Consider the following 115,343-nt stretch of genomic DNA (forward strand, 5'->3'; position numbering starts at 1 on the left):
GCTTTTCCAAGTGACCCGCCGTCAGGGCGGAACCGTTAGTGGCCGTTGCCGCAGGAATGGATATGTACGCGGTCAACAACATCAAGGTCGCCTGACACATAGCCTTCGCTGGCAAGCCAGCTCCTACAGGAAAATTACGCAAATACACAACGCGGGCCCATTTCCCACGATGAAACGAGCCTTCAACCCCTTGCCCCCCCGCCACAGCCGTCTAACATCAACCAGAAGGAAAATATCTCCACCTCCCCCCTCAAGTTGAAGGACTCGACAACCGACACAGTACTAATCGGACAATTACCCCAGTCAAGAGCATATCGGCCAAGCTGCAGGCAAAATCCCGCAAGGATGATTGTCCCTTTGACTGCCATCACGGGATTGCCAATACTCATGGCAACTTGATGCTACCCGCACGGAACAAGGAATAGCCTTTTGAAGCTGGAACTCAAGAACAGCTTGTCGGTGAAGTTGCTCCGGGTCGTGCTCCTGTCGGCATTGATCGTCGGCGTTGTCTTGAGCTGCGCCCAGATCGTTTTCGATGCCTATAAAACACGCCAGGCTGTCGCCGGCGATGCCGAACGCATCCTGGACATGTTTCGCGACCCCTCGACCCAGGCTGTCTACAGCCTGGACCGTGAAATGGGCATGCAGGTTATCGAAGGCTTGTTTCAGGACGACGCCGTACGCCAGGCTTCCATCGGCCATCCCAATGAAGCCATGCTCGCGCAAAAATCCCGCGAATTGCAGCAGTCCAACAGTCGCTGGCTGACCGACCTGATCCTGGGGCAGGAACGCACGTTCACCACCCAGTTGGTGGGGCGCGGCCCATACAGCGAGTATTACGGTGACTTGAGCATCACCCTCGACACGGCCACCTACGGACAAGGTTTTATCGTCAGTTCGGTGATCATCTTCATTTCCGGTGTGCTGCGCGCCCTGGCGATGGGGCTGGTGCTGTATCTGGTTTATCACTGGCTGTTGACCAAACCCCTGTCGCGGATCATCGAGCACCTGACTGAAATCAATCCGGATCGTCCCAGCGAACACAAGATTCCGCTGCTCAAGGGCCACGAGAAAAACGAACTGGGGATCTGGATCAACACCGCCAACCAGTTGCTGGAGTCCATCGAACGCAATACCCATCTGCGCCACGAAGCGGAAAACAGCCTGCTGCGCATGGCCCAGTACGATTTCCTCACTGGCCTGCCGAACCGCCAGCAATTGCAGACGCAACTGGACAAGATCCTGGTCGACGCCGGCAAGCTGCAACGCCGGGTTGCCGTGCTGTGTGTCGGCCTCGACGACTTCAAGGGCATCAACGAACAATTCAGCTACCAGACCGGCGACCAGTTGCTGCTGGCCCTGGCCGATCGCCTGCGGGCGCACAGCGGTCGCCTCGGCGCCCTCGCCCGCCTAGGCGGCGACCAGTTCGCGCTGGTCCAGGCCGATATCGAACAGCCCTACGAAGCCGCCGAACTGGCCCAAAGCATTCTCGATGACCTGGAAGCGGCGTTTGCCCTCGATCATCAGGAAATCCGCCTGCGCGCCACCATCGGCATCACCTTGTTCCCCGAAGACGGCGACAGCACCGAGAAGCTGCTGCAAAAAGCCGAGCAGACGATGACCCTGGCCAAGACCCGCTCGCGCAATCGCTACCAGTTCTATATCGCCAGCGTCGATACAGAAATGCGTCGCCGTCGCGAGCTGGAAAAAGACCTGCGCGACGCCTTGGCCCGCGAGCAGTTCTACCTCGTCTACCAACCGCAGATCAGCTACCGCGATCACCGGGTGGTCGGCGTCGAGGCGTTGATTCGCTGGCAGCACCCCGAACACGGGCTGGTTCCACCGGACCTGTTCATCCCGCTGGCCGAGCAGAACGGCACCATTATCGCCATTGGCGAGTGGGTACTGGATCAGGCCTGCAAGCAGTTGCGCGACTGGCACGACCAGGGTTTCAGCGACCTGCGCATGGCGGTGAACCTGTCTACCGTGCAACTGCACCACGCCGAGCTGCCAAGGGTGGTCAACAACCTGCTGCAAATGTATCGCCTGCCACCGCGCAGCCTGGAACTGGAGGTCACCGAAACCGGCCTGATGGAAGACATCAGCACCGCCGCCCAGCATTTGCTCAGTCTGCGTCGTTCCGGCGCGCTGATCGCGATCGACGACTTCGGTACGGGGTATTCCTCGCTGAGCTATCTGAAAAGCCTGCCGCTGGACAAGATCAAGATCGACAAGAGCTTCGTTCAGGACCTGCTCGATGACGACGACGATGCGACCATCGTTCGCGCCATCATTCAGCTGGGCAAGAGCCTGGGCATGCAGGTGATCGCCGAAGGCGTGGAAACCGCCGAACAGGAGGCTTACATCATCTCCGAAGGCTGCCATGAAGGTCAGGGCTATCACTACAGCAAACCACTGCCCGCAAGGGAGCTGGGCGCTTATCTGAAGCAGGCCCAGCGCAGCAACGCCGCGATTATGTAAAGACTGCCGCCGCCTTTGCCCCCTGTAGGAGCAAGCTCGCTCCTACAGGGGCAAAGGCGGCGGTGTTTTTTTTATCCGCGCTATCCGTCCCGCGAATAAGAAATATTTCCAAGAACAACTCTTTACACATAATGCGAAAGATTTGCATTATGTGGCACTTTGCGCGCCGGGCGCGCCATTCAACCCCTCTCGAAGCAGGATGTTCGCCATGATTCGTATGCCTCTGGCTACCGCCAGTCTGTTGGCCATCGCCATTTCTCTCGCCGGTTGCGGTGAAGGCAAAGACAAGGAAAAAGCTGCCGCACCTGCGCCGGCTGCCAGCACCGCTGCGGCCCCGGCTGCACCTGCCGCGGCTGGTAAAGTCGATGAAGCCGCTGCAAAAGCCGTTGTCGCCCACTATGCCGACATGGTTTTCGCGGTTTACAGCGACGCCGAATCCACCGCGAAAACCCTGCAAACCGCCGTCGACGCCTTCCTCGCCAAGCCGAATGCCGACACCCTGAAAGCCGCCAAGGCGGCCTGGATCGCGGCCCGCGTTCCTTACCTGCAAAGCGAAGCGTTCCGCTTCGGCAACACCATCATCGACGACTGGGAAGGACAGGTGAACTCCTGGCCACTGGACGAAGGCCTGATCGACTACGTCGACAAATCCTACGAGCACGCGCTGGGTAATCCGGGCGCCACGGCCAACATCATCGCCAATACCCAAATCCAGATCGGCGAAGACAAGGTCGACGTGAAGGACATCACCCCGGAAAAACTCGCTAGCCTGAACGAGTTGGGCGGTTCCGAGGCCAACGTCGCCACGGGCTACCACGCCATCGAATTCCTGCTCTGGGGCCAGGACCTGAACGGCACCGGCCCAGGCGCCGGCAACCGTCCAGCTTCGGACTACCTGGAAGGCAAAGGTGCCACCGGCGGCCACAACGATCGTCGCCGCGCTTATCTGAAAGCCGTGACCCAACTGCTGGTCAGCGACCTGGAAGAAATGGTCGGTAACTGGAAGCCGAACGTGGCCGACAACTACCGCGCCACCCTGGAAGCCGAACCGGCTGAAAGCGGCCTGCGCAAAATGCTGTTCGGCATGGGCAGCCTGTCCCTGGGCGAACTGGCGGGCGAGCGCATGAAGGTTTCCCTGGAAGCCAACTCCCCTGAAGACGAGCAGGATTGCTTCAGCGACAACACCCACAACTCGCACTTCTACGATGCCAAGGGCATTCGCAATGTGTACTTGGGCGAGTACACCCGCACCGACGGCAGCAAAATGACCGGCGCCAGCCTGTCGTCGCTGGTGGCCAAGGCCGACCCGGCGGCCGACGCCGCGCTGAAAGCCGACCTGGCCGCGACTGAAGCCAAGTTGCAGGTCATCGTCGATCATGCCAACAAGGGTGAGCACTACGACCAACTGATCGCCGCCGGTAACACCGCCGGCAACCAGATTGTCCGTGACGCCATCGCTTCGCTGGTCAAGCAGACCGGTTCGATCGAAGCCGCTGCTGGCAAACTGGGGATCGCCGACCTGAACCCGGACAACGCTGATCACGAGTTCTGATCAACGCGGGCTGAGTGAATAAAAAGGCGACCTTCGGGTCGCCTTTTTTTGCCTGCCTGAAAGCCGACCACTGTAGGAGCAAAGCTTGCTCGCGATGACGGCGTATCAGCCAACATAAATATCGGATGTCAGACCGCAATCGCGAGCAAGCTTTGCTCCTACAAGGGATCGCGGATTGCAGGTTAACCCTGCCCCACATCAAGCAAACGATAATTCCTCTTATTCAAATTCCCATCCCCTGTTAGACTTTGCGCCCTCGTTTTACTCGTCTTGCAGGATGTCTGATGCCCCCGCTGCTTCTTCGCTTGTCCGCACTGTTTCTGGCCCTGAGCCTGAGTGCCTGCGATGACGCCCCGCGTTTTACCAAGGCAGAACCCGGTGAAGCCCGCTCCGGGGGTGGTACGACCGTGCGCAAGACCGACCAGAACGCTTTCTCGCTACCATCAGCCAACCTGCCGCCCTCGCGACGCGTGGATTTCAGTGTCGGCAACAGCTTCTTTCGCAGCCCCTGGGTGATCGCCCCGTCGACCACCACCGCCCGTGACGGCCTCGGCCCGCTGTTCAACACCAATGCCTGCCAGGGTTGCCATATCAAGGACGGCCGCGGTCACCCGCCGGCGCCGGGTGCGCAAAATGCCGTGTCGATGCTGGTGCGCCTGTCGATCCCCGATACCCCGGCCTACGCCAGGATCATCGAGCAGCAGGGCGTGGTGCCCGAACCGGTCTACGGCGGGCAATTCCAGGACATGGCCGTGCCCGGTGTCACGCCGGAAGGCAAGGTGCGGGTCGATTACACACCGGTGCCGGTTCGCTTCAAGGACGGTACCGAAGTCGAGCTGCGCAAGCCGACCTTGAACATCACCCAGCTGGGCTACGGCCCAATGCACCCCGACACCCGTTTCTCGGCGCGGGTTGCACCGCCCATGATCGGCCTGGGCTTGCTGGAAGCCATCCCTGAAGAGGCCATTCTGGCGAACGCCCAAGCGCAGGCGAACGAGAAAAACGGCATCGCCGGACGCCCGAACCGGGTCTGGGATGACGCCCAACAGAAAACCGTCCTCGGGCGATTTGGCTGGAAAGCCGGGCAACCCAATCTCAATCAACAGAATGTTCACGCGTTTTCCGGGGATATGGGCCTCACGACCCGCCTCAGACCCTTTGATGACTGCACCGATGCGCAGACAGCCTGTAAACAGGCACCCAGCGGCGCCGGCCCCGATGGCGAGCCGGAAGTCAGCGACAACATCCTGCGTCTGGTGCTGTTCTACACCCGCAACCTTGCCGTACCGGCGCGCCGCGATGTCAACGCGCCTGAAGTGCTGGCCGGCAAGAACCTGTTTTACCAGGCCGGTTGCCAGTCCTGTCACACACCGAAATACACCACCGCCGCCAACGCCGCCGAACCTGAACTGGCCAATCAAGTGATTCGTCCGTACAGCGATCTGCTGCTGCACGACATGGGCGACGGTCTGGCCGACAACCGCAGCGAATTCCAGGCCGGTGGCCGCGACTGGCGCACCCCGCCGTTGTGGGGCATCGGGTTGACGCAAGCGGTCAGTGGTCACACCCAGTTTTTGCACGATGGCCGCGCCCGCAACCTGCTCGAGGCCGTGCTCTGGCATGGCGGCGAAGCTGCGGCTGCGCGTCAACAGGTTTTGTCTTTCGATGCCGGGCAGCGCGCTGCGTTGCTGGCGTTTTTGAATTCCCTTTAATTCGCACTCCAGCGGGAGCCCGACATGTTCCGTCCCAAATTATTGTTCACCAGCCTTGCCGCGCTCGCCCTGGGCGCCTGCTCGCCGCAAGATCCGCAGGCCGTCACTTCGGCGGCCATCGCCAAGTCGGTGATTCTGCCGACCTATACCCGCTGGGTTGAAGCCGATCGCCAACTGGCCGTCAGCGCCCTGGCCTATTGCGAAGGCAAGGAAACCCTCGATACCGCCCGCGCCGATTTCCTGCATGCGCAGAAAGCCTGGGCCGAGCTGCAACCGCTGCTGATCGGGCCACTGGCCGAGGGCAACCGTTCGTGGCAGGTGCAGTTCTGGCCGGACAAGAAAAACCTCGTCGGCCGTCAGGTCGAACAACTGGTTGCCGCGCAACCACAGATCGACGCCGCCGCGCTGGCCAAGTCCAGCGTTGTGGTTCAGGGCCTGTCGGCCTACGAATACATTCTGTTCGACAGCAAGCCTGATGTGGCCAACGCCGAGCAGAAGGCCAAGTACTGCCCGCTGCTGATCGCCATCGGCGAGCGTCAGAAACAACTGGCCGAAGAGATTCTGCAAACCTGGAACAACACCGACGGCATGCTCGCGCAGTTGAGCAAATTCCCGAACCAGCGCTATGCCGACTCCCACGAAGCGATCGCCGATCTGCTGCGCGTGCAGGTCACTGCCCTCGACAGCTTGAAGAAAAAACTCGGCACGCCGATGGGCCGTCAGACCAAGGGCGTGCCGCAACCGTTCCAGGCCGACGCGTGGCGCAGCCAGTCGTCCCTGACGGGCATGGAAGCCAGTCTCGCCGCCGCCAGAACAGTGTGGGAAGGCGTCGACAACAAAGGTCTGCGCGGTCTGTTGCCGAGCGACCAGAAACCATTGGCCGACAAGATCGACGCCGCTTATGCCGCATCGTTGAAACTGTTCGCCAGCAACCAGCGCTCGTTGACCGAAATGCTCAATGACGACGCCGGTCGCCAGCAACTCAACGATCTTTACGACAGCCTGAACGTCGTCCATCGCCTGCACGAAAGCGATCTGGCCAAGGCGCTGGGCATCCAACTGGGCTTCAACGCCAATGACGGTGACTGATGAGGGCGACTTCCATGCTGCGACGTCAGGCTCTGACTTTAGGTAGTTTGCTGCTGGGAGCAGTGACACTGGGCGGCTGGACGCTGTTCAAGCGCAAGGATCAAAGCCCGTTGCTGCTGTCGGCACGGGACGATACCGACGGCAAGCACTATGCCGTCGGTTATCGGCTGGATGGCACCCGGGTGTTTGCCACCCGGGTCGGCCAGCGCTGCCACGACATCATCAACCACCCGACGCTGCCGATCGCGCTGTTCGTCGCCCGGCGACCGGGCACCGAGAGCTACCTGATCGACCTGCGCGACGGCACGTTGCTGCAAACCGTGACGTCGCAGCCGAACCGGCACTTCTACGGTCACGCGGTGGTTCACCACAGCGGCGACTGGCTGTACGCCACCGAAAACGACACGACAGATCCGGGTCGCGGCCTGCTCGGCGTGTACAAATTCGAAGGCGAACGCCTGGTCCACAGTGGCGAGATTTCCACCCATGGCATCGGCCCGCATCAGGTGTCGTGGATGCCCGATGGCGAAACCCTGGTGGTGGCCAACGGCGGGATCCGTACCGAGGCTGAAAGCCGTGTCGAGATGAACCTCGACGCCATGGAGCCGAGCCTGGTCCTGATGCAACGTGACGGCACCCTGCTGAGCAAGGAAACCCTCGCCCAACAGATGAACAGCGTGCGTCACCTGGGCATTGCCAGCGACGGCACCATCGTCGCCGGCCAGCAATTCATGGGGGCATCGCACGAGCGATCGGAGCTACTGGCCATCAAGCGTCCCGGCCAACCCTTCGTGGCGTTCCCGGTGCCCGAGCATCAGTTGCAGGCCATGGGGCATTACACCGCAAGCGTCGCCGTGCACAGCGACCTGCGTCTGGTGGCGTTGACCGCGCCACGGGGCAACCGCTTTTTCATTTGGGATATGGACAGCGGTGAAGTGCGCCTGGACGCGCCGCTTCCCGATTGCGCCGGCGTGGGCGCAGTGGCCGATGGTTTTGTCGTGACCTCGGGACAAGGACGCTGCCGGTACTACGATTGCCGCCAGACAAATCTGGTTGCAAAGCCGTTGGAGCTGCCGGCGGGGCTCTGGGACAACCATTTGCACCTGATCTGAACGACTCGCTCTTTGTAGGAGCAAAGCTTGCTCGCGATGGCGGCCGCACATTCAACATCGTGTTGACTGACATACCGCTATCGCGAGCAATCGAGCGTCGACCGGCTGCTCCTACAGATTTGGCATCTGCCTGTAATAAGTGCCAGTTGGATTCCCCTTCCCAGTCGCGGTAATGTGCCCCTCTGTCTCACCTGATTTACTCCAAGGAACTGGAAATATGCTGCGTCGCCGCATGCTGATCATGTTGGGGGTTGTTCTGCTGATCGTGCTGGTGCTGGCCGGGTACAAAGCCTTCTCCATCTACACGATGATCCAAGGCTTCTCCAAGCCGAAACCGCCGATCAGTGTCGCCGTGGCCACGGCCACCGAACAGCCGTGGCAGGCGCGCCTGCCTACGGTTGGCACCCTCAAGGCACTGCAAGGCGTGGATCTGAGCCTGGAGACCGATGGCACCGTCGTCGATGTGCAGTTCGAGTCGGGACAGAAGGTCAAGGCCGGCCAACCCATCGTCCGGCTCGACAGCGCCGTGGAAAGTGCCCTGCTCGAAACCGCCCTCGCCGACCTCGGGCTGGCCCAGGTGGACTACACCCGCGGCAGTCAACTGGTGGGCAGCCAGGCCATTTCCAAAGGCGAGTTCGACCGACTTTCGGCGGTATTGAAAAAGAGCAAGGCCACCGTCAACCAGCTCAAGGCTGCACTCGGCAAAAAAAGCATCCTCGCGCCCTTCAGCGGGACCATCGGCATTCGCCAGGTCGATGTCGGCGACTACGTGGCCACCGGCACCATGATCGCTACCCTGCAAGACCTCAGCAGCCTCTACGTCGATTTTTTCGTGCCCGAGCAATCGGTGCCGAAGATCGCCGTTGGCCAGCCGGTGCAGATCATCGTCGCGGCGTTTCCGACGGAGGAGTTCCCCGGCACCATCAGTGCGATCAACCCGAAAGTCGAGAACAGCACGCGCAACGTGCAGGTCCGCGCAACCCTGGCCAACCCCGATGGCAAATTGCTCCCCGGGATGTTCGCCAGCCTGCAAGTGATTTTGCCCGACCCGCAGCGGCGCATCGTCGTGCCTGAAAGCGCGATCACCTACACGCTCTACGGCAACTCGGTCTATGTCGCCGTCCAAAAGAAAGCCGAAGACGGTAGCGTGGAAAAAGACGACAAGGGCCAACCTGTCCTGATCGCCGAGCGGCGTTTCGTCGAGACCGGCGAGCGCCGCACGGGCGTGGTGATGATCACCAAAGGCCTGCAGAACGGCGAAACGGTGGTGACTGCCGGCCAGATCAAACTGGACAACGGTGCGCACATCGCCATCAGCGACGACAAGACGCTGTCCGAGAAGAACAGCCGGCCACGCGCTGACTGATCAAGGGAAACCCCAATGGCTTTTACCGACCCGTTCATCCGTCGCCCGGTGCTCGCCACCGTGGTCAGCCTGCTGATCGTGCTACTGGGCTTCCAGGCCTGGAGCAAGTTGCCGCTGCGCCAATACCCGCAAATGGAAAACGCCCTGATCACGGTGACCACCGCCTACCCCGGGGCCAACGCCGAAACCATCCAGGGCTACATTACCCAGCCGATGCAACAGAGCCTGGCCAGCGCCGAGGGCATCGACTACATGACCTCGGTCAGCCGTCAGAATTTCTCGGTGATCTCGATCTACGCACGCATCGGCGCCAATAGCGACCGATTGTTTACCGAACTCCTGGCCAAGGCCAACGAGGTCAAAAACCAGTTGCCCCAGGACGCCGAAGACCCGGTCCTGAAAAAGGAAGCCGCCGACGCCTCGGCGCTGATGTACATCAGTTTTTTCAGTAAGGAATTGAGCAACCCGCAGATCACCGACTACCTGTCGCGGGTGATCCAGCCGAAACTGGCAACCCTGCCGGGCATGGCCGAAGCCGAAATTCTCGGCAACCAGGTATTTGCAATGCGCCTGTGGGTGGACCCGGTGAAGCTCGCCGGTTTCGGACTGAGTGCCAGCGACGTGACCAATGCAGTGCGCCAGTACAACTTTCTCTCCGCCGCCGGCGAAGTGAAGGGCGAGTACGTGGTCACCAGTATCAACGCCAGTACTGAACTCAAATCCGCCGAAGCTTTCGCGGCGATCCCGCTCAAGGTCGAGGGCGACAGTCGTGTGCTGTTGCGTGACGTCGCGCGGGTCGAGATGGGGGCGGAAAACTACGACACCATCAGCTCCTTCGGCGGTACGCCCTCGGTGTATATCGGCATCAAGGCTACGCCCGGTGCCAACCCGCTGGACGTGATCAGGGAAGTGCGCAAGATCATGCCCGATCTTGAGGCCCAGCTGCCGCCGAACCTCAAGGGTGAAATTGCCTATGACGCCACGTTGTTCATCCAGGCTTCGATCGACGAAGTGGTGAAAACCCTCTTCGAGGCCGTGCTGATCGTGATCGTGGTCGTGTTCCTGTTCCTCGGTGCGCTGCGCTCGGTGGTGATCCCGGTGGTCACCATCCCGCTGTCGATGATCGGCGTGATGTTCTTCATGCAGATGATGGGGTATTCGATCAACCTGCTGACCCTGCTGGCGATGGTGTTGGCCATCGGCCTGGTGGTGGACGACGCCATTGTGGTGGTGGAAAACATCCACCGTCATATCGAGGAAGGCAAGACACCGCTGGACGCGGCCATTGAAGGTGCCCGGGAAATCGCCATGCCGGTGGTATCGATGACCATCACCCTGGCGGCCGTGTATGCCCCGATAGGCTTCCTGACGGGGCTGACCGGGGCACTGTTCAAGGAGTTCGCCCTGACACTGGCCGGGGCCGTGGTGATTTCGGGTATCGTTGCCCTGACGCTGTCGCCGATGATGTGCGCCTTCCTGCTGCGTCACGATGAAAACCCGACCGGCCTGGCCCACCGCCTCGACCTGATTTTCGAAGGCCTCAAGCACCGTTACCAACAGCTGCTGCACGGCACCCTGAACACCCGGCCGGTGGTGTTGGTGTTTGCCGTCATCGTGCTGTGCCTGATTCCGGTACTGCTCAAGTTCACTAAATCGGAACTGGCGCCGGATGAGGACCAGGGCGTCATTTTCATGATGGCCAACGCCCCGCAACCGACCAACCTCGATTACCTGAACACCTACACCGACAAGTTCGTCTCGATCTTCAAGACGTTTCCCGAATACTACTCATCGTTCCAGATCAACGGTTTCAACGGTGTGCAATCGGGTATCGGCGGTTTCCTGCTCAAGCCCTGGAACGAACGCAGCCGGACCCAGATGCAGATCCTGCCCGACGTTCAAGCCAAGCTGGAAAGCATTGCGGGGTTGCAGATTTTCGGCTTCAACCTGCCTTCGCTGCCGGGTACCGGCGAGGGCCTGCCCTTTCAGTTCGTGGTCAATACCGCCAACGATTACGAGTTGCTGCTGCAAGTGGTGGACCGGGTGAAAAAACGCGCGCTGGAGTCCGGCAAATTCGCGTTCATCGATGTCGACCTGGCCTTCGACAAACCCGAAGTGGTGGTGGATATCGATCGAGCCAAGGCGGCACAGATGGGCGTATCGATGCAGGACCTGGGCGGAACGCTGGCAACCTTGCTGGGTGAGGCGGAGATCAACCGCTTCACCATCGAAGGCCGCAGTTACAAAGTCATTGCACAGGTTGAACGGCCCTACCGGGATAACCCTGACTGGCTGAACAATTACTATGTCAGGAACACCAAGGGTGAACTGCTGGCCCTGTCGACTCTGATTACAGTGTCCGACCGGGCCCGGCCGCGGCAATTGAACCAGTTCCAGCAACTCAACTCGGCCATTCTTTCCGGGGTGCCGCTGGTCAGCATGGGGGAAGCCATCGACGCCGTGCGCCAGATCGCCCGGGAAGAAGCGCCGGTGGGATTTGCCTTCGACTACGCCGGCGCGTCGCGCCAATACGTGCAGGAAGGCAGCGCGTTGTGGGTCACCTTTGCCCTGGCATTGGCAATCATTTTCCTGGTGCTGGCTGCCCAGTTCGAAAGCTTCCGCGACCCGCTGGTGATTCTGGTCACCGTACCGCTGTCGATCTGCGGCGCATTGCTTCCGCTGTTTCTCGGCTGGTCGAGCATGAACATCTACACCCAGGTCGGATTGGTGACACTCATCGGGCTGATCAGCAAGCACGGGATCCTGATCGTCCAGTTTGCCAACCAGTTGCGCAAAGACAAGGGCCTGTCACCGCGCGAGGCTGTGGAGGAAGCAGCGTCCATCCGTCTGCGTCCGGTGTTGATGACAACCGCCGCGATGGTGTTCGGCATGGTGCCATTGATCATCGCCACGGGCGCTGGTGCGGTCAGCCGGTTCGATATCGGCACGGTGATCGCGACGGGGATGTCGATTGGTACGCTGTTTACGTTGTTTGTGTTGCCGTGCGTGTACACCCTGCTGGCAAAACCCGATAAACCGAAACAACACTGATCAACCTTGTGGGGCTTTTGTGGCGAGGGGATTTATCCCCGTTGGGTCGCGAAGCGGCCCCAAATATTGTTCGTGGTGAGGCTGCTGGAGTCCGAGTGCAGGTTTTACGACTGCTTCGCAGCCGAACGGGGATAAATCCCCTCGCCACAAGGCTCGCTCCTACAGTGATTTGTGCAAGATTTCAGTTAGCGGCAACAAAAAAGGCCTCGCATCAGCGAGGCCTTTTATTTGGGCTTCAATCTTTTCAACTTTGCGGCCTCAATCCTTGCGACATTCCGAAAATGAACAGCAATAAATCATGATCGGGCTGAGTAGCCACGGAAGCCTTGGCAACCCGTGGTAATGGGCAATGATCGCCATGCTCTGAACTAAGAACTTGTGTACGGGGTTGCTCCCACGCAGCCACCGCCAGTGAAGCAACAGCCAAGGCTCCTACAAGAAACAAACCTCGCGCAACTTCGAGTTTCATTGCTTTAAACCTTTGATAGCGCTGCCAAACGCCGTCCTATAAAAGTAGTCGAGTTTTCCCCGGTTCGTCGGACGGAACGACGAGTGGCGGAACACTGGCTTCACGTCATGGACTGCCATTTTTCTGGCGCTCAAGCGCTGACGGTATGTCTCCAGATCGACCATCCTGTTACCTCTTGCGTAATACATAAACCCGCGACATGGCATAGAGCGGAAAAAAGTCCAAACGTTCCTGAATATGGAAACCCGCTTCCTCAAACTCTTGCTCTACCGTAGCAGCCGGTAACACAAATCGATTTTGGTAACCTTCCTGCTCACGGGCTTTCTCCAGGCGCTTGCGTTTCCAGGCCTTGAAATTGCCATCCACCCACAGTGAAAGGATCACGCTGTCACGGGTAACGCGCTCGAATTCGCGCAGAATGGTCATTCGATGCTCGGCTTCACCGATGTGCTGAAGCAAGCGCATGCAAAAAATGCTGTCGACCGCGTTATCAGGCAGGGCAATGTCGAATGCAGATGTCTGCAAGGGTTGTACCCGTTTTACCACGTCAGCGGGCTGCGCCTGCATGGCGATCTTCAACATCGACTCGCCGTTGTCGGCTCCGATAATCACCCGGTTGAGTTTTTCCGCCAGCAACGGCCAGAAGCGTCCTGCACCGCATGGCAGATCAAGCACCAGGCCTGGCTCGCCAGCCAGCGTCAGTGCTTTTCGCGCCAGTTGCTCGTAACGCCATTGGGATAGTTTTCGACTAACGCCATCCTGATGTTCAAGCAGGCATGGTTGCGTGTGCACATCGCCGTACTTTTCGGAAAAATCAAGCTTGATCGGGTCAGGCTTCATCGAGGCCTCCTGCACTTCTGATGACGACCACCTTAGGTAGCGCCATGTGAGTGTCAGGTTATGCCCTTGTGAAAAAAACGTGATGTAAAACCTCGGATAGTTTCGAGGAATAAAGGGTTGCAACAATCACCGAAATGCCCGATTTGAGGCTGCTCAGCGCCCCCTGGATGTCTGCAATTCCACCTCAAAACGACAGCCATTGGGTTCCATGTTGGTCAGGCTGACGCACCACCCCTGGTTCTCACAGATTCGTTGCACCAGCGACAATCCCAGGCCCAGGCCCTCTCCGCGTTTCTCGTTGCCGCGCACGAAAGGCTCGAACATCGCTTCGCGCTTATCCTCAGGTATGCCGACACCACTGTCCTCGACCACGAATCCGCTGGCTGACAAGGTCAGGCGGATAAAGCCTTGTTCGGTGTAATGCAGCGCGTTTCGCAGGAGATTACCCATGACCGCGTGCAGGAACGTTGCGTTGTACCGGGTACTTTCTGGTTTGCCTGGCTCAAAAATCAGCTTCAGACCCTTTTCCTCGATCGGTGTGCGCCACAGCCCGAGCAGCCCGCCGGCCGCTTCACTCAGCGTCTGTTGCGGCGACATGCTGGCGTCTTCGCGCTGAGCGCGGGCCAGCATCAGGAAGGTTTGCACCAGTTCGCGCATTTCTTCACTGGCGCGGGCGATTCGCTCTACCTGAGCACGGCCGCGCTGATCGATACCCGGGTTTTCCAACAGCAACTCGCAGGAACTGGCGAGCACCATCAAGGGTGTACGCAATTCGTGGCTGACGTCACTGGTGAACAAACGCTCCCGGGTCAATGCCTGACGCAGACGCCCCAGGGTCGCGTCGAAGGCCACCGCCAGTTCGCCCACTTCATCGGCAGCGTAATCCGGTGCCAGAGGCGGTGCCAGACCTAGCAATTGATCGCGATGACGCACTTGGCGGGCCAACCGTACAACCGGTGCCATCACCTTGCGCGCCAGGACCCAACCGAGGAAAACCGCCAACGCGAGGCTCAGTACGAAGCCTACCAGCACCACGGCGAACAGCACCCGTTCACGCTCTTCGAAATCGCTCTGATCCTGCAACAGCACATAGCGCCGCCCGTCGACGATTTCGACAATGGCGTGGTACGACAGATTGTCGCGAAATACCTCGTGAAAACCCGCATCAAGGTTCCGCAAATCCTTGGGCAGCTCAAAATCCCCCCGCCCGCCGCTGAAATAGAACAACTGGTCCGGTTCAGGGCGATGGCTCCAGTCCGAGACGTTATCCATCAGCAACAGTCGCTGCAAATCACCGCCCAGACCTGCGGAAATGAGCTTTTCTTCCACCAGGTGCACGGTCGCCACAATGCCCATGGCAAAGGCGCCCGCCACCAGTGCGCTCATCAGCGCAAAGGCAATGATGATCCGTTGAGCAAGGCTCTGTTTAAACTCCATTGCGCCCCTCGGCCAGGCGATAACCCACACCGTGGACGGTGTGCAGCAGCGGTTTGGCGAACGGTTTGTCGATCACCTGGCGCAACTGATGGACGTGGCTACGCAGGCTGTCACTGTCCGGGCAGTCATCACCCCACAGCGCCTCTTCGAGTATTTCGCGGCGCAATACATGGGGACTTTTCTGCATCAGTACCGCGAGCAACTTCAGGCCCACCGGGTTGAGCTTGAGCAATTTGCCTTCGCGGGTGACTTCCAGCGTGTCGAGGTCATAGTTCAGGTCGCCGACTTGCAAGGTGCGGCGTCCGCCACCCTGGGTCCGGCGCATGACGGCCTCGACCCGAGCCGCCAGTTCAGACAGGGCGAAGGGTTTGATCAGGTAATCGTCGGCACCGGACTTGAAACCCTGTAGCCTGTCATCCAGCTGATCGCGAGCGGTAAGCATGATCACCGGCGTGTCCCGCCGGGCATCTTCGCGCAGGCGCTTGCACAGGGTGTAACCGTCGATGCCGGGCAGCATGATGTCGAGCACGATCAAATCGTAATGCTCGGTGGCCGCCAGGTGCAGGCCCGACAAACCGTCCTGCGCACAATCCACGGTGTAACCTTTGAGCCCCAGGTAATCGGCCAGGTTGGCCAGGATATCGCGGTTGTCTTCAACCAATAAAATTCGCATGGGCATCTGCTCCGTATACAGTAACGGCCGTCATGGCCCGCGCAGCTTAAGGCCAAGTGTGGCTCACGGCTAGGGGAAGGGCACGCGGAGATCAATCCGCTCTACCAACGGCCCGGTTTTACAAGCTTTTCACTATCGAATCACACCCTGACTACAGCGGTCAGTCGAGACTGGCACGCGATTGCTATAAGGAATGTCGACAATGGACTATTTGAAGACGGCGCCAATGCGCTTTTTGCTATTGGTAACCGGCTCATGGCTGGTCATTTTTCTTCTCACCCGAACGGTTTTACTCCTGACTCATCTGGATGAGGCCGGCAGTGGTTTCCTCTCTGTCTTCGGCATTGGCTTGCTCTACGACCTGGGCTTCATTGCCTACGCGGCGCTCCCCATGGGGCTCTATCTGTTGCTGTGCCCACCGGCCCTATGGCGTCGTCGCGGGCATCGCTGGTTTCTTCAGGGACTGCTGACAGTCAGCCTGTTTGCAATGCTGTTCACCTCGGTGGCCGAATGGCTTTTCTGGGATGAGTTCGGCGTGCGCTTCAACTTTATCGCCGTCGATTACCTGGTGTATTCCGACGAAGTATTGAACAACCTGCTCGAGTCGTACCCGATCGGCACGCTGCTGACGATTCTCGCCGTGTTGGCCGTGGTGCTGAGTTTCGCGTTGCGCAAACCCTTCAATGCCGCGCTTGATGCACCGCTGCCACCCTTGCGCGGGCGTCTGTTGAATGCGCTGGTCCTGTTGATCGCCGCCGGCCTGAGCCTGCAATTGCTCAGCCAGGATGCGCCACGCAGCCAAGGCGGCAATGCTTACCAGAATGAATTGGCGAGCAATGGCCCGTATCAATTTTTCGCCGCCTTTCGTAACAATGAACTGGACTACCCGCAGTTCTACAGCACCCTGCCATCGGCCGTTGTCGCAAAACAGATTCGTGCCGAGCTGAACGAACCCAATGCCCGCTTTATCGGCGAAGACCCGCAAGACATCCGTCGGCAAATCGACAATCCGGGCCAGCCACGCAAGCCCAACATTGTTTTGGTCACCATTGAAAGCTTCAGCGCCAAGTACATGGGCAGCAACGGTGACGAGCGCAACCTGACACCGAATCTGGATGCCTTGCGCAAGCAGAGCCTGTACTTCAACAACTTCTACGCCACCGGTACCCGTACGGACCGGGGCCTGGAGGCCATCACCCTGGCCATACCGCCCACGCCGGGACGTTCGATTGTCAAGCGTGTGGGCCGCGAAAGTGGTTTTGCCAGCCTTGGCCAGCAACTCAACGCCGTGGGTTACGACAGCGTGTTTGTCTATGGCGGACGCGGTTACTTCGACAATATGAATGCCTTTTTCAGCGGCAATGGTTACCGCGTGGTAGACCAGAGCAGTGTCGATGAGTCAGAGATACATTTCAAAAATGCCTGGGGCATGGCTGATGAAGATCTCTACAACCAGACACTCAAGCTGGCCGACGCCGACCATGCAAAGCAACAACCCTTTTTGCTGCAATTGATGACCACGTCCAACCATCGTCCTTATACCTACCCGGACAATCGGATCGACATCAAGTCCGGTAACGGGCGTGACGGCGCGGTGAAATACACCGACTACGCCATTGGTCAGTTCCTCGCCCAGGCGCGTCAGAAACCGTGGTTCGACAATACTATTTTCATCTTTGTCGCTGACCACACCGCGGGCAGCGCCGGGAAGGAAGACCTGCCAATCAGCAACTACCAGATTCCACTGTTCATCTATGCACCGAAATTGATTGAAGCCCGCGAGACTGCACAACTGGCCAGCCAGATCGACCTCGCGCCAACCTTGTTGGGCCTGCTGAACCTGGATTACCAGTCGACGTTCTTTGGGCGTAACCTGTTGCAGGACAACCCGTTGCCTCCACGAGTGGTCGTTGGTAATTATCAGCACCTGGGGTTGTTCGATGGCAAAGACCTTGCGATCCTGAGCCCCCGCCAGGGCTTGCGTCGTCACGATGATGCCTTGACCGAAAGTCGCGAGTACCGCTCCGACACCAGTGACCCGTTGATCGCCCGCGCGATCACCTACTACCAAACAGCCAGTTATGGCTTCAAGCAACAGCTGCTTGGCTGGAAAGTGCCCATGGAGGGCACAGCCAAAGTCAGCGAATGAAAACCGAATCGCCCCGGGCTGATGCCCCGGGGCGTTTTCCTTTGTTCAGGATCCACCATGTCATCAACCGTTGTCCGCCCTGCCCCGCGCCCACTCAACTTCTGGGTGTTCCTGGGCGTACCCGCCGCTGTGGCGATTATTCTGGTACTGCTCGAACTGACCTCACTGGATATGGACCTGGCCAAACTGTTCTACGACCCGGCCGCGGGAGGCTTTATCGGGCGGCACAGTTACTTCCTCGAAACCGTCCTGCATACCCGCGCCAAGCAAGTGGTCATCGCCTTCTCGGTGTTTGCCATCCTCGGTTTTGTCAGCTCCTTCTTCATGGCCAGGCTCAAGCCATTCAAACGGGAACTGGGCTGCCTGGTGCTGTCCCTGGGCCTGGCGACGTCTTTTGTCACCCCCATGAAAGCGGTAACAGCGGTGCAGTGTCCGTGGAGCCTGGAGCAATTTGGCGGCCATGAGACCTACAGTGAATTGCTGAGCCATCGACCGCACTCTGACAAACCGGGCCGCTGCTGGCCAGGCGGCCATGCCGCGACCGGCTTCACCCTGTTTGCGCTGTTTTTCGTGCTGCGCGATCGTCGTCCACGACTGGCTCGCGCTGCGCTCGTCTTCGCCTTTACCCTGGGTTCGGTGTTCTCCATCGGCCGGATGATGCAAGGCGCGCACTTTTTCTCGCACAACGTGTGGACGGCGGTGTTTTGCTGGCTGATTTGCCTGGGGTCGTATTACTGGATTTTGTATCGACCCGCTTCCAAGGCTGAGCAAGCGGGCAAGCCCGACCCCGTCAGCGCCTGAAATTCGGAACAAAAGTGGGAGCCGGCTGGCTCCCACAATGGTCCGATGTAAACATCAGAAATACGGGCAATAAAAAACCCCGCCTGCTTTCGCAGGCGGGGTTTTTACGTACGGGGTAAGGCTGGCTTACATCATGCCGCCCATGCCGCCCATACCGCCCATGTCTGGCATGCCGCCGCCAGCAGGAGCGTCTTCCTTGATCTCGGCGATCATGGCTTCGGTGGTGATCATCAGGCTGGCAATCGACGAAGCCGCTTGCAGAGCCGAACGGGTCACTTTGGCCGGGTCCAGGATACCCATTTCGATCATGTCGCCGTATTCGCCAGTTGCAGCGTTGTAGCCGAAGTTACCCGCGCCTTGCTTGACCTTGTCGACAACAACGCTTGGCTCGTCGCCGGAGTTGGCAACGATCTGGCGCAGTGGAGCTTCAACAGCACGACGCAGCAACTGGATGCCCACGTTCTGGTCATCGTTGTCGCCTTTCAGCTCGCTGATCGCCTGCAGGGCACGAACCAGTGCCACGCCGCCGCCAGGTACCACGCCTTCTTCAACGGCTGCACGGGTAGCGTGCAGGGCGTCTTCAACGCGGGCTTTCTTCTCTTTCATTTCAACTTCGGAACCAGCGCCAACCTTGATCACTGCAACGCCGCCGGACAGCTTGGCCAGGCGCTCTTGCAGTTTTTCACGGTCGTAGTCCGAGGAAGTCTCGGCAACCTGGGCACGGATCTGACCGATGCGTGCTTCGATGTCGCCCTGTACGCCAGCACCGTCAACGATGATGGTGTTTTCCTTGGACAGAGTGACGCGCTTGGCGTTGCCCAGGTGCTCCAGGGTGGTGCTTTCCAGGCTCAGGCCGATCTCTTCGGAGATAACGGTACCGCCGGTCAGAACGGCGATGTCCTGCAGCATGGCCTTGCGACGATCGCCGAAGCCAGGAGCCTTGACGGCTGCGACTTTAACGATGCCACGCATGTTGTTCACAACCAGAGTCGCCAGGGCTTCGCCTTCAACGTCTTCGGCCACGATCAGCAGTGGACGGCCGGCTTTGGCAACGGCTTCCAGCACTGGCAGCATTTCGCGGATGTTCGAGATCTTCTTGTCGACCAGCAGGATCAGCGGACCATCCAGCTCGGCAGTCATGGTCTCTGGCTTGTTGACGAAGTAAGGGGACAGGTAGCCACGGTCGAACTGCATGCCTTCAACAACCGACAGTTCGTTTTCCAGGCCCGAGCCTTCTTCAACGGTGATCACGCCTTCTTTACCGACTTTGCCCATGGCTTCGGCAATGATGTCGCCGATGGAGTTGTCGGAGTTGGCGGAGATGGTGCCGACCTGAGCGATGGCCTTGGTGTCGGCGCATGGCTTGGACAGGGCTTTCAGCTCTTTGACGATGGCGATGGTCGCCTTGTCGATACCGCGTTTCAGGTCCATCGGGTTCATGCCGGCAGCGACGGCTTTCAGGCCTTCGTTGACGATCGACTGAGCCAGAACGGTAGCGGTGGTGGTACCGTCGCCTGCGTCATCGTTGGCACGGGAGGCAACGTCTTTGACCAGCTGCGCGCCCATGTTTTCGAAACGGTCTTTCAGCTCGATTTCCTTGGCTACGGAAACGCCGTCCTTGGTGATGGTCGGAGCGCCGAAGCTCTTCTCGATGATCACGTTACGGCCTTTCGGGCCCAGGGTCGCTTTTACCGCGTCAGCCAAGACGTTGACACCGGTGAGCATTTTCTTGCGGGCGGAATCGCCGAATTTAACTTCTTTAGCAGCCATGATCGATATTCCTTAAATACTTTGTAGTAACGGGAAAATGAGCGGGGAATCAGCCTTCGATAACAGCGAGGATTTCGTTCTCGCTCATTACCAGCAGGTCTTCGCCGTCGACTTTCACAGTGTTGCTGCCGGAGTAAGGACCGAACACAACCTTGTCGCCCACTTTGACGGACAGTGCACGCACTTCACCGTTTTCCAGTACGCGGCCGGTGCCTACAGCGAGGATTTCGCCGCTGTTGGCTTTTTCAGCAGCCGAACCTGGCAGGACGATACCGCCAGCGGTTTTCTTTTCTTCTTCGCTGCGACGGATGACGACGCGGTCATGCAGAGGACGAAGCTTCATTGTCGATCTCTCCTAATTGTGGTTTTCATCGGCCGGTGTAGTCCCGGCGGGTTTAACAAAGTCCGGCGGTGCCGGGTGCGGCTCGACAAGCGAGACGCGGAAGTCTGTCTGGCGTGATCGCCAGAAACCTTGCGGTGACCGTTACATAAGGGCGCATAAGCTTATTACAAGGGCGGGGATCGAAAATTTTTCATCCCGGTGACCCGCAAACGAACACGGCACCCGAAGGTGCCGTGTGGTCATGGTGTTACTTGGTATCGCGATGTTCGAACTCGCCTTCGATCACATTGGGCTCACGACCCAGGGGTTCACGCGGCGCGGGGCCGCCACGGGACTGAAGATCATCGGCGAACGCACGCTGGCGGATCGCTTGTTCCTCGGCGCGCTGGCGCATTTTATTGGCCAGCAGACGGCGGCTGATCGGCAGCAGCATGATCAGGCCGATCACGTCGCTGATGAAACCCGGAAGGATCAACAGGCCACCGGCCAATGCCAGCATCAGGCCTTCGAGCATGGTCTGGGCGGGCAACTCGCCGCGGTTCAGGCTTTCGCGGGCACGCAACGCGGTGGCCAGGCCGGCGATCCGCAGCACGAACACACCGAACATCGAGCCGAGAATGATCAGCAGCAGGGCCGGGAAAAACCCGATAGCCCCTGCCACCTTGACGAATACGAACAGCTCCAACACCGGAAACAGCAGAAAGAGCAACAAAAAAGGGCGCATCAAATGGTTCCTCAACGCAAGAAAGCCTTGCCAGTTCACCTTAGATGACGTCGCCGTTTCGTGAATTCAAGCGCCGGCCACTGCATTTTTCGGCCAATGTTCGGCGTGAGCCAGGAAAACCAAGGCCTCGCGAACTTGTGTCGGCGTATTACATGGGGCTTGGAAAGGTAGCCAGTAGATCCCCTGACCAATGCGCAAATGCATGCCTTCGGAGTCGATCCCGGCCATTTGCGCTGGTGTGGTGTTCGGCAGTCCCGCCAGGTCGACGTAGTGCGCAATGGCCTTGGCGTGATCGGCATTCATGTGTTCGACCATGCTCACTTCTGCCTTGCCGGCGAAGGGATTGGCCAGGGTCAGGTCGTTGACCCAATGAATCGCGCCAAAACCGCCGATGTAGCGGTGGCGTACAGGCTTGAGCACCCAGAAGTCGAAATCGTGGGCCTGGTGATAGCCCTGCGACTCCGGGAAGTAGCGGTAGTACCGTTCGCAAGCGCTTTCGATGGTGGCTTCGTCTTCAAGCTGCTGCGCTTCGGCCAGATAGGTCAGTCGACCAACGGCCTGGACATCTTCCGCCCCACGCTCGCCCACGAACAGCGAGCATTTCGGGTCTTTCTGCAAATTGTGGGTGTGCTGGGCGATGCGGCTGATCAGGATCAGCGGTCGGCCCAGCGCGTCCAGGCAGTACGGAACCACGGAGCCGAACGGGAAACCGGGCATCGATTTGGAGTGCGTCGAGAGCACTCCACGGTATTCCTTGAGAAGCAATTCTCGTGCATGCTTAGCCGCTTCAACGCTCAATTTATGACTCCTTAAATAGAATCCGTCAAAAAAACGGACGGGGGACTAGGAAAGTTCCAGTACGCCATCGGGGCAGTTCTCATGTGCAGCCAGGCCATGTCAGGTGCAGATCGAGAGGCTCTCTAAAAGGAAACCACTTAGACCTGCTACCGGGGGCATGCGAATGCAACTCACTGACAAAGTAATCATTATCACGGGCGGTTGCCAGGGTTTAGGCCGCTCCATGGCCGAGTATTTCGCCGCCAGGGGCGCGAAGCTGGCGCTGGTGGACCTCAATCAGGAAAAGCTCGATGACACCGTCGCAGCCTGCCAGGCCAAGGGTGCAGAAGCCCGCGCTTACCTGTGTAACGTAGCCAATGAAGAGCAAGTGACCCACATGGTCGCCCGGGTCGCTGAAGACTTCGGCGCGATCCATGGCCTGATCAACAACGCCGGCATCCTGCGTGACGGGCTGTTGCTCAAGGTCAAGGACGGCGAAATGACCAAAATGAGCCTGGCCCAGTGGCAGGCGGTCATCGACGTCAACCTGACCGGCGTGTTCCTGTGCACCCGTGAAGTCGCTGCGAAAATGGTCGAGCTGAAGAACAGCGGCGCGATCATCAATATCTCGTCGATTTCCCGCGCCGGCAACGTCGGCCAGACCAACTACTCCGCCGCGAAGGCCGGTGTCGCCGCCGCGACCGTGACCTGGGCCAAGGAACTGGCGCGCTATGGCATCCGCGTGGCGGGCATTGCACCGGGTTTCATCGAAACCGAGATGACGTTGGGCATGAAGCCTGAGGCGCTGGAGAAGATGACATCCGGGATTCCGCTCAAGCGCATGGGCAAGCCGGAAGAAATCGCCCATTCGGCGGCGTACATTTTCGAGAACGACTATTACACCGGCCGGATTCTGGAAATGGATGGCGGGTTGCGGATCTAAAACCACAAAGGCCCTGTAGGAGCGAGCTTGCTCGCGATGGTGGATCAGGCACATTGATGCCAACTGACACACCATCGCGAGCAGGCTCGCTCCTACAGGGGACTGCATTTCAAATCTTAATCGTCGCTGATGGTGATATTCGGCATCGCCGGCGTTGCCGCTTCCTGCAACACAATCCGCGCGCCGACATGACGGGCGAGCTCCTGGTAAACCATCGCAATCTGGCTGTCTGGCTCGGCGATCACCGTCGGCTTGCCGCCATCGGCCTGCTCGCGGATCACCATCGACAGCGGCAGCGAGGCCAGCAACTCGACGCCGTACTGGCTGGCCAGTTTCACCCCGCCGCCCTCACCGAACAGATGCTCGGCATGTCCGCAATTGGAGCAGATGTGCACGGCCATGTTTTCCACCACGCCCAGCACCGGGATGTTGACCTTGCGGAACATCTCCACGCCCTTGCGCGCGTCGAGCAAGGCCAGGTCCTGAGGCGTAGTGACGATGACCGCGCCGGCCACCGGGACTTTCTGCGCCAGGGTCAGCTGGATGTCACCGGTGCCTGGCGGCATGTCGATGACCAGGTAATCCAGGTCGCCCCAGGCCGTTTGGGTGACCAGTTGCAACAAGGCACCGGAAACCATCGGCCCGCGCCAGACCATCGGTGTGTTGTCGTCGGTCAGGAACGCCATCGACATCACTTCCACGCCATGGGACTTGAGCGGAACGAACCATTTCTGGTCCTTGACTTCTGGACGGGTGCGTTCGGGGATACCGAACATGATGCCTTGGCTCGGACCGTAGATATCGGCGTCGAGAATGCCGACCTTGGCGCCTTCGCGGGCCAGGGCCAACGCCAGGTTGGCGGCGGTGGTGGATTTGCCCACGCCGCCCTTGCCCGATGCCACGGCCACCACGTTCTTGACGTTGGCCAGGCCCGGAATCTGCGCCTGGGCCTTGTGCGCGGCAATCACGCTGGTGATGTCGACGCGGGCAGATGTCACGCCGTCCAGGCCTTCGATGGCCATTTGGAGCATTTGTGCCCAGCCACTCTTGAACAGACCGGCGGCATAACCCAGTTCGAGCTGAACGCTGACGCGCTCGCCCTGAATATCGATGTTGCGCACGCACCCGGCGCTGACCGGGTCCTGGTTCAGATAAGGGTCGGTGTATTGGCGAAGGACGGCTTCCACCGCTGCGCGATTGACGGCGCTCATGGGCAACTCCGAAAACAGGTCTTGGAAAGATGGCGGATATCGTACCTGTTATGAGCGTTCGGCGGGATGCTCAAAAAATGGCGATCAGCCGTTACTCATCCAATGAAACAGGCTCACAGGGTGAAAAATATGTGCCAGCGCTTTATAGTGGCCGACCTCCGTTTCATCAAGTAGCCGAGCCCCATGTCCGAGCCACGCAAGATCCTCGTCACCAGCGCCCTGCCCTATGCCAATGGTTCGATTCACCTCGGCCATATGCTGGAATACATCCAGACCGATATGTGGGTGCGCTTCCAGAAGCACCGCGGCAACCAATGCATTTATGTCTGCGCCGACGACGCCCACGGCTCGGCGATCATGCTGCGCGCGGAAAAGGAAGGCATCACCCCGGAACAACTGATCGCCAACGTCCAGGCTGAACACAGCGCCGACTTTGCCGAGTTCCTGGTGGACTTCGATAATTTCCACTCCACTCACGCCGAAGAAAACCGTGAGCTGTCGAGCCAGATCTACCTGAAGCTGCGCGACGCCGGGCACATCGCCACGCGCTCGATTACCCAGTATTTCGACCCGGAAAAGAAAATGTTCCTGGCCGACCGCTTCATCAAGGGCACTTGCCCGAAATGTGGCACTGAAGACCAGTACGGCGACAACTGCGAAAAATGCGGTGCGACCTACGCACCGACCGACCTGAAGGATCCGAAATCGGCGATCTCCGGCGCCACCCCGGTGCTCAAGGACTCCCAGCATTTCTTCTTCAAGTTGCCGGACTTCCAGGAAATGCTGCAAACCTGGACCCGCAGCGGCACCCTGCAGGACGCCGTCGCCAACAAGATCGCCGAATGGCTCGATGCCGGCCTGCAACAGTGGGACATCTCCCGCGATGCGCCGTATTTTGGCTTCGAAATTCCCGATGAGCCGGGCAAGTATTTCTACGTGTGGCTGGATGCGCCGATCGGCTACATGGCGAGCTTCAAGAACCTGTGCAATCGTACGCCGGAGCTGGACTTCGACGCGTTCTGGGGCAAGGACTCCACCGCCGAGCTGTACCACTTCATCGGCAAGGACATCGTCAACTTCCACGCCCTGTTCTGGCCAGCGATGCTCGAAGGCGCGGGTTACCGCAAGCCGACCGGCATCAACGTGCACGGCTACCTGACCGTCAACGGCCAGAAAATGTCCAAGTCCCGCGGCACCTTCATCAAGGCCCGGACCTACCTGGATCACCTGTCGCCGGAATACCTGCGCTACTACTACGCGGCCAAACTGAGCCGTGGCGTCGACGACCTCGACCTGAACCTCGAAGACTTCGTGCAGAAGGTCAATTCCGACCTGGTGGGCAAAGTCGTCAATATCGCCAGCCGTTGCGCCGGTTTCATCCATAAGGGCAATGCCGGTGTGATGGTCGACACCAACGCCGCGCCGGAGCTGACCGAAGCCTTCCTGGCCGCCGCGCCTGGCATCGCCGACGCCTATGAAGCCCGCGACTTCGCTCGCGCCATGCGCGAGATCATGGCCCTGGCCGACCGCGCCAACGCCTGGATCGCCGACAAGGCACCGTGGTCGTTGAACAAACAGGAAGGCAAGCAGGATGAAGTCCAGGCCATTTGCGCCACCGGCGTCAATCTGTTCCGCCAGTTGGTGATCTTCCTCAAGCCGGTGCTGCCGTTGCTGGCCGCCGATGCCGAGGCGTTCCTCAACGTCGCGCCATTGACCTGGAACGACAACACCCTCTGGCTCGCCAACCATCAGCTGAACGAGTTCAAGCCGCTGATGACCCGGATCGACCCGGTCAAGGTGCAGGCCATGACCGACGCTTCGAAAGAAGACCTGACCGCGAGCCAGACCGACACCGGCGAAGCTTCACCTGTCGGTAATGGCGAACTGGCCAAGGATCCGTTGTCCCCGGAAATCGAGTTCGACACCTTCGCAGCAGTCGATTTGCGCGTCGCACTGATCGTCAAGGCCGAACACGTGGAAGGCGCCGACAAGCTGCTGCGCCTGACCCTGGACATTGGTGACGAGCAACGCAACGTCTTCTCCGGGATCAAGAGCGCTTATCCGGACCCGTCCAAGCTCAATGGTCGGCTGACCATGATGATCGCCAACCTCAAGCCTCGCAAAATGAAATTCGGTATCTCCGAGGGCATGGTGATGGCGGCCGGTCCTGGCGGTGAAGAGATCTACCTGTTGAGCCCGGACAGCGGCGCCAAGCCTGGTCAGCGGATCAAGTAAGGCACGGCGGTAAACCGATCCCACAGTCGTGCCTGACGCGACTGTGGGATTTTCATGTCTGGCCCACCCTCCGCCCTTGCCGGATAATGCCTAAGCTTTTTTGAACGCAGCGCTCTTGGGTTCATCGCGAGCAAGCTCGCTCCTACAAAAGTCGGCTCGATCATGACCGAAACACTGCTTACGCTCATCAGCACCGCCCTGATCAACAACCTCGTGTTGCATTGGCCGCTGGGTGTCGATCCGCTGTTGGGCAGTGAACGCCGGCAAGTGCATGCCCTGGGCATTGCAACGACCTGCCTGATGCTGATCGTCGGCCTGCTTGGCTACACGCTCTATCATTGGCTGCTCATCCCGCTGGAATTGACGTCGCTGCGCCTGTTCGTGCTCCTTCCCCTGAGCGTGCTGCTGATCGCCCCGCTGCTGAACGGTTTGTCACGGGTGTTTTCGACGCTGTGCTTTGAAGGACTCTGGCCACTGTTGTTGGGCAACGCGGGCGTGCTCGGCGTGGCGCTTCTCAATATTGAGGATGACAACGGATTCTTTGCTGCCGCAGCCCTGAGCCTGGGGGCCGGGCTGGGTTTTTGGCTGGTGCTGAGTCTGTTCAATGACCTGCGCCAGCGCACACGTGATAACGATGTTCCCCTGCCCTTTCGCGGCTTGCCGATCGACCTGATCGGCGCCGGTCTGATTGCAGTGGCCTTTCTGGGATTCAGTGGACTGATCAAAACATGAGTCTGATTCAACGCATCGACGCCCTCTTGCCGCAGACCCAGTGCGGTAAGTGCGGTCATCCCGGATGCAAGCCCTACGCTGAAGGCATCGCCAACGGCGAGCCGATCAACAAGTGCCCGCCGGGCGGCAATGAAACCATTAACGCCCTGGCTGAGCTGCTCAAGGTGCCAGTGCTGGAACTGGATGTCAGCCGAGGCTCGGCTCCGGCGCAGATCGCCTACATCCGCGAAGCCGAGTGCATCGGTTGCACCAAATGCATCCAGGCCTGTCCGGTAGACGCCATCGTCGGCGCCGCCAAGCTGATGCACACGGTGATCATCGACGAATGCACCGGTTGTGACCTCTGCGTGGCGCCTTGCCCTGTGGACTGCATCGAAATGCATCCCTTGCCGATAGCCACGGTACTGCCAATTGTCGGCGGTATGGCGTTCAGCCTTGAAGAGCAACGGGCCCGTGCCGCCAAACGCAATCATGCACGGCGCCGTTTCGAGCAACGCAACGCCCGCTTGCAGCGTGAAGAACAACAAAAGACCGCCGAGCGCCAGGCCCGTGCGCAACGCGCTGCCAAGCCCAGTGAAGGGACGCTCGACCCGGTGCAGGCGGCCCTCGAACGCGTCCGCGCACAGAAAGCCGCCAACGCCGATGCCGCGTTGAAAAAAGCCAAAATCGATCTGGCGATGAGCCGGGCGCAACTGACCAAGTCACTCAAGGCGTTTGGCCATCCGCCAACCTTCGAACAGCAGTCGCAGCTGATTGTCCTGCAACAGCAGTTCGAAGCCGCCGAGCAAGCCTTGGCACAGCTGGAAAACTCGGCGCCGTCCGTCCCCGTGCCGGCGCCCGTTGCTGCGCCGGCGAAAAATGCCGACCTGAATCGGGCGAAAATCCAGTTGGCCATGCGCCGCGCCGAACTCAAAAAAGCCCAGGCCGCCGCAGCGCCCGCCGAGCAGATCGAAGCCCTGGAGCGCGCACTGAGCGAAGCCGAACGCCAGGTGAATGCCTATGCCACCCCTTGAATCGGTCGATGAACGCCTGCAGCAGGCCATGAAATGGGTCCTGTTGGCGACGTTGCCAGGAATGCTGGCGTTGTTCTGGTTCTACGGCTGGGGTGTCTTGATCAACCTGATGCTGGCAGGCGCCAGTGCGTTGGGCGTGGAAGCGGTGGTGCTGCAATTGCGCAAGCGCCCCCTCAAGCCAACCTTGAGCGACTGCAGCGCCCTGGTCAGTGCAACCCTGTTGGCCCTGGCCCTTCCGCCCTATTGCCCATGGTGGCTGACGGTCACTGCTGCTGCGTCCGCCATGTTGTTCGGCAAGCACCTATATGGCGGTGTCGGCAGCAATCCGTTCAACCCGGCGATGCTCGGTTTCGCCCTGGTGATGGTGACGTTTCCACAACAGATGACCCACTGGCCGGCATCCCACGGCATGGATCTGTCGGGTGGCGTGCAGCAAGTATTCGGTTTCGGTTCAAATCCGGATGCCTGGGTCCGCGCCACAGCACTGGACAGCCTGCGGATCAATAAAAGCCTGACCATGGACGAACTGTTCTCGGCCAATCCGGCGTTTGGCCATTTCGGCGGTCGCGGCGTGGAATGGGTGAACCTGGCCTTTCTCGCGGGCGGCGTGTTTCTGCTGCAACGACGAGTATTCAGCTGGCATGCACCGGTGGGCATGCTTGCCAGCCTGTTCGTCATCAGCCTGTTGTGCTGGAACGGTACGGGCTCCGACTCCCATGGCTCACCTTTGTTTCATCTGCTCACCGGTGCCAGCATGCTGGGAGCGTTCTTCATCGTGACGGAGCCGGTGTCCGGCGCCAAAAGCCCCGGCGCAAAGCTGCTGTTCGGCATGGGTGTCGGGCTGCTGACCTATCTGATTCGTACATGGGGCGGCTATCCGGACGGTCTGGCGTTTGCCGTGTTGTTGATGAACCTCTGTGTACCGGCGCTGGAGCGATTTGTCGCGGCCAGACAGAAGCGGACTGCATCATGAACCGCGCCTCCAGCGTCGCCATCCTGGTACTACTGGCTGGTCTCGGAATCGGCCTGACCTGGCTCGCACAGCACAGCAGCGCGCCACGGATCGCGGCTGAGCAGCGCCTGATCGACAGTCGCAAGCTACTGGACCTGCTACCGCCCGACAGCTACGACAATCAGCCGCTGGAACAACCGCTCACGCTTGAAAACACGGCACTGGGCAACAGCACACTGCTGGCAGGTTACCGGGCGACCAGGGCCGGCAATGCTTATGCCGTGCTACTGCGCAGCCAGACCCTGGGCTACGAGGGCGCCATCGACTTGATGATCGCCATCGACCTCAACGGCAGGCTGATTGGCGTCAAAACCCTCAAGCAGGCGGAAACCCCGGGGCTTGGCGGGCGAATTGCCGATTGGCCCAATGCCTGGCTTCAAATGTTTTCCGGCAAGTCCCGAACCGATCCGGACGACAAAGGCTGGGCCTTGAAAAAGGATCAGGGACAATTCGACCAGGTCGCCGGAGCGACCATCACCTCAAGAGCCGTGATAAACGCTACCCACGATGCCCTGCGTTACTTCGATGAACACCGGCAACAATTGCTCGGAAATCCTTCCCATGAGTAAACCAGCGCTGTTACAAAACTCATTGATGCTCGCGCCGCTCATCGGCGCCACCGGCTCACTGGTGACAGCCCTCGGCCTGTGGTTGATGTTCATCGCGGTGATCAGTGTATTTGGCCTGGGCATGAATGCATTGCGCTCACGCCTGTTCCCGGGGGCGCACTTACTAGCCAGCGTGCTGCTTGCCGCGACGCTGACCAGTTGCGCGGAACTCGGCCTGCAAGTCTGGTCACTGCAATGGCATCAACAGGCGGGAATCTATACAGCGTTGATCGCCTTGCAATGTGTCGTGCTTGAGCAGGTTGGATTTTTCCAAAGGCCTTGGCGAGATCGCCTGCGCCTGTGTGGGCTGTTCGGCGCATTGATGGTGGGCCTGGGCTTGCTGCGCGAGCTCATTGGTAACGGGACACTCGGTAGTCATCTACCGTGGCTGCTGGCTGCCACGCAAGCGGACTGGCAGGGCTGGGTGCTGACCACCGACGGAGGCTTGCGCCTGGCCACACTGGCCCCAGGTGGTTTCATTCTGCTGGGATTGCTGGTCGCCGCATGGCAGGCCCGACAGCGCGCCCCCTCTACACAATGACAGTTTTCGAGGAAATGCATCGCCCATGAATGCCGCAAAACGTCTGGAAATTTTCCGCAGGCTGCATGAAGACAATCCGGAGCCCAAGACCGAACTGGCCTATTCCTCACCGTTTGAATTACTGATTGCGGTGATTCTTTCGGCGCAATCGACCGATGTCGGCGTCAACAAGGCCACCGCAAAACTGTTCCCGGTAGCCAATACCCCCGCGGCGATCCATGCCCTGGGGGTGGAGGGATTGTCGGAATACATCAAGACCATCGGTCTATACAACAGCAAAGCGAAGAATGTGATTGAGACCTGTCGCTTGCTGGTGGAGCGCCATGCAGGCGAAGTACCGCAAACTCGAGAGGAACTGGAGGCACTGCCCGGCGTTGGGCGCAAAACTGCCAACGTGGTGCTCAATACCGCATTTCGTCAATTGACCATGGCCGTGGACACCCATATTTTCCGGGTCAGTAATCGCACCGGCATTGCGCCCGGCAAGAATGTGGTTGAGGTCGAGAAAAAGCTGATGAAGTTCGTGCCCAAGGAGTTCCTGCTCGACTCCCATCACTGGTTGATACTGCACGGGCGCTACGTTTGCCTGGCCCGCAAGCCTCGCTGCGGCAGTTGCCGGATTGAAGACTTGTGCGAATACAAGCACAAGACGTCGGACGATTGAGGCACTATAGGATTTATTGATTCATCGATTGAAAAAATCTTTTTTACCCATCGGGAGATTGTCGATATAAGGAGCCCCAAAGGCCTTCTTAGCCTGGAGTAACTAAATGAGCACTGGCAAAGAGCAATTGGACGTAGAAGACGACTTCACCCCCGTTGAAGCTGATGATGCCGAACCTGTGGTTGAGGTAGCAAAAACCAACCTGAGCAAACGCCGTACCATCGACAATCTTCTGGAGGAGCGCCGACTGCAAAAGCAATTGGCCGATTACGATTTTGATTTATGACACCTGAAAGCCTCCCGAAACGGAGGCTTTTTATTTTGTGCGAGCCGCGATGAATGCCCGTTCATCGCGCATCGTCACCCCGGATACAATCACACCAACCCATTGCGTTGAGCCAGCTCAATCAGATCGACCAGCGAGCGCGCATTGAGTTTCAGCAACAGGCGCGTCTTGTAAGTACTCACGGTTTTGTTGCTGAGAAACATCCCATCGGCAATCTCCTTGTTGGTCTTGCCTCTGGCCAGCTGTTGCAAGACCATCATTTCCCGTCCTGACAGTCGATCCACCATATCGGCTTCACTGGCGTTCCCCAGACTGGCACGCACGGTATGCAAGGCTTGATTGGGAAAGTAGCTGTAACCGGACAAAACTGCCTTTATTGCACTGAGTAATTCAGTGAGATCCTGTTGCTTGCAGACATACCCGGCGGCACCTGACTGCATGCAACGCATGGAAAAGTGCCCGGGAGCCTGAGAAGTCAATATCAGCACTTTCATGGGCAAGGCTGTCGAGGCAAGTCGAGCAATAACTTCCAGCCCATCAAGCTTCGGGATCCCGATATCCAGAATGACGATGTCCGGCATGTATTCGCGAGCAAGTTGCAATGCATCCACGCCATTATCTGTTTCAGCTACAACTTCGTAGCCATGACGTTCCATTAGCATACGTACCGCAAGACGAATGACGGGGTGATCATCCACGATCAGCACTTTATTCATGGGCAAGTCCAATTTTCGCTGTTCGAATTTTTAGAGCCCGCACAATAGCCTAGTCGTTTCACCCATGGCATGCCGCCCCCCCCAACGACCTGCACCGAGAGACATTCCCTACAAGAATCGCGGATTAGTCCTACAAAACATCCCCGAACACAGCCCATTAAAAACAGCACCCTTGTGAACACATTACGATGTGAAACATTTTTTTCGCCAACTTAAACTGCAAAATAAAATTTAATATTTATAAGAAACACCTCACCCCGGAGAATTCTCCGTTAAACGCAAGCGGCATCTTCCAATAAAAAATTCACACCAGAAATATCACACACCGAGTATCCACTTGCTCTTACAGCAAAAAATTGCACATGCACAATCATTAATAACACCAAACCAAAAAAACGGCTCCGCGAGCGCCGCAAACGAAAAAAAACAATAACCACAGCCTACATACAAACATCGAATTGCAGGCATGGCGTAACATAACTTTCAACAAACGACACCAGCATCTCAACCCCAACGAGCAAAGATAAAATACGATGAGTAATACACATGATCAAACTAAAGAAAAGAATCACCAATCCCATGACAATAATCGCGATATTCGCAACACTGTCTGAAACATCAGCCGCCATTTCTCTGCCATTCCTGGACAACGATGAAAGAGAAATCTATGTCTGGTTCCTGATCAGCTTCCCTTTTTATTTGCTATTCCTTTTCTTCGCCACACTCAACTTCAATTACCGATCGCTTTACTCGCCTTCGGATTTTGAAAAGGACGAGCACTTCCTGAAAGCCATGGACGATGATGATTCGCGCCCGCCCCCCTCTCCCTCCAGCGCTCAGGCTCCACCGGACGAGATCGGCTTACGACTGTCCCGTCCGGTAAAGCATCAGATTCGCTTACCCGAATTACTGAGGGATCTGTGCATCATCGATACACGCTGGATGAAAAACAAAATGGAACTCGGCACTTTGCTGGGGACGATACAAAAACCACAGGAAAAACGGGCACACGTCATTTTGTTTCTCACTGGGACGGAATCGGAAAAACTACTGAAAGACAGCGTGCTCAAATATTTCAAACAGGCAAAAAAACGCGGCAGCGCGCATTCCTGGGTGGCTTACAATTTGAGTTCACGAGGGGTGACGGTCATGGACCAGCGTTGCCAGCTGACACACGGCGATCAGCCGTGAGGATGGTTTTATCAGTGAGAAACAGAAGGAAGGAAACGAACAGCTCGAATGTAAATTGTTGTATCGCTATCTCGGACCTGAAATGCCCTTTTCAGATGTATGGCCCCGTCTATGACGAGGCCATACTTCCTTTACAGGTTCAAAGCGCTCAGAACAGCTTGCGCCCCTTGTTCGCGGCAATGCGCATGCGCAAGGCATTGAGCTTGATGAAGCCCGCCGCATCGGCCTGGTTATAGGCGCCGCCATCTTCCTCGAAGGTCGCGATGTTGGCGTCGAACAACGACTCGTCGGACTTGCGGCCCGTAACGATCACATTGCCCTTGTACAGCTTCAGACGCACGACACCGTTCACGTGAGCCTGCGACGCATCGATCATCTGTTGCAGCATCAGACGCTCAGGACTCCACCAGTAGCCGGTGTAGATCAGGCTGGCATACTTCGGCATCAGCTCGTCCTTGAGGTGAGCCACTTCGCGGTCCAGGGTGATCGATTCGATCGCACGGTGGGCGCGCAGCATGATGGTGCCGCCAGGTGTTTCGTAGCAGCCACGGGACTTCATGCCCACGTAACGGTTCTCGACGATGTCCAGACGACCGATACCATGTTCGCCACCGATACGGTTCAGGGTCGCCAGCACGGTGGCCGGGGTCATTTCGACGCCGTCCAGTGCCACGATGTCGCCGTTGCGGTAGGTCAGTTCCAGGTACTGCGGCTTGTCGGGAGCGTTCTCCGGGGAGACGGTCCAGCGCCACATGTCTTCTTCGTGCTCGGTCCAGGTGTCTTCCAGCACGCCGCCTTCATAGGAGATGTGCAGCAGGTTGGCATCCATCGAGTACGGGGATTTTTTCTTGCCGTGACGCTCGATCGGGATCGCGTGCTTTTCAGCGTAATCCATCAGCTTCTCACGGGACAGCAGGTCCCATTCACGCCACGGAGCGATCACCTTCACACCAGGTTTCAAGGCGTAGGCGCCCAATTCGAAACGAACCTGGTCGTTGCCCTTGCCGGTAGCGCCGTGGGAAATGGCGTCAGCGCCGGTTTCGTTGGCGATTTCGATCAGGCGTTTGGCGATCAACGGACGAGCGATGGAAGTACCCAGCAGGTACTCGCCTTCGTAAACGGTGTTGGCGCGGAACATCGGGAAAACGAAATCGCGCACGAATTCTTCGCGTAAGTCGTCGATGTAGATCTCTTTCACGCCCATGGCCTGAGCCTTGGCGCGTGCCGGTTCGACCTCTTCGCCCTGACCCAGGTCAGCGGTGAAGGTCACCACTTCACAGTTATAAGTATCCTGCAGCCACTTGAGGATCACCGAAGTGTCCAGGCCGCCGGAATACGCCAGAACAACCTTGTTTACGTCCGCCATGCCATCACTCCACGGGGTTCTACGGAAAGCCGTGAAGTCTACCGCTCATGCAGGACAATTTACAGTGGCGCGACAGCTTATGACGACGAAGCGACAGATTCTGTCGAGGGCGCGACGATGACCCACACGTCATGTCGTTGCCGAGGTACCCGGTTTCGTGGCCTGGGGGGCCACTTGCTCCGGTGGTGCCCCTCGCTCCAGACGCACCGCAACCCGGCGGTTCTTCGAACGGTTGGCGTTGTTGGTATTGGGTGCCAGCGGGTAACGCTCGCCATGGAAGCGCATCGTGATCTGCGACTCCTGGATGCCGTTGGCCTTGAAGAACTCCATGACCGCCAGGGCCCTGCGGCGTGACAGGTCGCGGTTGGTCAGGCGATTGCCGCTGTTGTCGGAATGTCCGTCGAGCTCGATGTGATTGACCGTCGGATCGGCCTTCATGTACTCAAGCATCACCTGCAGCCTGGCTTTCGCGGCAGCATCCAGTTCGATACCTCCGCCGGGAAAGCCGACTTCCGACTGCTTCACCTGATCGAAATTCTGCGGCAACAGTTTGGCTACGCATCCCTGATAGTCGGCAAACGCCTTGTTGAACCTGACCGGTAACAGGCGCACTTCCGATACCCGTCCATCGCCCGAGGAATGGCGGACCACCGGACTGCGCCCATCCATCAAGCCGCTGATCAAACGACCGGCCTGGGCCTGTGAGCTGTTGAACAACACGTTGCCGCTGCCGATTCTCACCGTGCCCAGATTGATATCGCCCCGTCCCGGCTGCCAGGGCGCGGCGGCGGCCAGCAAGGTGGCCGAACCTCCGCCCATCATGGCGTTGAAGGCATTCAGACGAAACGTCGCCTGTTCGCCTGCACGACGCACGAACTGCCCTGAGCCGAAGTCGGTGATCGGCTGGGTCAGGCGGCACTCGAACTTGTCGCCTTCGACCGTCCACTCAATGCTCTCCAGACGGGTCTGGAAAGTGAGCGCCATTGCAGGAAGGCTGGCAAACACACTGAGCAAGGCTAAATAACGCTGGCGCACGGGAGGCTCCACTGGCTTCTACAACAAAAAGACCGACACACAGATGTTTACGGCATACCTGTTGGATATCGGAAGCTTGCCGCAAAACTTGATAGCGAGTGCCTGCAAGAGTCTTTTCCGGTAGCATTCCCCTCAGTTTGACCCGCCTGGAATCCCCTCATGTCCGACCGCCTGACCCTGCTGCGTCCCGACGACTGGCATATACATCTTCGCGATGGTGCTGTGTTGACCAATACCGTCGCGGATGTTGCGCGCACCTTTGGTCGCGCCATCATCATGCCCAACCTGGTACCTCCGGTCCGCAATGCGGCTGAGGCCGACGGCTATCGCCAGCGGATCCTCGCTGCCCGCCCGGCCGGCAGCCAGTTCGAACCGCTGATGGTCCTGTACCTGACCGACCGCACCCAGCCTGAAGAAATTCGCGAGGCCAAGGCCAGCGGTTTCATTCACGCCGCCAAGCTGTACCCGGCCGGCGCGACCACCAACTCGGACTCTGGCGTCACCAGCATCGACAAGATCTTCCCTGCCCTGGAAGCCATGGCCGAAGTCGGAATGCCCTTGTTGATCCACGGTGAAGTCACCCGCGGCGATGTCGACGTGTTCGACCGCGAAAAAATCTTCATCGATGAGCACATGCGTCGCGTGGTCGAGCGCTTCCCGACCCTCAAAGTGGTGTTCGAACACATCACCACCGCTGACGCCGTGCAGTTCGTCAATTCGGCCTCGGCCAACGTTGGCGCAACCATCACCGCGCATCACCTGCTGTACAACCGCAACCACATGCTGGTGGGCGGGATTCGGCCGCACTTCTATTGCCTGCCGATTCTCAAGCGCAACACGCACCAGGAGGCCCTGCTCGATGCCGCTACAAGCGGCAGTGAAAAGTTCTTCCTCGGCACGGACTCGGCGCCCCACGCCCAGCACGCCAAGGAAGCCGCTTGCGGTTGCGCCGGCTGCTACACCGCTTTTGCTGCGATCGAGATGTATGCCGAAGCCTTTGAACAGCGCAATGCGCTGGACAAGCTCGAAGCCTTCGCCAGCCTTAACGGGCCTCGGTTCTATGGCCTGCCGGCCAACACCGATCGCATCACCCTGGTCCGCGAAGAGTGGACCGCCCCAAGCAGCCTGCCGTTTGGCGAGCTGACCGTTATCCCGCTGCGCGCCGGTGAAAAACTGCGCTGGCGCCTGCTGGAGGAACACGCGTGAGTGAAGACCATTTCGACGACGAACAGGAAGGTCAAGGCAGCGGAGGCGGTTCCCGTCATCCAATGGCCGCCCGATTCCGTGGTTACCTGCCCGTTGTTGTCGACGTAGAAACCGGTGGCTTCAACTCGGCCACCGATGCCCTGCTGGAAATCGCCGCGACCACTATCGCCATGGATGAAAAGGGATTTGTTTACCCTGATCACACCTACTTCTTCCGGGTCGAGCCTTTCGAAGGCGCCAACGTCGAAGCGGCAGCCCTGGAGTTCACCGGGATCAAGCTCGATCACCCGCTGCGCATGGCCGTGAGTGAAGAGTCGGCCCTGAACGATATCTTCCGTGGCGTACGCAAGGCGCTCAAGGCCAACGGTTGCAAACGGGCAATTCTGGTCGGTCACAACAGCAGTTTCGACCTGGGCTTCCTGAACGCCGCGGTTGCGCGCCTGGACATGAAGCGCAATCCGTTCCACCCGTTCTCCAGCTTCGACACGGCCACCCTCGCCGGCCTGGCCTATGGCCAAACGGTGCTGGCCAAGGCCTGTCAGGCCGCCGATATCGATTTCGATGGTCGCGAGGCCCACTCGGCTCGTTACGATACCGAGAAGACCGCCGAGCTGTTCTGCGGCATCGTCAATCGCTGGAAACAAATGGGCGGCTGGGAAGACTTCGACGACTAACTGCAATTGTAGGAGCTGGCTTGCCAGCGAAGGGTCCCTCCCATACACAGCAATTGCGGGGGTGTGGCGATAAACGCCTTCGCTGGCAAGCCAGCTCCTACAAGGGTCATATACCGCGCATAAAAAAACCGGCCTCGAGGGCCGGTTTTTTTGTACCTGGAGCGTGCCTTACAGCGCGGCAGCGTGCTCGGTCAGGTAAGCTGCAACGCCTTCTGGCGAAGCGTTCATGCCCTTGTCGCCTTTTTTCCAGTTGGCAGGGCAGACTTCGCCGTGCTCTTCGTGGAATTGCAGAGCATCGACCAGACGCAGCAGCTCTTCCATGTTACGACCCAGTGGCAGGTCGTTGATGATCTGCGAGCGAACAACGCCTTTGTCGTCGATCAGGAATGCGCCACGGAAAGCAACGCCGTCAGCGGACTGAACGTCGTAGGCCTTCATGATTTCCTGCTTGATGTCGGCAGCCATGGTGTAACGGACTTCGCCGATACCGCCATTGTTGACCGGGGTGTTACGCCAGGCGTTGTGGGTGAAGTGCGAGTCGATCGAAACAGCGACCACTTCAACGTTACGAGCCTTGAATTCCGACATGCGGTTGTCCAGAGCGATCAGCTCCGACGGGCAAACAAAGGTGAAGTCCAGTGGGTAGAAGAACACCAGGCCGTATTTGCCTTTGATAGCCGAGGACAGGGTGAAGCTGTCAACGATCTCGCCATTGCCGAGTACGGCCGGTACGGTGAAGTCAGGGGCTTGTTTGCCTACGAGTACGCTCATTGGATATCTCCTGGTGTAGAAACGTGAAAAACCGGGTTTGCGCCAGCCTGCCACCCTCAGGCGACAGCCCTGTGACACGAACCCGTTTCGCAAAGACCGGCCATCATACACTGCGTTTTTGGCCTGTCCTTAACGGTTTTTCCCGCAGAGGTAAAAATCCCGGAGCGGATTTCGTTTCTTGCCTTCATTGAAGAGCACCGTTCGTCAGCCTTCGGAAAAAGCCGCCTCAAAGCACTTTGACAATCATTCTCGTTAACATTAAGATCCATCGCATTCGAGACATAAACAAGCGACGGTCTTCACTTATGTATGTTTGCCTCTGCACTGGCGTCACCGACGGCCAAATCCGCGATGCGATCTATGAAGGATGCTGCAGCTACAAGGAAGTCCGCCAGGCCACCGGCGTTGCCAGTCAATGTGGTAAATGTGCCTGCCTCGCCAAGGAAGTGGTCCGCGAGACCCTGACCTCACTGCAGACAGCCCAGGCTGCGATTCCCTTTCCTGCAGAATTTACAGCGGCATAAAAAGCTACTTACTCAAAGAACCGGACTGATGTCCGGTTTTTTTATGCCTGAAAATCAACTGCTTAGACTCTAGACGCGGAACACAAACATTCTTATTCCGATTAATTTTCATATATTATTCAATAACTTAAGTTTGACACCCTTAGTTGCGCGGCTCAAACTCTGCCTTATAGACGGCTAACAAAGGGCAGGACCCCATCATGAAAGGCGACGTTAAAGTCATCCAGCATCTCAACAAGATTCTTGCCAATGAGCTGGTCGCAATCAATCAATACTTCCTGCATGCACGCATGTATGAAGATTGGGGCCTGAACAAGCTCGGCAAGCACGAATACCACGAATCCATCGACGAGATGAAGCACGCGGACAAGCTGATCAAGCGCATCCTGTTCCTGGAAGGCCTGCCCAACGTCCAGGACCTGGGCAAGCTGCACATCGGCGAGCACACCAAGGAAATGATTGAGTGCGACCTGCGTATCGAGAAAGCCGGCCACAAAGACCTTAAAGAGGCTATCGCCTTTTGCGAAACGGCTGGCGACTTCGGTAGCCGTGAACTGCTTGAAGATATCCTCGAGTCCGAAGAAGAACATATCGACTGGCTTGAAACCCAACTTGGCCTGATCGACAAGATCGGTATCGAGAACTACCTGCAATCGCAGATGGGCGAAGACGAATAACTTCTACGCCATTAATCTCGATGCAATAAAAAGCCCCGCTCTCTTTTGAAGAGGCGGGGCTTTTTAATGTGTTGGTTTCGGGATTCACCTGAAACCTTGTAGGAGCGAGCATGCTCGCGATGGTGGTCAACGATAACGCGGGACGTCTGGCTCCCCCGGTGTTCTTGAGTCCATCGCGAGCGGGCTCGCTCCTACAAAAAGCCGGATCAGGCTTCGGTTTTTGCAGCTGCGGCTTTTGCGGCAGCGTCTTTGATCAGCGCCTGCAACGAACCATCAGCCGACATCTCGGTCATGATGTCGCTACCGCCGACCAGCTCACCAGCGACCCACAGTTGCGGGAAGGTTGGCCAGTTGGCGTATTTTGGCAGGTTGGCGCGGATTTCCGGGTTCTGCAGGATATCCACGTACGCAAACTTTTCACCACAAGCCATCACAGCCTGCGCAGCTTTCGCGGAGAAGCCGCACTGCGGGGCATTCGGCGAGCCTTTCATGTAAAGCAGAATGGTGTTGTTGGCAATCTGCTCTTTAATCGTTTCGATGATATCCATGGAGCACCTCGGCTGAACTTTCCGACTCACGGGTCGGCACGGTGGCGCATTGTAACGGAAAGCCGAGGGCCATGCTCGGTCTCTCCGTCAGATACGATCAAGCCGCCGCCACGGTTACCGGAACGCCATTCAACGCCGCATTCCCCGACAGTTCATCGAGCTGACATTCGTCTGTCAGGTCATTGGCACTGGACCCCGGCTGACCACTGGCAATGGTCATTTGCACACCCGGTCTCGCATGCCCCCAACCGTGCGGAAGGCTGACCACGCCTTTCATCATATCCAGGCTGCCCAACACTTCAACTTCGATCACCCCGACCCGCGAGCTCACCCGCACTCGCTGCCCATCGCTCAGCCCGCGACTGGCCAGATCATCCGGGTGCATCAACAACTGATGACGCGGTTTACCTTTCACCAGACGGTGGTAGTTGTGCATCCACGAATTGTTGCTGCGCACATGCCGACGGCCGATCATCAACAACTCATCGGCAGCCGGAGCCTGCAATGCCGCGAACCGCGCCAGGTCGGCAAGGATGGCGGCGGGGGCAGCCTGGACATGCTGATTGGCGGTTTTCAGACGCAGCGCCAGGTTGGGCTTTAGCGGCCCGAGATCGACACCATGGGGATGGTCGAACAGCGTCGCCACCGACAGCTTGTGCTCCGAGGCATCGCCATACAGCCCCATGCGCAGGCCTCGGTCGATCATCTGTGCCGGGGCAATAGTCGGCTTCAGCTCCTTGCCGGTCTTCGCGGCAAATGCCTTGGCCAACCCGACGAAAATTTCCCAGTCGTGCAGTGCGCCTTGGGGCTTGGCCAGAATTGCCCGGTTGAAACGACTGACGTTGCGCACGGCGAACATATTGAACGTCGTGTCGTAATGATCGTTTTCCAGCGCCGAGGTGGACGGCAGGATCAGGTCGGCGTATCGCGTGGTTTCGTTGATGTACAAATCGACACTGACCATGAATTCCAACCCGTCCAGCGCCTGTTCCAGCTGACGGCCGTTCGGCGTGGACAGCACCGGGTTGCCCGCCACGGTAATCAGTGCGCGCACCTGCCCTTCCCCTTCGGTCAGCATCTCTTCGGCCAGCGCCGACACCGGCAGTTCGCCAGCGTATTCGGGGCGCCCGGACACCCGGCTCTGCCACAAATTGAAATGCCCACCCGACGTGGAGGCCACCAGATCCACCGCCGGCTGGGTGCACAACGCACCGCCCACGCGGTCAAGGTTACCGGTGACCAGGTTGATCAACTGCACCAGCCAATGGCACAGCGTACCGAATGCCTGGGTCGAGACGCCCATCCGGCCATAACACACCGCGCTCGGTGCAGCGGCGAAGTCCCGCGCCAATTGGCGGATCTGTTCGGCCGGCACCGCACACAACGGGCTCATGGCCTCGGCAGTGAAACCCGCAACCGCCTCGCGCACCAGGTCCAGCCCCTCTACCGACAAATGACCGTCGCGGGTCAATCCTTCAGCAAACAAGGTGTTGAGCAGGCCAAACAACAATGCCGCATCGCCACCCGGGCGAACGAACAAATGCTGGTCGGCGATGGCCGCCGTTTCGCTGCGACGCGGGTCGACCACCACGACCTTGCCACCCCGGCCCTGAATCGCTTTCAAGCGCTTTTCCACATCCGGCACGGTCATGATGCTGCCGTTGGACGCGAGCGGATTGCCACCCAGGATCAACATGAAGTCGGTGTGATCGATGTCCGGGATCGGCAGCAACAAACCATGGCCGTACATCAAATGACTGGTCAGGTGATGGGGCAATTGATCGACCGACGTCGCGGAGAAACGGTTACGGGTTTTCAACAGGCCGAGAAAATAATTGCTATGGGTCATCAGCCCATAGTTGTGCACGCTGGGATTACCTTGATAGACCGCCACCGCATTTTGCCCGTGACGCTGCTGAATCTCCGCCAGACGCTCCGCGACCAGATTGAAGGCGTCTTCCCATTCGATGGGCTGCCATTCGTTACCCACGCGTCGCATGGGTTGATGCAGGCGATCCGGATCATTCTGGATGTCTTGCAAGGCAACAGCCTTGGGGCAGATGTGCCCGCGACTGAAGGTATCCAGGGGATCACCCTTGATCGAAGTAATCTGCACATTGCCGGCTTCGACCTCGGTGGTTTCGATGGTCAGGCCGCAGATGGCTTCACACAGGTGGCAGGCACGGTGGTGGAGAGTCTTGGTCATGGCCAGTCTCTGTCTTGTTCTGGGCGGGCGATTTCGGCCGCGGGAACAAAACTATGGCGCCTGCCCCCATAGCGCGCCAGCGACGTTCGTCTTGTGAATTGGTGACCATCAGGCCAACCGATGGCTCCTCATGATCCGTTCGACGGCAGCCTGGGTTGCGCCTGCAGCTGGATCTCCTGGATGGTTTCGATCTGCTCGTGGGCAACATGGACCCCGGTCAGTTCGCCGATCAGCCGCCAGTGCTCGTCGAGCCCGGTGCTGATGGTGGCCATGCGGTCGATCATGCGGCGGCCGGCGTCCCGGGTCACCGGGTCGTTGCTGCGCAGCAGTTCAAACGACATCGACGTCATGGAGGCGGTCAGGTGTGTCAGGGAGCGAGCCGTGAGGCCGAGCAATTCCATTAGCTGCTGTTCTTTCGATTCCATTGTCGAAGCCTCCTGCGTCGCGGGTGATTTATTTATAACCCAGCACTTTGCATTAGCAAATGTTTCAGATGGAGCAGACCGCCTGCGAAGACCGCGAACGCCAGGTCAGGAACCGACCGTCAACGCGCCGCCACCGCCCCGCTCGATTGCCAAGCTGCGCGGGCACGGTGTACAAATGCCTGGCTGCCGTCAGGAAACAGGCTTCAAAAGCGCTACTGCGGATATCCCGTAGCTCCTCTGAACTCCCCTAAAAACCGTAGCCCTATTGGTAAGACGCGACATTTAATTATAAGATCGCGCCTTCCCCTATTTCGTCGCCCCGTGCGGCTTACGCCGCAGGTCTCGCCCGTTGTTCCGTTAGACAAGGCTTTGAGCATCTGCGGTTTGTAGCAAAAAGGTAGTCAATGATGAGCGCAAGGCACTTTCTCTCCCTGATGGATTGCACGCCCGAAGAGCTGGTCAGCGTGATCCGTCGAGGCGTTGAGCTCAAGGACCTGCGTAACCGCGGCGTACTGTTCGAGCCCCTGAAAAACCGCGTGTTGGGGATGATTTTCGAGAAATCCTCGACCCGCACCCGCATTTCGTTCGAAGCCGGCATGATCCAGCTCGGCGGCCAGGCGATCTTCCTGTCGCCGCGCGATACCCAGCTGGGCCGGGGCGAGCCGATCAGCGACGCCGCCGTCGTCATGTCGAGCATGCTCGATGTGGTGATGATCCGTACCTTTGCCCACAGCACATTGACCGAATTCGCCGCCAATTCGCGCGTCCCGCTGATCAACGGCCTGTCCGACGATCTGCACCCGTGCCAACTGCTGGCCGACATGCAGACCTACCTCGAACACCGCGGCTCCATCCAGGGCAAGACCGTGGCCTGGATCGGTGACGGCAACAACATGTGCAACAGCTATATAGAAGCGGCGATCCAGTTCGACTTCCAGTTGCGTATCGCTTGCCCTGAAGGCTACGAGCCGAACCCCAAGTTCCTGGCCCTGGCCGGTGATCGGGTGACCATCGTTCGCGACCCGAAAGATGCCGTTCGCGGCGCCCATCTGGTGAGTACCGACGTCTGGACCTCCATGGGCCAGGAAGAAGAAACCGCCAAGCGCCTGAAGCTGTTCGCCCCCTACCAGGTCAACCGCGCCCTGCTCGATCTGGGCGCCAGCGACGTGCTGTTCATGCATTGCCTGCCGGCTCACCGTGGCGAAGAGATCAGCGTCGACCTGCTCGACGACCCGCGCTCGGTCGCCTGGGATCAGGCCGAGAACCGCCTGCACGCGCAAAAAGCCCTGCTCGAGTTTCTCGTTCCGCCGGCGTATCACCACGCATGAGCCAGCCATTACTGCTTAACCTGCGCAACCTCGCCTGTGGCTATCAGGACCAGCGCGTAGTGCAGAACCTCAACCTGCATTTGAATGCCGGCGACATCGGTTGCCTGCTGGGTTCTTCCGGCTGCGGCAAGACCACCACCCTGCGCGCCATTGCCGGTTTCGAGCCGGTACACGAAGGGGACATCCAGTTGGCGGGCGAGACGATCTCCAGCGCCGGTTTCACCCTCGCGCCGGAGAAACGCCGGATCGGCATGGTGTTCCAGGACTACGCGCTGTTTCCGCATTTATCCGTGGCCGACAACATCGCTTTCGGTATCCGCAAGCATCCGCAAAAGGATCGCGTCACCGAAGAGCTGCTGGAGTTGGTCAACCTGAAAAACCTCGGCAAGCGCTTCCCCCATGAGCTTTCCGGTGGTCAGCAGCAACGTGTCGCCCTGGCTCGTGCACTGGCGCCGGAACCGCAACTGCTGCTGCTTGACGAACCCTTCTCCAACCTCGATGGTGAGTTGCGCCGCAAGCTCAGCCACGAGGTCCGCGATATTCTCAAGGCCCGTGGCACCAGCGCGATTCTGGTCACCCACGATCAGGAAGAAGCTTTCGCGGTGAGCGATCACGTCGGCGTATTCAAGGAAGGCCGGCTGGAACAATGGGACACGCCCTACAACCTGTATCACGAACCGCTGACACCGTATGTGGCCAGCTTCATCGGCCAGGGGTATTTCATCCGCGGCCAGTTGAGCAGCCCGGAGTCGGTGCAGACCGAACTGGGTGAATTGCGCGGCAACCGCGCCTACACCTGGCCGGTCGGTGGTGCGGTGGATGTACTGTTGCGCCCGGACGATATCGTTTATGCGCCGGACAGTGCCTTGAGGGCGCGGATTGTCGGCAAGTCGTTTCAGGGTGCGTCCACGCTGTATCGCCTGCAAATGCCGACCGGTGCGCAGCTGGAGTCGATCTTCCCGAGTCATGTCGATCATCAGGTCGGTGCGCAGGTGGGTATTCGTGTCGCGGCGGAACACCTGGTGCTGTTCCAGGCTTCCGGCAGCACGGCGGCGCAGATTCCGGTCGTCGAATCCGGTGTGCGGCGTTACAGCACCGCCAACTGATCCCACCCGCCTCTGTAGGAGCAAAGCTTGCTCGCGATAGCGGTATCAGATTCAACGTAGATGTTGACTGAACAACCGCTATCGCGAGCAAGCTTTACTCCTACAAAGATCAAAAATCAGGATCAACCCAGAAAAAGCGTTCCGCTGGCCACCAGCGTCGCATTCCCGCCAATCTTCACCCGATCCCCTTCCAGCCGGCAGAACAGCTCCCCGCCCCGCGCCGAACACTGGTAAGCCGTCAGGCTCGACTTGCCCAGACGTTTCGACCAGTACGGAATCAGGCTGCAATGGGTCGATCCGGTCACCGGGTCTTCATTGATGCCGATGGCCGGCGCGAAGTAGCGCGACACGAAATCCTGCTTGCTGCCACGGGCGGTCACGATGGCGCCCAGCCATGGCAGCTTCGCCAGGGCAGCCATGTCTGGCTGACAGTCGAGCACGGCCTGCTCGGACTCCAGCACAACAAACAATTCATTCGAACCCAGCACATCGACGGCCTGAACACCGAGCGCGCGCTCGACGTCCAGGGTCACGCCCACTTCCGACGCGACGATCGCCGGAAAATCCAGCCACAGACGTCCCCCCTCTCGACTCACGCTCAGCGGGCCGGACTTGCAGGTGAACGCCAGGTGCTCGACCGGCTCCTTGTAGATTTCAAACAAAACGTAAGCACTGGCCAGGGTCGCGTGACCGCACAACGGCACCTCGGTGGTCGGGGTAAACCAGCGGATGTGCCAGCCCTGCCCTTCACGCACCAGGAAGGCGGTTTCGGCGAGATTGTGCTCGGCGGCGATCTTTTGCATCAACTCATCGGCGAGCCAGGCATCCAGCTTATAGACCATCGCCGGGTTACCACTGAAAGGACGATCGCTGAACGCGTCGACCTGATGAAACTCAAGCTGCATAACATTCTCCTTTTGTCAGGCCATCGCATGAATGTGTTGGATTTCTGTAGGAGCGAGCCTGCTCGCGATGGTCGCCAACGATAACGCGGGCATTCTGATTCCCCGCGGTGTTCTTGAGTCCATCGCGAGCAGGCTCGCTCCTACAGTAATTAACCACCGCTTCAGGCCCTGCCGATATCCGCGAATTTAGCCTGGGTGTGTTCGGCCAGCACCGCCGGAGCCAGTTCAACTTCCAGGCCGCGTCGGCCGGCGCTCACAAAAATGCTGGAGAACGGCTGGGCAGAATTATCGATAAAGGTGCGCAAACGCTTTTTCTGCCCCAACGGACTGATCCCGCCCAACAGATATCCCGTCGAGCGCTGTGCGGCGGCCGGGTCGGCCATTTCGACTTTTTTCACTCCGGCCGCATGGGCCAGGGCCTTCAAATCCAGGGTTCCGCCCACCGGCACCACTGCCACCAGCAACTCGCCTTTTTCACTGGCCGCCAGCAACGTCTTGAACACTTGCGCCGGGTCCAGGCCGAGCTTCTCCGCCGCTTCCAACCCATAGGACGCGGCCTTCGGGTCATGTTCGTAACTGTGCACTCGGTGTTCGGCGCGAACCTTTTTCAGCAAATCCAATGCGGGGGTCATGACAGCTCCAGACTTGGCGGCAGTAAAAAATACTGCGCCGGATTCTAGGACATTGATCCGCAAAAGGCTCTATCGCACACCCGTTACAAAATGTCAGTCGCGTTCATTTGGGTCGATTTCGATTGCTCGGCAACGCGATCATTCATGGAACTAATAGTTTATTTGTGACCAACGGTTCACTTTCGACCTTTGACAGCAGTGTTTCTTGTCTATATTTTTTCGTTTCTGAAACTGTACGAAAAGTCTTACTGCAGTGCCCTGCTGTAAAACGGGGACAGGATGGGGATTCTGTTCCGGTGAAAAACGCGCTTTGACCACACTGGAATGAAAGCGCCAGACAAGAAAAACAAAGAGGTTTCAATGACAACTGCTCTACAACAACCTTCGCTCTCGGGCCAATGCATGGCCGAGTTTCTGGGCACTGCACTACTGATCTTCTTTGGTACGGGTTGTGTTGCCGCGCTCAAGGTCGCGGGTGCCAGTTTTGGCCTGTGGGAAATCAGCATCATCTGGGGTGTCGGCGTCAGCATGGCGATCTACCTGACAGCCGGGATTTCGGGCGCTCATCTCAACCCTGCCGTCAGCATCGCGCTGTGCATTTTCGCCGACTTCGAAAAGCGCAAACTGCCGTTCTATATTGTCGCCCAAGTGGCCGGCGCCTTTTGCGGTGCCTTGCTGGTCTACACGCTCTACAGCACTCTTTTCTTCGATTTCGAACAAACCCACCATATGGTTCGCGGCACCGAAGCCAGCCTTGAATTGGCGTCGGTGTTCTCCACCTTCCCCAACCCAAGCCTGTCCACGTCCCAGGCCTTTCTGGTCGAAGTCATCATCACTGCCATCCTGATGGGCGTGATCATGTCCCTGACGGACGACAACAATGGCTTGCCCAATGGTCCCCTGGCCCCCTTGTTGATCGGCCTGCTGATTGCAGTGATTGGCAGTTCGATGGGGCCGCTGACCGGTTTCGCGATGAATCCGGCCCGTGATTTCGGTCCTAAACTGATGACTTTTTTCGCCGGCTGGGGTGACATTTCCTTCACCGGCGGGCGCGATATTCCGTACTTCCTGATTCCGGTTTTTGCACCGATTGTCGGTGCCTGCCTCGGTGCCGCGGCGTACCGCGGGGTTATCGCCCGCCATCTGCCGAATGCCGCAGCGGCTACGCAGGACACAGCACCGGCCGTTGACGGCAAACCGCGAATTTCTTGATACCGTTGGCGCATGATCCTGCCAAATTGATCGCGCGCCAGACCTCACTCCCTTTTTTCGTCCAAGGCAATCGACATGACCGACACTCAGAATAAGAACTACATCATTGCCCTCGATCAGGGTACGACCAGTTCCCGCGCGATCATTTTCGACCGCGACGCGAACGTGGTCTGCACCGCACAGCGCGAGTTCGCGCAGCATTATCCGCAAGCCGGCTGGGTCGAACACGACCCGATGGAAATCTTCGCCACCCAGAGCGCCGTGATGGTCGAGGCCCTGGCGCAAGCCGGCCTGCACCACGATCAGGTCGCGGCCATCGGTATCACCAACCAGCGTGAAACCACCGTGGTCTGGGACAAGAACACCGGCCGGCCGATCTACAACGCAATCGTCTGGCAATGCCGACGCAGCACCGAGATCTGCCAGCAGCTCAAACGCGATGGCCACGAACAGTACATCAGCGAGACCACCGGCCTGGTCACCGACCCGTACTTCTCCGGCACCAAGCTCAAGTGGATCCTCGACAACGTCGAAGGCAGTCGTGAACGCGCGCGCAATGGCGAGCTGCTGTTCGGCACCGTCGACAGCTGGCTGATCTGGAAATTCACCGGCGGCAAGGTGCACGTCACCGACTACACCAATGCCTCGCGCACCCTGCTCTTCAACATCCACACCCTGGAGTGGGACACGAAGATGCTGGAGGTGCTGGATATCCCGCGGGAAATGCTGCCGCAGGTGAAATCCTCATCGGAAATCTACGGCCATACCAAAAGCGGCATCGCCATTGGCGGTATTGCCGGTGACCAGCAGGCGGCGCTCTTCGGCCAGATGTGCGTCGAAGCCGGCCAGGCGAAAAACACCTACGGCACCGGTTGCTTCCTGCTGATGAACACCGGCGACAAAGCCGTGAAATCCCGACAAGGCATGCTCACCACCATCGCGTGCGGCCCCCGTGGCGAAGTGGCCTATGCACTGGAAGGTGCGGTGTTCAACGGCGGCTCCACCGTGCAGTGGCTGCGCGACGAATTGAAGATCATCAATGACGCCCACGACACCGAGTACTTCGCCAACAAGGTCAAGGACAGCAACGGCGTGTACCTGGTCCCCGCCTTCACTGGCCTCGGCGCGCCGTACTGGGACCCCTATGCCCGTGGCGCGCTGTTCGGCCTGACCCGTGGCGTGCGCGTGGACCACATCATCCGCGCCGCGCTGGAGTCGATTGCCTACCAGACCCGCGACGTGCTCGATGCCATGCAACAGGATGCCGGCGAACGCCTCAAGGCCCTGCGCGTGGATGGCGGTGCGGTCGCGAACAACTTCCTCATGCAGTTCCAGGCCGACATCCTCGGTACCGAGGTCGAGCGCCCGCAAATGCGCGAAACCACAGCCCTGGGCGCGGCTTACCTGGCAGGCCTGGCCTGCGGTTTCTGGGGCAGCCTGGAAGAGTTGCGCGGCAAGGCGGTGATCGAGCGCCGATTCGAACCGGCGCTGGACGAAACGGCGAAGGAAAAACTCTACGCCGGCTGGAAAAAAGCGGTCAGTCGCACACGCGATTGGGAGCCCCAGGAAGGGGCTGAATAAGCCAAGGATCAGACGCGTATCCTGTTGTAACTGGTAGGGAGCAGATTCCTCCGGCATCATGGGCAAATTTTGCACGGCAGCCCAAAGGACGCCCCATGAATCTGCCTCCCCGTCAGCAGCAAATCCTCGAACTGGTCCGCGAGCGCGGCTATGTCAGCATCGAGGAAATGGCCACGCTGTTCGTTGTTACTCCGCAGACCATCCGCCGCGATATCAATCAGTTGGCGGAAGCCAATCTGCTGCGTCGCTACCACGGCGGCGCGGCTTACGATTCCAGTGTCGAAAACACCGCCTATGCGATGCGCGCCGACCAGATGCGCGATGAGAAGCAACGCATTGGCGAAGCCATTGCGGCGCAGATCCCCGATCACGCCTCGCTGTTCATCAACATCGGCACCACCACCGAATCCATCGCCCGCGCGCTGCTCAATCACAATCACCTGAAGATCATCACCAACAACCTGCATGTGGCCTCGATGCTCAGCGCCAAGGACGATTTCGACGTGCTGCTGACCGGTGGCAATGTGCGACGTGACGGTGGCGTGGTCGGTCAGGCCAGTGTCGATTTCATCAATCAGTTCAAGGTCGACTTCGCCCTTGTCGGTATCAGCGGTATCGATGAAGACGGCAGTCTGCTGGATTTCGATTATCAGGAAGTGCGGGTGTCCCAGGCGATCATCGCCAACGCCCGCAAAGTCATCCTCGCCGCCGACTCCAGCAAATTCGGGCGCAACGCCATGATCCGCCTGGGGCCGATCAGCCTGGTCGATTGCCTGGTGACCGACCAGCAGCCCGTGCCGGCGCTGACCCAGCTTCTGAATCAGCACAAGATTCGCTTAGAGGTCGTCTAACCCTCCCCTGTGGCGAGGGGATTTATCCCCGCTGGGCTGCGCAGCAGCCCTAAACCCTGCAACCTCGGCAGGTCTGATACAGCATGTGCGATGGCTTGACGACTGCTGCGCAGCCGAACGGGGATAAATCCCCTCGCCACAACGCCTCCACTAGCCCTAAACAATGTTCGAATATTTTCCTTTGACGGTCCTTCGATGAGTTTTTTTAATCGAAGTCGACTGGCTGTGCGCGTCTTTATGGGCTAGTATTTTCGCAAATGAACATTAATGTTCGAATTCAAATACAGAAAATCAAAGAATTCCGAGGCCACAGCCGATGCCCACTTCTACCTTGCCTGCGCCCCCTCTTGCCGAGGTCTACGATATCGCCGTCATCGGTGGCGGAATCAATGGCGTGGGAATCGCAGCGGATGCAGCCGGCCGCGGCCTGTCGGTGTTCCTTTGCGAAAAGGATGATCTGGCCAGCCACACCTCGTCAGCCAGCAGCAAGCTGATCCACGGCGGCCTGCGCTACCTCGAACATTACGAATTTCGCCTGGTGCGCGAAGCTCTGGCCGAGCGCGAAGTGCTGCTGGCCAAGGCGCCGCACATCGTCAAGCAGATGCGCTTCGTGCTTCCGCATCGCCCGCACCTGCGGCCGGCCTGGATGATCCGCGCAGGCCTGTTCCTCTATGACAATCTCGGCAAACGCGAACAACTCAAAGGCTCCAAAAGCCTGAAGTTCGGTCCGGACAGCGCCCTGAAAAGCGAAATTACCAAAGGCTTCGAATACTCCGATTGCTGGGTCGACGATGCACGACTGGTGGTGTTGAACGCCATGACGGCCCGGGAAAAAGGCGCTCACGTCCACACCCAGACCCGTTGCGTCAGTGCGCGTCGCAGCAAAGGCCTGTGGCACCTGAATCTGGAGCGCGCCGATGGCAGCCTGTTTTCGATCCGCGCCAAGGCGCTGGTGAACGCGGCCGGCCCATGGGTCGCCAAGTTCATTCGGGATGACCTGAAAATGGAATCGCCGTACGGCATCCGACTGATCCAGGGCAGTCACCTGATCGTGCCGAAGCTGTACGAAGGTGAACACGCGCACATTCTGCAAAACGAAGATCAGCGCATCGTGTTCACCATTCCATACCTGAACCGCTTCACCCTGATCGGCACCACCGACCGCGAGTACACCGGCGACCCGGCAAACGTTGCGATCACTGAAGGCGAAACCGATTACCTGTTGAACGTGGTCAACGCCCACTTCAAAAAGCAGATCAGCCGCGACGACATCCTGCACAGCTATTCCGGTGTGCGTCCGTTGTGCAACGACGAATCCGACAACCCTTCGGCCGTCACCCGCGATTACACCCTGGCACTGTCGGGCAGCACTGAAGAAGCACCGCTGCTGTCGGTGTTCGGCGGCAAGCTGACCACCTACCGCAAGCTGGCTGAATCGGCACTGGCGCAACTGGCACCGTACTTCCCGCACATCAAGCCAAGCTGGACGGCCAATGAAACCCTGCCGGGCGGCGAAAACATGACCACGCCGCAAGCGCTGAGCTCGCAGATTCGCGACAAGTTCGACTGGATTCCGACCGAAATCTCCCGTCGCTGGGCCACCACCTACGGCAGTCGCACCTGGCGCATGCTCGAAGGCGTGCAAGCCCTGAGCGATCTGGGTGAACACATCGGCGGCGGCCTCTACACCCGCGAAGTCGATTACCTGTGCAGCGAAGAGTGGGCCACCACCGCGCACGACATCCTGTGGCGCCGCAGCAAGCTCGGTTTGTTCACCACGGCCGCGGAACAGGACAAGCTCAAGGCTTATCTGCACACAGTCGAGCAGAACCGCAGCAAAATCGAAGCGGCCTGATCGGATATCCGGAAACTGTAGGAGCAGCCGGTCGACGCTCGATTGCTCGCGATGCTCGTAAACGATAACGCGGGGAACTTGGTCCCCCGCGGTGTCCTGACGTCCATCGCGAGCAGGGCTCGCTCCTACAGGGGCTGTAGCGCGGCGTTCAGTCGCGCAAGTCCGATTCATGAATGGGCTGTTCGCGATGGGTCGCCCGTTGATATTGCGCCGGCCAGACGGCCTTGTGGCCACCGAGATCGTCGTCCGCATGCAGCGGCCAATACGGATCGCGCAACAACTCGCGGGCCAGGAAAATGATGTCCGCCTGACAGGTGCGCAAAATATGCTCAGCCTGTGCGGGCTCGGTAATCATGCCTACGGTGCCGGTAGCGATTTGCGCTTCTTTACGCACGCGTTCGGCGAATCGGGTCTGGTAGCCAGGCCCTGTGGGTATTTCTGCGTTGACCGCCGTACCGCCCGACGAGACATCGATCAGGTCTACGCCCAAGGCCTTGAGGCGCCGCGCCAGCTCTACGGTTTCGTCAGGGTTCCAGCCATCCTCCACCCAATCGGTGGCCGAGACCCGGACAAACAGTGGCAACTCTTCGGGCCACACGGCGCGTACCGCTTCGGTGACCTGCAACACCAGACGGATGCGATTTTCGAATGAACCGCCGTACTGGTCACGCCGCTGATTACTCAGGGGCGAAAGAAACTGGTGCAGCAGATAGCCGTGGGCGGCGTGGACTTCCACCACTTTGAAACCGGCGGTCAGCGCACGTTTGGCCGCGTCGACGAACGCCTGGATCAGCTCGTCGATTTCATTCACTTCCAGCTGCTTGGGTTTGGTGTGTTCCGGGTCGAAAGCGATCGTTGACGGGCCGACCGGCGTCCAGCCGCCATCATCGGGTTTTACGCTGCCATGCTTGCCAATCCACGGCCGAAACGTGCTGGCCTTGCGCCCTGCATGCGCCAATTGAATGCCCGCCACAGCGCCCTGAGCGGCGATGAAGCGGGTAATGCGTTGCAGGGGTTCGATCTGTTCGTCGTTCCACAAACCAAGGTCTTGCGCGGTAATGCGCCCATCGGCAGTGACGGCCGTGGCTTCGGTAAATACCAGCCCCGCCCCGCCGATGGCGCGGCTGCCGAGGTGCACCAGATGCCAGTCATTGGCCAGGCCATCGACGCTGGAATACTGGCACATCGGTGATACCGCGATGCGGTTGAGCAGGGTCAGTTGGCGAAGGGTATAGGGTTCAAGCAGCAGACTCATGGGGCACCTCTCGAATCAGTGGGCTGGCTCCAGGGTTCTGTTTGAAAGTCGACGAGTGACAGGAAAAAGGTACAGCACCCGCCCCCGCGGGCAAAAAATTCGACAAGACGTCACAAGGAAAATCAAGCAGTCCTTAGAGCCTAGTCGACATCGGGGGATGTCGCCCCCCCTGTAGGAGCGAGCCTGCTCGCGATGGTCGTCAACGATGACGCGGGAAACCTGACACCCCACGGCGATCTTGAGTCCATCGCGAGCAGGCTCGCTCCTACAGGTATCGGGTCAACGCGGTTCGATGTGGGCAATCATCAGCTGGACAGTCTCGTTGCCGCGAAACTCGTTGACGTCGAGTTTGTAGGCCAATTCCACCCATTTGATGGTCGGATTCGGCCAGATATCGCGATCGATACCAAAGGCAATGCCATCGAGCTTGACCGAGCCGCACTCACTTCTGAGCACCACTTTCAGGTGCCGTTCGCCGACCACGCGCTGCTCGACCAGTTGAAACACCCCGTGAAACAGCGGTTCCGGGAAGTGCTGCCCCCAGGGGCCGGCATGGCGCAGCGCACGGGCCAGTTCCAGGTGAAACTCCTCGACCGCCAAAGTACCGTCCGAGAGCAGGCGCCCGGTCAGGTCTTCTTCGCGCATTTGGCGACGCACTTCGGCATCAAAGGCTTCGGCGAACAAGGGGAAATTCGCTTCCGGCAGCGTCAGGCCGGCGGCCATGGCATGGCCACCGTACTTGGTGATCAGGTTCGGATGCTGCGCCGCCACCACACTCAGGGCATCGCGAATATGAAAGCCCTGGACCGAACGCCCCGAGCCCTTGAGCAGGCCGTCTCCGGCATCGGCAAAGGCGATGGTCGGACGGAAATAACGCTCTTTCATACGCGACGCCAGGATACCGATGACACCCTGATGCCACTCGGGATCGAACAGGCACAAACCGAACGGCATCGATTCCACCGGCAAATCCTTGAGCTGAGCGAGGGCTTCACGCTGCATGCCCTGCTCGATGGATTTGCGGTCCTGGTTCATGCCGTCCAGTTGCGCGGCCATTTCCCGGGCCAGGCCGGCATCTTCGGTGAGCAGGCATTCGATGCCCAGGCTCATGTCATCCAGACGCCCCGCCGCGTTCAGGCGCGGGCCGACAATGAACCCCAGATCGGTCGAGGTGATGCGCGCATGGTCACGCTTGGCCACTTCGAGAATCGCCTTGATGCCAGGTCGGGCACGTCCGGCACGAATCCGCTCCAGGCCCTGATGCACCAGAATCCGGTTGTTGGCATCCAGCGGCACCACGTCGGCGACGCTCCCCAGGGCCACCAGATCAAGCAATTCACCGATATTCGGCTGCGGCTTGCTTTCGTACCAACCCAGGCTGCGCAAGCGCGCGCGCAAGGCCATCAGCATATAGAAAATTACCCCGACACCGGCCAGCGCCTTGCTCGGAAACGTGCAGCCGGGCTGGTTCGGATTGACGATGGCATCGGCCAGCGGCAGTTCATCACCGGGCAAATGGTGATCGGTGACCAGCACGTTGAGCCCGGCCTTTTTCGCCGCCGCTACGCCTTCGACGCTGGAAATGCCGTTGTCCACGGTAATCAACAAGTGTGGCTGGCGCTCCAGCGCCACCGCGACGATTTCCGGCGTCAGGCCATAGCCGTAGTCGAATCGGTTGGGCACCAGGTAGTCGACATGCGCAGCGCCCAGCAGACGCAAGCCCAGCGTCCCCACGGTACTGGCCGTGGCGCCGTCGGCATCGAAATCGCCGACGATCAGGATTCGCTGCCGTTGCTCCAGCGCGATCACCAGCAAATCCACCGCGGCATCGATGCCCTTGAGTTGCTGGTACGGAATCAACCGCGCCAGGCTTTTGTCCAGTTCGGCTTCGGACTGCACGCCCCGCGCCGCGTACAGGCGGGTCAACAGAGGTGGAATATCACCGAGGAACGGCAGGGTATCGGGCAGCAGGCGAGGTTCGATGCGCATGGGGTGACAGGAGCTTCTCTTCAATACGTAGGATAAATCCGGATGACGCGGCGAATGTTTAGCCGCGTTCGCCGGCCAGCCACTGCAACTGGACCTCGTGCTGACCACGGTCGTCGGTGACGAAGATCGTCCCTTCGCTGATCATCACGTCCCACTTGATGACGCGGGGCATGTCCTTGGCCAGGGTTTCCAGGACTTCCTGGGGCACCGCGGCAATGTTGACGTTTTTCAGGTTTTTCACCGCCGGGACCACTTTGCCTTCCCAGACACGCAGGCTTCCGTAGGCCAGAAGACTGGTGCGCTCGGTGCGGCGGGAACACCAGGTCAGGCGCTCGGCATCCGGCTGACCGACTTCGATCCAGTGCAGGACACGGTCATCCAGGCTTTTTTCCCACAACGCTGGTTCATCCACTTCTGACAGACCACGGCCAAAAGACAGCTGCTCGTTGTACCAGAGGGCGTAGGCGAGCAGGCGCACGGTCATGCGCTCTTCGGTTTCCGAAGGGTGACGGGCGATGGTCTGCTTGACGCTCTCGTAGACACTGCGGTCGAGGTCGGTGAGGTTCAGTTCAAACTTGTAGGTCGTGGACGGCTGGGCCATGAACGGGCTTCTTGATACGTGGAAAGGCGGCAAGTCTAACCGATGCGACAGGCAATCATCGAATTGATGGCGATCTACCGTGAGCGGCTGACAGTCGGCTATGTTAAAAGTCTGTAATCGCTCAACCTCTCTTCCTACAGGATCCCGTATGCCGTTCACTGCCAAACCGCTCTCAGGTCTGAAAGTCATTGAGTTGGGCACTTTGATTGCCGGCCCGTTCGCCTCGCGTATCTGCGCTGAATTCGGTGCCGAGGTGATCAAGATCGAATCCCCGGACGGTGGCGATCCGCTGCGCAAATGGCGCAAGTTGTATGAAGGCACTTCGCTTTGGTGGTTTGTGCAGGCGCGCAACAAAAAGTCCCTGACCCTGAACCTGAAGCATCCCGAAGGTCTGGCGATCCTGAAAAAACTGCTGGGTGAAGCGGACATCCTGATTGAAAACTTCCGACCCGGCGTGCTGGAAAAACTTGGCCTGGGCTGGGAAACCTTGCATGCGCTCAACCCTAAACTGGTTATGGTCCGGCTCTCGGGTTTCGGCCAGACCGGCCCGATGAAAGATCAGCCGGGATTTGGCGCGGTCGGAGAATCCATGGGTGGCCTGCGCTACATCACCGGATTCGAAGACCGGCCACCGGTGCGCACCGGCATTTCGATTGGCGATTCGATCGCCGCGCTCTGGGGTGTGATCGGTGCGCTGATGGCCCTGCGTCACCGCGAGGTCAATGGCGGCCAGGGGCAGGTGGTGGACGTGGCGCTGTATGAAGCGATCTTCGCCATGATGGAAAGCATGGTCCCGGAGTTCGATGTATTCGGGTTCATCCGTGAGCGCACCGGCAACATCATGCCCGGCATCACGCCCTCTTCGATCCACACCAGCGCCGACGGCAAACATGTGCAGATCGGCGCCAATGGCGATGCCATCTTCAAGCGCTTCATGCTGATCATTGGCCGCGAAGACCTGGCCAATGACCCGGTGCTGGCCAGCAATGATGGCCGTGACAGCCGTCGCGATGAGCTCTACGGGGTCATCGATCGCTGGGTCAACTCGCTGCCGCTGGACGCCGTCCTTGAACACCTGAACAAAGCCGACGTGCCGGCCAGCCGGATCTTCAGTGCCGAAGACATGTTCAGCGATCCGCAATACCTCGCCCGGGAAATGTTCCTGCAGGCCAAGCTCCCCGATGGCAAAGACTTCAAGATGCCGGGAATCGTGCCGAAACTCTCTGAGACACCCGGTGATTGTGAATGGGTCGGGCCGCAGCTGGGCGAACACAACGCCCAGGTACTCCAGGGACTTGGCTATGACGCGTCGCAGATCACTCAGCTACGCAAAGACGGAGCCATCTGAGCTGAAGCGTCCGATGGCGCGATCCATCAAACGCTGCCTGTCAGGCAACGGGCGGACGCTGTGCGCATGGCTGGGTTTGCTTCTGATCTTCGCACTGGCGCCCCAGACGTGGGCTCACCCCAAGGAAACGCTCATCTGGCTCAAGCGCGATCTGCCGCCGCTGTTCATTTTCGAAGGCCCGAAAAAGGGCCAGGGAGTCATCGATGAACTGTTGACGGAGCTGATCGCCGGCATGCCTCAGTACCAGCACAGTGTGATGAAGGTCAATCGTGCGCGCGGCTTGCAAATGCTCCATGAACCATCCCTCACCTGCGATGCGGCGCTGAACTGGAGCAAGGAACGCGAAACCTGGATCGCGTTCTCCATTCCGGTGTTTCGCGCCATGAGCAACGGCCTGGCCGTGCGGCGGGTCGATCGCGAAGTACTGACGCCTTTCATCAAGGACGGGGAAGTGGACCTGGCGGCTCTGCTGGCCACCGGTAGCGTGACGCTGGGAATCGTTGCCGAGCGCAACTATGGCGAGTACCTCGACACGCTGCTCACACAGGCTTCCCCCAACACCCTGACACGCCACTATGGCAGCGATGCCTTGGGCAGCCTGTTGCAGATGCAACGGCTGGGGCGCTTGCAGTTGCTACTGGGCTATCGCCCGGAAATCCGCTACCAGGCCCAGCAGCAAGGCATTGCGGAAGATGAATTGCAGTTCTACCCGATTCGCGGCACCGGTAAATACCTGTCCGGCTACATCGGCTGCACCGACACGCCCCAAGGCCGGCAGGCAATCATCGAGATCAACCAGTTCCTGCGCACCTTGCCCCGCGATCATCTGAGCGAAGCCTATGCCGCCTGGCTCGATCCGGAAAGTCGTAGCGCGTACCTTGAGGCCTCCAGGGCGTTTTTCGAGCAGCAGGCCGGGAATTGACACATTCCAGGCAAAAAGAAACCCCGAGAAGTGGGGAGACGACTCGGGGTTAAACGTGGTCTACCTAAAGACCCGTAGCAGCAAGCTACAAGCACCGGAGCACAATGCTTGATCCTGCTGTTAAAGGGTCTGACTGATCTGGCTGCAGGAAGGTTCCCACAAATGACATTTCAATTTCGGCTGGCCAGTTGCTTGCCTTGCGCGGCATTGCGCAAGGCCGCGATGACACAGGGTTCCAGGCGTCCTTCCGCGATCAGCACGTCGCGATGCAAGCCATCGACCACGTCGGTCAGCGAACGCTTGTCGGTCAACTGCGCCCGATTGAACTCCCGATCGACCACCACCACACCGGTCGCGTTCTTCAATGTCACCCGACATTCACCGTGAAGGCCTGACGGGGTCAATGTCACCTGGTACGGGCTCAGAGCCTCACCGAGCAAGAGACTGATACTTTCCATCTCGATCACCACTCAATAGTCCGAAAACGAAGTGCCTGGGGCGTGTCTACAGTAAATGACCGCCGGCCCGAGAAGAAAGTTCTGAAAAGCCAAGTGCAAGTAAACCTGCATCTCTGGTTGATTGAGCATGCATGGCAAAGATGACAGGGAAAAAACAGTGAGATCGCGTTTGTCGGGAGGAAGGGGCGCGCGCGACCTCTGTGGGAGCAAGGCTTGCTCCCACAGAGGGTGGGAGTTGCCTGAGTTACAACGGCTTGCCGCGATTACCGTGCTGGCTGACGAAAGCCTGCACCGCTTTGAGGTCGTTCGGCAGCACAGTGCAACGCTCGTCGCGCTCGAACAGATCGGCAAGGTGCACAGGGAGCTCCAGTGCTTTTCCTACACCGGCTTTCTCTACGGCATCCGGGAACTTGACCGGATGGGCCGTGCCGAGGATCACCATCGGGATATCCAGGCTGCGGCGGCATTCGCGTGCGGCCTTGACGCCAATGGCGGTGTGCGGGTCCAGCACTTCACCGGTCTGCTCGTAGACTTCGGCGATGGTCTCGCAGGTTTGCGCATCATCCACGGCCAGCGAGTCAAACAGCTTGCGTGCTTCGGTCCAGCGCTCCTGCTCGACGCTGAAGCCACCGCCCTGCTTGAAGCTGTCCATCAAACCGGCAATTGCCGCGCCATTGCGACCGTGCAGGTCGAACAGCAGACGCTCGAAGTTCGACGACACCATGATGTCCATGGACGGCGACAGGGTGGCGTGCAGGGTTTCCTTGACGTACTGGTTGCCGCTCATGAAGCGGTGCAGGATGTCGTTGCGGTTGGTGGCGACGATCAACTGGTTGATCGGCAGGCCCATGTTGCGCGCCAGGTAACCGGCGAAGATGTCGCCGAAGTTGCCGGTCGGCACCGAGAACGACACCGAACGCGCCGGGCCGCCCAGCTGCAGGGCCGCGTGGAAGTAGTAAACGATCTGGGCCATGATCCGCGCCCAGTTGATCGAGTTCACCGCCACCAGGCGTGTGCCCTTGAGGAAACCCTGGTCGGCGAAACTCGCCTTGACCATTTCCTGGCAGTCATCGAAGTTGCCTTCGATGGCGATGTTGTGGATGTTCTCACCGAAAATGGTGGTCATCTGCCGACGCTGCACTTCGGACACACGGTTGTGCGGGTGCAGGATGAAGATGTCGACGTTTTCGCAGTGCTTGCAGCCTTCGATGGCGGCCGAACCGGTGTCACCGGAAGTGGCGCCAACAATCACCACGCGCTCGCCGCGCTTTTCCAGCACGTAATCGAGCAGGCGACCGAGCAGTTGCAGGGCGAAGTCCTTGAACGCCAGGGTCGGGCCGTGGAACAGCTCCAGAACCCATTCGTTGCCGTTCAGCTGACGCAGCGGCGCGACGGCGCTGTGGGCGAACACACCGTAGGTTTCTTCAAGAATCTTTTTGAAATCGGCATCAGGAATGCTGCCGGTGACGAACGGGCGCATGACGCGGAAAGCCAGCTCGTGATACGGCAGGCCGGCCCAGGAAGCGATTTCTTCCTGGGTGAAACGTGGCAGGTTTTCCGGGACGTACAAACCGCCGTCGGTGGCAAGGCCAGCCAGCAGGACGTCTTCGAAATTCAGGGCCGGTGCCTGGCCGCGGGTACTGATGTAACGCATGACTGACTCCAATGGACAGTGTTCGTAGTGCCGGGCCAGCACGCTGGCCCGGTGAACGATAACGGCTTAGTTCAGGTGCTCGACACGGATCCGTACTACCGGACCGACCACGCCCGCCAAAGCTTCCAGGGCGGCGATTGCATCATTGATGCGCTGCTCCAGCACGCGATGGGTCAGCAGGATCATTGGCACCAGGCCGTCGTGTTCCTCGACTTCCTTCTGCATGATCGACTCGATGTTGATGCCACGCTCCGACAGGATGCTCGCCACCTGGGCCAGTACGCCCGGGTGATCCTTGGCCTGAATGCGCAGGTAATAAGCGCTTTCGCAGGCTTCGATCGGCAGGATTGGATGGGCCGACAGCGAGTCCGGCTGGAAGGCCAGGTGCGGTACGCGGTTTTCCGGGTCGGAAGTCATGGCGCGAACCACGTCCACCAGGTCGGCGATCACCGACGAAGCGGTCGGTTCCATGCCGGCGCCAGCACCGTAGAACAGGGTCGAACCGGCGGCGTCGCCGTTGACCATCACTGCGTTCATCACGCCGTTGACGTTGGCGATCAGGCGATCGGCCGGAATCAGCGTCGGGTGTACGCGCAACTCGATACCGGTCGCGGTGCTGCGCGCCACGCCCAGGTGCTTGATGCGGTAGCCCAATGCTTCGGCGTAGTTCACGTCAGCGGTAGTCAGTTTGGTGATGCCTTCGGTGTAAGCCTTGTCGAACTGCAACGGAATACCGAACGCGATGGACGCCAGAATCGTCAGTTTGTGCGCCGCATCGATGCCTTCGACGTCGAAGGTCGGATCGGCTTCGGCGTAACCCAGTGCCTGGGCCTCGGCCAACACGTCTTCGAAGGTGCGACCCTTCTCGCGCATTTCCGTCAGGATGAAGTTGCCGGTGCCGTTGATGATACCGGCGACCCAGTTGATGCGGTTGGCGGACAGGCCTTCACGGATCGCCTTGATCACCGGAATACCGCCGGCCACGGCCGCTTCGAACGCAACGATCACGCCCTTTTCGCGAGCCTTGGCGAAAATTTCATTACCGTGAACGGCGATGAGCGCCTTATTCGCGGTGACCACATGCTTGCCATTCTCGATGGCCTTGAGTACCAGCTCGCGGGCAACGGTGTAGCCGCCCATCAGCTCTATGACGATGTCGATCTCAGGGTTCGTGGCCACTTCGAAGACATCGTTGGTAATCGCAATACCGGTCGTTTGGAACTGAGGCTTTGGCGTGCGAATGGCAATTTGTGCCACTTCGATTCCACGCCCGGCACGACGAGCAATTTCCTCGGCGTTGCGCTGAAGTACGTTGAAGGTACCGCCACCGACGGTCCCTAACCCACAGATGCCTACTTTGACCGGTTTCACTGTGAACTCCCCATAAAACGGCCGACTCGAGGCCGGCCGTGAAAACAGCCGCAGGTTCGCGGCTCTCTATTAATGGCCCGGCGATGTCGCTGCCGGACCATGATCGTCAAGGCTGGCCGTGACGATGCGAATTTACTTCGCGCCCAGCGCCAGTTTGGCGACTTGTGGCGCAGGCTGGTAGCCCGGAATGACCTGACCGTCAGCCAAAACGATGGCCGGTGTGCCGTTCACGCCAATCGACTGGCCGAGGGCAAACTGTTTGGAAACCGGGTTATCGCACTTGGCGGCCTTGATTTCCTTGCCGTCGACCATCTGGTCCATGGCCGCTTTCTTGTCTTTGGAGCACCACACCGCTTGCAGTTGCTCGTCGCCCGGCGAGCCCAGGCCCTGACGCGGGAACGCCACGTAACGCACTTCGATGCCGCGCTTGTTCAGCTCGGGCACTTCGGCGTGCAACTTGTGGCAGTACGGGCAGGTGGTGTCGGTGAACACCGTGATGTGCGATTTGGTTTCGCCGATGGCCGGATACACCACGGTTTCAGCGACCGGAATCTCGTTGATCAGCTTGGAGATGCCCAGGCGCTCGGTCTTCTCGGTCAGATTGACCGGTTTACCGTCCTTGAGCTGGAACATATAGCCCTGAACCACATACTGGCCGTCGGCACTGGCGTACAGCACCCGGCTGCCCTTGAGCTTGACTTCGTACAGGCCCGGCAGCGGACTGGCGGTGATGGACTCTACCGGCACTTCGAGCTGGAGGTTTTCCAGGCTTTTACGAATGGCTTTGTCGGCCGCATCATCGGCGACGGCAAAGGTGCTGACCAACGCAATGGCGGCGGCGGCGAAAATCTGGGTCAGACGCATGAGAACTCCTGAAGGCGGACAAATGGGACGATCAGAACGCCGACACCGGAACACCGGGTCATAACCGCCCATCGTGCAAACCGGCAAAGCCTACCACATAAGGCCCGTGGGGCCGAATGCCGGTGATACAAGGCATTGGCGAATGCTTTTCTGTAGGAGCGAGCCTGCTCGCGATGGCGGTGTGCCAGGCGCCATTAATGCAGGATGTGCCGACCTCATCGCGAGCAGGCTCGCTCCTACAGGGGATTTCATCAGCCACGAGGGTGGTGTTTGGCGTGCAGATCCTGCAACCGCGCCCGGGCGACATGAGTGTAGATCTGCGTAGTCGACAGATCGCTGTGCCCCAGCAGCATCTGCACCACCCGCAAGTCGGCACCGTGATTGAGCAGGTGCGTGGCGAAGGCATGGCGCAGGGTGTGCGGCGACAGCGACTTGCCGATCCCCGCAACCTTGGCCTGATGCTTGATCCGGTGCCAGAACGTCTGGCGGGTCATCTGCTCGCCGCGCTGGCTGGGAAACAGCACATCGCTGGGGCGTCCGCCGAGCAGCTCGCCACGGCCATCGCGCAGGTAACGCTCGACCCAGACAATCGCCTCCTCGCCCATCGGCACCAGACGCTCTTTGCTGCCCTTGCCCATCACCCGCAGCACGCCCTGGCGAAGGTTGACCTGCTCCAGTGTCAAGCTGATCAGCTCGGTCACCCGCAAACCGCAAGCGTACAACACCTCAAGCATGGCCCGATCGCGCTGCCCGATCGCCTCGCTTAAATCCGGTGCTGCCAGCAAGGCCTCGACATCCGCTTCCGACAAGGATTTGGGCAACGGCCTGCCAAGCTGCGGCATGTCGACGCGAAGCGTCGGATCGACAGCGATTAACTTTTCCCGCAACAAATAGCGATAGAACCCCCGCACCCCCGAGAGAAATCGCGCAGTTGAACGGGGTTTGTAGTTTTGCTCCACACGCCAGGCCAGGTGATCGAGGATCAACTCCCGACCCGCACTGGCCAGCTCCAGACCTTTTTCCTGCAACCAACCGTGGAACAGCGCGAGGTCACTGCGATAGGCATCGCGGGTATTGTCGGAAAGACCTTTCTCCAGCCACAGGGCGTCGAGGAACTGGTCTATCAAAGGATGATCGATGGCAGGCATGGGCACTCAAGGCGCGCAGCTTTGATACTGCGCGCTAAAAATCAGCGTGAACGGTAGAAACGGCCGCTAGTCTTTCATAGCCCGCTATTTCAAGGAACAGGGAACGGCAATGAGCGAACAGCAGATTTTATTGGCGTTTGGCGGTATTGGTGCCGCTGCGTTGGGTTGCCAGTGGCTGGCCTGGCGCTTGAAGCTGCCGGCGATTCTGTTTCTGTTATTGACCGGCATTCTGGTGGGTCCCGTTTTGCACTGGCTCGATCCGCAGGAAATGTTCGGTCCCTTGCTGATGCCACTGGTATCCCTGGCGGTGGCGCTGATTCTGTTCGAGGGCAGCCTGACCCTGCATTTGTCGGAATGGCGCGAGATTGGCAGCGTGGTTCGTCGCCTGGTCACCCTGGGCGCCCTCTCGACCTGGGTGGTCATCGCCCTGGCCACTCACTGGTTGCTGGGGTTCGACTGGATGCTGGCCACTTTGTTCGGCAGCCTGACCCTGGTCACCGGACCGACCGTCATCGTGCCAATGCTGCGAGTCGTGCGCCCGAAAGCATCGATTGCCAATATCCTGCGCTGGGAAGGCATTGTCATCGACCCGATCGGCGCCCTGCTGGCGGTAGTGGTCTATAGCTTCATCATTGCCAGCGCCGAGGGTAACGGCCTGACGCAAAGCCTGCTGACCTTTGGCGGGGTGATTCTGTGCGGCAGCCTGTACGGCATTCTTGGCGGCTGGGTACTGGGTACGATCATTCGTCGGCATTGGCTGCCGGAGTATTTGCACAATCTGGCTTCGCTTGCGGCTGTACTGGGCATCTTTATTGCGGCCAGCGAAACGATGAATGAATCCGGCCTGCTGGCGGTGACGTTGATGGGCATGTGGCTGGCCAACATGAAAGGCGTAGACGTGCGGCATATCCTGCACTTCAAGGAAAACCTCAGCGTCCTGCTGATTTCCGGGTTGTTCATCTTGCTGGCAGCGCGTCTGGACCTGAATGCCTTGATCGCTCTCGGGCCGCTTGTACTAATTCTGCTTCTGATCATTCAGTTCATTGCCCGCCCCCTGAACGTGTTGCTGTGCACGGCCGGCTCCAGCCTGGGCTGGCGCGAGCGGGCACTCCTGGCATGGATTGCGCCCCGCGGCATTGTCGCGGCTGCGGTATCGGCCATCTTCGCCATTCGCCTGGATGAGGCAGGGCACCAAGGGGCGCTACTGCTGGTACCCCTGACCTTTGCAGTGATCATCGGCACGGTGGTATTGCAAAGCGCCACGGCGCGACCACTGGCGCGCATGCTCAATGTTGCGGAACCGGCGCCAAGCGGCTTTCTGATCATCGGCGCCAATGGCCCTGCACGGACACTGGGCAAGGCATTGCAACTGCTGGGCATCCGGGTGCTGCTGACCGACTCGAGCTGGGAAAATATCCGGGCGGCGCGCATGGAAGGGTTGCCCACCTACTTTGGTAATCCGGCTTCACAACATGCCGACGCGCATCTGGACCTGGTGGGGCTTGGCCATTTGCTGGCACTGTCTCCTTCAGGCGAAATGAACACCTTGGCATTGATGCGTTTTCGTCACGAGTTTGGCCATCAACGGATGTTCGGTTTGGCCAGCGGCCAGGAAAGCCGTCGCTCGGACAAGCATCGAACCAGCCTGGAGCATCGCGGCAATCAACTGGGCAGCGAGGCGCTGAGCTACGGGAAATTCGCCAGCCAACTGAGTCAGGGTGCCGAGCTGTACAACACAACACTGAAGGAAGGTTTCGGTTGGGACGATTATCAGGCACCGCATGGTGTTCGCGCGACGCTGCTGTTCATGCGTGACAACAACGGCTGGGTGCATGTGGTGACGCCGGATAGCACGCACAAGCCTGGGGCGGGATGGACGTTGCTGGCGCTGATTCAACCCCAGAACGGTGGTGCCGACCGTACGCCCCTGTAGGAGCTGGCTTGCCAGCGAAGGATGTTTCGACTGACACACCGCCTTCGCTGGCAAGCCAGCTCCTACAGGGGGCGGGACAAATCGCGGGCAACAAAAAAGCAGCCCGTAGGCTGCTTTTTTCTGCATCGGAAGCTGGACTTAAGCCAGTTTTTCCTTGATGCGAGCTGCTTTACCAGACAGGTCACGCAGGTAGTACAGCTTGGCTTTACGTACGTCACCGCGACGTTTAACGGCCATGCTGTCGATTTGCGGGCTGTAGGTCTGGAAAGTACGTTCTACGCCAACACCGTTGGAGATTTTACGAACGGTGAATGCACTGTTTACGCCGCGGTTACGCTTGGCGATAACAACACCTTCGAACGCTTGCAGACGCGAACGGTCGCCTTCCTTCACTTTCACCTGAACGACAATGGTGTCGCCCGGGGCAAAGGTAGGGATCTCTTTGGTCATCTGCTCTGCTTCGAGTGCAAGGATGATTTTGTTAGTCATGCTGTGCTCCTAAGGTAAATCGTCGGATCTACCATCGATACGTTGTTAACTATCGTCCCGCTCGCGGATGTATTCCTCGAGCAGCTTCTTCTCTTCTCCAGAAAGCGAGCGGCTTTCCAGAAGATCGGCGCGTCGTTCATAGGTCCGACCAAGGGACTGCTGTAAACGCCAACGCCGGATGTGCGCGTGATTGCCACTTAGCAATACGTCGGGAACACGCTGATCCGCATACACCTCCGGTCGGGTGTAATGCGGGCAATCCAGCAAACCATCCGTAAAGGAATCTTCCTCGGCGGAGTCCGCATGCCCTAAAGCTCCAGGCAGCAGTCGTGTAACCGCATCGATCAGGACCATCGCCGGCAGCTCGCCGCCAGACAGTACATAGTCGCCAATCGACCACTCTTCATCGACATGAGCATCAATAAAACGCTCGTCAATGCCTTCATAGCGGCCGGCAATCAGGATCAATGCATCCAGATTCGCCAACTCGCGTACCGCCGACTGAGTCAGTTGGCGGCCTTGGGGCGACAGGTAAATCACCTTCGCGCCCTCCCCGGCGACTGCCTTGGCCTGAACCAGAGCATCTTCCAGGGGCTTGATCTTCATCACCATGCCCGGACCACCGCCAAATGGGCGATCATCCACAGTGTGATGTCGATCCGTCGTGTAGTCTCGCGGGTTCCAACAGGTGAGCTGCAAGAGCCCCTGTTTCACCGCCCGACTGGTGATGCCGTACTCGCTGATGGCGGAGAACATCTCGGGAAACAAACTGATCACTTCTACGCGCAAATTAGCCACGCTTAGAAGTCCGCATCCCAATCCACCTTCATCTCGCCTGCGACCAGGTCGACAGCCAACACGCATTGCTCCGTATAGGGCAACAGGCGTTCGCGATCATCCAGGCTGCCAGCGCAAGGCTTGACCACCATTACATCATTCGAGCCGGTCTCCAGCAGGTGATCGATCTTCCCGAACAGTTGCCCGAGGGTGTCGATGACCTTGAGACCTTCCAGCTGGTACCAGTAGTACTCGCCGTCGGTCAGTTCAGGGAACAGGTTGCGCGGCACGCAGATCTCATAACCGGCCAGAAGACGAGCTTCTTCACGGTCATCGAGACCCTTGAGCTTTGCGACCAGGAACTTGTCGTTCCCGCGTCCGCTGACCAGCTCTACCTGCTTTACATTACCGTCACGCTTGAGCGTCCAGGTTTTGTAGTCCAGCAGGTTTTTAATCGGATCAGTAAAGGAATACACCTTCACTTCGCCGCGAACGCCGTGAACAGAGTAAATTTTGCCGATAACGATCAAATCATCAGCAACAGCTGGCGTCGCGTTCATATTGCTCAGGCCGCAGCCTTAGCAGATTCCTTCAACAACTGAGCAACGCGCTCAGAAGGTTGTGCACCAACGCTCAGCCAGTAGGCAACGCGCTCTTGGTTCACGGACAGACGGACTTCCTGACCACGAGCAACAGGGTTGAAGAAACCAACCTGTTCCTTGTGCGAACCGTCGCGCGGGTTGCGGCTGTCGGTTACGGTCAAGTGGTAAAACGGGCGCTTTTTGGAGCCGCCAAGGGCAAGACGGATTGTTAGCATGTGAACATCGTTCCTGTAGTCGGTGCTGCAAATCTAAAGGCACAGCGGGCATGGGTGCCCGAAAGGCCGCATATTCTAAGGAATATCCGGACTTTTGCAAATGACTTTTTCCGGCGACCTTTCGGCCGCCATCCAGATTTGCTATAGAGCCGTCGGTAAAAACGGCCGGTCAGCTCCCGCCAAGTGCGGGTTTGCTGGAGATCCCGCTTCCTTGCGGGTCTGCGCCGGTACGATGACCGGCGCGGATTCTTTACATTTTGGGCATGCCGCCGCCGGGCAACATACCGCCCATGCCGCGCATCATTTTGGCCATCCCGCCTTTGGCGGAGAATTTCTTCATCATCTTCTGCATCTGCTTGTGCTGCTTGATCAAGCGACCGATGTCCTGCACCTGAGTGCCGGAACCCATGGCGATACGACGCTTGCGCGAACCACTGATCAGCTCAGGGTCACGACGCTCGGCCGGGGTCATGGAGTTGATGATGGCCTCCATCTGCTTGAACTGCTTCTCTGCCGCACTCTGGGCATTGCCCATCTGCGCCAGGTTCACACCGCCCATGTTCGGCAGTTTGTCCATGAGGCCGCCGAGGCCGCCCATGTTCTTCATTTGTTGCAGCTGATCGCGGAAGTCCTCGAGGTCGAAGCCCTTGCCCTTCTTCAGCTTCTTGGCCAGCTTGTCGGCCTTGTCCTTGTCGAGGGTCGCTTCCGCCTGTTCGATCAGACTGAGTACGTCGCCCATGCCGAGGATGCGCGAAGCAATACGCTCAGGGTGGAACGGGTCGAGCGCTTCACTCTTCTCGCCCATACCGATGAACTTGATCGGCTTGCCGGTAATGGCGCGAACCGACAGGGCGGCACCGCCACGGGCATCGCCGTCGACCTTGGTCAGGATCACACCGGTCAATGGCAGTGCATCACCGAAGGCCTTGGCCGTGTTGGCGGCATCCTGGCCGGTCATGGCATCGACCACGAACAGGGTTTCGACCGGGTTGATCGCGGCGTGCAGGGCCTTGATCTCGCCCATCATCTCTTCGTCGATGTGCAGGCGACCGGCGGTATCGACGATGACCACGTCGATGAATTTGAGTTTTGCTTCCTTAATAGCCGCCTGGGCGATGTCGACCGGCTTCTGGCTCAGGTCGGACGGGAAGAATGTCACGCCGATGTCGCTGGCCAGGGTTTCCAGCTGCTTGATCGCCGCCGGACGGTACACGTCCGCGGACACGACCATGACCGACTTTTTCTTGCGCTCTTTAAGGAAGCGCGCAAGTTTGCCGGCGGTGGTGGTTTTACCGGCGCCCTGCAAACCGGCCATCAGGATGACGGCGGGTGGAACGGCACTCAGGTTCAGGTCTTCGTTGGCCGCGCCCATCAGGCTTTCGAGTTCGGCCTGGACGATCTTCACGAAGGCCTGGCCCGGAGTCAGGCTACGCGACACCTCGGTGCCGACGGCGCGCTCCTTGACCGAATTGACGAAGTCCTTCACCACCGGCAAGGCGACGTCGGCTTCGAGCAACGCCATACGCACTTCGCGCAGGGTGTCTTTGATGTTGTCCTCGGTCAGCTTGGCCTTGCCGGTGACATGGCGCAGCGTCTGCGAGAGACGGTCGGTTAAGTTTTCAAACATTGCGCGATCCTTTCAGGCCCTGTGTAGACCGGGATAATGGCGGCCCGAACCGGACTAAACATGTGCTCGGCGAGCCTGCGGCGTGGGCAGGTCGCGGATTATAGCGAAGACTGCGTCTGGCGGACACCTCGCCGTCAGCTTGTCTGGTCTTTCGTGCCGCGTGGGTTCTATGCCAAACTCAGCGCCTTTCGGGCTTGCCTAACAGGACTTATGCTCCCCTTGTCACCGAGTTTGCTAACCACCCTCGCCGCCGCCTGTTTATATGCCGCTGCGACTTTCTATCAAGGCACGCGTCTGGCCGCCTGCGCCAAGGCGAACAAACGCCTGTTGGTCACGCTGGGCGTCCTGGCCGTGCTGGCCCATGGCGCCAGCCTGGTCACCCACCTGATGACGCCGATCGGCCTGGGACTGGATTTCTTCAGTGCCGCCAGCCTGATTGCCGCTGCGGTCATCGCCCTGACCCTGCTGGCCTGCTCACGCATCCCGGTGGAAAACCTGCTGGTCCTGCTGTTCCCGCTTGGGGCCGCGACGGTGCTGCTGGCCCAATTCGCCCCTGCCGGTACCGTGCAGATCATTGACGAGGAGCCCGGCATCCTCGCCCACATCTTGCTGTCGATTCTCGCCTACGGCATGTTCACCATTGCGGTGTTCCAGGCCTTGCTGCTGCTGGTTCAAGACCATCAGCTCAAGCACAAGCACCCGTCCGGGCTGATCAAGAACTTCCCGCCACTGCAAACCATGGAAAGCCTGCTGTTCGGTTTCCTCTGGGCCGGCTGGACCCTGCTGTCGATGTCACTGATCTCGGGGTGGTTGTTCGTCGACAACCTGTTCGCCCAGCACCTGGTGCACAAAACCTTGCTGGCCTGTCTGGCCTGGGTCGTCTTCAGCGTGTTGCTCTGGGGGCGTAACCGTCTCGGCTGGCGCGGTCACAAAGCCATTCGCTGGACCCTTGCCGGTTTCTGCCTGCTGATGCTGGCGTATTTCGGCAGCAAGCTGGTCCGTGAATACATCCTGCACATCTGACGGGCGGCATTTATGGACGACTTGCCCTTAGGGCCGATGCTCGCTGTAGTGGTCTTGCTGATTTTGTGGTCGGGCCTGTTTTCCGCCATTGAATCCGCGCACCAGCATTTGCTGGCCAAACGCATGGCTTCGCGCTCCAGCGACAAGCCGCCGGCCCGATTGAGCTTCCCGCTCAATAGCCTGATCTTCTGCAATACCCTGTGCCGCACGCTGGTTGTCGTCCTCTGTACCTTGCTGGCGATTTTCACCTGGGCCGAAAACGGTCCATGGATTGCCTGTCTCGGTGCAGGTGCCATTGTCCTGGTGTTCGCCGACTACCTGCCCCGTGCCCTCGCCGTCCGCCACCCGGATGCGATCCTGGCCCTGGGCAACACCTTGCTTCCCGTGCCTTTGAAAATCATCTATCCGGCCGCCTGGCTGCTCAATGCCATCAGCCAACTGCTGGTGCGGCCATTGGCCCGCAAAGTCAAAGTGGTGCAACAGAGCGAAGACGAAGCACCGAAGGAACGGCAGGACGATCACGAACCCGCCGTCTGCCGCCCGCACTCGCTGCCTGGCATCCATGCGCTGGACAACATCACGGTCAACGACATTCTGGTCCCGCGCAGTGAAGTCGACGGGATCAACCTCGACGACCCTATCGAAGAAATCATCGAGCAACTGCGCCATAACAAGCGCACACGGCTACCGGTGTTCCACAGTGATATCAACCAGGTCGAAGCGGTGCTCAACACCCGGCAAATCGGCCATTTGCTCCCCGATGCCAGCCTGACCCTGGAAGCACTGGTCGAGGCCAGCCGCGAACCTTACTTCGTCCCCGAAAGCACGCCGCTGCAACTGCAGCTGCTGAACTTCCATAAACAGCAGCGACGCCTGGGCATGGTGGTCGACGAGTACGGCGAAGTGCTAGGCATCGTGACCCTTGAAGATATTCTCGAGGAAATCGTCGGCGAGTTCGAAAGCCAGCAAAGCCTGAACAACCCGCATATCCATCCACAGGCCGACGGGCGCCTGGTGATCGATGGCGCCGCGTCGATCCGCGACCTGAACAAGAGCCTCGGCTGGCATTTGCCAAGCGATGGGCCGAAAACCCTCAACGGCTTGGTGACCGAAGCGCTGGAAACCATTCCCGATAGCGCGGTCTGCCTGAAGATCGGTCGTTATCGACTGGAAATTCTTGAAACAGAAGAAAATCGTGTGACTCGGGTGCTGATCTGGCATACAGCCACCGCGAAACCCGCTGCCTGAAATCATCGTCCTGTAGGAGCCGGCTTGCTGGCGATAGCAATTTCAAGTGCGCCTTCGCCAGCAAGCCGGCTCCTACAGTAGCGTCGATGACCGTGGCATAATCGAGCCGCTTACCCAAGCCACCCTCCCCCCGTGCTACCCGCACTCTGTTTCAAACCCACATCCCTGGGTGTTCGACCATAATAATTCGCTCCACTGGGGCACATGACTGTCAGGGATAACCGCATGACGACCAGCACGACTTACAGCGATTCCACACCCGCGCAACCGACCAACTCCGCCACCCGCGTGGCCACGGCGAGTTTCATCGGCACTGCGATCGAGTTCTACGATTTCTACGTCTACGCCACTGCTGCGGCGCTGGTCATCGGTCCGGTGTTCTTTCCGCAGACCTCCGGCACGGCGCAGATGCTTTCGGCCTTCCTCACCTTCGGCATCGCATTTCTCGCCCGCCCCCTGGGTTCGGCGCTGTTCGGTCATTTTGGCGACCGCATCGGCCGAAAATCGACACTGGTGGCCTCCCTCCTGCTGATGGGCGTGTGCACCACGTTGATCGGCGTGCTACCGGGCTACGACAGTATTGGGGCCTGGGCGCCGATCCTGCTCTGCGTGCTGCGTTTCGGCCAGGGCCTTGGCCTGGGCGGCGAATGGGGCGGCGCCGCGTTGCTGGCCACGGAGAATGCGCCCAAGGGCAAGCGCGCCTGGTTCGGCATGTTCCCGCAGCTTGGACCCTCCATCGGCTTTCTCGCGGCCAACGGCCTGTTCCTGACGCTGGCCATGACCTTGAACGACGAACAGTTCCGCTCCTGGGGTTGGCGCATTCCGTTCCTGCTCAGCGCCGCGCTGGTGATGGTCGGCCTTTACGTGCGCCTCAAGCTTCACGAAACGCCGGTGTTCGCCAACGCCGTGGCTCGCGAGGAGCGAGTGAAGATCCCGCTGATCGAGTTGTTCAGCCAATACTGGCTGCCCGTGTTGCTGGGGGCCGGTGCGATGGTCGTGTGTTACGCGCTGTTCTACATTTCCACCGTGTTCTCGCTCAGCTATGGCGTGGCGACACTCGGCTACAGCCGTGAAACCTTCCTCGGCCTCCTGTGTTTTGCCGTACTGTTCATGGCCGCCGCCACGCCACTGTCGGCCTGGGCCAGCGACCGCTTCGGGCGCAAACCGGTGTTGATCATTGGCGGCGTACTGGCGGTTCTCTCCGGGTTCCTGATGGAACCGCTGCTGACCCTGGGCTCGACCTGGGGCGTGGCGCTGTTCCTGTGCATCGAACTGTTTCTGATGGGCGTGACCTTCGCACCGATGGGCGCACTGCTGCCGGAGCTGTTTCCGACCCACGTGCGTTACACCGGCGCATCCGCAGCCTACAACCTGGGCGGGATTGTCGGCGCTTCGGCGGCGCCGTTCTTCGCGCAGAAACTGGTGGCGATGGGTGGTTTGAGCTATGTGGGTGGGTATGTGTCCGCGGCGGCGGTGCTGAGCTTGATGGCGGTGCTGTGCCTGAAGGAAACACGGCATAACGATTTGAATCGGGTTGCCTGATCGATCGCTATCGCGGGCAAGCCTTGCTCCCACAGGATTAGTGTCGCACCGTAATTTTGTGGTCGACCCTAACCCCGTGGGAGCAAGGCTTGCCCGCGATGGCTTTCTCACTGGTAAAACACATCCCCGACCAGTTGCGAATTTTCCCCCATCCATTGGCCCCTCGCTCTACGCGTAACACTTTATCCCCGCTATACTCATCGGCTTTTCCTGAATAAATGCCAATAGGGTCCCGCCGCGCATGGATAAGACCTACCAGCCGCACGCCATTGAAACTTCCTGGTACAACACCTGGGAGTCCGAGAATTACTTCGCCCCGCAAGGCGCGGGCGAGTCCTACACCATCATGATCCCGCCGCCGAACGTCACCGGCAGCCTGCACATGGGTCACGGCTTCAACAACGCGATCATGGACGCCCTGATCCGTTTCCGCCGCATGCAGGGTCGCAACACCCTGTGGCAACCGGGCACCGACCACGCCGGTATCGCCACGCAAATGCTGGTGGAGCGTCAACTCGAAGCCCAGGGCCAGAATCGCCATGACCTGGGCCGCGACAAATTCCTTGAGAAAGTCTGGGAGTGGAAGGATCAGTCCGGCGGCAACATCAGCCGTCAGATCCGCCGCCTCGGCTCGTCCGTGGACTGGAGCCGCGAGCGCTTCACCATGGACGACGGCCTTTCCGAAGCCGTTAAAGAAGCCTTCGTGCGCTTGCACGAGGACGGCTTGATCTACCGCGGCAAGCGTCTGGTCAACTGGGACACCAAGCTGCACACGGCGATTTCCGACCTTGAAGTGGAAAACCACGACGAGAAGGGCTTCCTGTGGAACCTGAAATATCCGCTGGCCGACGGCGCCAAGACCGCTGAAGGCAACGACTACCTGATCGTCGCGACCACGCGTCCGGAAACCATGCTCGGCGACTCCGCCGTGGCCGTTAACCCGAACGACGAACGTTACAAGGCCCTGATCGGCAAGTTTGTCGAGCTGCCGCTGGTCGGCCGCCGCATCCCGATCATCGCCGACGACTACTGCGACCCTGAATTCGGCACCGGCTGCGTGAAGATCACCCCGGCCCACGATTTCAACGACTACGAAGTCGGCAAGCGCCACAACCTGCCGCTGCTGAACATCTTCGACAAGAACGCCAACGTCCTGTCGGCCGCCCAGGCGTTCAACCTCGACGGTACGCTGAACGACAGCATCGACGGCAAGATCCCGGCCGAATACGCAGGCCTCGAGCGTTTCGAAGCACGCAAGCAGATCGTCGCTGCGTTCGAGGCTGCCGGCCTGCTGGTCAGCGTCAACGATCACGCCCTGAAAGTGCCGAAAGGCGACCGTTCCGGCACCATCATCGAGCCGTGGCTGACCGACCAGTGGTACGTATCCACCAAGCCATTGGCCGAGCCTGCGATTGCCGCCGTTGAAGATGGCCGCATCCAGTTCGTGCCGAAACAGTACGAAAACATGTACTTCTCCTGGATGCGCGACATCCAGGATTGGTGCATCAGCCGCCAGCTGTGGTGGGGCCACCGCATTCCGGCCTGGTACGACGAGTCGGGCAAGGTCTACGTCGGTCGCGACGAAGCCGAAGTACGTGCCAAGCACAACCTCGGTCCGGACGTTGCGCTGCAGCAGGACAACGACGTACTCGACACCTGGTTCAGCTCGGGCTTGTGGACCTTCTCCACCCTGGGCTGGCCGGAAAAAACCGAGTTCCTGAAGAAATTCCACTCCACCGACGTGCTGGTCACCGGTTTCGACATCATTTTCTTCTGGGTTGCCCGGATGATCATGCTGACGATGCACCTGATCAAAAACGAGGACGGCACCCCGCAAGTACCGTTCAAGACTGTCTACGTGCACGGTCTGGTGCGTGATGGCCAGGGCCAGAAGATGTCCAAGTCCAAGGGCAACGTCCTGGACCCGCTGGACATCATCGACGGGATCGAGCTCGAAACCCTGGTGCAGAAGCGCACCTCGGGCCTGATGCAGCCGAAACTGGCGAAGAAGATCGAGAAAGCGACCCGCGACGAGTTCGCCGAGGGCATTGCCAGCTACGGCACCGACGCCCTACGCTTCACCTTCTGCTCGCTGGCGTCCACCGGTCGCGACATCAAGTTCGACATGGGCCGCGTCGAAGGCTATCGCAACTTCTGCAACAAGATCTGGAACGCCGCGCGCTACGTGCTGGACAAGGGCGAAGACTGCGGCCAGAACGGCGAAGCCTATGAGCTCTCGCTGGCCGACCGCTGGATCATTTCGCAACTGCAACGCACCGAAGCCGAAGTGACCCGTCAGCTCGACCAGTTCCGCTTCGACCTGGCCGCGCAAGCCTTGTACGAGTTCATCTGGAACCAGTATTGCGACTGGTACCTGGAACTCTCCAAGCCTGTGCTGTGGGACGAAAATGCGCCGATCGAACGTCAGCGCGGCACCCGCCGCACCCTGGTTCGCGTACTGGAAGTGGCCCTGCGCCTGGCGCACCCGTTCATGCCGTTCATCACCGAAGAAATCTGGCAGCGCATCGCGCCGCTGGCCGGTATCGAAGGCAAGACGATCATGCTGCAGCCTTGGCCAGTGGCCAACGAAGCACGCATCGATCAGGCCGCCGAGGACGACATCGAATGGCTCAAGGGCCTGATGCTCGGCACACGCAACATCCGTGGCGAAATGAACATCGGCCCGGGCAAACCGCTGCCGCTGTTCCTGAAGAACGTCAGCGCCGAAGATCAGCGCCGCCTGACCGAAAACGAGGCATTGCTGAAGAAACTGGCACGCCTCGAATCGATCACAGTCCTGGCTGCCGGCGAAGAAGCACCGTTGTCCGCCACCGCACTGGTTGGTGAGATGGAAGTGCTGGTGCCGATGGCCGGCCTGATCGACAAAGGTGCGGAACTGGCGCGCCTGGACAAGGAAATCCAGCGTCTGCAAGGCGAAGTGCAGCGTGTGGGTGGCAAGCTGTCCAACGCCGGTTTCGTCGACAAGGCGCCGGCCGAAGTCATCGACAAGGAACGCGCCAAACTGGCCGAGGCCGAACAGGCTTTGGGTAAGTTGGCGGAGCAGCATGCGCGGATTGCCAGCCTGTAACGGCAAATCGCAATGAAACAGGGAGGCCCATGTGGCCTCCTTTTTTTATTCAAAAACTCCAACATCCGCTGTAGGAGTGAGCCTGCTCGCGATTGCGTTATGCCGGTCGCCATCGCCATTGACTGATCCACCGCTATCGCGAGCAGGCTCACTCCTACAATTGGTCGGTGTTGCCCATAGATGTGGGACAATGCCCGCCACTTTCAGCCATGCCCGAATCGACCACGCCCATGAACACCCCTCGTACACCCAAATCTGCGCGCAAGAAGCCTGACACCGCGACCCCGGCCAAAGCCGTGGAACCGCGTGAAAAGGCCAGCCTGCACCCGCGCAATCGCCATCAGGGTCGTTACGACTTCCCGGCGCTAATCAAAAGCACGCCGGAACTGGCGAAGTTCGTGATCATCAATCCGTATGGCAAGGAAAGTATCGACTTCGCCAGCCCGGATGCGGTGCGGGTGTTCAACCGGGCGCTGCTCAAGTCGTTCTACGGCATCGCCCATTGGGACATTCCCGCCGACTACCTGTGCCCGCCGGTTCCGGGTCGGGCGGACTACGTACATTTCCTCGCCGACCTGCTGGCCAGCGGCAATGACGGTGTGATCCCCCGTGGGGCGGCAGTGAAGGTGCTGGACGTCGGCATGGGCGCCAACTGTGTGTATCCGCTGATCGGTCACAGCGACTACCGCTGGCAGTTCCTTGGCTCGGAAATCGACGCCACCGCCATTGCCGCAGCCAGGGCCATCATCCAGTCCAATGGCTTGAACAAGGCCATCCAGATTCGCCAGCAAGGCAACCGCAAACAGATCCTGCTGGGCTTGCTGGAGAGCACCGAACGCTTTGACCTGACAATGTGCAACCCACCGTTCCACTCGTCCCTGGAAGAAGCCACACGCGGCAGCAGCCGCAAATGGCGCGCGCTGGGCAAGGCCGATCCGAAACGAAAATTGCCGGTGCTGAATTTCGGCGGTCAGGCGGCCGAGTTGTGGTGCGAGGGTGGCGAGGCGCGATTCGTTACGCAATTGATCGGCGAGAGCGCTCAGGTGGGTCAGCAGGTGCTGTGGTTCAGTACCCTGGTGTCCAAAGCTTCGAATCTGCCGGCGATCCAGACGGCGCTGAAAAAGGCCGGCGCACTGCAAAGCCAGGTGGTGGAAATGTCCCAGGGCCAGAAGCAGAGCCGTTTCGTGGCGTGGACGTTCCAGACTCCAGCCCAGCAGCAGGTTTGGCGCGAGCGTTGGGCGCAAAACCCGGGCAAGTAACTCAGCCCCCTGTAGGAGCGAGCCTGCTCGCGATGGCGTTGGATCGGACAACATCAATGTGTCTGTCAGACCGCTATCGCGAGCAGGCTCGCTCCTACAGGGGTTAGGGGAATGCTCGCGGGACAATCAAGAATCGCAGGCACAAAAAAACCGTGCCCGGATTGCTCCGGCGCACGGTTTTTTTTCACTGCGTCTTACTTGTTCACAGCGTCGGTCAGGCCTTTGGCCACAACCAGCTTGATCACTTTCTTGGCAGGGATTTCGATGGCAGCACCAGTCGAAGGGTTACGGCCGGTACGGGCAGGACGCTCAGTCACTTTCAGCTTGCCGATGCCTGGCAAAGTGATTTCGCCGCCGTTTTCCAGCTGATCGGCAACGATTTGGCCCAGTTGGTCCAGAGCGTTACGCGCGGTGGTTTTTGGCGCGTCGATAGCTTCAGCGATGTCGGCGATCAGTTGGTCTTTAGTAAGAGCCATTTAGTGTTCCTTCCCTATCAAATTCATATGGATTGCAGAGTGCAGTGTCAGCCATCGAGCCCGATCTTCTGGATCCGGCACCCTCGGCGATAACCGCGACGAGTCGGGTTATAGATGCCGAAATCAGGGTTTGGTTCGACCTGACATTTGCTGACTGCACGCTTAACGCAGTGACTTCGCGCAAGACCGGGCAAAACTAGCACAGAGACGGGGAAATATCCGCCTCTAGCTACCCATTTGGTCAGCTTTATTGCTCTAAATCGGCAAAAAAACGCATAAGCACCGCCGGTCGCTGTGCAATTGCCCTTCGTGCCGCGCCAAAAGCGGTGGTTGCGGTACACTGGGCGCTTTTTCGGGGAGCCTGCCCTGCTCTCTCCAACCAGCCGAGAAGCCCATGCCGATCCGTCATTGCATCGTCCACCTGATCGACAAAAAACCCGACGGCACACCCGCAGTTCTCCATGCTCGCGACTCTGAACTGGCCGAGTCCGCCGCCATCGAGAACATGCTTGCCGACCTCAACGAAAGCTACAACGCCAAACAAGGTAAAGCCTGGGGTCTGTTTCATCCGGAGTCCGGCGCCTTTCCATTCAGCGGCTGGCTGAAGGAATACCTCGACGGCGGCCAGGACTTCACCGCCTTCAGCCGCGTGGCGGTGGAGCACCTGCAAAAGCTGATGGAAGAATCCAACCTCTCGGTCGGTGGCCACGTACTGTTTGCCCATTATCAGCAAGGCATGACCGACTACCTGGCCATCGCCCTGCTGCACCACAGCGAAGGCGTGGCGGTGACCGACGAACTGGACGTGACCCCGTCCCGTCATCTGGACCTGGGCCAGTTGCATCTGGCAGCGCGCATCAATGTTTCCGAGTGGCAGAACAACAAGCAGTCCAAGCAGTACATTTCGTTCATCAAGGGCAAGAACGGTAAAAAGGTTTCGGAGTATTTCCGCGACTTCATCGGCTGCCAGGAAGGCGTCGACGGCCCCGGCGAAACCCGCACCTTGCTCAAGGCCTTCAGTGACTTTGTCGAAAGCGAAGACCTGCCGGAAGAATCTGCCCGGGAAAAAACCAAGACCCTGGTGGATTACGCCAGTAGCCAGGCCAAGCTCGGTGAGCCCATGGGCCTGGAGGAGTTGTCGGAACTGATCGACGAAGAACGCCCGAAAGCCTTTTATGATCACATCCGCAACAAGGACTACGGCCTCTCGCCGGAAATCCCGGCCGATAAACGCACCCTGAACCAGTTCCGCCGCTTCACCGGCCGTGCCGAAGGCCTGTCTATCAGCTTCGAAGCGCACCTGCTGGGCTCGAAGATCGAGTACGACGAAGAAGCCGGGACCCTGATTATCAAAGGCCTGCCGACCTCGCTCACCGATCAGCTCAAGCGCCGCAACTGATGCTGGGTAACGTGCTGAAGAAATGCCTGCTGATCCTGCTGGTGGTGGTGGTTTACCAGCACTGGGGCAAGATCGAGCGGGTTTTCAATCCCTCGCAAGTGGTGCCCGAGCAGACCCGGGCCACGGCCAATGTCGTGCTCTACAGCACCGAATGGTGTGGCTACTGCAAACTGACCCGACGTTTTCTCGATCAGAAAGGCATTGCGTACAAGGAATTCGATATCGAAAAAGACGCCGAGGCACGCAAGGCCTACGAAGCGCTGGGTGGCGGCGGGATTCCGTTCATCGATGTGAACGGGACGCTGATACGTGGGTATGACCCGGATGCGATTCTTGCAGCCCTGAAATAATCAATCCGGTCCATACAAAACCTGTGGGAGCAAGGCTGGCCCGCGATGGCCACGACGCGGTGCAATAGCAACACCGAGTAATCGTTCATCGCGGGCAAGCCTTGCTCCCACAGGTATGCGCGTGTTTCATCGGGCTTCGATACGAAAGCCAAATCGCGGAAAGTGCACGTGCACTAAGCCCCCCCGCGGATCTTCACGACGCAGGATCAGCTCTTCGCTACCGGTAAACAACAATTCCCCCGCCACCGGATCGACGCCATAGTCAGTCGCAGCGATCACCACTTTCTGACCGGCTTCGAATCCGTTCGGATCGATAAATTGCTCATCCGGCAGCGCAGCCGGCGTTGCGTTGCGCGCAATCGCCAATGCCTCTTCCGAGGTCATCTCGCTCGGCGCCCCATGACCAAAACCCAGAACCCGCGCCAACCAGGCCGACACCGCCGGATAGTTATCCACAAGCGGTGATGTCACCGGTGTCGCCCTGAGGAACCACAGCGGATGCGCCATGGCGAAGTCGGCAATCGACGGCTCGCCAAACAGGTAATCACCTTCCTCACGCTGCAGCTGTTGCTCCAGGCGCGCCATGATCGTCGGCCATTGGTGCCGCGCTTGCTCAGCGGTCAACTTTGTAGTGCTGCCCCCGCTGAACAATCCCGCACGGTCGGCCAGGAAAGCCTTGATCGCTTCCTGCGGCAAACTGCCGAAACGCACAGCAACCGCTTCCGGCTGAAACACCAGGCTGACCGCATGCTGGAACACCACTGAATCGGCCCATGCGGCGAAAGTCGCGGCGATCATTTCCTGACTTTCCGGGAAGAACGCCGGCAAGGCTTTTTCCTGCTCCAGGCGACGGGCGATGAGCGCCGTATCGCAATAGATATCCGCGCCGATCTGCAGCACTGGCGTCTTGCGATAGCCCCCCGTCAGCGCCGTCAGGTCAGGTTTTGGCATCACCGGCGAGATCTTCACCGAGCGCCAGGACAAGCCCTTGAAGCCCAACAGCAGTCGGGCCTTTTCGGCGAAGGGGGACGTCGGGTAATGATGAAGAATCAACTCGGACATGCTCGGCTCCGTCGCACTCAGAAGGTATCAGCAGCTTAGCGCGCAATCGATTGGCAGAATACGGATCTGCCTGATGGAAACCGATCAGTCAGGTTGATAACGCCGTGGCAGCACTGGCCACCAGACATTCCTTGGCGCTTTTCCTGAGCTTTTTGATCAGCCGCTCCTGACGCAGCGCTTCGCTTTTGTCGCGGCAGCGTTCGGTGTAGACCAGCGCCATGGCCGGGCTCGAGAGAAAAAAACGCGCGCCTTTGCCACTTTGGTGCTTGGCGAAGCGACGCACGGGATCGTCGCTGATTCCGCAGTACAACGAACCGTTGGCCGCGCGCACGAGATAGACGAACCACGGTTTGCTCACCGCGCAATCGGCTTCGACAGGGATTTCGGTGCGGGTGGTCATGGAACGATCAAGGCTTGAAAGGAAACAAGCCGCGATCTTATCAGCGACTGGCCTGAAATACCTTCAGCCCCTTCAAGGCCTGTGCGCGCACGGCGTTTCTCACCAGTGGCGTCCAGCCGAGCAGCAAGCCTTTGAAACCCAGGGCCTGGCGCGACCACGCCCACAGATCGAAGCTGTCGTGATGCTCGCAAATCTTGCCATCGCGGAAGACAAAACGTGCCTGGATATCGTTGATCACGGTGTTGCCAGTCTGGCTGAACAGATAGGTCGCGACCCAATGGGCGCCACCGCTGCGCTCGTCGCTGCGCACATTGTCGAAGGTCAGGGAGAAATCCTTGGCCCGAGTCGTGAGCATGCGCCACATGTCGCCGGCATCGCGTCCACGAAGCTCGCCGAACGCCGGATCACTAAACACTACATCGTCGGTATAGCAGGCGCTCATGGCTTCGGCATCCAGCCGCTGGAAGGCCTGATAGAACTGTGTGATCAAGGCGCTGTGGGCTTCACTCATGGGCAGACTCCCTGTTGTGCAAAATGGCATCGAAAGATTGCCTGCACGATAGTCTGCAAATGCACGCAAGACCACTGGCATTCGTGGGCCGAATGCCAGTGCTGCGAGGATTCAGATTTTTTCGCTTTGCACCTGAACATAGAGGGCTCGCCCGGCTCCGAGTCCGGCGATGATCGCGCCCAGGCCAATCACGCCGAAAATCCAGCCCACCGCGCTCCAGCCGCCGGTCCAGTCATGGACGATGCCGACCGCGAACGGCCCCATGGATGCCAGGGTGTAACCGAAGCCCTGGGCCATGCTCGACAGATTGGCTGCGACGTGGGAGTCCCGCGAGCGCAGTACGATCAGGGTCAACGCCAGGCTGAAGGTGGCGCCCTGCCCCAGACCGAGCAGAATCGCCCAGCCCCACAGGCCTTCGATCGGTGCGTAGAGGCAACCGAACAGACCGCCAAGGGTCATCACCATGACGATCACGATCGCCAGGCGCTGATCCTTGCCGCGGGTGGCCAGCCACGGTGCTGCCAGTGAACTGGCCAGTTGCACGATCACCGAGCCCGACAGCACCAGACCGGCCTGGGTCGGGGTCAGGCCGCGACCGATGAGGATCGACGGCAACCAGCCGAACACGATGTAGGCCAGGGACGATTGCAGGCCCATGTACAAGGTCACCTGCCACGCCAATGGATCGCGCAGCAGACCCCGAACGCGGTAGGCGACGTTATGCGCACCGTGTTTCTGGCCAACTTGTGGCAACCAGAAAATCGCAGCGGCCAGCGCCGGGATCATCCAGAAACCCAGGCCCAACGCCCAGCTCTTGTCGAAATGCTCGCTCAACGGCACGGTCGCACCTGCCGCCATCGCCGCCCCCAGGCACAGGGCCATGGTGTAGACGCCGGTCATGGTCCCGGCCTGTTTGGCGAAGTCGCGCTTGACGATGCCCGGCAACAACACGCCGATCACGCCAATGCTGGCGCCGGCCAGCACGCTGCCGGCGAACAGACCGATTTCACCGAACGAACTGCGCAGGATGATCCCGCCGGCCAGGGTCAGAAGAATACCCAGCACCACCCGTTCGGCACCGAACCGTCGGGCCAGAACCGGCGCCAGTGGCGCAAATAACCCCAGGCACAGCACCGGAAGTGTCGTCAGCAGTCCAGCCTGTGATGCCGATAGTCCAAGGCTTTTCGACACTTCGCTAAGCATCGGCGCCATGCTCGACAGCGCCGGACGCAGGTTCAGCGCCACCAGAATCAACCCCAGCAGCAACAGCCACGGCCTACGCAGGAGCGGATGACTTTGCTGGACCTGTTCATCGTCGGCTTCGGCGTCGATCAACAGCTCTTCGAGCTCCGCCTTGCGTTGGGCTTCGGTGATCTGGCTGTTGCGGGTGGACATGGCGTTCTCGGTTTCAAGGTTCATTGATCAACTGCCTCGACAGGGCTTTGGCCCGTTCCGGGTCACGTTGCTCGACGGCTTCGAGCAGTGCGATATGCAGGTCGAACACTTCCTGGCGGCGCGGGGTGATGTTCAGGCAAAGACGCAGCTGGGCGCCGACGACACTGGAGAAATAGCGATACAACTCGCTGAGGGTTGGGTTGTGCGCAGCGTCCACCAAACGACGGTGGAACACCAGATCGCAGGCGATGTAGGTATCGAGATCGCCGTGATAGTGGCTGCCGCTGACACCCAATGCTTCGCGCAAGGCCACCAGGTCTTCCTCGGTGCGGCGTGTTGCCGCCAAGCCTATCGCCTCGACCTCAAGGATGTGCCGGGTCTCGCGGGCCTGTTCAAGGGAGCACTGCGACAACACTTTCAAGGTGTCCAGCGGATCGACCACCGCCCGCAAGTAACTGCCGTCGCCCTGACGGATCTCGATCAATCCGGAAAACGCCAGCACCCGCATGGCTTCACGCACGGTGTTGCGGCTGATGCCCAGTTCGGCGGACAGCTCGGGTTCGGTAGGCAAGCGCTGACCCACCGCCCATACACCCTGGTTGATGCGCTGACGCAATTGATCCAGAGCCTGATCGACCAGGGATCGTTTCACTAATGGAGAAATATCTGACATGGAATTCGCCCTTTCATCCAATCATAGGATGAATTTTCTGACAGGTTAATCAGCTTCGCGTAGGACGGCAACCGCCTACGGTCAGAGAGCGGGAAAAGGAGCGGGATTTTCGATTAGTCAAAATTACCCTTTAAGGGTAATTTCAGGGACAGGGCTTACGGATTCTTATGGAGAAGAACACACCCCATTACGACTTGACTGTGGTCAAGGCGGAGGTTGTCAGGCAGGGGAAAAAAGCATTCACCCGGCGCGCCCTCGAATCGGGCTATGACATGGGCCTGACCTACCAGCTTATGGTGCAGGCGATAGGTTTGCTTGAGCGAAGAATGCTCTACAAATCCATGACTTCCTATGCAGACCATCGAGTCTGGCACGACGTTTATCACATGAAGATTTACGGTACGGAGATTTACATCAAAGTGTCTTACCGCCCAGGCGGTGGGCATCCGGTAATCTCCTTCAAGGAGAAAAACCTATGAAAACACAACAGTGCGTGAACTGCGGAACCCATGACGGAATGGGGCATTTCGAGGGACGCACCCTCTCGGTCAATTACAAACAAATGTCACGTCTTGTCCATGAAATCGTTGGCTGGGAATGCAGAGTCTGCGGCGAAATCGAATTCGATCATGACACCGACTCCGCCGACCGCTACTCGGATGCGGGAGATCAACTGGTTGAAGACTGCTTCCAGGTCATGGGTTCAGAGATGAAACGCATCCGCCGCAAGCTTCACCTTACGCAAAAAGACGCGGTCAGATTGCTGTCAGGCGGTGGGCACAATGCCTTTTCTCGCTATGAGCGCGGCGAACTCGCCCCTCCACAACCCCTGTTCACATTGATGCGCCTGCTTGATCGACACCCTCACTTGCTTGCAGAAGTTCAAGCACTGAACGAAGGGGCCGACTTGAAGCGCCTGTTGGCCGAGCGTTTCCCGGAACAGGAAACCGTGAAGGTTTCCTGACCCGAACTGTAGGAGCGTGCATGTCTCCAGGCGGCGTTCCGACGATGGTCGTCAACGATAACGCTGGCAGCCTGATACCCAGCGGCGTTCTCAAGTTCTTCGCGAGCAAGCTCGCGCCTACAAGGAACGTCGTAATTCTGAGGACAAAAATAAACCCGGAACAGCGTCCGGGTTTATTTCATTGCCAAGTGCCGATCAATGCAGGATCTGGCTCAGGAACAACTTGGTGCGTTCATTCTGCGGGTTGTCGAAGAAGTCGTTCGGCGCGGCCTGTTCGACGATTTCGCCCTTGTCCATGAAGATCACGCGGTTGGCCACGGTGCGGGCAAAGCCCATTTCGTGGGTCACGCAGAGCATGGTCATGCCGTCTTCAGCGAGGCCAATCATGGTGTCGAGCACTTCCTTCACCATCTCCGGGTCGAGCGCCGAAGTCGGTTCGTCGAACAGCATGATTTTCGGTTTCATGCACAACGCGCGAGCGATTGCCACACGCTGTTGCTGACCGCCGGACAACTGCCCCGGGTATTTATGCGCCTGCTCCGGAATGCGTACGCGCTCCAGATAATGCATGGCGATTTCCTCGGCCTTGCGTTTGGGCATTTTGCGCACCCACATCGGCGCCAGGGTGCAGTTCTGCAAAATGGTCAGGTGCGGGAACAGGTTGAAGTGCTGGAACACCATGCCGACTTCACGGCGGATCGCTTCGATCTGCTTGAGGTCGTTGGTCAGTTCCGTGCCATCGACCACGATGCGCCCCTGCTGGTGTTCTTCCAGGCGGTTGAGGCAGCGGATGGTGGTGGACTTGCCCGAACCCGACGGACCGCACAGAACGATACGCTCGCCCTGCTTGACGTTCAGGTTGATGTCTTTCAACACGTGGAACTGGCCGTACCACTTGTTCACGCCCTGCATCTGAATAATGCCTTCAGGGCTCACAGGCTGTTTGATTGCTTCGCTCATCGGGAAACTTCCTAAATAGGTAGCGACTTAGCGCTTGTGGCCTGTGTCCAGCTTGCGTTCCAAATGCATGGAGTAGCGGGACATACCAAAACAGAAAATCCAGAACACCAGGGCAGCGAACACATAGCCTTCGGTGGCCATGCCCAGCCATTTCGGGTCGGCGGCGGCTTGCTTGACGCTGTTGAGCAGATCGAACAGGCCGATGATGATCACCAGGCTCGTGTCCTTGAACAGCGCGATGAAGGTGTTGACGATACCGGGAATCACCAGCTTCAGGGCTTGCGGCAGAATCACCAGGCCCATGCTGCGCCAGTAACCCAGGCCCATCGCCGCGGCCGCTTCGTATTGACCTTTAGGGATCGCTTGCAGACCACCGCGCACCACTTCGGCCACGTAGGCCGACTGGAACAGGATCACGCCGATCAGTGCCCGCAGCAGTTTGTCGAAGTTCATGCCTTCAGGCAGGAACAGCGGCAGCATCACCGAAGACATGAACAGCACCGTGATCAACGGTACGCCGCGCCAGAATTCGATGAAGGTCACGCAGACCACACGAATCGCCGGCATGTTCGAACGACGGCCCAGTGCCAGGATAATCCCCAGCGGCAACGCGCCGGCGATACCGACGGTGGCGATCACCAGGGTCAGCATCAGGCCGCCCCATTGGCTGGTCGCCACGTTGGTCAGGCCGAAGATGCCGCCATGCAACAGGAAGTAGGCAATGATCGGGTACAACACCAGGAAGCTCAGGCCATACACGGCTTTGTGGTGAAAGCGCGAGATGAACAGAGGGGCCACGCCGATGACGGCCAGCCACACGGTCAGGTCCACGCGCCAGCGCAGTTCCGGCGGGTAATAGCCGTACATGAACTGGCCGAACCGCTGCTGGATGAACACCCAGCAGGCGCCGCTCTTGGTGCAGTCGGCGCGAGTGGTGCCGACCCAGTTGGCATCGATGATCGCCCAATGCAGGATCGGCGGCACCACCAGGTAGATGAGGTAGAACGCGAACAGGGTCAGCAGGGTATTGAGCCAGCTGGAGAACATGTTCGCGCGCATCCACGCCACCGGCCCGAAGACTTTGCTCGGTGGAGGCATGTCGGGTTTGAAGGTATGAGTACTCATGCGCTTTTCCTTACCGCTCGATCAGCGCAATGCGCTTGTTGTACCAGTTCATCAGCAGGGAAATGCTGATACTGATCGCCAGGTACACACTCATGGTGATGGCAATCACCTCGATCGCCTGCCCCGTCTGGTTCAGCACGGTCCCGGCGAACAACGACACCATTTCCGGATAACCGATACCGGCCGCCAGCGAGGAGTTTTTCGCCAGGTTCAGGTATTGGCTGGTCAGCGGCGGAATGATCACCCGCAGGGCTTGCGGGATGATCACCTTGCGCAGGGTCGGGCCGTTGCGCAGCCCGAGCGAATGCGCCGCCTCGGTCTGGCCGTGGCTGACCGACTTGATGCCCGAACGCACGATCTCGGCGATGAACGCCGCGGTGTACACGGTCAGGGCCAGGGTCAACGCCAGCAGTTCCGGGATCAATACCCAGCCACCGACGAAGTTGAAACCTTGCAGTTTCGGCAACTCCCAGTGCAAAGGCGCGCCGAAGATCAGTGCGCACAACGCCGGGATCACCAGGAACAGCGCCAGGCCGGCCCAGAATTTATGGAACGGCACACCAGTGGCTTCGAAGCGTTTGGTCGCCCAGCGGCTCATCAGTACGATGGCGACGATGGCCACGACGATACTGACCACGAACGGCCAGAAACCGTCGGCCATCTTCGCGGCCGGCATATTCAGGCCACGGGCGCTGACGAAGAAGGTGTCGCCGAAGTTGTGACTGTTGCGCGGCCCCGGCATGGTCAGGAACACCGCGAAGTACCAGAACAGGATCTGCAGCAGCGGCGGGATGTTACGGAAAACCTCCACGTACACTGTCGCCAGCTTGGCGATGATCCAGTTCTTCGACAGTCGGGCCACACCGACGATGAAGCCGAGGATCGTCGCCAGGATCACGCCGATGAAGGTCACCAGCAAGGTGTTGAGCAACCCGATGACGAACACCCGGGCATAGCTGTCCGCTTCGGTGTAGTCGATCAGGTGTTGAGCGATGCCGAAACCGGCACTGCGCTCCAGAAAGCTGAAGCCCGAGGTAATGCCCCGGTGCTGAAGGTTGGTCTGCGTGTTATCGAACAGATACCAGCCCATCGAGACCACAGCGACAATGGTGATGATCTGGAAGAGCCACGCACGCACTTTTGGATCGCTGAGGCTGAGCCTCTGCTTTGGTGCGCCGATTGAATTTTGCATGAAGTGCCCCGGAAATAATGGAACAGAACATCACCCGGTGGTTGGCCCACCGGGTGACAGAACCATCAGCGCACTGGTGGTGCGTATTGAATGCCGCCAGCGTTCCACAAGGCGTTCAGCCCGCGGTCGATTTCCAGCGGAGTGCTCTTGCCGAGGTTTTTCTCGAACACTTCGCCATAGTTGCCGACCTGCTTGACGACCTGGACAACCCAGTCCTTCTTCACTTTCAGGTCTTTGCCGTATTCACCGTCGGTGCCCAGCAGACGAGCGACGTCCGGGTTCTTGGTGCCTTTGGCTTCGGCTTCGACGTTCTTCGAAGTGATACCGGCCTCTTCAGCGTTGAGCATGGCGTAGCCAACCCAGCGCACGATGGCCAGCCACTCGTCGTCGCCATTACGCACAACCGGGCCCAGTGGCTCCTTGGAAATGGTTTCCGGCAGAACCACGTAGTCCTTCGGCGATGCCAGCTTGCTGCGCTGGGCGAACAGCTGGGACTTGTCGGAGGTCAGTACGTCGCAACGACCGGATTCCAGCGACTTGGCGCTTTCATCGGAGGTGTCGAAAGTGATCGGGGTGTATTTCAGACCGTTGCCGCGGAAGTAGTCGGAAACGTTCAGTTCGGTGGTGGTACCGGCCTGGATGCAGATGGTCGCGCCATCCAGCTCTTTGGCGCTTTTCACGCCCAGCTTGTTGTTTACCAGGAAGCCGATGCCGTCGTAGTAGGTGATGAAGCCAGGGAACTTGAGCCCCATGCCAGCGTCACGGGAGCTGGTCATGGTGGTGTTGCGCGACAGGATGTCGATTTCGCCCGACTGCAGCGCGGTGAAGCGCTCCTTGGCGTTCAACTGACTGAACTTGACCTTGGTCGCGTCACCGAAGACGGCTGCGGCCACAGCGCGGCAGTAGTCCGCATCGATACCCACGATCTTGCCGGTGGAGTCCGGAACCGAGAAGCCTGGCAAGCCATCGCTGACGCCACACTGCACGAAACCTTTCTTCTGCACTGCATCCAGGGTTGCACCCGCCTGAGCGAACCCGCTGACACCGAGTACTGCGGCTGCAGTCACGATCGCCAGGGTGGATTTCAACATCTTCATTCAAACCTCCAGTTTTGCTCTTGTTGTGTCGGAGCGTGAGTCCTGCCGCACCCTTTTGAGGCGTTGTCGACCCGTGTTGGCTTGTTTTAGGGTCAACCGACGTAAAGACCGTAGCTATGAGTCTAGTAGGAGAAAATCCACATCATGGACAACTCACTTCTCACCAAATCGGCCGAACGGGCTGTAGCCCTTTCACGTTCGCGAAGCCCGTAGCGGCCACTGGCGAACATCCATCACCGGATTCTTTGCTATCCCACTGCCGACAATGGCCTGATAGTGTTACCGACAGACGTGGGATTTTCGTACGCGCTTCCGTATAGCAAAGCCCGTACCACACCGGCTGCTTAAGCGGTTAAGCGACAGGTCAATAGCAAAACTTGTAACCTTGCGACATCTTCGTAACTGATCAACCCGGCGCGCACTCGCACCTCGCACTCAATGAGCGCGCGCGCACACATTTGGAGCAGCCATGACCGAGCCCCTGATTCTAGAACCCGTCAAGCCCGCAGACGCCTGCGTCATCTGGCTGCACGGCCTCGGCGCCGATCGCTATGACTTCCTGCCGGTCGCCGAAGCCCTGCAGGAAACGTTGCTGACCACCCGCTTCGTTCTGCCCCAGGCCCCGACCTGCGCCGTCACCATCAACGGCGGCTACGAGATGCCGAGCTGGTACGACATATTGGCCATGAGCCCGGCGCGCGCAATCAACCGCGACCAACTGGAAGAGTCGGCCCAGCGGATCATTCAGTTGATCGACGTGCAGCGAGCCGTTGGAATAGACGCCTCGCGGATTTTCCTGGCAGGTTTTTCCCAAGGCGGTGCCGTGGTGCTACACACCGCGTTCCTGAAGTGGCAAGGACCGTTGGGTGGCGTACTTGCCCTCTCTACTTATGCACCGACCTTCAGCGATGAGCTTGAACTGTCCGCCAGCCAGCAGCGCATTCCGGTGCTGTCGCTGCATGGTCAATACGATGACGTGGTACAAAACTCGATGGGCCGTACCGCCTACGAGCATTTGAAACAACATGGTGTCACCGTGACATGGCAGGAGTACCCAATGGGCCACGAAGTGTTACCCGAGGAGATTCGCGACATCGGCACCTGGCTTGCCGAGCGTTTGCGTTAAACCTTTGGGCGCCTGTTTTTGTTTAAAAGCGCCCTTTGATCCATCCCACTACGCCGCGCCCGTTTCTTGCATTACACTGGCCGGCGTACATTCCTTAACCAATTGATGAGATGACCGTGCTCAAAGCACTCAAGAAAATGTTCGGTAAAAGCGAGACTGAGCAACTCGCGCCAGTCACCAGCGCGCCGTCGCACTCCCACGACCATCGCAGCGATGCCAGCCAGGCCGACCGCCCCGCTCCCGCAGCGGCACCGAAACACGAACCGCAACCTGTTCCTGCCGCGACTACCGTTGCCGAACCTGCCCGCGACGAAGCCCCAAAACCCGCCAGACCGCGTCGCGAACCCAAGCCCAAGGCGCCGGTCATTCCCTGGAAACTCGAAGACTTCGTCGTCGAACCCCAGGAAGGCAAAACCCGCTTCCACGATTTCAAGCTCGCTCCGGAACTGATGCACGCCATCCAGGACCTGGGCTTCCCCTATTGCACGCCGATCCAGGCGCAGGTGCTGGGCTTCACCCTCGCCGGCAAAGACGCCATCGGCCGCGCCCAGACAGGCACCGGTAAAACTGCGGCGTTCCTGATTTCGATCATCACCCAGTTGCTGCAAACCCCGCCGCCGAAAGAGCGCTACATGGGTGAGCCGCGGGCCCTGATCATCGCCCCGACCCGCGAGCTGGTGGTGCAGATTGCCAAGGATGCGGCGGACCTGACCAAATACACCGGCCTCAACGTCATGACGTTTGTGGGCGGCATGGACTTCGACAAGCAGCTCAAGCACCTCGAAGCCCGTCACTGCGACATCCTCGTGGCCACCCCCGGCCGCCTGCTGGACTTCAACCAGCGCGGCGACGTGCACCTGGACATGGTCGAAGTCATGGTGCTGGACGAAGCCGACCGCATGCTCGACATGGGTTTCATCCCGCAAGTACGCCAGATCATTCGCCAGACGCCACCGAAGAATGAACGCCAGACGCTGCTGTTCTCCGCGACATTCACCGATGACGTGATGAACCTGGCCAAGCAGTGGACCACCGATCCGGCGATCGTCGAGATCGAGTCGCAGAACGTGGCCAGCGAAAACGTCGAGCAGCATATCTATGCCGTGGCCGGCGCCGACAAATACAAGCTGCTCTACAACCTGGTCAACGACAACGGTTGGGAGCGGGTCATCGTGTTCGCCAACCGCAAGGATGAAGTGCGGCGCATCGAAGAGCGCCTGGTGCGCGATGGCATCAACGCCGCGCAGCTGTCCGGCGATGTACCGCAGCACAAGCGCATCAAGACGCTGGAAGGCTTCCGTGAAGGCAAGATCCGCGTGCTGGTGGCCACCGATGTGGCCGGTCGCGGTATCCACATCGACGGCATCAGCCACGTGATCAACTTCACCCTGCCGGAAGTCCCGGACGATTACGTGCACCGTATCGGCCGTACCGGTCGCGCCGGTGCCGACGGCGTGTCCATCAGCTTTGCCGGGGAAGACGACTCCTACCAGCTACCGTCCATCGAGACGCTGCTGGGTCGCAAAATCAACTGTGAAACACCACCGACGCATCTACTGCGGGCGGTTGAGCGCAAACGTCCATAACGGACAACGTCTAGAAGAGGCGCAGCCGGAAACGGACTGCGCTTTTTTTTCGCCTGTTTTTTCTCAAGAGCTTGCTCGACATATTTAAAAGTCCATAATGGACAAATTAGTTTATCTGCCGCTCCCGGAGCCGACCATGTCCAGCACCCCCTACGTGATCACCCAACCCCAGGCCCGCGAGCTGCTGGCGCAGGTCGACGTGCCGCAGATCCTGCGCAAACTGTTCCGCGACCTGGCCGCCGGGCAAGCAGTGCAACCGGCACAGCAGCTGGTTGAGTTTCCACAGGGCGCCGGCGACTTCATCAATTACCTGGGTGTGCTGGCGGAAGATGGCGTGTACGGGGTCAAGACTTCACCGTACATCGTGCGCGAACAAGGGCCGCTGGTGACGGCCTGGACCTTGCTGATGTCGATGCAGACCGGCCAGCCACTGCTGCTTTGCGATGCCGGTGAACTGACCACGGCGCGCACCGCCGCGACCACTGCCGTGGCTGTCGATGCCCTCGCGCCGTTGAAGGCGACTCGCCTGGCGATCATCGGCAGCGGCAAAGTGGCACAGGCCCACCTGCATTACGTGAAGAACCTGCGGGACTGGCAGAGCATCAGCCTGTATTCGCCGAGCCTGAGCGAAGATGCGCAAACCGCGAACCTGCTCAAAGGCATCGAGCCGCGCCTGAACATCGTCGATACCCGTGAAGCCGCCGTCGCTGATGCCGATGTGATCATGCTCTGCACCTCGTCCGCCGGTCCCGTGATCGACCCGTCTCACTTAAGCAAACCGGCGCTGATCACCTCCATCAGCACCAACGCCCCGCGTGCACACGAAGTGCCGCCGCAGAGCCTCAATGACATGCAGGTGTTCTGCGACTACCGTCAGACCACGCCGGGTTCGGCCGGTGAAATGCTGATCGCCGGCGAAGCACATGGCTGGGACAAGAACGCGATCATCGGCGACCTGCCTGATCTGCTCAGCGCCAAGGTGCAGCGCCCGGACTACGACCGCCACGTGTTCTTCCGCTCCATCGGCCTGGGGCTGGAAGACATCGCGCTGGCCAATGCCATCTACCGCCTGCAGCACTAACCCCACACAACCCTGTAGGAGCAAAGCTTGCTCGCGATGGCGTACTGACATTCAACATTGACGTTGGCTGATACACCGCCATCGCGAGCAAGCTTTGCTCCTACAGGGGGACCTTTATTTTCGCTTGATCAGGAGACGTTCATGAGCCAGGCAGATTTCATCATCATCGGCGGCGGGATTGCCGGCGCTTCCACCGGGTTCTGGCTGTCGCAGCACGGGCGTGTGATTGTGCTCGAACGCGAATCCCATCCGGCCTATCACTCCACCGGCCGCTCGGCGGCACTGTTCACCGCCGCCTATGGCACGCCGCAGGTTCGTGCATTGACCCTGGCCAGCCGGGACTTTTTCGACGCGCCACCCAGTGGTTTCTGCGAGCACCCGCTACTGACCCCGCGCGGCGAGATGACTGTGGACTTCACCGGCGATCCGGCCGAACTGAACAACCAGTACCTGAGCGCCAAAGCCACGGTGCCAGAGATGCAATTGCTCAGCGCCGAAGAGGCCTGTGTGCGCGTGCCGATCCTGCGTCGGGAGAAAGTCCACGGCGCGATCTATGACCCGACGGCCAGCGACATCGACACCGACGCCCTGCATCAGGGCTACCTGCGCGGCATTCGTCGCAACAACGGCGAAGTGCACACCGACAGCGAAGTACAAGGCCTGAGCCGTGATGCCAACGGTGTATGGCAGGTGCAGACCCGCACCGGGACGTTCAGCGCACCCGTCGTCATCAATGCCGCCGGCGCCTGGGCCGACAAGATCGGCGAGCTTGCCGGCGCCCGACCGTTGGGCCTGCAACCCAAGCGTCGCGCCGCCTTCATCTTCGCCGGCCCAGAGGGCGTGGACATTCACCACTGGCCGATGCTGGTCAGCCTCGACGAATCCTTCTATATGAAACCCGATGCCGGCATGTTCCTTGGCTCGCCGGCCAACGCCGACCCGGTGGAACCCCACGACGTGCAGCCCGAAGAGCTGGACATCGCCATGGGTATCTACCAGATCGAAGAAGCCACGACCCTGACCATCCGCCGTCCGACGCGCACCTGGGCCGGCCTGCGCAGCTTCGTCAGCGATGGCGATTTGCTTTCCGGTTTCGATCCACAGGTGCCAGGGCTGTTCTGGGTCGCGGCGCAGGGCGGCTATGGCATCCAGACCTCGCCGGCCATGGGTCAGGCCAGCGCCGCCCTGGTGCGCGGAGAAGCCCTGCCCGAGCAGCTCACCCGCTTCGGCCTGAGTGCCGAGATGCTCTCCCCTGCCCGCCTGGGCTGATCGCTGCCCTCGCGTGACGTGCCCACTCGATTGCGGCACACTTTCAGAGCCCCGTTCCACGGGGCGCTGATGCTTCCCGGAGCCCCTTGTATGAATGCACCAGAAAAAGACCCGGCCCAGAACGACGTATCCCTGGATAACTTCCGGGCGATCGCCGATGCCATCGCCACACTGTTCTTCCCCCACGCCGAGGTGGTGCTGCACGACCTGCGCACGCAAAAGGTCGACTACATCGCCAACAACCTGTCGAAACGGGAAGTCGGTGATGACTCGTCGCTGGAGGACATGCTCAGCGATGATGTCAGCGAACGAAATATCGGGCCGTACGAAAAGCTCAACTGGGATGGGCAGAACATTCGCAGCGTCAGCACCGTGCTGCGCGACAGCGAAGGTCATCCGCTGGGCGTGCTGTGCATCAATCTGAATATTTCGCTGTTCGAGAATGCCAAGGCCGCGCTGGACCTGTTCCTGTCGCCGACCAAACTGATCCCGCAACCGGACTCACTGTTTCGTGATGACTGGCAGGAGCGGATCAACACGTTCCTTCATGCCTGGCTGCGCGAACGGCAGCTGAGCCTGAACCTGCTGACGCGTGACCACAAACGGGAATTGGTTTTAGCGCTGCATGCTGAAGGGGCGTTCAAGGGCAAAAGCGCGTCGAACTATGTGGCCAATGTGCTGAACATGGGGCGGGCGACGGTGTACAAGCATTTGAAGGAATTGAAGGGCTGAGCCTTCAGATGTGCATTGGCTGAATTGGCCTCATCGCGAGCAAGCTTTGCTCCCACAGAGAAACGCATTCCCCTGTGGGAGCAAAGCTTGCTCGCGATGGCGGTTGATCAATCGCCGTAGATGTCAGACTTGAAATACTTCTGGGAAATCTTCTGATACTCGCCATTGGCCCGAATGCCGTCGATGGCCGTGTTCAACTGGCTCACCAACTCGGCATTGCCCTTACGCACGGCAATCCCCGCGCCTTCGCCCACGTATTTCGGATCCTTCAATTCCGGCCCGACAAACGCATAGCCTTTGCCGCGCGGCATCGAGAGGAAGTCATTGAGCGGAATGGTGTCGGCAAAAATGGCGTCCAGGCGACCGGCCGCCAGGTCCATGTAGATCTCTTCATTGTTGCCGTAACGCTTGACGTTGATGCCCTTGGGTTCGAACACCTCGGTGGCGTAGCGGTCAGTGGTGGTCGCACGCTGCACGCCGATGGTCTTGCCCTTGAGGCTGGCGTACTGGTCATCCACTACCGCGCCTTCCTTCATCACCAGGCGCGACGAGGTGAAATAGTACTTGTGGGTGAAATCCACCGACTTCTTGCGGTCTTCGTTGATGGTCATGGACGACAGCGCCATGTCGATTTTCTTCACTTTCAGGGAAGGAATCAGACCGTCGAACTCGCCTTCGACCCACACACACTTGACCTTCATCTCAGCACACAAGGCATTGCCGATGTCGTAGTCAAAACCGACAATCTCGCCCTGATCGGTTTTGGAGGCAAACGGCGGATAAGCCGCTTCGATACCGATGCGCAGGGTTTTCTCGGCGGCAAACAGGCTACTGCACGCCAACAGGCTCAGGGCCAGACCGGTGATGAGGGGGAACTTCTTCATATTCGTTCTCTCGCGGGTTGTTGTTGGTTTTGCAAGACAGAAGAAAAAGCAGAAACGGGGAAAGACCTTTTTTGTACTTATAATTCCATATTGGACTTTTACGTATAAACCGTCAATGAGACAAAAAGATTTGTGCCCGGCCGATGGTCGGGAGGTATTTCAGCTGGATTTTTGGTGTCGCGGATGACGCCATCGCGGGCAAGCCTTGCTCCCACAGGTTTGGCGTCGTTCACTATTTTGAGAACAACTCAGAACCTCTGGGAGCAAGGCTTGCCCGCGATGCGTACTTGAGAGCGATGCAGCACCTACTGCTTCCAGCGATCCGCCGCCGCATGATCACTGTCGCGTCCCTCGACCCAACGCGGGCCGTCGCTGGTGTTTTCTTTCTTCCAGAACGGCGCACGGGTTTTCAGGTAATCCATGACAAACGCACAGGCATCGAACGCTGCCTGGCGGTGGGCGCTGGCGGCGCCGACGAACACGATCGGCTCGCCCGGCTCCAGCGCGCCGATGCGATGCAACACTTCCAGCTTGAGCAACGGCCAGCGCTGCTCGGCCTCGGTGGCGATTTTGCCAAGGGCCTTTTCGGTCATCCCCGGATAGTGTTCGAGGAACATCCCGGCCACGTCCAGCCCGTCATTAAAGTCGCGCACGTAGCCGACAAAACTCACCACCGCCCCGACGCCGACATTGGCAGCGTGCATGGCGTTGACTTCGACGCCCGGATTGAACGCCATGGACTGCACGCGAATCGCCATGGCTCAGCCCCCGGTCACAGTCGGAAAAAACGCCACTTCATCGCCATCGCTGACGGGTTCGTCGAGCTGGCACAGGTCTTCGTTGCGCGCACACATCAGGTTCTGTTCGCGGAGCACGTCAGCTCCTTCTCGTTGCGCCAGTAACGCCCGCACGTCGTCGACGGTGGCGAAGTGTCCTTCGACTTTCACCGAATCCATACCCAGCGCTTCACGATATCGGGCAAAAAACTTCACGGTGACGTTCATGGCTGATCCGCCTGGAAATGACCGCTCTTGCCGCCGACCTTTTCCAGCAGGCGCACGCTTTCAATGGTCATGCCGCGATCCACGGCCTTGCACATGTCATAGATAGTCAATGCGGCAACACTGGCGGCGGTCAGGGCTTCCATCTCCACACCCGTCTGCCCGGACAACTTGCAGCGCGCGACGATGCGTACGCTGTCGTCGCCCTCGGCACTGAGCTCGACCTTGACGCCCGTGAGCATCAGCGGATGGCACAGCGGAATCAGATCGCTGGTTTTCTTCGCCGCCTGAATGCCGGCAATGCGCGCCACGGCAAACACATCACCCTTGGGGTGACCGCCGCTGACGATCATCTGCAGGGTTTCGGGCAGCATGCGCACCAGCGCTTGGGCCGTCGCCTCACGGAACGTCACGGCTTTTTCGGTGACGTCGACCATGTTGGCGCGACCTTGGGAATCGAGATGAGTCAGCACGGGATTACTCCTGATCAGGAGCGTCGATTGTAAACCTGCGAGTCAATTTTCCGCACGCGCGATTATCGGGTCACCACAATCCCTGTAGGAGCAAGGCTTGCCCGCGATGGCGGTGTGTCAGTTGATAACAATGCTGACTGATACACCGCCATCGCGGGCAAGCCTTGCTCCCACAGGGGGATGTGTTTGCCATGAAAATGGGGTTTTGTGTCGGGCATGAAAAACCGGGCGGTTTTGAGGCCGCCCGGTTTGGGTGAAGCGGTTACAGATGCGACTCTGCGTATTCAGCCAGAATCGAACGTGGCACCCCTTGCAGGGTGATGTGCACACCGTTGGGGAAATCCTTGAAGCGTTCAGTCAGGTAAGTCAGCCCGGAACTGGTCGCGGACAGGTAAGGGGTATCGATCTGTGCCAGGTTGCCCAGGCACACCACTTTGGAACCGGCGCCGGCACGGGTGATGATGGTTTTCATCTGGTGCGGCGTGAGGTTCTGGCATTCATCGATCAGGATCAAACTCTGCTGGAAGCTGCGGCCCCGAATGTAGTTGAGGGATTTGAACTGCAACGGCACCTTGCTGAGGATGTAATCGACGCTGCCATGGGTGCTTTCGTCATCCATGTGCAAGGCTTCGAGGTTGTCGGTAATGGCACCCAGCCAAGGCTCCATTTTTTCCGCTTCGGTGCCGGGCAGGAAGCCGATCTCTTGATCCAGGCCTTGCACGCTGCGGGTGGCGATGATCCGGCGGTAACGCTTGCTGACCATGGTCTGCTCGATGGCCGCCGCCAGGGCCAGGATGGTTTTACCGGAACCGGCAGCACCGGAGAGGTTGACCAGGTGGATGTCCGGGTCGAGCAAGGCGAACAGCGCCAGGCTCTGATAGATGTCACGGGGTTTCAGGCCCCAGGCTTCCTGGTGCAACAGCGGTTCCTGGTGCAGGTCCAGGATCAGTAACTTGTCGCCTTCGATCTCCTTGATCCAGCCGACGAAGCCCTGTTCATCAATGATGAACTCGTTGATGTGCACCGCCGGCAGGTTGTCTATCAGCTTCACCTCATGCCAGGTGCGGCCATGGCCCTGACGGGTTTCGACCTTGCTTACCAGGTCCCAGAACGAACCCTTCATCTCGTGATAGCCATTGGGCAGCAACGACACGTCGTCGACCAGTTGGTCGGTGCTGTAGTCCTCGGCCGCAATCCCGCAGGCGCGGGCCTTGAGGCGCATGTTGATGTCTTTGGTCACCAAAACCACGGGCAGTTTCGGATCGCGCGCGTGCAGGTCAATCAACTGGTTGATGATGATGTTGTCGTTGAGGTGCTCGGGCAGAATGATGTTCGGCTCGGCGCGCTTGCTCATCAGAATTGACAGCAAACCTTTCGGCCCGCTCTTGCCACGCTGGATCGGCACGCCCTGTTCAACGTCCTCCGGCGAGGCATCGCCCAGGGTCTTGTCGATCAGGCGAATGGCCTGGCGGCATTCGGCCGCGACGCTGTGATGCCCGCTCTTGAGCTTGTCGAGCTCTTCCAGCACGGTCATCGGGATGGCGACGTGGTGTTCTTCGAAGTTCAGGAGGGCGTTTGGATCGTGAATCAATACGTTGGTATCGAGTACATACAGGATTGGCTGGTTGGAAGAAGAGCTACGTCCGTGATCATCCATACTCGGTCACCTTTGTCAGAGCCAGTGGACGCAATACCTGGGCGGTGCTGCGCCTCGAAGTGGCCGCCGATCTCACCTACGGAGACTTAAGTGACTGCAAACAAACGGGTCTTGGGAGACGCCACCTGTGTTGCAGGTTTCGGCGGTCTGTCTTCGTAATACTCCAAAACACATGACAGAAAAAAGCACTTTGACGCTTTTTTGAAGTTTATTTTGCAGAGTGACGAAAAGCCCTTGGCGGACTGCCATCACCCGTTTACAGTCGGAGATCAACCTGCAGCAAAATCCCTCCCAAAATCGCCCATCGTCCAATGTTTATGGGCTTTTGCCTTTTTCATCAAAAGGCACTCTGACAGTCTTCCCAGCCGATACCGCTCTGCGCCGTTTGCGTCATCAACCACGGCAGCGCCGTTTTCACGCCGTCCTGCTTCACATTGAAATTGATCACGCCATGACGCCACAGCAGCATCAGGGTCAGCACCCGCTGCGCGCTCTGATTGGCCTTGAGCTTGCCGGCACCGTCCTGGGCATCGATGTCCCACAGCGCCACGTGCAAACCCTGGGACTTGAAGAACGCCTCAGCATCCGACCGTCGCTGGCCATCGGGCGGACGGAACAGCGGCACATAGTTTTCCGGCAGTTTGCTTTTGACCAGATCGACGCTGCGCCTCACCGAGTCCTGCCAGTCCTGCCAATGGCTGTGGGAACGGAACTCCCAGCCTTGCACACCGATACACTGCGTCGAATAGGTCGCCTGCAAGTTGGCCACCGAACGCTCCGTCAGCCGCGCCTGGATATCCTTGCCCAGAACGAAGAATGTGCCACTCATGTTTGACTTGCGAAGGTACTCGGTGACCCAATCCGTGTTGTCCGGCGCGGCATTGGCGGCGCTGTCGAATGTGAGCAGAAACAGCCGGTCATGCATCGCGTCGCCATTGCGTTCGTAGTCGCCAAAACGATCGACTTCGCTGCTGGCTTGCGGAAACAGGGCAGCCTTGCGCAACTGCTCGTCCAGGTACTGGGCATGAAACAACCGGCTCGGTTCGGCCCACTTGATGTAGTAGCTGTCTTCGCCGATCAGGAACTTTGCGGCTTGTTCACGCAGCGTGGGCATGTCCTCGACCAGAAAACAGAAGGACGCATCCTGATCACAACTCTGCTGGGCGAAATTGAAGCTCGTCAGCAAGCGTTGCCACAGGCGCTGGCGAACGCGGTTGACCGATTCCATGTTGACCGTGCGCAGGCCCAGGCGCTGGGCCAGCGCGGGTTCATCCAGGGATTCGCTGGCCAGCAGCACTCGGGCGAACATGAGGATTTCGGCGCGCGATGCCACGTCGAACAGCGTCGGGTTGTTGAGCTTTTCCGGCCAGGTGCTGCGATCGAGCGTAGCCACCTCGCCCGGCGCCGCCATGGCACCGACGCTCAGAAGCCACGCGACGAGTAGAAAAACGATACGCAATGGGATGTCTCCATAACAAAACCCGCGCGGCACTATAGCTGATCCGCCCTCAATTCCCGCATCACCCCGAATACCCTGTAGGAGCAAGGCTTGCCCGCGATGGCGGTATGTCAGTCGATAAAATGCTGGCTGGTACACCGTCATCGCGGGCAAGCCTTGCTCCTACAGTCTTGTGATATGCCACCGATCATCACCTATGGACTTGATAGCTGGAGTCATTAAGGACAACCCCCTAGAATCGCCCCCACGTTTAAAGGAGACGACTTCATGCTGATGGTGATTTCACCCGCCAAGACCCTCGATTACGAAACACCGCCGGCGACGCAGCGCTTTACCCAACCGCAGTACCTCGACCATTCCCAGGAGTTGATCCTGCAATTGCGCGACCTGACGCCCGCGCAGATCAGCGAGTTGATGCACGTCTCCGACAAGATCGGTGGGCTCAACGCTGCGCGTTTCGGCAGCTGGACCCCGGCATTCACCCCGGAAAATGCCAAACAGGCGTTACTGGCGTTCAAGGGCGACGTGTACACCGGGCTGAACGCGCAAACCTTCAGCGAAGCCGATTTCGATTATGCCCAGCAACACTTGCGTATGCTCTCCGGCCTCTACGGCCTGCTGCGCCCGCTGGACCTGATGCAACCCTACCGCCTGGAAATGGGCACCAAACTGGCCAACGCCCGGGGCAAGGACTTGTATGCGTTCTGGGGCTCGCGCATCAGTGAGTGGCTGAACGAAGCCCTGGCCGACCAGGGCGATGACGTGCTGCTGAACCTGGCCTCCAACGAGTACTTTTCGGCGGTCAAGCGCAATGCCTTGAACGCACGCATCATCAATACCGAGTTCAAGGACCTGAAGAACGGTCAGTACAAGATCATCAGCTTCTACGCGAAAAAGGCGCGGGGCATGATGAGTCGCTTCGTCATCGAGCAACGCATCAACGATCCGGCAGCCCTCAAACAGTTCGACGTCCAGGGTTATCGCTACAGCGCCGAGCAGTCTAAACCGGACAATCTGGTGTTCCTGCGCGATCACGCTCCCGAGTGATTCGACCGGTCGGCGCACAGCATCAAAAACTGCCCTGCGCCGACCATTGATTGACGCCACTTTTCCCGCCTACTTCGCCATTTTTATGGCGTCAAAATTATACCAGCCTGATTTTTAACTTTAGTTTCACTCGACTTCGATCTTTTTTTTCAGTAGTGGCACTGAAAATTTTTATCGGTAGTGGCACAAAACTATCCCCTTCGATAATTCGCCTATATATAAAGGGCGAAACGGCAAGTGCTATCAATATGAGAGCAGTGCCATCTTTTTCAATATTTCAAGAAATTTCAGAAATCATGCTGGGCGGATCGGAACTATGTCCGAATGCACCGCTCATACCACCCGTAACGATTCTTACGAGGCTTGTAGGAGATAACTTACGCAGAGCAGAGATCCATGTAGCGAAGTTGTCACATCAACTTTCGCAGACTAATCCCTGATTTGGGCAACACAGAAACGGACAGGAGATAACCGATGATGACTATCCCCTACAGGGCCAAGGCAGCGCCCCTATAACGTGCTCATCCGAGCACCCGACCGCTTGATTCAACGGGCCTCTGGCCTGGGATCGAGCGCGCAGGACCATTGCACGAATATCTTCTGACATGAGGATTGGCTGCATTACAGGGCAAGTCATAACAATAAGTCCCGGTTACGCACACCTTGAGTGCACTTATTTAGACACTCGTAACTTATATGCCAGAACACGGCATCGTTGCGCCTGTAACACGCACTTGCGAGTGCACTATCACCGCTGAACACCATTAACTCCGGCCATTTAATGGCTTGATAAACACAGAGGTAATTTGCGATGCGCATCAGCATATTTGGTTTGGGTTACGTTGGCGCTGTCTGTGCCGGTTGCCTGTCTGCACGGGGCCATGACGTCGTTGGCGTCGATGTTGCAAAAGACAAGATCGATATGATCAATGCCGGTAAATCGCCAATCGTTGAACCGGGCCTGGGTGAACTTCTGGCCCAAGGTATTCAAACTGGCCGCCTGCGCGGTACCACCAACTTCGCCGAGGCGATTCGCGACACCGATCTGTCGATGATCTGCGTGGGTACGCCGAGCAAGAAGAACGGCGACCTGGAACTGAACTACATCGAAGCCGTGTGCCGCGAAATCGGTTTTGTCCTGCGCGACAAATCCACCCGTCACACCATCGTGGTGCGCAGCACCGTGTTGCCGGGCACTGTCGCCAACGTCGTCATCCCGATTCTCGAAGACTGCTCCGGCAAGAAAGCCGGCGTTGATTTCGGCGTTGCAGTGAACCCTGAATTCCTGCGCGAAAGTACCGCCATTGCCGACTACGACCAGCCGCCGATGACCGTGATCGGCGAGTTCGACAAGGCCTCGGGCGACGTTCTGCAATCGCTGTACGAAGAACTCGACGCACCGATCATCCGCAAGGACATCGCCGTCGCCGAGATGATCAAGTACACCTGCAACGTGTGGCACGCCACCAAGGTGACCTTCGCCAACGAGATCGGCAACATCGCCAAGGCGGTCGGCGTCGACGGTCGTGAAGTGATGGACGTGGTCTGCCAGGACAAGACCCTGAACCTGTCCCAGTACTACATGCGCCCGGGCTTCGCCTTCGGCGGTTCCTGCCTGCCCAAGGACGTGCGTGCCCTGACCTACCGCGCCAGTTCCCTGGACGTGGAAGCGCCGCTGCTCAACTCGCTGATGCGCAGTAACGAGTCCCAGGTGCAAAACGCCTTCGACATCGTTTCCAGCCACGACAAACGCAAAGTCGCCCTGCTGGGCCTGAGCTTCAAGGCCGGCACCGATGACCTGCGCGAAAGCCCGCTGGTTGACCTGGCAGAAATGCTGATCGGCAAGGGTTTCGACCTTCGCATCTACGACAGCAACGTCGAATACGCCCGTGTTCACGGCGCGAACAAGGACTACATCGAGTCGAAGATTCCCCACGTCTCCTCCTTGCTCAACGCTGACTTCGACGACGTGATCAACAACGCCGACGTGATCATCCTCGGTAACCGTGACGAGAAATTCCGCTCACTGGTCAAGGACGTTCCTCACGGCAAGCAAGTGATCGACCTGGTGGGCTTCATGTCCAAGGCCACCAGCGTGACCGGTCGCACCGAAGGCATCTGCTGGTAACCGGCAGGTTGTAAGCGCTTCGCGCTGATCGCCAGCAAGCCGGCTCCTACAGATCACCGCAACCCTGTAGGAGCTGGCTCGCCAGCGAAGGCGTACCTGAGATCGCCATCGCCGGCAAGCCGGCTCCTACAGGGGGCGCGAGACTTGCAACTGACTTTAGGATTCCGATTATGCACAGGCTAAAGCACGGCCTACTCCAGGCCGCCGGTTGGCTGTTTTTTCTAAGTTTATTGATGGGCATCGCCATTGCGCTGCCTGTGTCCACATTCGACTCTGAGTCGAAGGACTTCATTTTCCTGATCGGTATCGTCGGTATCTGGCGCTATTCGATGGGTGCCACGCATTTTCTGCGCGGCATGCTGTTTCTGTACGTGGTCTACCCGCACCTGCGGCGCAAAGTGCGCAAGCTGGGCAAGGCGGCGGACCCGTCCCACGTATTCCTGATGGTCACCAGTTTCCGTATTGACGCCCTGACCACCGCGCAGGTCTACAGCTCGGTGATTCGCGAGGCCATTGACTGCGAACTGCCGACCACCGTGGTCTGCTCCATCGTGGAAATGTCCGATGAGCTGCTGGTCAAGAGCCTGTGGAAGCGTATGAACCCACCGGCACGGGTCAAGCTCGACTTCGTGCGCATTCCCGGTACTGGCAAGCGCGATGGCCTGGCCTACGGTTTCCGCGCGATCTCCCGCCACCTGCCGGATGACCGTGCCGTGGTGGCCGTGATCGACGGCGACACCGTGCTCGGCGAAGGCGTGGTGCGCAAGACCGTGCCGTGGTTCCAACTGTTCGGCAATGTCGGTGGCCTGACCACCAACGAGTTCTGCGAAGTGCGTGGCGGCTACATCATGAGCGAATGGCACAAGCTGCGTTTCGCCCAGCGTCACATCAACATGTGCTCGATGGCCCTGTCCAAGCGCGTGCTGACCATGACCGGGCGGATGTCGGTGTTCCGCGCCACCGTGGTCACCAACCCGGAATTCATCGCCGACGTGGAAAGCGACTCGCTGCAACACTGGCGCCTGGGCCGTTTCAAGTTCCTCACCGGCGACGACAAGTCCAGCTGGTTCAGCCTGATGCGCCTGGGCTACGACACCTTCTACGTGCCTGACGCTGCGATCAACACCGTCGAACATCCGCCGGAAAAGAGCTTCATCAAGGCCAGTCGCAAGCTGATGTTCCGCTGGTACGGCAACAACCTGCGGCAGAATTCCCGGGCCCTGGGCCTGGGGATGAAACGTCTCGGCCTGTTCACCTCGGTGGTGCTGTTCGATCAGCGCGTGTCGATGTGGACCTCCCTGCTGGGTCTGACCGTGGCGCTGATCGCCAGCTTCAAGTACGGCACCGCGTTCATCCTGGTGTACCTGCTGTGGATCGGCATCACCCGCCTGATTCTGACCCTGTTGCTGTCTTGCTCCGGTCACCGGATCGGCCCGGCTTACCCGGCGATTCTCTATTACAACCAGATCGTCGGCGCACTGGTGAAGATCTACGTGTTCTTCCGCCTCGATCAACAGTCCTGGACTCGCCAACCCACTTCTCTGTCCCGTGACCTCGCCAGCTTTCAACGTTGGTTCAACACCTGGTCGTCTCGGACCATGACCTTCTCCGCCGGCAGCATTTTCGTCGCCGCGCTGCTGCTGATGGTCTGACCCACCTTTCTTGAATTAACCCGGAAATCGCCCTTATGAATACCGCCGTCAACGCCAACGTAGTCCATGAATCCGAAGCCCAGCGCCAACACGCCCGGGTCAAAATCCCGGCCAAGCTGCGTTTCTTCGGACCCGACCGTACACCGGTCGAAGCGCGAGTGATCGACCTGTCCGCCGGTGGCCTGGCGTTCAACGCCGGTCAGTTGCCGCTGAAGATGGGTGACGTGTACAAGGCCCGCCTGCAATTCGTCATCGACAACCTCGGCCTGGCCATGGATGTGGAACTGCAGGTGCGTTCCTACGATCGCGATACCGGTCGTACCGGCTGCCAGTTCCAGAACCTGGAACCACGAGATATCTCGACCCTGCGGCACCTGATCACCTCGCACCTGGCCGGCGACATCGTCAGCATCGGCGAAGTGCTGGCGACCCTGCAGCGCGACAACTTCACCAAGGCGCGCAAGATGAAGGACGGCGGCCATGGCATGACCGCGTTCGGGCGCATGAAAGCCGTGACCTTCAGCCTGGGGGTTTTCGTCGTTGGCCTGGCCGCGTTCGGGTTCATTTTCAAGTCGGTGTACGGCATGTACTTCGTCAGCCACGCCCAGGCCGGTCTGGTCAGCGTGCCGGGCGTGAACATCACCATGCCCCGCGACGGTACCGTGCAAAGCCTGGTGAAAGGCGACGGCGTGGCCGCCAAGGGCGCACCGCTGGCGACGTTCAGCACCAGCATGCTCGACGTGCTCAAGGGCCATCTGCAAGACGACCAACTGACACCCGCCAAGGTTGAAGAACTGTTTGGCAAGCAAATGACCGGGACCCTGACGTCGCCGTGCGATTGCACCGTGGCCCAGCAAATGGTTTCCGACGGCCAGTACGCCAGCAAGGGCGACGTGATCTTCCAACTGGTGCCACGCAACACCGAAGCCAATGTCGAAGCGCGCTTCTCCTACCGTCAGTTCGGCGACGTGCGGCCAGGCACCGCCGTGCGCTTCCAGATCGCCGGTGAAGACAAGACCCGCACCGGCAAGATCGTCAGCAGCACCAGCCTGAAAAGCGCCGACCTGTCGTCCGACATCCGCGTCCTGATCCAGCCGGACGAAGCCCTGGACAGCACCCTCGCCGGCCGTCCGGTGGAAGTGAACAGCGACCGCGGCCCGAACCTGAACTGGCTGATCGACAAAGCCATGGCGGCTGGTCTGTAACCGGAGGACATGCCTGTGAAGACCCCTATCCTCAACACACCGCCGACCCTGTGGGAGCGAGCCTGCTCGCGATGGGTTCAGCGTGGTGTCTCTGATGTACCGAGTTGTTTGCATCGCGAGCAGGCTCACTCCTACATGGGAACAGTGTGTGCCTTGGCATTGGCGGTGAGCCTCGCCGGTTGCGCCGGCCTGCCTGACCAGCGCCTGGCCAACGAAGCCCTCAAACGTGGCGACACCGCCACCGCCGCCGCGAACTATCAGCAGCTGGCAGACCTGGGCTACAGCGAGGCCCAAGTTGGCTTGGCCGACCTTCAGGTCGACAGCCACGACCCCGCGCAAATGAAACAGGCCGAGGCGACTTACCGCGCCGCCGCCAGTGTTTCCCCGCGCGCCCAGGCGCGTCTCGGTCGTCTGCTGGTGGCCAAGCCCGGCGCCACCGAAGCCGAACATCACGAAGCCGAGGGCCTGCTGAAAAAAGCCGCAGCCGCTGGCGAAGGCAACACCCTGATCCCGTTGGCGATGCTGTACCTGCAATACCCGCACAGTTTCCCCAACGTCGATGCGCAAAAGCAGATCAGCCAATGGCGTGCCGAAGGCAAGCCGGAAGCGGGCCTGGCCCAAGTGCTGCTGTATCGCACCCAGGGCACCTACGACCAGCATCTGGATGATGTGGAAAAAATCTGCAAAGCCGCAATCAACACCACCGACATTTGCTATGTCGAACTGGCCACGGTCTATCAGAAAAAAGCCCAGCCTGAGCAGCAGGCCGAGCTGATCAAACAGCTGCAGGCGGCGCACAGTCGCGGCACTGTTTCCGCTCAACGGGTGGACAGCGTGGCCCGCGTGCTCGCCGATCCGACCCTGGGCAAGACCGACGAAAAAACCGCGCAGTCGCTGCTCGAACCGATCGCACCGGGCTACCCGGCGTCGTGGGTCACCCTCGCGCAGTTGCTCTACGACTTCCCTGAACTGGGCGATGTCGATCAAATGATGAAGTACCTCGACAACGGCCGTGCCGCCGACCAGCCGCGCGCCGAACTGTTGCTGGGCAAGCTCTACTACGAAGGCAAAATGGTCCCGGCCGACGCCAAGGTCGCCGAAGAACATTTCCAGAAAGCCGTCGGCCGCGAAGTCGCCGCCGATTACTACCTCGGCCAGATCTATCGCCGTGGCTACCTGGGCAAGGTCTATCCGCAGAAGGCCCTCGACCACCTGCTGACCGCTGCACGAAACGGCCAGAACAGCGCCGACTTCGCCATCGCCCAACTGTTTTCCCAAGGCAAAGGCACCAAGCCTGACCCGCTGAGCGCGTATGTGTTCAGCCAGCTCGCCAAAGCCCAAAACACCCCGCAAGCCACCGAGCTTGCACAAACACTCGAAGCCCAACTGCCGCCTGCGCAGCTGGCCGAGGCCCAGCGCCTGTTGAAACAGGAACAGGCGACCCGTGGTGCGCTTAGCCAGAACACTCCGCAACTGCAGGCCCTGCAAGAAGACGGCGAGGAATCCCTATGAAATTGAATCCATTCGTACAGGCTGGCATCGGCCTGACATTCGCGCTGATCTGGTCGTGCCCGACACTGGCCGCGATGACTGAAGAACCGAAGAACTTCGGCCTTGAAGTGAAAATCACCGGCCAGTCCGAAGACGACCGTGACCTCGGCACCCGCAGCGGCGGCGACGTCAATGGCGTCGGCCTCGACCTGCGCCCGTGGGTCTACGGCGAGAGCGGCGCATGGAGTGCCTACGCCATGGGTCAGGCGGTGACGTCCACTGACATCATCGAGACCGACACCCTGCAACAGTCCGACGGCGCCGAGAATACCGACAACAGTGATCGCCAGACCAAGAAAAACTACCTGGCGATGCGTGAATTCTGGGTCGGCTACAGCGGCTTCACGCCCTACCCTGGCGAGATCCTGAAATTCGGTCGCCAGCGCCTGCGCAACGACGACGGCCAATGGCGCGACACCAACATCGAAGCGCTGAACTGGACCTTCGACACCACCCTGTTGCGCGCCAACGCCGGTGTCGCCGAACGCTTCAGCGAGTACCGCACCGACTTGAAAGAGCTGGCGCCAAAGGACAAGGATCGCCTGCACGCCTACGCCGATGCGGCATATCAGTGGACACCGGGCAACTGGGTCGGCATTCGCGGTCACCACACCCATGACAACGGCAAGCTCGACTACCCGGAACCGGGCGTGCCGGCCGATTCGCTGGACAAGAAACAGAACGGCGACATCAGTTGGCTGGGCCTGACCGCTGACAGCGACGCCTACAACTGGCGCAACACCAACACGGTCAATTACTGGGGCAGCATCACCGGCATGCGCGGCGACACCGATACGGTCAACCCGCTGAACGCCGATGGCACGCCTCCGACCGAAGCCAAGCGCGGTGAAGACCTCAACGGCTGGGCCACCGATGTCGGCGTGCGCTTGCGCCTCGATCCGCAATGGCAAGTCGGTGCGGCCTACGCCCGTGCCAGTGCCGATTACGAACAGAACGGCCTGGAAAGCAACCGCTCGAACTTCACCGGCACCCGCTCGCGGGTGCACCGTTTCGGCGAAGCCTTCCGCGGCGAAATGAACAACCTGCAAACCGCGACGCTGTTCGGTTCGTGGATGCTCAACGACGAATACGATGCCAGCCTGATCTACCACAAGTTCTGGCGTGTCGACGGCAACAAGCCGGTCGGCAGCAACGGCATCAACGCCGTCGAGAACAACACCGACGACGTCACCGGCGCCGTGCTGTCCAGCACTTCGCTGCCGCTGAACGATGGTGAGAAAGACATGGGTCAGGAGATGGACCTGGTGGTCACCAAGTACTTCAAACAGGGCCTGTTGCCGGCGGCGTTGAGCCAGTCGATCGACGAGCCTTCAGCCCTGGTGCGGTTCCGTGGCGGCGTGTTCAAGCCTGGTGACGCCTATGGCAGTCAGGTCGATTCGTACATGCACCGCGCGTTCATCGACGTGATCTGGCGCTTCTGATGCACATTGCGAAGGGAGTCTCCCAGATGAATCATCAAGCCCGAAAAGGCTCGATCAGCCTGCTGGCCGGTGCGATGCTGCTGGCCAGTACGGTTGCCTTCGCCAATGTGGAGCCGGCCGCGAAGCCAGTAACCATGGGCAAGGGGCTACAACAGGCCAAGACCTACACCGTCAGCAGCGCGCCAACCGAGCCTCTGGAACTGGCCACGCCGAAACTGCCGGACCTCTCGGGCTACACCGCCGAGGCCATCGCCGCGAAAATCGTGCGCAGCAAGGTCGGCAAAATCAGCGTGCGCCGGATGATGCAGGAAGACGCCCTGAAGGACTTCATCGGCGGCGACAACAAGATGGCCGAGTGGGTGGTGCGTCAGCACGGTATCCCCCAGGCGATCTTCGTCGACGACGGTTACATGAACCTCAAGGACCTGGCGAAGAAGCAACCCAAGTACGTCATCGAAACCGCACCAGGGGTTTACCTGGCAAAGTTGCCGATCGTGGTCGGCCGCCACGGCATCCTGGAAATCGACAAACAGACCCAGGAATTGCGCCTGTCCCAGGAGGCCGGTTCGTTCCTGGTCAACGACGGCCAGCTGTTTGTGCGTGACACTAAAATCACCGGTTGGCGCGAGAAGGATAACGGCCCGGCAACGTTCAACTCGCCCAAGGAATTTCGTCCGTTCCTGCTGGCCTGGGGCGGCACCGAGACCTACATCGCCAACAGCAAGATCGCCAGTTTCGGCTACGCCAACAGTAAGTCCTACGGCGTGAGTATTTCCCAGTACACGCCGAACATGGCCAAGGTGCTCAAGCGTCCTGAACCGACCGGCTGGATCGTCGGCTCCGAGTTCTCGGACATGTGGTACGGCTTCTACTGCTACGAAACCCGCGACTTCGTGGTCAAGGGCAACACCTACAAAGACAACATCGTCTACGGCATCGACCCCCACGACCGTTCCCATCGTTTGATCATTGCCGACAACACGGTGTTTGGTACGAAGAAGAAGCACGGGATCATTATTTCCCGTGAGGTCAACGACAGCTTCATCTTCAACAACCGCAGCTACGACAACCACCTCTCAGGGCTGGTGATCGACCGTAACAGCGTGAACAACCTGATTGCCCACAACGAGATCTACCAGAACCACACCGACGGCATCACCCTCTACGAGAGTGCCGACAACCTGCTGTGGGGCAACAAGGTGCTCAGCAACCGTCGCCACGGTATCCGCATTCGTAACAGCGTGAACATTCGCCTCTACGAAAACGTCGCCATGGCCAACGGCCTGACCGGTGTCTACGGGCACATCAAGGACCTCACCGACACTGACCGCGACATCAAGCTCGACCCGTTCGACGCCCAGGTGTCGCTGATCGTGGTCGGCGGCGAACTGGCGGCCAACGGCAGCGGCCCGCTGTCCATCGACTCGCCGTTGAGCGTCGAGCTGTATCGCGTGTCCATGCTCGCGCCGACCAAATCCAGCGGCATCAGCTTCACCGGCATCCTTGGCGAGCGCCAGGATGAAATTCTCGACCTGCTGGTACGCCAGCAGAAAGCCGTGCTGATCGACCCTGTCGAACGCCAGACCGAAATGCAGGACTGAGGATAATTTTATGCACCCACACTTGATCAAATTACTCAGCCTGTCGGCCCTGACCGCCGGCATTCTCGCGGCCAGCACCGGCGCCAGAGCCGACGAAGCACAAGCGCCGAAGTTCTCTGCCGAACCCTGCTGCAGCCTGTGCCCGGCCGCCCATGATGCGAAGAACTACACCACCCGCTATCAGCAGAACTTCACCACGCTGGTGCAGGCCCAGGGCGACTGGCTGTTCCGTACGCAAGAAGACTTGCGCACCGAATTCGACACCTCGCCCGCCGGCTACAAGCGCATGAAGCAGCTGCACGATGCATTCAAGAGCAAAGGCGTGGAGCTGGTTGTCGTGTACCAGCCGACCCGTGGCCTGGTGAACCGCAACAAGCTCAACCCGGCCGAGAAAGCCAGCTTCGATTTCGACAAGGCATTGAAGAACTACAAGACCATGCTCGGACGTTTCGCAGCCATGGGTTACGTGGTGCCGGACCTGTCGCCGCTGACCAACGAATCGCTGCCCGACACCCTGCCCGCCCATGACTTCTACTTCCGCGGCGACCAGCACTGGACGCCGTATGGTGCCCAGCGCACGGCGAAAATCGTCGCTGAAAAGGTCAAGCAGATCCCGGCCTTCGCCGACATTCCCAAGCGTGAATTCGAGACCCATAAGTCGGGTCGCATGGGCAAGACCGGAACATTGCACAACATGGCCGGTCAACTCTGTGGCACCAGCTACGCGATCCAATACATGGATCAATTCACCACCGAGCCGAAAGGCGAAGCAGGCGATGGCGATCTGTTCGGCGATTCCGGCAACCCGGAGATCACCCTGGTCGGCACCAGCCACAGTGGCAAGAACTACAACTTCGCCGGTTTCCTCGAAGAGGCCATCGGCGCCGACATTCTAAACGTGGCGTTCCCCGGTGGCGGCCTGGAAGGTTCGATGCTGCAGTACCTGGGCAGCGACGAGTTCCAGAAGCACCCGCCGAAGATTCTCATCTGGGAGTTCTCGCCGCTCTATCGCCTCGACCAGGAAACCATCTACCGCCAGATGATGGCGTTGCTGGACAACGGTTGCGAAGGCAAGGAAGCACAGATGTCCGGCAGCACGACGTTGAAGCCGGGCAAAAACGAACTGATGGTCAACAGCAAAAACCTGAGCCTGCAAAACAGCAGTCACCAGGTCGACATCCGCTTCGCCGATACGTCGGTGAAAACCCTGCAAGCCACCCTCTGGTACATGAACGGGCGCCACGAGGACATCAAGATCGACAAACCGGAAACCTCCGAGACTGACGGGCGTTTCGCCTTCGAGTTGCGCACGGACGAAGACTGGGCCTCGCAGAACCTGCTGGCCGTCGAAGTCCAGGGCCCTGAAGCCGGTGCCGCGCCACAGAAGGTCGAAGCGAAAATCTGCAAACGCAACGTATTCCCGGGCGAGCAGCGTACTGCTTCGGTCGGGCAATGAGGACTGCCATGCGAACTCCGACACTTGCGACACTGACGCTGTTGAGCCTGGCGATGTTTGCCGGCGCGACCCAGGCTGCCGCGCCACTGCGCCCGCCTCAGGGTTACTTCGCGCCCATCGAGAAAGTCAAAACCGGCGACAAGAGCGAAGGCTGCGATGCGATGCCGACGCCGTACACCGGCTCACTGCAATTTCGCAGCAAGTACGAAGGCTCGGACAAGGCCCGTGCAACCCTGAACGAGCAATCGGAAAAAGCCTTCCGTGACAGCACCGCCGACATCACCAAAATCGAGCGCGGCACCAGCAAGCGGGTGATGCAGTTCATGCGCGATGGGCGTCCGGAGCAACTGGAATGCACGCTCAACTGGTTGACGACCTGGGCTCGGGCGGATGCATTGATGTCCAGGGACTTCAACCACACCGGCAAATCCATGCGCAAATGGGCATTGGGCAGCATGGCGTCGTCGTACATTCGCCTGAAGTTCTCCGACTCCCATCCGCTGGCCAATCATCAGCAAGAGTCGCAGTTGATCGAAGCCTGGTTCAGCAAAATGGCCGATCAGGTGGTCAGCGACTGGGACAATCTGCCGCTGGAACAAACCAACAACCACTCGTACTGGGCTGCCTGGTCGGTGATGGCAACGTCCGTCGCCACCAACCGCCGCGACCTCTTCGACTGGGCCGTGAAGGAATACAAGGTCGGCGCCAACCAGATCGACGCCGATGGCTACCTGCCCAATGAACTCAAGCGCCAGCAACGGGCGCTGGCCTACCACAACTACGCCCTGCCGCCGCTGGCGATGATTGCCAGTTTCGCCCAGGTCAACGGTGTGGACTTGCGCCAGGAAAACAACGGCGCCCTGAAACGCCTGGGTGATCGCGTGCTCGCCGGGGTGAAGGATCCGGAGCAGTTCGAGCAGAAGAACGGCAAGGAACAGGACATGACCGACCTGAAGATCGACTCGAAATTCGCCTGGCTCGAACCGTTCTGCACGCTCTACACCTGCGCGCCGGATGTGCTGCAGAAGAAACATGCCATGCAGCCGTTCAAGTCCTTCCGGCTCGGTGGTGACCTGACCAGGGTCTACGACCCGGCTAACGAGAAAGGCAACAAAGGTTCTTAAGACAAACACAAGCCCCTGTGGGAGCAAGGCTTGCCCGCGATGGCCTCACCGCGGTGCAACAGATGAACCGCGTCATCGTTCATCGCGGGCAAGCCTTGCTCCCACAGGGTTCAGTGTCAGGTTTGAGTTTTGTGTGATACCCCCCGGTTTTCTGTGGGGGGTTTGGGGGGGCCGTTGGCCCTTGAATGTTGGTTAAACAAGGAGAGATCGGGATGGTTTTTTCGTCCAACGTATTCCTGTTTTTGTTCTTGCCGATCTTTCTCGGCTTGTACTACCTGAGCGGGCAACGCTATCGCAATTTGCTGCTGCTGATCGCCAGCTACGTGTTCTACGCCTGGTGGCGTGTGGACTTCCTGGCGCTGTTTGCCGCCGTTACGCTGTGGAACTACTGGATCGGCCTGAAAGTCGGCGCCGCCGGGGTCAAGACCCAACCGGCGCAGCGCTGGCTGCTGCTCGGCGTGGCCGTCGACCTGTGCATCCTCGGCTACTTCAAGTACGCCAACTTCGGCGTCGATAGCATCAACGCGATGATGACGTCCGTGGGCCTTTCGCCGTTCATCCTGACCCACGTGTTGTTGCCGATCGGGATCTCGTTCTACATCTTCGAGTCCATCAGCTACATCATCGACGTCTACCGTGGCGACACCCCGGCAACGCGCAACCTGATCGACTTCGCAGCGTTCGTGGCGATCTTCCCGCACCTGATCGCCGGCCCCGTGTTGCGTTTTCGCGACCTTGCCGATCAGTTCAACAATCGCACCCACACCCTCGACAAGTTCTCCGAGGGCTGCACGCGGTTCATGCAGGGTTTCATCAAGAAAGTCTTCATCGCCGACACCCTCGCCGTGGTGGCCGACCATTGCTTCGCCCTGCAAAACCCGACCACGGGTGATGCCTGGCTCGGCGCCCTGGCGTACACCGCGCAGTTGTATTTCGACTTCTCCGGCTACAGCGACATGGCCATCGGCCTGGGCCTGATGATGGGTTTTCGCTTCATGGAAAACTTCAAGCAGCCGTATGTCAGCCAGTCGATCACCGAGTTCTGGCGGCGCTGGCACATCAGCCTGTCGACCTGGTTGCGTGACTATCTGTACATCACCCTGGGCGGTAACCGCAAAGGCACGCTGATGACCTATCGCAACCTGTTCCTGACCATGCTGCTCGGCGGTCTGTGGCACGGCGCGAATATCACCTACATCGTCTGGGGCGCCTGGCACGGCATGTGGCTGGCTATTGAAAAAGCCATCGGCCTGAACACCACGCCACGCAGTTTCAACCCGATCCGCTGGGTACTGACCTTCCTGCTGGTGGTGATGGGCTGGGTGATTTTCCGTGCAGAAAACCTGCACGTCGCCGGTCGCATGTACGGCGCGATGTTCAGCTTCGGCGACTGGTCGCTGTCGGAACTCAACCAGGCCAGCCTCACCGGCCTGCAAGTGGCGACGCTGATTG

Annotated in this window: 103 protein-coding genes and 1 pseudogene (1 of these 104 running past the window's edge); 56 read left to right on the forward strand and 48 right to left on the reverse strand. The window is 59.3% G+C overall.

Annotation, left to right across the window (positions count from 1 at the left end; translation table 11 throughout):
* The first annotated feature begins 429 nt into the window (after nt 1-429).
* From GPL81_RS07975 to GPL81_RS08005, 7 genes are all read left to right on the forward strand, one after another.
* A complete protein-coding gene (locus tag GPL81_RS07975) occupies nt 430-2,481 on the forward strand; it encodes a putative bifunctional diguanylate cyclase/phosphodiesterase (protein ID WP_096509269.1) in 2,052 nt (683 codons plus the stop codon).
* 208 nt (nt 2,482-2,689) lie between these two features.
* Nucleotides 2,690-4,033, forward strand: coding sequence for an imelysin family protein (locus GPL81_RS07980; protein ID WP_160106321.1), 1,344 nt, complete (start codon nt 2,690-2,692; stop codon nt 4,031-4,033).
* 284 nt (nt 4,034-4,317) lie between these two features.
* Entirely contained in the window at nt 4,318-5,745 is a 1,428-nt protein-coding gene (locus GPL81_RS07985) for a di-heme oxidoreductase family protein (protein ID WP_160106322.1), read from the forward strand.
* Nucleotides 5,746-5,769: 24 nt separating this feature from the next.
* Nucleotides 5,770-6,834, forward strand: coding sequence for an imelysin family protein (locus GPL81_RS07990; protein WP_160106323.1), 1,065 nt, complete (start codon nt 5,770-5,772; stop codon nt 6,832-6,834).
* A gap of 14 nt (nt 6,835-6,848) precedes the next feature.
* The gene (locus GPL81_RS07995) at nt 6,849-7,946 is read left to right on the forward strand and encodes a DUF1513 domain-containing protein (RefSeq protein ID WP_096509265.1); all 1,098 of its coding nucleotides are present in this window, start codon (nt 6,849-6,851) and stop codon (nt 7,944-7,946) included.
* Nucleotides 7,947-8,163: 217 nt separating this feature from the next.
* Nucleotides 8,164-9,312, forward strand: coding sequence for an efflux RND transporter periplasmic adaptor subunit (locus tag GPL81_RS08000; protein ID WP_096509264.1), 1,149 nt, complete (start codon nt 8,164-8,166; stop codon nt 9,310-9,312).
* 15 nt (nt 9,313-9,327) lie between these two features.
* A complete protein-coding gene (locus GPL81_RS08005; protein ID WP_160106324.1) occupies nt 9,328-12,363 on the forward strand; it encodes a multidrug efflux RND transporter permease subunit in 3,036 nt (1,011 codons plus the stop codon).
* A gap of 244 nt (nt 12,364-12,607) precedes the next feature.
* On the opposite strand, the gene GPL81_RS08010 is transcribed toward GPL81_RS08005, so the two are convergent.
* From GPL81_RS08010 to colR, 5 genes and pseudogenes are all read right to left on the reverse strand, one after another.
* Nucleotides 12,608-12,832: a hypothetical protein gene (locus tag GPL81_RS08010; protein ID WP_121104562.1), complete on the reverse strand. Its 225-nt coding sequence runs from the start codon at nt 12,830-12,832 to the stop codon at nt 12,608-12,610.
* Nucleotides 12,829-12,996, reverse strand: a pseudogene (locus GPL81_RS31380) (lipopolysaccharide kinase InaA family protein); the annotation flags it as partial. The gene GPL81_RS08010 and the pseudogene GPL81_RS31380, both read right to left, overlap by 4 nt.
* Before the next feature lie 4 nt (nt 12,997-13,000).
* Nucleotides 13,001-13,672 carry a class I SAM-dependent methyltransferase gene (locus GPL81_RS08015; protein ID WP_160106325.1) on the reverse strand — a complete coding sequence of 224 codons (672 nt, stop codon included), beginning with the start codon at nt 13,670-13,672 and terminating at the stop codon, nt 13,001-13,003.
* A gap of 153 nt (nt 13,673-13,825) precedes the next feature.
* The gene (locus tag GPL81_RS08020; protein WP_160106326.1) at nt 13,826-15,109 is read right to left on the reverse strand and encodes a sensor histidine kinase; all 1,284 of its coding nucleotides are present in this window, start codon (nt 15,107-15,109) and stop codon (nt 13,826-13,828) included.
* A complete protein-coding gene (colR, locus tag GPL81_RS08025; RefSeq protein WP_096509259.1) occupies nt 15,099-15,782 on the reverse strand; it encodes a two-component system response regulator ColR in 684 nt (227 codons plus the stop codon). The genes GPL81_RS08020 and colR overlap by 11 nt, the downstream gene beginning before the upstream one ends.
* 202 nt (nt 15,783-15,984) lie before the next feature.
* Here colR and GPL81_RS08030 point away from each other — a divergent pair, with 202 nt between their 5' ends.
* On the forward strand, nt 15,985-17,931 hold the full coding sequence (locus tag GPL81_RS08030) for an LTA synthase family protein (protein ID WP_160106327.1): 1,947 nt from the start codon (nt 15,985-15,987) through the stop codon (nt 17,929-17,931).
* Nucleotides 17,932-17,988: 57 nt separating this feature from the next.
* Nucleotides 17,989-18,732 carry a phosphatase PAP2 family protein gene (locus GPL81_RS08035; protein WP_160106328.1) on the forward strand — a complete coding sequence of 248 codons (744 nt, stop codon included), beginning with the start codon at nt 17,989-17,991 and terminating at the stop codon, nt 18,730-18,732.
* Nucleotides 18,733-18,858: 126 nt separating this feature from the next.
* Here the strand turns inward: GPL81_RS08035 and groL are convergent, their stop codons facing one another.
* The 4 genes from groL to GPL81_RS08055 all read right to left on the reverse strand — a co-directional run bounded on the left by groL (nt 18,859) and on the right by GPL81_RS08055 (nt 22,367).
* Nucleotides 18,859-20,502: a chaperonin GroEL gene (gene groL, locus GPL81_RS08040; RefSeq protein ID WP_160106329.1), complete on the reverse strand. Its 1,644-nt coding sequence runs from the start codon at nt 20,500-20,502 to the stop codon at nt 18,859-18,861.
* A gap of 49 nt (nt 20,503-20,551) precedes the next feature.
* Complete coding sequence (locus GPL81_RS08045) at nt 20,552-20,845, reverse strand: co-chaperone GroES (RefSeq protein WP_007985847.1); 294 nt, start codon at nt 20,843-20,845, stop codon at nt 20,552-20,554.
* Between the two features lie 247 nt (nt 20,846-21,092).
* Complete coding sequence (locus GPL81_RS08050; protein WP_121104554.1) at nt 21,093-21,569, reverse strand: FxsA family protein; 477 nt, start codon at nt 21,567-21,569, stop codon at nt 21,093-21,095.
* 66 nt (nt 21,570-21,635) lie between these two features.
* Entirely contained in the window at nt 21,636-22,367 is a 732-nt protein-coding gene (locus tag GPL81_RS08055; protein WP_160106330.1) for a HugZ family pyridoxamine 5'-phosphate oxidase, read from the reverse strand.
* 163 nt (nt 22,368-22,530) lie between these two features.
* On the opposite strand from GPL81_RS08055, the gene GPL81_RS08060 reads away from it, so the two are divergent.
* Nucleotides 22,531-23,289, forward strand: a complete 759-nt coding sequence (locus GPL81_RS08060) for an SDR family oxidoreductase (RefSeq protein ID WP_160106331.1) — start codon at nt 22,531-22,533, stop codon at nt 23,287-23,289.
* 116 nt (nt 23,290-23,405) lie between these two features.
* Here GPL81_RS08060 and apbC read toward each other — a convergent pair whose 3' ends face one another.
* Complete coding sequence (gene apbC, locus GPL81_RS08065; RefSeq protein ID WP_160106332.1) at nt 23,406-24,500, reverse strand: iron-sulfur cluster carrier protein ApbC; 1,095 nt, start codon at nt 24,498-24,500, stop codon at nt 23,406-23,408.
* Between the two features lie 183 nt (nt 24,501-24,683).
* Between apbC and metG the strand changes: the two genes are divergently transcribed.
* From metG to GPL81_RS08105, 8 genes are all read left to right on the forward strand, one after another.
* The gene (metG, locus tag GPL81_RS08070; RefSeq protein WP_160106333.1) at nt 24,684-26,735 is read left to right on the forward strand and encodes a methionine--tRNA ligase; all 2,052 of its coding nucleotides are present in this window, start codon (nt 24,684-24,686) and stop codon (nt 26,733-26,735) included.
* A gap of 162 nt (nt 26,736-26,897) precedes the next feature.
* Nucleotides 26,898-27,467: an Rnf-Nqr domain containing protein gene (locus GPL81_RS08075; protein ID WP_160106334.1), complete on the forward strand. Its 570-nt coding sequence runs from the start codon at nt 26,898-26,900 to the stop codon at nt 27,465-27,467.
* A complete protein-coding gene (gene rsxB, locus GPL81_RS08080; protein ID WP_160106335.1) occupies nt 27,464-28,480 on the forward strand; it encodes an electron transport complex subunit RsxB in 1,017 nt (338 codons plus the stop codon). Before GPL81_RS08075 ends, rsxB begins: the two co-directional genes overlap by 4 nt.
* On the forward strand, nt 28,467-29,453 hold the full coding sequence (locus GPL81_RS08085) for an RnfABCDGE type electron transport complex subunit D (RefSeq protein WP_160106336.1): 987 nt from the start codon (nt 28,467-28,469) through the stop codon (nt 29,451-29,453). The genes rsxB and GPL81_RS08085 overlap by 14 nt, the downstream gene beginning before the upstream one ends.
* On the forward strand, nt 29,450-30,061 hold the full coding sequence (locus GPL81_RS08090) for an RnfABCDGE type electron transport complex subunit G (RefSeq protein WP_160106337.1): 612 nt from the start codon (nt 29,450-29,452) through the stop codon (nt 30,059-30,061). The genes GPL81_RS08085 and GPL81_RS08090 overlap by 4 nt, the downstream gene beginning before the upstream one ends.
* On the forward strand, nt 30,054-30,641 hold the full coding sequence (locus GPL81_RS08095) for an Rnf-Nqr domain containing protein (RefSeq protein WP_160106338.1): 588 nt from the start codon (nt 30,054-30,056) through the stop codon (nt 30,639-30,641). The genes GPL81_RS08090 and GPL81_RS08095 overlap by 8 nt, the downstream gene beginning before the upstream one ends.
* Nucleotides 30,642-30,666: 25 nt before the next feature.
* Nucleotides 30,667-31,305, forward strand: a complete 639-nt coding sequence (gene nth / locus GPL81_RS08100; protein ID WP_096509245.1) for an endonuclease III — start codon at nt 30,667-30,669, stop codon at nt 31,303-31,305.
* Between the two features lie 106 nt (nt 31,306-31,411).
* Nucleotides 31,412-31,591, forward strand: coding sequence for a PA3496 family putative envelope integrity protein (locus GPL81_RS08105; RefSeq protein WP_007898493.1), 180 nt, complete (start codon nt 31,412-31,414; stop codon nt 31,589-31,591).
* 89 nt (nt 31,592-31,680) lie between these two features.
* On the opposite strand, the gene GPL81_RS08110 is transcribed toward GPL81_RS08105, so the two are convergent.
* Complete coding sequence (locus GPL81_RS08110; protein ID WP_096509244.1) at nt 31,681-32,307, reverse strand: response regulator transcription factor; 627 nt, start codon at nt 32,305-32,307, stop codon at nt 31,681-31,683.
* Nucleotides 32,308-32,853: 546 nt separating this feature from the next.
* Here GPL81_RS08110 and GPL81_RS08115 point away from each other — a divergent pair.
* Complete coding sequence (locus GPL81_RS08115) at nt 32,854-33,498, forward strand: hypothetical protein (protein ID WP_160106339.1); 645 nt, start codon at nt 32,854-32,856, stop codon at nt 33,496-33,498.
* 148 nt (nt 33,499-33,646) lie between these two features.
* On the opposite strand, the gene GPL81_RS08120 is transcribed toward GPL81_RS08115, so the two are convergent.
* Nucleotides 33,647-34,864: an argininosuccinate synthase gene (locus tag GPL81_RS08120; RefSeq protein ID WP_007938916.1), complete on the reverse strand. Its 1,218-nt coding sequence runs from the start codon at nt 34,862-34,864 to the stop codon at nt 33,647-33,649.
* 129 nt (nt 34,865-34,993) lie between these two features.
* Complete coding sequence (locus tag GPL81_RS08125; protein ID WP_160106340.1) at nt 34,994-35,899, reverse strand: flagellar protein MotY; 906 nt, start codon at nt 35,897-35,899, stop codon at nt 34,994-34,996.
* 159 nt (nt 35,900-36,058) lie between these two features.
* Here GPL81_RS08125 and pyrC point away from each other — a divergent pair, with 159 nt between their 5' ends.
* Together pyrC and rnt are read left to right on the forward strand one after the other, a co-directional pair.
* A complete protein-coding gene (gene pyrC / locus GPL81_RS08130) occupies nt 36,059-37,105 on the forward strand; it encodes a dihydroorotase (RefSeq protein WP_096509242.1) in 1,047 nt (348 codons plus the stop codon).
* A complete protein-coding gene (gene rnt / locus GPL81_RS08135; RefSeq protein WP_160106341.1) occupies nt 37,102-37,779 on the forward strand; it encodes a ribonuclease T in 678 nt (225 codons plus the stop codon). Before pyrC ends, rnt begins: the two co-directional genes overlap by 4 nt.
* A gap of 168 nt (nt 37,780-37,947) precedes the next feature.
* Here the strand turns inward: rnt and GPL81_RS08140 are convergent, their stop codons facing one another.
* Complete coding sequence (locus GPL81_RS08140; protein ID WP_007971324.1) at nt 37,948-38,550, reverse strand: peroxiredoxin; 603 nt, start codon at nt 38,548-38,550, stop codon at nt 37,948-37,950.
* A gap of 305 nt (nt 38,551-38,855) precedes the next feature.
* On the opposite strand from GPL81_RS08140, the gene GPL81_RS08145 reads away from it, so the two are divergent.
* A complete protein-coding gene (locus tag GPL81_RS08145; RefSeq protein ID WP_096509240.1) occupies nt 38,856-39,074 on the forward strand; it encodes a bacterioferritin-associated ferredoxin in 219 nt (72 codons plus the stop codon).
* A 200-nt stretch (nt 39,075-39,274) separates the two neighbouring features.
* On the forward strand, nt 39,275-39,751 hold the full coding sequence (gene bfr, locus GPL81_RS08150) for a bacterioferritin (protein WP_096509239.1): 477 nt from the start codon (nt 39,275-39,277) through the stop codon (nt 39,749-39,751).
* Between the two features lie 206 nt (nt 39,752-39,957).
* On the opposite strand, the gene grxD is transcribed toward bfr, so the two are convergent.
* The 3 genes from grxD to GPL81_RS08165 form a co-directional block, all read right to left on the reverse strand.
* Complete coding sequence (gene grxD, locus GPL81_RS08155) at nt 39,958-40,299, reverse strand: Grx4 family monothiol glutaredoxin (RefSeq protein WP_007938922.1); 342 nt, start codon at nt 40,297-40,299, stop codon at nt 39,958-39,960.
* A 97-nt stretch (nt 40,300-40,396) separates the two neighbouring features.
* The gene (locus GPL81_RS08160) at nt 40,397-42,505 is read right to left on the reverse strand and encodes a molybdopterin oxidoreductase family protein (RefSeq protein WP_160106342.1); all 2,109 of its coding nucleotides are present in this window, start codon (nt 42,503-42,505) and stop codon (nt 40,397-40,399) included.
* A 128-nt stretch (nt 42,506-42,633) separates the two neighbouring features.
* On the reverse strand, nt 42,634-42,930 hold the full coding sequence (locus GPL81_RS08165) for a hypothetical protein (protein ID WP_160106343.1): 297 nt from the start codon (nt 42,928-42,930) through the stop codon (nt 42,634-42,636).
* A gap of 407 nt (nt 42,931-43,337) precedes the next feature.
* Between GPL81_RS08165 and argF the strand changes: the two genes are divergently transcribed.
* The gene (gene argF, locus GPL81_RS08170) at nt 43,338-44,258 is read left to right on the forward strand and encodes an ornithine carbamoyltransferase (RefSeq protein WP_096509236.1); all 921 of its coding nucleotides are present in this window, start codon (nt 43,338-43,340) and stop codon (nt 44,256-44,258) included.
* Nucleotides 44,255-45,364: an ABC transporter ATP-binding protein gene (locus tag GPL81_RS08175; RefSeq protein WP_160106344.1), complete on the forward strand. Its 1,110-nt coding sequence runs from the start codon at nt 44,255-44,257 to the stop codon at nt 45,362-45,364. The genes argF and GPL81_RS08175 overlap by 4 nt, the downstream gene beginning before the upstream one ends.
* Before the next feature lie 122 nt (nt 45,365-45,486).
* Here GPL81_RS08175 and GPL81_RS08180 read toward each other — a convergent pair whose 3' ends face one another.
* Complete coding sequence (locus GPL81_RS08180) at nt 45,487-46,269, reverse strand: PhzF family phenazine biosynthesis protein (protein ID WP_160106345.1); 783 nt, start codon at nt 46,267-46,269, stop codon at nt 45,487-45,489.
* Nucleotides 46,270-46,430: 161 nt separating this feature from the next.
* Nucleotides 46,431-46,901 carry a Cys-tRNA(Pro) deacylase gene (gene ybaK / locus GPL81_RS08185; protein ID WP_160106346.1) on the reverse strand — a complete coding sequence of 157 codons (471 nt, stop codon included), beginning with the start codon at nt 46,899-46,901 and terminating at the stop codon, nt 46,431-46,433.
* Nucleotides 46,902-47,261: 360 nt separating this feature from the next.
* On the opposite strand from ybaK, the gene GPL81_RS08190 reads away from it, so the two are divergent.
* From GPL81_RS08190 to glpD, 4 genes are all read left to right on the forward strand, one after another.
* A complete protein-coding gene (locus tag GPL81_RS08190; RefSeq protein ID WP_160106347.1) occupies nt 47,262-48,113 on the forward strand; it encodes an MIP/aquaporin family protein in 852 nt (283 codons plus the stop codon).
* Nucleotides 48,114-48,188: 75 nt separating this feature from the next.
* A complete protein-coding gene (glpK, locus tag GPL81_RS08195) occupies nt 48,189-49,694 on the forward strand; it encodes a glycerol kinase GlpK (RefSeq protein ID WP_160106348.1) in 1,506 nt (501 codons plus the stop codon).
* Nucleotides 49,695-49,789: 95 nt separating this feature from the next.
* Nucleotides 49,790-50,545 (forward strand): DeoR/GlpR family transcriptional regulator, encoded by a 756-nt coding sequence (locus tag GPL81_RS08200; protein ID WP_160106349.1) that lies wholly within the window; start codon nt 49,790-49,792, stop codon nt 50,543-50,545.
* 316 nt (nt 50,546-50,861) lie between these two features.
* Nucleotides 50,862-52,400, forward strand: a complete 1,539-nt coding sequence (glpD, locus tag GPL81_RS08205; protein WP_160106350.1) for a glycerol-3-phosphate dehydrogenase — start codon at nt 50,862-50,864, stop codon at nt 52,398-52,400.
* Between the two features lie 148 nt (nt 52,401-52,548).
* Here the strand turns inward: glpD and GPL81_RS08210 are convergent, their stop codons facing one another.
* The 3 genes from GPL81_RS08210 to GPL81_RS08220 form a co-directional block, all read right to left on the reverse strand.
* On the reverse strand, nt 52,549-53,655 hold the full coding sequence (locus tag GPL81_RS08210) for an NADH:flavin oxidoreductase/NADH oxidase (RefSeq protein ID WP_160106351.1): 1,107 nt from the start codon (nt 53,653-53,655) through the stop codon (nt 52,549-52,551).
* A gap of 279 nt (nt 53,656-53,934) precedes the next feature.
* Nucleotides 53,935-55,644 (reverse strand): single-stranded-DNA-specific exonuclease RecJ, encoded by a 1,710-nt coding sequence (gene recJ / locus GPL81_RS08215; RefSeq protein ID WP_160106352.1) that lies wholly within the window; start codon nt 55,642-55,644, stop codon nt 53,935-53,937.
* 58 nt (nt 55,645-55,702) lie between these two features.
* A complete protein-coding gene (locus GPL81_RS08220; RefSeq protein WP_007971297.1) occupies nt 55,703-56,245 on the reverse strand; it encodes a YaeQ family protein in 543 nt (180 codons plus the stop codon).
* A 148-nt stretch (nt 56,246-56,393) separates the two neighbouring features.
* On the opposite strand from GPL81_RS08220, the gene GPL81_RS08225 reads away from it, so the two are divergent.
* Nucleotides 56,394-57,593 carry a CaiB/BaiF CoA transferase family protein gene (locus GPL81_RS08225; protein ID WP_160106353.1) on the forward strand — a complete coding sequence of 400 codons (1,200 nt, stop codon included), beginning with the start codon at nt 56,394-56,396 and terminating at the stop codon, nt 57,591-57,593.
* A complete protein-coding gene (locus tag GPL81_RS08230) occupies nt 57,547-58,515 on the forward strand; it encodes a TIGR02285 family protein (protein ID WP_160106354.1) in 969 nt (322 codons plus the stop codon). The genes GPL81_RS08225 and GPL81_RS08230 overlap by 47 nt, the downstream gene beginning before the upstream one ends.
* A 170-nt stretch (nt 58,516-58,685) precedes the next feature.
* Here GPL81_RS08230 and GPL81_RS08235 read toward each other — a convergent pair whose 3' ends face one another.
* The 5 genes from GPL81_RS08235 to xerD form a co-directional block, all read right to left on the reverse strand.
* Nucleotides 58,686-58,973, reverse strand: a complete 288-nt coding sequence (locus tag GPL81_RS08235; protein WP_160106355.1) for a DUF3509 domain-containing protein — start codon at nt 58,971-58,973, stop codon at nt 58,686-58,688.
* A gap of 244 nt (nt 58,974-59,217) precedes the next feature.
* Entirely contained in the window at nt 59,218-60,627 is a 1,410-nt protein-coding gene (gene thrC, locus GPL81_RS08240) for a threonine synthase (protein ID WP_160106356.1), read from the reverse strand.
* A 66-nt stretch (nt 60,628-60,693) separates the two neighbouring features.
* Nucleotides 60,694-61,998 carry a homoserine dehydrogenase gene (locus GPL81_RS08245; protein WP_096509222.1) on the reverse strand — a complete coding sequence of 435 codons (1,305 nt, stop codon included), beginning with the start codon at nt 61,996-61,998 and terminating at the stop codon, nt 60,694-60,696.
* Between the two features lie 132 nt (nt 61,999-62,130).
* Complete coding sequence (gene dsbC / locus GPL81_RS08250) at nt 62,131-62,862, reverse strand: bifunctional protein-disulfide isomerase/oxidoreductase DsbC (RefSeq protein ID WP_096509221.1); 732 nt, start codon at nt 62,860-62,862, stop codon at nt 62,131-62,133.
* A 251-nt stretch (nt 62,863-63,113) separates the two neighbouring features.
* Entirely contained in the window at nt 63,114-64,010 is an 897-nt protein-coding gene (gene xerD / locus GPL81_RS08255; protein WP_096509220.1) for a site-specific tyrosine recombinase XerD, read from the reverse strand.
* A 109-nt stretch (nt 64,011-64,119) separates the two neighbouring features.
* Here xerD and GPL81_RS08260 point away from each other — a divergent pair, with 109 nt between their 5' ends.
* A complete protein-coding gene (locus GPL81_RS08260; protein ID WP_160106357.1) occupies nt 64,120-65,943 on the forward strand; it encodes a cation:proton antiporter in 1,824 nt (607 codons plus the stop codon).
* Between the two features lie 138 nt (nt 65,944-66,081).
* Here the strand turns inward: GPL81_RS08260 and rplS are convergent, their stop codons facing one another.
* The 5 genes from rplS to ffh form a co-directional block, all read right to left on the reverse strand.
* Nucleotides 66,082-66,432: a 50S ribosomal protein L19 gene (gene rplS, locus GPL81_RS08265; RefSeq protein WP_003175895.1), complete on the reverse strand. Its 351-nt coding sequence runs from the start codon at nt 66,430-66,432 to the stop codon at nt 66,082-66,084.
* 45 nt (nt 66,433-66,477) lie between these two features.
* Nucleotides 66,478-67,230 (reverse strand): tRNA (guanosine(37)-N1)-methyltransferase TrmD, encoded by a 753-nt coding sequence (gene trmD, locus GPL81_RS08270; protein WP_046820359.1) that lies wholly within the window; start codon nt 67,228-67,230, stop codon nt 66,478-66,480.
* A 2-nt stretch (nt 67,231-67,232) separates the two neighbouring features.
* Nucleotides 67,233-67,769 (reverse strand): ribosome maturation factor RimM, encoded by a 537-nt coding sequence (gene rimM / locus GPL81_RS08275; protein ID WP_077046480.1) that lies wholly within the window; start codon nt 67,767-67,769, stop codon nt 67,233-67,235.
* Nucleotides 67,770-67,774: 5 nt separating this feature from the next.
* Nucleotides 67,775-68,026: a 30S ribosomal protein S16 gene (gene rpsP, locus GPL81_RS08280; protein ID WP_003198088.1), complete on the reverse strand. Its 252-nt coding sequence runs from the start codon at nt 68,024-68,026 to the stop codon at nt 67,775-67,777.
* 250 nt (nt 68,027-68,276) lie between these two features.
* Nucleotides 68,277-69,653 carry a signal recognition particle protein gene (ffh, locus tag GPL81_RS08285; RefSeq protein ID WP_095193056.1) on the reverse strand — a complete coding sequence of 459 codons (1,377 nt, stop codon included), beginning with the start codon at nt 69,651-69,653 and terminating at the stop codon, nt 68,277-68,279.
* A gap of 210 nt (nt 69,654-69,863) precedes the next feature.
* On the opposite strand from ffh, the gene GPL81_RS08290 reads away from it, so the two are divergent.
* The 5 genes from GPL81_RS08290 to rlmF all read left to right on the forward strand — a co-directional run bounded on the left by GPL81_RS08290 (nt 69,864) and on the right by rlmF (nt 77,813).
* Complete coding sequence (locus GPL81_RS08290; protein ID WP_121104518.1) at nt 69,864-70,676, forward strand: cytochrome C assembly family protein; 813 nt, start codon at nt 69,864-69,866, stop codon at nt 70,674-70,676.
* 12 nt (nt 70,677-70,688) lie between these two features.
* On the forward strand, nt 70,689-71,924 hold the full coding sequence (locus GPL81_RS08295) for a transporter associated domain-containing protein (RefSeq protein WP_160106358.1): 1,236 nt from the start codon (nt 70,689-70,691) through the stop codon (nt 71,922-71,924).
* Nucleotides 71,925-72,149: 225 nt separating this feature from the next.
* Nucleotides 72,150-73,466: an MFS transporter gene (locus tag GPL81_RS08300; RefSeq protein ID WP_160106359.1), complete on the forward strand. Its 1,317-nt coding sequence runs from the start codon at nt 72,150-72,152 to the stop codon at nt 73,464-73,466.
* Nucleotides 73,467-73,707: 241 nt separating this feature from the next.
* Nucleotides 73,708-76,554 carry a valine--tRNA ligase gene (locus GPL81_RS08305; protein ID WP_160106360.1) on the forward strand — a complete coding sequence of 949 codons (2,847 nt, stop codon included), beginning with the start codon at nt 73,708-73,710 and terminating at the stop codon, nt 76,552-76,554.
* Between the two features lie 230 nt (nt 76,555-76,784).
* On the forward strand, nt 76,785-77,813 hold the full coding sequence (rlmF, locus tag GPL81_RS08310) for a 23S rRNA (adenine(1618)-N(6))-methyltransferase RlmF (protein WP_160106361.1): 1,029 nt from the start codon (nt 76,785-76,787) through the stop codon (nt 77,811-77,813).
* A gap of 194 nt (nt 77,814-78,007) precedes the next feature.
* On the opposite strand, the gene GPL81_RS08315 is transcribed toward rlmF, so the two are convergent.
* The gene (locus tag GPL81_RS08315) at nt 78,008-78,289 is read right to left on the reverse strand and encodes an HU family DNA-binding protein (protein WP_003221909.1); all 282 of its coding nucleotides are present in this window, start codon (nt 78,287-78,289) and stop codon (nt 78,008-78,010) included.
* A 394-nt stretch (nt 78,290-78,683) separates the two neighbouring features.
* Between GPL81_RS08315 and yejK the strand changes: the two genes are divergently transcribed.
* Together yejK and GPL81_RS08325 are read left to right on the forward strand one after the other, a co-directional pair.
* Nucleotides 78,684-79,688 carry a nucleoid-associated protein YejK gene (gene yejK, locus GPL81_RS08320; RefSeq protein ID WP_160106362.1) on the forward strand — a complete coding sequence of 335 codons (1,005 nt, stop codon included), beginning with the start codon at nt 78,684-78,686 and terminating at the stop codon, nt 79,686-79,688.
* Nucleotides 79,688-80,038, forward strand: coding sequence for a glutaredoxin family protein (locus GPL81_RS08325; RefSeq protein WP_160106363.1), 351 nt, complete (start codon nt 79,688-79,690; stop codon nt 80,036-80,038). The genes yejK and GPL81_RS08325 overlap by 1 nt, the downstream gene beginning before the upstream one ends.
* Nucleotides 80,039-80,164: 126 nt before the next feature.
* Here the strand turns inward: GPL81_RS08325 and GPL81_RS08330 are convergent, their stop codons facing one another.
* From GPL81_RS08330 to GPL81_RS08350, 5 genes are all read right to left on the reverse strand, one after another.
* Nucleotides 80,165-81,100, reverse strand: a complete 936-nt coding sequence (locus GPL81_RS08330) for a glutathione S-transferase family protein (RefSeq protein WP_160106364.1) — start codon at nt 81,098-81,100, stop codon at nt 80,165-80,167.
* A gap of 88 nt (nt 81,101-81,188) precedes the next feature.
* Nucleotides 81,189-81,500, reverse strand: coding sequence for a GIY-YIG nuclease family protein (locus GPL81_RS08335; protein ID WP_160106365.1), 312 nt, complete (start codon nt 81,498-81,500; stop codon nt 81,189-81,191).
* A gap of 40 nt (nt 81,501-81,540) precedes the next feature.
* A complete protein-coding gene (locus GPL81_RS08340; RefSeq protein WP_160106366.1) occupies nt 81,541-82,011 on the reverse strand; it encodes a nuclear transport factor 2 family protein in 471 nt (156 codons plus the stop codon).
* 111 nt (nt 82,012-82,122) lie between these two features.
* Nucleotides 82,123-83,430: a CynX/NimT family MFS transporter gene (locus GPL81_RS08345; protein WP_160106367.1), complete on the reverse strand. Its 1,308-nt coding sequence runs from the start codon at nt 83,428-83,430 to the stop codon at nt 82,123-82,125.
* Nucleotides 83,420-84,079, reverse strand: a complete 660-nt coding sequence (locus GPL81_RS08350; protein ID WP_160106368.1) for a FadR/GntR family transcriptional regulator — start codon at nt 84,077-84,079, stop codon at nt 83,420-83,422. The genes GPL81_RS08345 and GPL81_RS08350 overlap by 11 nt, the downstream gene beginning before the upstream one ends.
* A gap of 167 nt (nt 84,080-84,246) precedes the next feature.
* On the opposite strand from GPL81_RS08350, the gene GPL81_RS08355 reads away from it, so the two are divergent.
* Nucleotides 84,247-84,558, forward strand: coding sequence for a type II toxin-antitoxin system MqsR family toxin (locus GPL81_RS08355; protein WP_160106369.1), 312 nt, complete (start codon nt 84,247-84,249; stop codon nt 84,556-84,558).
* Nucleotides 84,555-85,043 carry a type II toxin-antitoxin system MqsA family antitoxin gene (locus tag GPL81_RS08360; RefSeq protein WP_160106370.1) on the forward strand — a complete coding sequence of 163 codons (489 nt, stop codon included), beginning with the start codon at nt 84,555-84,557 and terminating at the stop codon, nt 85,041-85,043. Before GPL81_RS08355 ends, GPL81_RS08360 begins: the two co-directional genes overlap by 4 nt.
* 195 nt (nt 85,044-85,238) lie before the next feature.
* Here the strand turns inward: GPL81_RS08360 and GPL81_RS08365 are convergent, their stop codons facing one another.
* The 4 genes from GPL81_RS08365 to GPL81_RS08380 form a co-directional block, all read right to left on the reverse strand.
* Entirely contained in the window at nt 85,239-86,003 is a 765-nt protein-coding gene (locus tag GPL81_RS08365; RefSeq protein WP_160106371.1) for an amino acid ABC transporter ATP-binding protein, read from the reverse strand.
* A gap of 27 nt (nt 86,004-86,030) precedes the next feature.
* Nucleotides 86,031-87,128, reverse strand: coding sequence for an amino acid ABC transporter permease (locus GPL81_RS08370; RefSeq protein ID WP_121104491.1), 1,098 nt, complete (start codon nt 87,126-87,128; stop codon nt 86,031-86,033).
* Between the two features lie 10 nt (nt 87,129-87,138).
* The gene (locus tag GPL81_RS08375; RefSeq protein ID WP_096509195.1) at nt 87,139-88,320 is read right to left on the reverse strand and encodes an amino acid ABC transporter permease; all 1,182 of its coding nucleotides are present in this window, start codon (nt 88,318-88,320) and stop codon (nt 87,139-87,141) included.
* Nucleotides 88,321-88,385: 65 nt separating this feature from the next.
* Entirely contained in the window at nt 88,386-89,417 is a 1,032-nt protein-coding gene (locus GPL81_RS08380) for an amino acid ABC transporter substrate-binding protein (protein ID WP_096509194.1), read from the reverse strand.
* Nucleotides 89,418-89,886: 469 nt separating this feature from the next.
* Between GPL81_RS08380 and GPL81_RS08385 the strand changes: the two genes are divergently transcribed.
* The 5 genes from GPL81_RS08385 to GPL81_RS08405 all read left to right on the forward strand — a co-directional run bounded on the left by GPL81_RS08385 (nt 89,887) and on the right by GPL81_RS08405 (nt 95,211).
* Nucleotides 89,887-90,543 (forward strand): alpha/beta hydrolase, encoded by a 657-nt coding sequence (locus GPL81_RS08385; RefSeq protein ID WP_160106372.1) that lies wholly within the window; start codon nt 89,887-89,889, stop codon nt 90,541-90,543.
* Nucleotides 90,544-90,653: 110 nt separating this feature from the next.
* Nucleotides 90,654-92,129, forward strand: a complete 1,476-nt coding sequence (gene rhlB / locus GPL81_RS08390) for an ATP-dependent RNA helicase RhlB (protein ID WP_160106373.1) — start codon at nt 90,654-90,656, stop codon at nt 92,127-92,129.
* A gap of 136 nt (nt 92,130-92,265) precedes the next feature.
* A complete protein-coding gene (locus tag GPL81_RS08395) occupies nt 92,266-93,210 on the forward strand; it encodes an ornithine cyclodeaminase family protein (RefSeq protein ID WP_160106374.1) in 945 nt (314 codons plus the stop codon).
* 141 nt (nt 93,211-93,351) lie between these two features.
* Nucleotides 93,352-94,479 (forward strand): NAD(P)/FAD-dependent oxidoreductase, encoded by a 1,128-nt coding sequence (locus tag GPL81_RS08400; protein ID WP_160106375.1) that lies wholly within the window; start codon nt 93,352-93,354, stop codon nt 94,477-94,479.
* Between the two features lie 90 nt (nt 94,480-94,569).
* On the forward strand, nt 94,570-95,211 hold the full coding sequence (locus GPL81_RS08405; RefSeq protein WP_160106376.1) for a helix-turn-helix transcriptional regulator: 642 nt from the start codon (nt 94,570-94,572) through the stop codon (nt 95,209-95,211).
* A gap of 107 nt (nt 95,212-95,318) precedes the next feature.
* On the opposite strand, the gene GPL81_RS08410 is transcribed toward GPL81_RS08405, so the two are convergent.
* The 6 genes from GPL81_RS08410 to GPL81_RS08435 form a co-directional block, all read right to left on the reverse strand.
* Nucleotides 95,319-96,095 carry an ABC transporter substrate-binding protein gene (locus tag GPL81_RS08410; protein ID WP_160106377.1) on the reverse strand — a complete coding sequence of 259 codons (777 nt, stop codon included), beginning with the start codon at nt 96,093-96,095 and terminating at the stop codon, nt 95,319-95,321.
* 305 nt (nt 96,096-96,400) lie between these two features.
* Nucleotides 96,401-96,853: a molybdopterin synthase catalytic subunit MoaE gene (gene moaE / locus GPL81_RS08415; RefSeq protein ID WP_160106378.1), complete on the reverse strand. Its 453-nt coding sequence runs from the start codon at nt 96,851-96,853 to the stop codon at nt 96,401-96,403.
* A gap of 3 nt (nt 96,854-96,856) precedes the next feature.
* A complete protein-coding gene (locus GPL81_RS08420) occupies nt 96,857-97,099 on the reverse strand; it encodes a MoaD/ThiS family protein (RefSeq protein WP_160106379.1) in 243 nt (80 codons plus the stop codon).
* On the reverse strand, nt 97,096-97,569 hold the full coding sequence (moaC, locus tag GPL81_RS08425; protein WP_034148967.1) for a cyclic pyranopterin monophosphate synthase MoaC: 474 nt from the start codon (nt 97,567-97,569) through the stop codon (nt 97,096-97,098). Before moaC ends, GPL81_RS08420 begins: the two co-directional genes overlap by 4 nt.
* A 262-nt stretch (nt 97,570-97,831) precedes the next feature.
* Nucleotides 97,832-99,226 (reverse strand): PhoH family protein, encoded by a 1,395-nt coding sequence (locus GPL81_RS08430; protein ID WP_096509185.1) that lies wholly within the window; start codon nt 99,224-99,226, stop codon nt 97,832-97,834.
* Between the two features lie 337 nt (nt 99,227-99,563).
* On the reverse strand, nt 99,564-100,685 hold the full coding sequence (locus GPL81_RS08435) for a polysaccharide deacetylase family protein (RefSeq protein ID WP_160106380.1): 1,122 nt from the start codon (nt 100,683-100,685) through the stop codon (nt 99,564-99,566).
* Between the two features lie 267 nt (nt 100,686-100,952).
* Between GPL81_RS08435 and yaaA the strand changes: the two genes are divergently transcribed.
* The 10 genes from yaaA to GPL81_RS08485 all read left to right on the forward strand — a co-directional run.
* Nucleotides 100,953-101,732, forward strand: a complete 780-nt coding sequence (yaaA, locus tag GPL81_RS08440; protein WP_096509183.1) for a peroxide stress protein YaaA — start codon at nt 100,953-100,955, stop codon at nt 101,730-101,732.
* Between the two features lie 811 nt (nt 101,733-102,543).
* The gene (locus tag GPL81_RS08445; protein ID WP_096509182.1) at nt 102,544-103,860 is read left to right on the forward strand and encodes a nucleotide sugar dehydrogenase; all 1,317 of its coding nucleotides are present in this window, start codon (nt 102,544-102,546) and stop codon (nt 103,858-103,860) included.
* Between the two features lie 170 nt (nt 103,861-104,030).
* Complete coding sequence (alg8, locus tag GPL81_RS08450; RefSeq protein WP_096509181.1) at nt 104,031-105,512, forward strand: mannuronan synthase; 1,482 nt, start codon at nt 104,031-104,033, stop codon at nt 105,510-105,512.
* A gap of 35 nt (nt 105,513-105,547) precedes the next feature.
* Entirely contained in the window at nt 105,548-106,717 is a 1,170-nt protein-coding gene (locus GPL81_RS08455; protein WP_160106381.1) for an alginate biosynthesis protein Alg44, read from the forward strand.
* Between the two features lie 15 nt (nt 106,718-106,732).
* Nucleotides 106,733-108,229: an alginate biosynthesis TPR repeat lipoprotein AlgK gene (gene algK, locus GPL81_RS08460; protein ID WP_160106382.1), complete on the forward strand. Its 1,497-nt coding sequence runs from the start codon at nt 106,733-106,735 to the stop codon at nt 108,227-108,229.
* A complete protein-coding gene (locus GPL81_RS08465; RefSeq protein WP_096509179.1) occupies nt 108,226-109,710 on the forward strand; it encodes an alginate export family protein in 1,485 nt (494 codons plus the stop codon). The genes algK and GPL81_RS08465 overlap by 4 nt, the downstream gene beginning before the upstream one ends.
* Before the next feature lie 26 nt (nt 109,711-109,736).
* Complete coding sequence (gene algG, locus GPL81_RS08470; protein ID WP_160106383.1) at nt 109,737-111,311, forward strand: mannuronan 5-epimerase AlgG; 1,575 nt, start codon at nt 109,737-109,739, stop codon at nt 111,309-111,311.
* A gap of 10 nt (nt 111,312-111,321) precedes the next feature.
* Nucleotides 111,322-112,767: an alginate O-acetyltransferase gene (locus GPL81_RS08475; protein WP_160106384.1), complete on the forward strand. Its 1,446-nt coding sequence runs from the start codon at nt 111,322-111,324 to the stop codon at nt 112,765-112,767.
* A gap of 8 nt (nt 112,768-112,775) precedes the next feature.
* Complete coding sequence (locus tag GPL81_RS08480) at nt 112,776-113,891, forward strand: mannuronate-specific alginate lyase (protein WP_160106385.1); 1,116 nt, start codon at nt 112,776-112,778, stop codon at nt 113,889-113,891.
* Nucleotides 113,892-114,103: 212 nt separating this feature from the next.
* On the forward strand, nt 114,104-115,343 hold the 5' portion of the coding sequence (locus GPL81_RS08485) for an MBOAT family O-acyltransferase (RefSeq protein WP_160106386.1). It continues 326 nt past the right edge of the window; the window shows 1,240 of its 1,566 coding nt (coding positions 1-1,240); the start codon lies at nt 114,104-114,106; the stop codon falls past the right edge of the window.

It is taken from the genome of Pseudomonas izuensis (assembly GCF_009861505.1).
GTDB classification, from domain to species: Bacteria; Pseudomonadota; Gammaproteobacteria; order Pseudomonadales; family Pseudomonadaceae; genus Aquipseudomonas; species Aquipseudomonas izuensis.

Coding starts and splice junctions, on each gene's coding strand:
- GPL81_RS07980 (WP_160106321.1), top strand. CDS start 2,690: ATGATTCGTATGCCTCTGGCTACCGCCAGTCTGTTGGCCATCGCCATT.
- GPL81_RS07985 (WP_160106322.1), top strand. CDS start 4,318: ATGCCCCCGCTGCTTCTTCGCTTGTCCGCACTGTTTCTGGCCCTGAGC.
- GPL81_RS07990 (WP_160106323.1), top strand. CDS start 5,770: ATGTTCCGTCCCAAATTATTGTTCACCAGCCTTGCCGCGCTCGCCCTG.
- GPL81_RS07995 (WP_096509265.1), top strand. CDS start 6,849: ATGCTGCGACGTCAGGCTCTGACTTTAGGTAGTTTGCTGCTGGGAGCA.
- GPL81_RS08000 (WP_096509264.1), top strand. CDS start 8,164: ATGCTGCGTCGCCGCATGCTGATCATGTTGGGGGTTGTTCTGCTGATC.
- GPL81_RS08005 (WP_160106324.1), top strand. CDS start 9,328: ATGGCTTTTACCGACCCGTTCATCCGTCGCCCGGTGCTCGCCACCGTG.
- GPL81_RS08010 (WP_121104562.1), bottom strand. CDS start 12,832: ATGAAACTCGAAGTTGCGCGAGGTTTGTTTCTTGTAGGAGCCTTGGCT.
- GPL81_RS08015 (WP_160106325.1), bottom strand. CDS start 13,672: ATGAAGCCTGACCCGATCAAGCTTGATTTTTCCGAAAAGTACGGCGAT.
- GPL81_RS08020 (WP_160106326.1), bottom strand. CDS start 15,109: ATGGAGTTTAAACAGAGCCTTGCTCAACGGATCATCATTGCCTTTGCG.
- colR (WP_096509259.1), bottom strand. CDS start 15,782: ATGCGAATTTTATTGGTTGAAGACAACCGCGATATCCTGGCCAACCTG.
- GPL81_RS08030 (WP_160106327.1), top strand. CDS start 15,985: ATGGACTATTTGAAGACGGCGCCAATGCGCTTTTTGCTATTGGTAACC.
- GPL81_RS08035 (WP_160106328.1), top strand. CDS start 17,989: ATGTCATCAACCGTTGTCCGCCCTGCCCCGCGCCCACTCAACTTCTGG.
- groL (WP_160106329.1), bottom strand. CDS start 20,502: ATGGCTGCTAAAGAAGTTAAATTCGGCGATTCCGCCCGCAAGAAAATG.
- GPL81_RS08045 (WP_007985847.1), bottom strand. CDS start 20,845: ATGAAGCTTCGTCCTCTGCATGACCGCGTCGTCATCCGTCGCAGCGAA.
- GPL81_RS08050 (WP_121104554.1), bottom strand. CDS start 21,569: ATGCGCCCTTTTTTGTTGCTCTTTCTGCTGTTTCCGGTGTTGGAGCTG.
- GPL81_RS08060 (WP_160106331.1), top strand. CDS start 22,531: ATGCAACTCACTGACAAAGTAATCATTATCACGGGCGGTTGCCAGGGT.
- apbC (WP_160106332.1), bottom strand. CDS start 24,500: ATGAGCGCCGTCAATCGCGCAGCGGTGGAAGCCGTCCTTCGCCAATAC.
- metG (WP_160106333.1), top strand. CDS start 24,684: ATGTCCGAGCCACGCAAGATCCTCGTCACCAGCGCCCTGCCCTATGCC.
- GPL81_RS08075 (WP_160106334.1), top strand. CDS start 26,898: ATGACCGAAACACTGCTTACGCTCATCAGCACCGCCCTGATCAACAAC.
- rsxB (WP_160106335.1), top strand. CDS start 27,464: ATGAGTCTGATTCAACGCATCGACGCCCTCTTGCCGCAGACCCAGTGC.
- GPL81_RS08085 (WP_160106336.1), top strand. CDS start 28,467: ATGCCACCCCTTGAATCGGTCGATGAACGCCTGCAGCAGGCCATGAAA.
- GPL81_RS08090 (WP_160106337.1), top strand. CDS start 29,450: ATGAACCGCGCCTCCAGCGTCGCCATCCTGGTACTACTGGCTGGTCTC.
- GPL81_RS08095 (WP_160106338.1), top strand. CDS start 30,054: ATGAGTAAACCAGCGCTGTTACAAAACTCATTGATGCTCGCGCCGCTC.
- nth (WP_096509245.1), top strand. CDS start 30,667: ATGAATGCCGCAAAACGTCTGGAAATTTTCCGCAGGCTGCATGAAGAC.
- GPL81_RS08105 (WP_007898493.1), top strand. CDS start 31,412: ATGAGCACTGGCAAAGAGCAATTGGACGTAGAAGACGACTTCACCCCC.
- GPL81_RS08110 (WP_096509244.1), bottom strand. CDS start 32,307: ATGAATAAAGTGCTGATCGTGGATGATCACCCCGTCATTCGTCTTGCG.
- GPL81_RS08115 (WP_160106339.1), top strand. CDS start 32,854: ATGATCAAACTAAAGAAAAGAATCACCAATCCCATGACAATAATCGCG.
- GPL81_RS08120 (WP_007938916.1), bottom strand. CDS start 34,864: ATGGCGGACGTAAACAAGGTTGTTCTGGCGTATTCCGGCGGCCTGGAC.
- pyrC (WP_096509242.1), top strand. CDS start 36,059: ATGTCCGACCGCCTGACCCTGCTGCGTCCCGACGACTGGCATATACAT.
- GPL81_RS08140 (WP_007971324.1), bottom strand. CDS start 38,550: ATGAGCGTACTCGTAGGCAAACAAGCCCCTGACTTCACCGTACCGGCC.
- GPL81_RS08145 (WP_096509240.1), top strand. CDS start 38,856: ATGTATGTTTGCCTCTGCACTGGCGTCACCGACGGCCAAATCCGCGAT.
- bfr (WP_096509239.1), top strand. CDS start 39,275: ATGAAAGGCGACGTTAAAGTCATCCAGCATCTCAACAAGATTCTTGCC.
- grxD (WP_007938922.1), bottom strand. CDS start 40,299: ATGGATATCATCGAAACGATTAAAGAGCAGATTGCCAACAACACCATT.
- GPL81_RS08160 (WP_160106342.1), bottom strand. CDS start 42,505: ATGACCAAGACTCTCCACCACCGTGCCTGCCACCTGTGTGAAGCCATC.
- GPL81_RS08165 (WP_160106343.1), bottom strand. CDS start 42,930: ATGGAATCGAAAGAACAGCAGCTAATGGAATTGCTCGGCCTCACGGCT.
- argF (WP_096509236.1), top strand. CDS start 43,338: ATGAGCGCAAGGCACTTTCTCTCCCTGATGGATTGCACGCCCGAAGAG.
- GPL81_RS08175 (WP_160106344.1), top strand. CDS start 44,255: ATGAGCCAGCCATTACTGCTTAACCTGCGCAACCTCGCCTGTGGCTAT.
- GPL81_RS08180 (WP_160106345.1), bottom strand. CDS start 46,269: ATGCAGCTTGAGTTTCATCAGGTCGACGCGTTCAGCGATCGTCCTTTC.
- ybaK (WP_160106346.1), bottom strand. CDS start 46,901: ATGACCCCCGCATTGGATTTGCTGAAAAAGGTTCGCGCCGAACACCGA.
- GPL81_RS08190 (WP_160106347.1), top strand. CDS start 47,262: ATGACAACTGCTCTACAACAACCTTCGCTCTCGGGCCAATGCATGGCC.
- glpK (WP_160106348.1), top strand. CDS start 48,189: ATGACCGACACTCAGAATAAGAACTACATCATTGCCCTCGATCAGGGT.
- GPL81_RS08200 (WP_160106349.1), top strand. CDS start 49,790: ATGAATCTGCCTCCCCGTCAGCAGCAAATCCTCGAACTGGTCCGCGAG.
- glpD (WP_160106350.1), top strand. CDS start 50,862: ATGCCCACTTCTACCTTGCCTGCGCCCCCTCTTGCCGAGGTCTACGAT.
- GPL81_RS08210 (WP_160106351.1), bottom strand. CDS start 53,655: ATGAGTCTGCTGCTTGAACCCTATACCCTTCGCCAACTGACCCTGCTC.
- recJ (WP_160106352.1), bottom strand. CDS start 55,644: ATGCGCATCGAACCTCGCCTGCTGCCCGATACCCTGCCGTTCCTCGGT.
- GPL81_RS08220 (WP_007971297.1), bottom strand. CDS start 56,245: ATGGCCCAGCCGTCCACGACCTACAAGTTTGAACTGAACCTCACCGAC.
- GPL81_RS08225 (WP_160106353.1), top strand. CDS start 56,394: ATGCCGTTCACTGCCAAACCGCTCTCAGGTCTGAAAGTCATTGAGTTG.
- GPL81_RS08230 (WP_160106354.1), top strand. CDS start 57,547: ATGACGCGTCGCAGATCACTCAGCTACGCAAAGACGGAGCCATCTGAG.
- GPL81_RS08235 (WP_160106355.1), bottom strand. CDS start 58,973: ATGGAAAGTATCAGTCTCTTGCTCGGTGAGGCTCTGAGCCCGTACCAG.
- thrC (WP_160106356.1), bottom strand. CDS start 60,627: ATGCGTTACATCAGTACCCGCGGCCAGGCACCGGCCCTGAATTTCGAA.
- dsbC (WP_096509221.1), bottom strand. CDS start 62,862: ATGCGTCTGACCCAGATTTTCGCCGCCGCCGCCATTGCGTTGGTCAGC.
- xerD (WP_096509220.1), bottom strand. CDS start 64,010: ATGCCTGCCATCGATCATCCTTTGATAGACCAGTTCCTCGACGCCCTG.
- GPL81_RS08260 (WP_160106357.1), top strand. CDS start 64,120: ATGAGCGAACAGCAGATTTTATTGGCGTTTGGCGGTATTGGTGCCGCT.
- rplS (WP_003175895.1), bottom strand. CDS start 66,432: ATGACTAACAAAATCATCCTTGCACTCGAAGCAGAGCAGATGACCAAA.
- rimM (WP_077046480.1), bottom strand. CDS start 67,769: ATGAACGCGACGCCAGCTGTTGCTGATGATTTGATCGTTATCGGCAAA.
- rpsP (WP_003198088.1), bottom strand. CDS start 68,026: ATGCTAACAATCCGTCTTGCCCTTGGCGGCTCCAAAAAGCGCCCGTTT.
- ffh (WP_095193056.1), bottom strand. CDS start 69,653: ATGTTTGAAAACTTAACCGACCGTCTCTCGCAGACGCTGCGCCATGTC.
- GPL81_RS08290 (WP_121104518.1), top strand. CDS start 69,864: ATGCTCCCCTTGTCACCGAGTTTGCTAACCACCCTCGCCGCCGCCTGT.
- GPL81_RS08295 (WP_160106358.1), top strand. CDS start 70,689: ATGGACGACTTGCCCTTAGGGCCGATGCTCGCTGTAGTGGTCTTGCTG.
- GPL81_RS08300 (WP_160106359.1), top strand. CDS start 72,150: ATGACGACCAGCACGACTTACAGCGATTCCACACCCGCGCAACCGACC.
- GPL81_RS08305 (WP_160106360.1), top strand. CDS start 73,708: ATGGATAAGACCTACCAGCCGCACGCCATTGAAACTTCCTGGTACAAC.
- rlmF (WP_160106361.1), top strand. CDS start 76,785: ATGAACACCCCTCGTACACCCAAATCTGCGCGCAAGAAGCCTGACACC.
- GPL81_RS08315 (WP_003221909.1), bottom strand. CDS start 78,289: ATGGCTCTTACTAAAGACCAACTGATCGCCGACATCGCTGAAGCTATC.
- yejK (WP_160106362.1), top strand. CDS start 78,684: ATGCCGATCCGTCATTGCATCGTCCACCTGATCGACAAAAAACCCGAC.
- GPL81_RS08325 (WP_160106363.1), top strand. CDS start 79,688: ATGCTGGGTAACGTGCTGAAGAAATGCCTGCTGATCCTGCTGGTGGTG.
- GPL81_RS08330 (WP_160106364.1), bottom strand. CDS start 81,100: ATGTCCGAGTTGATTCTTCATCATTACCCGACGTCCCCCTTCGCCGAA.
- GPL81_RS08335 (WP_160106365.1), bottom strand. CDS start 81,500: ATGACCACCCGCACCGAAATCCCTGTCGAAGCCGATTGCGCGGTGAGC.
- GPL81_RS08340 (WP_160106366.1), bottom strand. CDS start 82,011: ATGAGTGAAGCCCACAGCGCCTTGATCACACAGTTCTATCAGGCCTTC.
- GPL81_RS08345 (WP_160106367.1), bottom strand. CDS start 83,430: ATGAACCTTGAAACCGAGAACGCCATGTCCACCCGCAACAGCCAGATC.
- GPL81_RS08350 (WP_160106368.1), bottom strand. CDS start 84,079: ATGTCAGATATTTCTCCATTAGTGAAACGATCCCTGGTCGATCAGGCT.
- GPL81_RS08355 (WP_160106369.1), top strand. CDS start 84,247: ATGGAGAAGAACACACCCCATTACGACTTGACTGTGGTCAAGGCGGAG.
- GPL81_RS08360 (WP_160106370.1), top strand. CDS start 84,555: ATGAAAACACAACAGTGCGTGAACTGCGGAACCCATGACGGAATGGGG.
- GPL81_RS08365 (WP_160106371.1), bottom strand. CDS start 86,003: ATGAGCGAAGCAATCAAACAGCCTGTGAGCCCTGAAGGCATTATTCAG.
- GPL81_RS08370 (WP_121104491.1), bottom strand. CDS start 87,128: ATGAGTACTCATACCTTCAAACCCGACATGCCTCCACCGAGCAAAGTC.
- GPL81_RS08375 (WP_096509195.1), bottom strand. CDS start 88,320: ATGCAAAATTCAATCGGCGCACCAAAGCAGAGGCTCAGCCTCAGCGAT.
- GPL81_RS08380 (WP_096509194.1), bottom strand. CDS start 89,417: ATGAAGATGTTGAAATCCACCCTGGCGATCGTGACTGCAGCCGCAGTA.
- GPL81_RS08385 (WP_160106372.1), top strand. CDS start 89,887: ATGACCGAGCCCCTGATTCTAGAACCCGTCAAGCCCGCAGACGCCTGC.
- rhlB (WP_160106373.1), top strand. CDS start 90,654: ATGACCGTGCTCAAAGCACTCAAGAAAATGTTCGGTAAAAGCGAGACT.
- GPL81_RS08395 (WP_160106374.1), top strand. CDS start 92,266: ATGTCCAGCACCCCCTACGTGATCACCCAACCCCAGGCCCGCGAGCTG.
- GPL81_RS08400 (WP_160106375.1), top strand. CDS start 93,352: ATGAGCCAGGCAGATTTCATCATCATCGGCGGCGGGATTGCCGGCGCT.
- GPL81_RS08405 (WP_160106376.1), top strand. CDS start 94,570: ATGAATGCACCAGAAAAAGACCCGGCCCAGAACGACGTATCCCTGGAT.
- GPL81_RS08410 (WP_160106377.1), bottom strand. CDS start 96,095: ATGAAGAAGTTCCCCCTCATCACCGGTCTGGCCCTGAGCCTGTTGGCG.
- moaE (WP_160106378.1), bottom strand. CDS start 96,853: ATGGCGATTCGCGTGCAGTCCATGGCGTTCAATCCGGGCGTCGAAGTC.
- GPL81_RS08420 (WP_160106379.1), bottom strand. CDS start 97,099: ATGAACGTCACCGTGAAGTTTTTTGCCCGATATCGTGAAGCGCTGGGT.
- GPL81_RS08430 (WP_096509185.1), bottom strand. CDS start 99,226: ATGGATGATCACGGACGTAGCTCTTCTTCCAACCAGCCAATCCTGTAT.
- yaaA (WP_096509183.1), top strand. CDS start 100,953: ATGCTGATGGTGATTTCACCCGCCAAGACCCTCGATTACGAAACACCG.
- GPL81_RS08445 (WP_096509182.1), top strand. CDS start 102,544: ATGCGCATCAGCATATTTGGTTTGGGTTACGTTGGCGCTGTCTGTGCC.
- alg8 (WP_096509181.1), top strand. CDS start 104,031: ATGCACAGGCTAAAGCACGGCCTACTCCAGGCCGCCGGTTGGCTGTTT.
- GPL81_RS08455 (WP_160106381.1), top strand. CDS start 105,548: ATGAATACCGCCGTCAACGCCAACGTAGTCCATGAATCCGAAGCCCAG.
- GPL81_RS08465 (WP_096509179.1), top strand. CDS start 108,226: ATGAAATTGAATCCATTCGTACAGGCTGGCATCGGCCTGACATTCGCG.
- algG (WP_160106383.1), top strand. CDS start 109,737: ATGAATCATCAAGCCCGAAAAGGCTCGATCAGCCTGCTGGCCGGTGCG.
- GPL81_RS08475 (WP_160106384.1), top strand. CDS start 111,322: ATGCACCCACACTTGATCAAATTACTCAGCCTGTCGGCCCTGACCGCC.
- GPL81_RS08480 (WP_160106385.1), top strand. CDS start 112,776: ATGCGAACTCCGACACTTGCGACACTGACGCTGTTGAGCCTGGCGATG.